Origin of the sequence: Bradyrhizobium sp. CCBAU 45394, from assembly GCF_028128655.1 — a bacterium.
GTDB lineage: Bacteria > Pseudomonadota > Alphaproteobacteria > Rhizobiales > Xanthobacteraceae > Bradyrhizobium > Bradyrhizobium diazoefficiens.
The window spans coordinates 1-113,266 of sequence record NZ_LBIX01000170.1 but is presented as its reverse complement, the minus strand read 5'-3'; the positions used below and the strand labels follow the sequence as shown (position 1 = coordinate 113,266).

Sequence of the window (113,266 nt, the reverse complement as noted above, 5' to 3'; positions counted from 1 at the left end):
CAGCCGCCGGCAAGCCGTGCGCCGTACATGATCACGATGCCGCCGAGGAACGCGCCGACAAAGCGCTTGGCGATCGATGGTCCGAACCGCTCCTTCCAGACTTCCGGCACGAGCTCGAGCCGCCACGTGCCCGACATCACTGCGGAGAGGAATGCGCCGAGCGGGATGCCGACGAGGAACCAGACGCCGTAGTCCCACTTCAGCGGCGTGCTCTTCCAGTAGGAATTCTGCGCCACAGCCTCCGGCCCGATCACCGGGACGGCGAACAGCGAGGCGACGCGCGAATAGGCGGTGGTGACGCCGAGCGGATCGCCGAACACTGCGAAGGCGATCCAGCTCAACAGCCCGATCCCGGCGCCGACGAGATAGGGCGACCAGTCGATGCGCGCAGTGCGCGGCGCTTCGCGAACGTAGCTTTCCGTGATGGTGGTCATGTGCGTTTCCCCGAGGGCGGCGCGCCCGCATTGTTGCGGCGCAATCGGCCCGCATTTGCGAAAATCATATTCAAAAAATGTAATTTAGCAAACCGTAAAATATCTGATCACGCGCCCGCTGCGGGCGAGCCAGCGGCCTGCTGCGGTTGTGGCGTACCGGCACGGTCGACGAAGAGGTCGGTGAGCCCAGCCCCGAGCCACATGCCGCCGAGCACGAGCCAGGCGGTGAGCGCGAATATCGAGGCGCCGGTCACGCCCGCGCCGACCGCGCAGCCGCCGGCGAGCATCGCGCCGAAACCCATCAGCACCGCGCCGAGCAGATAGCGCCGCATGCCGAGCCCGTCGAAAAACCCCTCGAGCTTCAGCTCATGCGCGCTTGCCGCAGCGACGAACGAGCCGAGAAACACGCCGGGAATGATGCCGAGGTCGAAGCCGAGCCGGATCTGCGAGCTGTTCAAGACCAGCATCAGCAATTCGGCCGACGGTCCGCTGAAGGTGAGGCTTTTCAGCGTCACCGGTGCGAAGGAGGCCTGCGACAGCTGGTAGGTGAAGAGCCAGCCGGCGACGACGGCTACGCCCGTCGCCAGCGCGGCGAAGATCAGCCGGCGCGGCAAATGGCTGCGAAAGGCGAAGGTGAGCCCCGCGATCAGCCATAGTCCACCGAAAGCGAGCTTCTCGGGCGTACCGCCGCCGAACGCCGCCATGATGTCGCGCGACGGCCCGCCGTCGACAAGCCACAGATTGGTCACCCACTCGCGCGCAGGCGACAGCAGGCCGCGATAAGAAGCCTGCGCCGTCACCGCAAACACCAGGCCCGACAGCAGCGCCCTGAGATTGCCATTGGCCGAGAGCACGAGCAGCCGGCTGGCACAGCCGCGGGCCAGGATCATGCCGCAGCCGAACATCATGCCGCCCACGAGCGCACCGGAGATGCTGCCCTGCTGCGCGAGCTGGCGCGCCTCGGAGACGTCGAGCAGACCGAGCGCGACAAAGGCCTGCGTGCCCACCAGCGCCGCGGCAAAGGTCAGGAGCCAGACCGCAAGGCGCGGGCCGCCCTCGCCGCGGGAGAACTCGACGGCGGCGGCGCGCAGGCAGAAGCGGCTGCGCTGGGCGAAGAATCCAAAGACGCCGCCGACCAGAAGGCCGCCGAGCCATGACAGGCGGTCTTCCCCCAGGAGATCGATGAGTGTCGTCAGCACGGCCGCCTCAGTGTTCCTTTGAGGTCTGCCAAGTCTATCGCTCGCTGCGGTCGCGCCGTATGAGCCAAATCAAGGCCCGGCCGCATCGGCGCCACGCCTGCTCAGGGCCGCAGATAGGCATATCCCTGCTGTTGCAGCTCGGCGAGCCGCACCACGCCGCCCTTCTCGGCTACCACGAAGCCGGGCGTGAGGTCGTCGAGCTTGACCCCCTGCGCCTTCATGGTGTTGGCGCAGGCATCAAATCCGACGCCAGCGTCGGCGAGCTTCTTCATCATCGCAACGGTGTGATCTTCGGCGGCGAGCGCGTGGAAGGCGCGAAGCGCGGGCCCTCCTTACGGTCGGACAATCGTCCAGTTCTTTTCCGCAAGATTCATCAGTGCGGCAACACCAACCCGGGTGACGCTGATGCCCTCGATCAGCGGCGGTCGCCTGCCTTCCTTCACCGCAAGCGTCTCCAGGGTATTGCCGCAGGCGATGAAGCTCACATTGGGCATCGATTTCAGGAAATTCAACAGGCGCTCCTTCACCGGCGAGCGGTCGTCGAGCAGCATGTCGAGGCCGCCATTGAAGGCAACCACCACGATCTCGACGTCGTCGCCCTGCCCGGAATAATGCCGCGAGACGTTCGCCGCAACATCGAGGACGGCGCGCATCTTGGCCGGGTCGTCGTCGCTGATCTGCAGCGCGAGCCGGTGCGGTTCGGTCGCCCGGGACGGAGCGGCCGGACTTGTCATGATGAAGGCGGCAGCGAACAAACTGCGAAGCAACCCACGGCGGCTCGCCCGGCCGCGGATCATTCCACGCCCCGCGACTTTCCGTCCTTGGTATCCTCAGGGGTCACGTCGATGACGGCAGCGCGCGCGGTGATCTTCACCGGCTCGATGCAATCCCTCATGCAGGGGTCCATCTGCCAGAACGATTTCTCGCTCGTCGCCCGATCGTCCATCACAAAGCCCTGCTCGTTCGGCATCTTGATCGTGGCAAGGTTCTTGTTGGTCAGCTCGAAATTCTGGTCGGTGACAACGTCGTTCAGGTACAGGACGTAGGCGACCAGCGCATAATACTCGTTGACCGAGAGCGACTCCGCATTGCCGTAAGGCATGGCGTGACGGACGTAGTCGAACACGGTCGAAGCGTAGGGCCAGTACGAGCCCACCGTCTTGACCGGATTGTCTGATGTCAGCGAACCCTTGCCGCCCGCCAGCACTGGCCAGCGGCCGTTACCCTCGCCGAACTCGCCGTGGCAGGTCGAGCAGTTGTCCATGAAGAGCTTCTCGCCCTGGGCGACCGTGCCCTTGCCCTCCGGCAGGCCCTGACCATCGGGCCGCACGTCGATATCCCAGCCGCGGATTTCCGCCGCGGTCGGCGCGCGGCCGATGTGATAGCGCGGACCGGCTTTGGCATCGGTCTTCTGCTGCGCGAGCGCGGGCGCGCACATTGCGCAAATGAGCAGTGCCGCGGCAGCAAACTTAAGCGACTTCGACATTCTCGACCTCACCATTGGCCTGCACATGCCAGGTCTGGATGCCATTGTTGTGATAGATGGAGTTGACGCCACGGATCTTGCGCAACTCGGCCTTGCTCGGTTGCACGTAGCCGGTCTCGTCCTGCACGCGCGATTGCAGCAGCAGCGGCTCACCGTTCCAGTCGAACTCGTAGTAGAAGCGCGCCAGTGCCTTGTCGAGCACGGGGCCGTCGAGCCGTGCCGGCCACCAGTTGCGGCCGCCATCGAGCGACACGTCGACGCGCCTGACCTTGCCGTTTCCGCTCCAGGCCAGCCCGGAGACGATGGTGAAGCCCTTGCCGTGCCTGATCGGCGCCTGCGGACTAGGGCTCGTGATCACCGACTTGGCGTCCATCGACCAGGTGAACCGACGTGCCTTTCCGTTGGGCATCAAGTCGGTATATTTCGACGTCTCCTCGCGGGTGTGCCAGGGCTGATCGCCGACCTTGATGCGGCGCAGCCACTTGACCCAGAGATTGCCCTGCCAGCCCGGTACCACGAGCCGCATCGGATAGCCCTGCTCGGGATAGAGCGCCTCGCCGTTCATCTTGTATGCGATGATGCAGTCGTCGAGCGCCTTCTCGATCGGCAGGCTGCGATCCATCGCGGCCGCATCGGCGCCCTCGACCAGCAGCCACTTGCCGTTGGTCTTGACCCCTGCTTCTTCGAGCAGCGTACGCAGCGACACGCCGGTGTACTGCACGCAATGGATCATGCCGTGGGTGAACTGACAGCCATTGAGCTGCGCGCCGCGCCACTCCATGCCGGAATTTGCTGCGCATTCCATGAAGTGAATGCGGTTGACGCGCGGATAGCGCTTCAACTCCTCAAGCGTGAGGATCAGCGGACGCTCGACGAGCCCATGGATCATCAGGCGATGATCGGCCGGATCAATCTCGGCGATGCCGCCATGATGCCGCTCGAAGCAGAGGCCGTTCGGCGTGATGATGCCTTCGAGCTCGTGCAGCGGGGTGAAGCTCACCGAGGACTCGCGCGAGGCGGTCAGCCATTCGACGTCGCGCCGGATGACATCCTTCTCGAACTTCGAAGGCCTGCCGTAGGGGCGCACGGCGACGCCCTCGCCGAGCGACTTGGTCCATTCCGGGACGTTGGGAGGCTGGTTCGCCGGATTGCCGCCGCCGGCCAAGGCGGGCTTCGCGAGCACCGACGCCGCAACGCCGGCGCCAGCGGCCAGGAAACTGCGTCGGGATTGCTGGGGACTGTCCATCTTCGACATCGCTTCTCACGCTCCCGTCACTTTGACAGCTCTGTTGGGTTCGAGGCGAACCGTCTTCTGTCGGGTCAGATAATTGGCCACGACCTCCCAGATCGGCGGCCCTTCGGTCCCTTCGTTGACGCTGGCCCAACCTGCGACCTGATATTCCCTCGCGGGATCGATCGGCGCACCGGTCTTGAGCAGCTGCATATCCGAGATGCGGCTGCCTTGCGGCTTCGCGATATCGATCGCATAGGACAGACCGCCGATGCGCACCATGTCGCCACCCTGCTGATAGTAGGGATCGACGTTGAAGAGATTGTCGGCGACGTCCTCGATGATCTCCTTCAACCGCGAACCCGTCATGCCCATGCGATAGACCGCCGGATAGGTGATCGCGGTCGCGTTGGTGACGTCCTCGAAGGTGATGTCCTGTCCCGGCAGCACGCTTGTGCCCCAGCGGAAGCCCGGCGAGAGCGCGATCTCGGCGTCGCGCTCCTGCAACAGGGCCTGGCAGATCAGGTCGTCGAAGGTGCCGTTGAAATTGCCTCGCCTGTAAAGCAGCGAATCCGTCTTGCCGAGCACCTTCGATAGCTCGGGCGCGAAGGGCTTGCGTACCTCGGCGATCTTCGCGGCCATCTCGGCATCCGCCGCGATCACATCGGAGAACAGCGGAATGAGCTTGAAGCTGTAGGCCTTGACCTCGCCGTCGCGGACGTCGAGGTCGAGCCGCGACACGAACTTGCCGGACGAGCCCGACGCGATCAGCAGGGTCTTGCCGACCTTGACCGCTTCGGGCAGCGCGTCATGGGTGTGGCCGGTCAGGATGACGTCGATGCCCTTGACGCGGGGGGCCAGCTTGCGGTCGACGTCGAAGCCGTTGTGCGAGAGCAGCACGACGAGCTGCGCCCCGTCCTTGCGCGCTTTGTCGACCTGGGCCTGCACGTCCTCCTCGCGGACTCCGAACGACCAGTTCGGGATCATCCAGCGCGGATTGGCGACCGGGGTGTAAGGGAACGCCTGGCCCAGCACCGCGATCTTGACGCCACCGCGCTCGATCATAGTCGAAGGCTCGAACGCCGCCTCGTTCCACTCGGTATCGCGGATGTTGAGGCCGAGGAAGGGGAAGCCGAGCCCCTCGATCGCCTGCTTGACCCGCTCGGTGCCGTAGGTGAATTCCCAATGTCCGGTCATGGCGTCGGGCTTGAGCAGGGCCATGCAGTCGATCATGTCCTGGCCCCGCGTCTTCAGCGAAGACCACGAGCCCTGCCAGGTATCGCCGCCGTCGAGCAGCGCGACCTTGTCGCCGCGCTCGGCGCGGATCGCCTTGATCACGGTGGCGGCCCGATCGAGCCCGCCGATCTTGCCGTAGGTCTTGGCCAGCGCCTCGAAATCCTCCGACGTCAGTGCGTACGCGGCCGAAGAACCGGGTGCGATGCCGAAGCGGGCGAGAAACTCCTTGGCCGTCACGTGCGGCGGCAGCCCCTTCGCCTCGCCGACGCCGAGATTGGTCGAAGGCTCGCGGAAGTAAAGCGGCATGAGCTGGCCGTGGATGTCGGTCACATGCACCAGCGTGACGTTACCGAGCGGCTCGAAGGCCAGCAATTCCTTCTGGGTCAGGCGCTGCTGGGCGAACGCCCGGGTCAGGCTCGAACCGGTACTGGTCGCCAGTGTCGCCGTTGCTGCAGCAACCTGGATGAACTCGCGACGAGAGATCATGCGCAATGCTCCTGCAGGCTCATCGTTTCAATTGCGCACCGAGGGCGTCTCGACCGGCAGCCCGATGCCGCGCCAGGCGACATAGAGCTCAAGCGCGAGAAACTCGTCGGAGAGCGGCTTGAACGGCTCGGCGCGTACATCGAACATGCAGCCTTCGAAGCGCTCATGCAGCGGCACCAGGCGCTGGTCGCGCAACCGATAGGTCGGAAAGCCGTTGGTCTGGCCCTGGCTGAGAAAATCGGCGCGCATGAATTTTCCGTTGTTGCGCTCGTGGCACGACTCGCAGGCCAAATCGAGCTGGCCGTAGCGCGTGTAATAGATCTGCTTGCCGCGCTCGAACCAGGGCGACATCGGACCGTCGGTCTTCACCGCCACCGGCATACCGTGCGATTGGTATCGCACGAAGGTGGTCATGTCGGTCAGTTCCTGGGACTTGAATTTCCAGGGCTCCGCCTTCATGTGCTCGGTGCGGCAGATGTTGATGCGCTGCTCGAGATTGACCGGCCTCTTCCGCTTGTCGTCCCATTTCGGTATGGCGGCTCCGACGCCCTTCATGCTCGTTTCGGCCTCGCCGTGACAGCTCATGCATGACTTCCCTTCGCTGCCCTCCGCCCTCTTCCAGACGTCGGCGGCACGCTCCACCGCCAGAAAGCCGGGGTTCTCCAGGTCGTCGTCCTGCAGCGCCCGCGTTTCCTTGCTGCGGAACTGGTAGCCGGAGACAATCGTCTTGAAGACGTGTCCAGGCGGCGCGGAGATGCCTTTGCGTTCGGTCTCCTGCGCGAAAGCACGCGTCGCAAGCGATGCGACCGCGACGATCGCAACGGCGAGTCCAACGTATCGCGAAAGCATCCGCTGTCTCCCTCGAAGCTCTCCGGCATTACGCCTTGAGCGCGATCTTCTCTTCGGCCGTGATCACCGAGCCGTCGTCATCGGTCCAGGAGAACTTGAAGGTCCCGGCTTCCTCCACCTTCGCATCGAACTGGATGTAGGGGTTGGCCGAGATCGCTGGCTCGAGCGCGCAGGCGAAGACCGGCTTGCCGTTGAATTCGCAAGCAAACCTGTTGATGATCCTGCGCGGGATGGGCTTGCCTTGCGCGTCCTTGCGCTGGCCCGATTCCATGACGTGCGAGACCAGGGTCTTGATCTGGATGACCTCGCCCTTGGCCGCCTCCTTGGGAAGCTTGATGCGTGGTTTGTCTGCCATTGCTCTCTCCTTGCGCCCTAGCCGCCGCAGCCGCCGATCGTTACCTTCACGGTCTTCTGCTCCGTGAACAGCGCGCCGTCGCTCATCTTCGCGATCGCAACCACGTTCTGCGTGGCCGCGAGCCGGATCCGGATCGAGGCCTCCGCCTTGCCCGAGACCGGTGTGAACATCAGCGTCGCGACGCCGGCGTTCGGATTGCCGTCGGCGAGAATCATGACTTCCTTGACGTATGATTCCGTGGTCATCGGGCTCTCGACCGTGAGCGACAGCGGCACGGTATTGCCATTCTCCGCGATCTCCGGCAGGTCGAGCGCGATCTTGCCCTTGACCGGCTGCTTGCCGCCGGTGAACTTCTCGATCCACTTCGCGGCGTCATTGCTCACTTCGGCATCGGCCGTCATCGGCATCAGGGTCAGCATGACGAAGCCACCCCCGAGCGCGAATGCCTGCCGTCGATTGATGGCTTTCATTCCAGATCCTCCTCGCCGTCAGTTGAGCGTTTTGAGATAAGCGACCACGTCCTCGACCTGCGCGGCCGACAGAATCGACTTGCCGACGAACTCCGGGCGCACACGGCTCAAGCCGTCGCTTTTGAAGAACGCCGGCATGACCGTGTCGGTGAAGATGCGCTTGGGATCGGCGACGATGAGGCGCAACTGTGCCTCGCTGTAGCGGCCGGCGACGCCGTCGAGCGACGGGCCGAACTCGCCGTGGAATTCCTCGGATTTCAGGCTGGTGACCTGGTGGCAGGCGAGGCAATTGCCCAGCGTGCGCGTCAGGAACACCTTCTTGCCGGCATCGGGATTGCCGGGTGCGCCGGTCAGCGATTTGGGCAGAGCGTCATTGACGACGTCGAGCTTGATCGGCTCCTGCGCGCAGGCGCTTCCGGCCGAAAGACATAGCGCAAACGCAGCCGCGAGCGAGCGCCGCATGTTCCCTACCCTTGATGGCGAGGTGACGCCCGCCTCGTTTGCGATGGACTCACAATCCATCAAATTCAGTTATTATGATATGTTCATATAAGAAGCTGCGTCAAGACAAATTCGCAGGGCCGGTGTCAACTAGCCGTTTGTGGTAAGAAAATCCCGGAACGAGCCGCGCTCGTAAGCCCGCTCCCGCACGAAGCGAAACATCGCCAGGAAATGCTGCGGCTTGAGATAGCCGGGTGCCCGCGCCACCTCCCGCGCCATCGGCTCCTTTGCCTCAATGCCGTTGGACGATGGAGGAAAGAACTGGAATGTCGGGGTGAACCTGATCCCGTATTTCTGGGCCAGATCCTTCTCGGACAATTCCTGGCGATCGAAATCCGTAACCTTGCGGGAGCCGATCAGATTGAGTTGCAACACCTCGAAATTGTCGCGAATGTAGGTCGTGATCGCCGCATCGGCAAAGTTTACCAGATGCGTCTCACGGCAATAGGGGCAGCCGCGCAGCTCCCACATGATCGCAAGGCGCTTGCCGCCGGCGGCAGCGCCTTCGAGGTCCTCGCGCAGATCGAGGAAGCTCTGCAGAAACCAGGGCTCGTGATAGAGCCCATCTTCTCCAAGCGCCGGCTCAGCGGCCGCCTCGCCGCGGCGGGCGACAAGAGCCGCGCCCGATGCTAATGCGAGAAAGCCGCGTCGCGTCAGCCAGCCGGGCGACGTCAGGGATTTGTGCTTTGGAAGGATCTTGCGCATCGGTCACTTTCATTATGATATTCATATCTACGAATGTGACAAGGATTTCCGATCTTGCGCTGCATCATCGCCCGGTTGGCATGGCTGACGTCGAGCGCGCTCATTCTCGGCGCGGAGGCCGGCAAACCCACGGATTTCGTATCGGTGGTGGGGCCGATCATGGATAATCTGCGCAGCGCGGCGAGCTATGCGCGCACCGGAAGCATCGCGCTGGCACAGATGGAGACCGACGCGGCGGCGGCCACGTGGAAACGGCTTGAGCCAAACGCGTCCGGTCCCCTGCCCGCTTATGCTCCGGCCGCACTGGCGGAATTTCTTGGTGACGGCGGTGAACGGCTCGCGGCCGCAACGCGCGCGCTGGACGGCGGCGACAATGTCGCCGCCGGTCGCGAACTGCTTGCGCTGCGCAGGTCCTTTCATGAACTCAGGCGTCGTTCGGGCCTCTACGATCTCGGCGACTGCGTATTCGAGATCGCGCCGGCCATGGAAAAGCTACGGGTGGCGGCCACGCGGTATGGCCAGCAGCCGGCGCAGGCATACGCCGAGGAAACCGTTGCCGCCGCAAGCGCATTCCGCGATCGTCTGCAGCGCTGCAACGAATGGGCAAGCACCGAGATCGCCGGACAAGGCGAGTTCCGCCGCCTCATAGACGGCGCGATCGCGAGCAGTGGAGAGATCGCCCATGCAGCGATGGCCGGCGAAGGGCCGCTCGTGCATCGTTACCTGATCGAACTGCAGTCCTATGCCCAACTGCTCGATTTCCGCTACGGCTAGCTCAGCCGATGGTGGTCAGCCCCGGAAAACGCTCCAGCAGCCACTCTGAAACCGCCGGCATTAGACCGGTCAAGAACATCAGGCCGGTCGCGACTAGAAAGACGCCCATCGTCTTCTCGACCAGGCCAAGATGCCGGCGCGCGCGGCCAAGCGCGACAATGAACCTACCGGTGAACGCGGCCGCGATCAGGAACGGAATGCCGGTCCCGATTGAATAGGCGAAAAGCAGCAGGGCTCCTCGTCCAGTCGTGTCCTCCGAGCCTGCCATCAGCAGGACAGCGGCGAGAATGGGGCCTGCGCAGGGCGTCCAGCCGAACGCGAACGCCAGGCCCATGACGAAGGCCCCCGCCACCCCGGCCGGCCGGTTGTCGACCTGCACCGTCGCACTGCGATAGAGCAGCGGAATCCTCAGCACACCTAGAAAATGCAGGCCCATGACGATGATCAGGCCGCCGGCGACGATGCCGAGCGTTGAGAGATGCGCGGAGATGAGGCGTCCCGCGAGCGAGGCGGTCGAGCCGAGCGCGACGAAAACCAGCGAGAAGCCCGCCACGAAAGCGAGTGCGGAGACCAGGATGCGCGGCCGCAGGTCGGGCTTGCCACCGGAGAGATCGTTGACCGAGACGCCGGCCATGTAGCAGAGAAAGGGCGGGACCAGGGGCAGGATACAGGGCGACAGAAACGACAACAGCCCCGCGACGAAGGCCGCCCCCAGCGTGACGTCCAAGGTCATTGCGTCTCATCCCTAGAACATATGCGAATTTAATGATATAAAGCGCCAAGGAAGTCCAGAGGTCCGTTACGCAGGATGAACAGAATCATCGCCTGGCTCGCAGTCATTGTCGCGCTCGCGCTGTCCGCAACGGGATCGCGCGCGGCCGAGCTCGTCATGTTCGAACGGGCCGGCTGCGTATGGTGCGCACGCTTCAATGCCGAGATCGCGCCGATCTATGGCAAGACCGAGGAAAGCCAGACCGCGCCGCTGCGCCGGGTCGACCTGAATAGGCCCCTGCCCGCCGACCTCGCCGGAATCGATCCCGGCGCCTTCACGCCGACCTTCGTCGTGGTAAAAGAGGGCCGTGAGATCGGGCGCATTCGCGGTTATCCGGGGGATGCCTTCTTCTTCGGCCTCTTGGACCGGATCCTGTCCAGCACAGGATCCGAACCGGGCAGGTCGTGACCGCTCTCAAGGATTTTACTCAGGGGAATTTGAGACGATGCCGCTGCCAAAGCTGAAGGAGATCGAGGGCTCCGCCGAGCTCGAGCAGATGATGGAGAAGGCACGCGAGGCGAGCGACATGCTCAAGGCGCTATCGCACGAGTCCCGCTTGCTGCTGCTCTGCATCCTCGCCGAGGGCGAGAAATCGGTGACCGAGCTCGAGCAGTTCCTCGGCGAACGGCAGTCAACCGTCTCCCAGCAGCTCGCGCGGCTCAGACTCGATCGGCTGGTCACCACCCGCCGCGACGGCAAGGCGATCTACTACAGCCTCGCCAACGAGGACGTCCGCAAGATTCTCACCGCCGTCTACGACGTGTTCTGCGAGCCGGTGCGGCGGCGCCGCCGGTAATTTTCCGTTCTGGATTTTCGCGCCTTCCCGGCGCAGACTGTCTAACAAGCAGAACGAACATCTCCGGGAGGAATGCTGGGCCCTTCGACCATAGCGTTTGCATGCGGGCTTGCCGCCGGTGCCGTGCTCGGCGTTTCCGGCCGTGCGGGCCGCTTCTGCACGCTCGCAATGCTCGAGGATGCGTTCTTCGGATCGGATTTTCGCCGGCTCAGATCCTTTGCTCTGGCCGCGGCGGTCGCCCTGCTTACGACCCAAGCGCTGGCCGAGTTCGGCATCGTAGACCTGTCGCGATCGATCTATCTCACAGCATCGATCGGCCTGGGCGGCGCGATCATCGGCGGGTTGATGTTCGGCGTCGGCATGGCGCTGGTCGGCACCTGCGGTTTCGGCACGTTGGTGCGCATCGGCGGTGGCGATCTGCGTGCCATCGTGGTCTTTCTCGTGCTCGGCCTGTCCGCGCTCGCGACTATGCGCGGCATCACCGGCATGCTCCGCGTGAAGCTGATCGAGCCATTGTCGGTGCGCCTCGCCGAAGGCAACAACCAGACTCTGACTTCACTGCTCGGGGCCGGCAGCACGACGCATGCAATCCTCGTCGTGTCGATTGCCGCCGCGCTCGCTTTCTGGGCACTCGCGGATGGCCGGCTGATCCGGTCGCCGCGACTATTGGTTTCCGGTCTTGCCGTCGGCGCCGCGATTGCGTTCGGATGGTTCGCGACGGGGTGGCTCGCGGATGACGAATTCGATCCCGCGCGCGTCTCCTCGCTCACCTTCGTTGCCCCGCTTGGCGACACTATCCTTTACATTGCCACCTTTTCCGGCGCGCGGTTGAACTTTGGCATCGGCTCGGTCGCCGGCGTCGTCGCCGGCTCGTTTGCGGCCGCCATGCTCGGGCGCGGCTTTCGCTGGGAGGCTTGCGACGACGCCCGTGAATTGAAGCGTCACATGAGCGGCGCGCTTCTGATGGGGATAGGCGGGATCATGTCAATGGGATGCACCATTGGCCAGGGATTGACCGCATTCTCAACACTCGCTCTCTCGGCGCCGATCACAATGCTGGCGATTGCCGTCGGAGCGCGGCTCGGGCTTGAGTTCACGATGACGGGCGAGTGGCTGCCAGCAGTGCGCAAGCTGTTCGGCGTCTCGACGTAGTGGAAAACCACCGCTTCTGCACGGAAACATTTTCCGCCCTACTCAACTCTCGCGAACGTCCGCGGCGAGATGAAAAGCGGCAGACGCGTACGCATTCACCCCGAATAAAAACCGTCGCCGTCAACGGGAGCCGTGTCGATCAAGCTCATCGATGGGAGCCGGAAACAATTCCCGGATTGATGCCGACGACGTTCAACCCGCACTGACTTCCCAAACGACCGACACGCTCCCACTGATTGGTACTGCGTCCAGAGTACATTGACCAGGCCGACATGCTGGCTTGTCCGACGTTCATGGCGATCGGCGTCATCATGTGGAGACGAAATTCGGCTTCGTAGCGAGGGGCCGTCGCCGCGGCAGATCGGCAGCGCGCCAGCTTCTCTCTCGGATATCACTCCTTGGTGGCGCCAGCAGCGTGCGTCGGGCCGCGCTCTACCCCACGATTACCAGCGCGAGCAGGCCGGAGCCGAGCAAAGCGACGCCCGCGAGCGTAACCGCCAAGAAAGCAAGAGATGTGAATTCCTCACGCATGGATGTGTGGCCAAGGATTCACCATGCTCCGACCATCACAAGAGTGGCGATGCTCAAAGCCGAGCAGCACAGAATGATGACTGGCGCGACTAAATCTTGGTGAGATCGCATTGCTGGCTCTCCCAGTTAGAAGGCTTGGAGATAGTAGCTCGGCAATGTGTTTCCCTGACTTCGAGGTTGCTGGAAAGTGGTTTCAATCCGATGTCATTTGTTTCGTCTTCGCGCGGGCGAATGAAGTCTCCTCACGGGTTCGCGAACGCGAAACGGAACCAGAGACCGATTCTCCCAATCTCGGATCAAACCTCAGGATGACGCCTCGTCCGGGTTGATTTTTGACAGACACAGTTGTTCCGAGGCCTCGATCTGGCGTACGCATCTTTAGGGTGAACCGTCGTGCGCGGCCCCGCGCCCAGGGCTGGCGCGACTGAGACCATCTGCGGATGTCCCGGTTCGATGCTGCTGCCCTTTTCCTCAATTGACACAGGGCTCGCTTATCGGCACGGTTTACGTCCATATCCATGCTGGAATGATTTGCAGATCCGGCGGCGTCGGCCCGCAAACGCGCAGCGTGCAACACGACCGCCTCATTTGATGCTCCGGGCGGAACAACCGCTGAAGTTGGTAGATGGCTCCATCGAGAACGGATACGGGCCGGCTTAATCACCAGATGGAGGATGATCCGTCCCGCCCTCATCCGCACGCCACCGCTTATCCCCCGGCTGACGATCACGTCGCCGAGGACCGAGGGCCGCAGCCACGCACCGATCACGGCAACAGTGCGCCCATAATTCACCCGTCTCACGAGGCCACCGCCTTGTCGTCCGCGCACTTCGGTTCCGGGCAGGAGGAGTCCGGACGTGTGACAGCGATCGCGAATTGGATGCAGCGAGGACGCCGCATCTGGCGCGGGCACCTTCAACGCGATCAACTTCCCGAGGCGACCGGAGGCTCGATGGGAAACATCGAGCGCTGGTTGCTCGCGTTGCTGAGCGTTCTCGTCATCGTGAGTTGCGTCTGCGCGACCATTGTCTTGATGCAGGCCACGGCGCTCAAAGCGGAGATCGCCACGCTGCAACGCGAAATCATCGCGCTCAAGCTACGCGTAGCCAGGCTCGATCAGATCGCAAGCGCCAATGAGGCCCGCGACAAGCCAAGCACCGAAGCACCCAAGCCGCCGGCCGAGAATCGCCCCGACCAGACTGCTCTCGTCCTGTCGCGCGAAGAGATTCAGCTGATCCGCGACTACATCAAGCCCGCCCCGGTTGCGGGCTCCGCGACCGAACAGATCAAAGTCGGCGATCCCGTCACGGGAGAAACAATCCCGTTCCCCTCTCCGATCACGGAGAAGGTCCGCAAACTACTCGGCGCGAGATTTACCATCCGCAACGGCGTGATCGTCATCACCCGAATCGGCAGCCGTCACGCTGATGTTGTGATCGGGCCCAATTGATGAGAGGCCGCTCACGCCACGTGCAGCCTCCCAAAGCACGTTAGCGTGCATATCCGACCAGCATCCGCCCTTTGCTGGTAGTTATTCCACCTATGGCTGATTATTCGGCGGCCTTTCAATGAACCGACGGCTACCATTGAGAAGCTCAAGGTTATTGGCGATAACCGGGTTACCCGGATCTAGCGAATAGGCCTTTTCAAACTTCCGTCGCGCCGCACTCAGATTGCCGCGCAGCATGTACGAATAACCCTGATCATTCAGGATCTGAACGGTCTCGCCCCCGAGCCGAATCGCCTGGGCATAGGCCTGATCAGCCAGGTCAAAACGACGCAGGCGGTCATAGCTTGCCGCGAGCCCAACCCAGGCCGTCACGTCCTTCGGCGATTTCTCGACGGCGTCCTTGAAATAGCGCTGGGAGATCCCGTAACTGCCGCGGTTGAAATGCTCCAGCCCCAGCCGCACGGGCTCGTCCGAAGGATAATATTTGACGTCGGTCGGCTCCTGCACGGGGTCTCCGCCCGGCGGCTCCACGGGAGCGACGATCGCCGCGTCTCTCAGCGTGGTCTCACACCCCGCAAGGCCGGTCGCCAACCAGCAACAGGTCAGCATAAAGATGATGCGCCGCATAAATCTTGTCCCCGCCCGGCCCATCGGAATCACTGAAATATCATCGTTGAATTACCCAAAGCTCAGGCCCCTTGGCCCCTTTACCTGCTCGGTGCGCCGCCGACCGGCACTGATACGCCGGCAGACGATCCAGCCCCCAATCCTTCTATATTGATGTTCTGCGTCGGCGTCGTCCGCACGCCCATTTGCCTCGTCGCATCGCTGATGTCGGGAAGCTGATCCACCGGCTGCTGTGTCTTGCCATAGCGTGTGACGGCGGCACCGACGCGCCGAGCGTCATACGCGATCCTGCGGTCACCGACGTATCGCGGCCACGGATGGATCGTGTGCGTGACGGCGTTGACCTGCTTGGCATCGCCGGCGGTCATCGTGATGGTATCGGAACGCTGGAAGTAGCGGTCCATCTCGTCATGACCGGCGAGGCCGTAACATCCCCCGAGCAGCAAGGGCGCGAACAGAACCAGATACCTTATGGTCATCTCTCGCTCCTAGTTGAGGGTCTTTACGACCGGCTGGTCGACAACGGCGGCCGGGGGTGGAACGGGCGTCCGGAGCTCAGGAGCGATGATGTGGCCGTACGGGCCCTTCACGTCGCCGCCGGAATTGACGTAATCGTTGTAGCGCTTGCGGACTTCCATCTGGCCATTGAGGAAGAAGTCGACGTCATTGGCCGGAAGACGGGAGTCGAGCGGAGATGCCAGTTGCTGACCGGGCGCCGCCGGCGCAACCAGGCGCGGCGTGACGATGATGACGAGATCCGTTTCCTCCTGCTGGTACGATTTGCTGCCGAACAAGCTTCCAATCACGGGCACCGACCCGATCCAAGGCAATTGCGAAACGTCCTGGCGATTGCGGGTCTGCAGCAGGCCGGCGATGGCGAAACTCTGGCCGTCGCGCAATTCGACCGTCGTCCGCGCATCGCGGCGAGTCAAAGCAGGAACTGTCGTCCCCTGAATGGTCACCGCATTGGAAAAATCAAGCTCGCTGACCGACGGCTCCACCCGAAGGTTGATCACGCCGCGCGAAAGAACGGTGGGCACGAAGGCCAGTTCAACGCCGAACTTCTTGTAGTCGATGGTGACAGTGGGAAAACCGGTCGTCGTCGTGTTCGGAATCGGCACTGGAAATTCACCGCCAGCCAGGAAGCGGGCGGCATCCCCGGAAAGCGTGGTCAAATTCGGCTCCGCGAGCCGGCGAACCAATCCTTTCGTTTCCAATGCGGAGATCAGCAAGTCCACCGAGCCGCCGCCAGAGGTTCGAACGATGCTGGTCAACAAACTTCCAAACGGGACAGGAGCTATACCGCCCGCGGTACCCAAGAGCGTTCCCGCCGTTCCGAGTATCGGAAGACTGCCGGTAGGAGAAGCACCAACAGGCGTACCGCCAGTATTACTAAGGGGGTTTTGGACCGTATTAATACCACCGATCGGCTGCCGGCCCGTCGCGCTAGTTGCACCACCAAGCCCCGTATTCCCGACATTGGTCCCGTTGGCATTCGCCGCATAAAGGTTCACGCCCAGGTTACGACCGGCCTGCCGGTTGACCTCGAGAAAGCGCACCTCCAGCATCACCTGCTGCGGCGCCGCGACGCTCATCGCGTTGACGACGACGCCCCCTTTCGCAACGGTGCTGGTGGCGATCGCCATGGCCCGCTCAGCCGCAACCGCGTCGGTGGCGGTGCCGCTGAGCACCACCTGGCCCTCGGAGGCCGAGACGCGAACGCCCTGCATGCCGGTGCTGGACCGGATGTTCTGCTGCAGATTCCCGGTATCGATCACGACCTCGACGTCGAGGATCCCGATCTGTTTCATCGACGAGTCGAACAGGATGACGTTGGTAGTGCCGGTCTGCTTGCCCTGGACGTAGATCAGGTGATCGCTCAGCGACTTCACGTCGACGATGTCAGGCGAGCCCGCGACAATCGTTGCAAAAGGCGAGTCGACCCTGAAGGTGCGTGACTTGTTGACGACCACCTTGACCCGCTGGACGTCGTTCATTTCGCTGACGAAGACGCCGCCGCCGGAGGAGCCCCGCCGATCCGCAGCCGCGGCGCTGTCAACGGAATTGAACAGGGCAAGCGTGGCGCCAAGAGCCATCACGCCCAAGGCGGGAAGCCCCCCTACAGTCTTACCTGAAACGCGACCGCCACCCATTCGAGTCCCCCCACCGCGATCCGCGGCAATCCCCCGCAAATCTACGTGCTCGACGCCCCTAACAGCTCCCCTCCGCGCACCACGTCGCAGAGTTTACATTCCATCCGATTACAAATCGTTATTTCGTATTTCCAAGATCACATCCCTCATTCGGCCTCCTTGCAAGAAGAGAGGCTTACCGCACTGCGGCAACAGCTGAGAAAACTCCCCGATGTTGCCAGCCTGCACCACTTTTTCCCGTTTGCTTGGAACCCTCCTGCTGCACAAGCGCGCAGGCGTCCCGCCGGCGCCCCGCTTTGGCGAGTTCCTTGGCAATTTTCGGAAGATCCGTTCGGACAACCGCGACTCACGACTTCCTCTTGCCGAAATCCAGACGCGTTCTGGAATGGTTGCCTGGTTCCACTAAAAGGGAATTGTGGTGGACGCGCTCGGCGCGTTCAACGCCGTGCCCCAGATCGGCATCAGCATGTTGAAACTCGGCTGCGATGCCGTAACCGTCAGTGCGGAGGCTCCGGTCGTCGTGTTCAGCGTCGGCGCGAGACCGCCGCGATACAGGAACGGCGCCGCGTTCTGCTTGCCGGTTGGGGACAGGGGATCGCCGGTGCAGGACGGCGACTGAGGCGGGCTTTGAAGCAAGGCAGGCGTGTAGCAGTTGATCATGACCGCCCGGGCGCCGGCGCTCGCGAGCGTCCGCAAAGACTGCATCGTGATTGCATAGCGTCCAAGATCGAAGATGGCGAAGATCAATGTGAAGAACGACACGAAGACGAGGATAAATTCGAAGGCCGCGAAGCCGCGATTGTCGAGCTTCCTCATCATTGCACCAACGCGACAACTTGAGTGTGAACGATGGTGGCCGGATCACACCCCTGCGTGCTCAGGTAGCCGCCACCGCTCATGTCGAGCGTTTTCGCGATCACTTGTGAACAAGTCGTATTGGTACTGGCAGTCGTTCCGGCCCAGCTAACGTCGACGTGGGGGAAGTACACGGTCCCGCCCAGGCTAACCAGACCATTACCGTTTATGGTGACCTTATTGCTGGTCTTGTCCGGAGCCTGATCATCAATCAGGACGCCATTCAGATCCGACGAGAAACTGTTGGTCGCAGGTGCGGAGAGGTCAACTGTGCCCCCGGTGATGGAAAGCTTCGTGTCTCCGAGCAGTACGAGGGTTACGCCTGTCCCTTTCAGTTGTCCGCCGGTCATCTTTATAGTTGCGTTGTAGAAGAAATATGTTCCCGGGTCCAAAACGTACTTATCCCCGTTCGACACCGTGAAGTTACCGTAAGCTCCACTCCCCGCGCTATTCGGCGCGCAATGCTTCCACCCATCCGCCTGAACAGGACATACCGGGTTTGTATTGCCAGTCCTGCTGTTGAACGATTTGGTGTCCAGTTTGCTGAGCGGATTGTTTGCGTACGGCATGAAATAATTGTGCGGCACGCTGACATTGCTACAGGAGCCTGAGGGGGTGCAGCCACTTGCACCATAAACGGCCCATCCCGAACCGGTGAAGGACGGAGTGCTGGCAAGTTGAACACTGGTGTCCGACATTATCGCGCAGCCAGTTCCGTTGTTGCTGAGGTTACCAGCAAGCTTGAGCGCGCCTGAGTCAGGTCCAAGCGCCAAGGCGCACACCTTGGTCGGCTGCTGGACCAGCGCAATGGCTTGGGAGGGGATGTTGACGGTCGTCAAACCCAGCACTGCCGCCAGGTAGGCGGGCTGTTGCTGGCTGACCCTGGCGCGAACGGCGTTGCCGACGCCCGCGGCCGGCGTTGTGAACGTACCGGCATTGTAATCGCCGATATCGATCTGCACTGCCCGCGAGATTCTGCTCGGAAGGCTCGTCGCACAATTGGTGCCCGGATAGGCGGTGTCGCCAGCGTTGCAGAACGCGTTCTGTGCCGCGAATTGCTTGCCGCGATAATCCACTGATTGTGCATCGCAGGCCGCATTGGCAATATTGCATGAAAGCCGCAAGGCGCCCGAGTAGGCGGCCGCGTCGGCGGCGTTCTGCGTGTGCTGCTTGGTGACGTACCACGATCCCGCCTCGGCCCCGAGTGCGACCACGCCGATGAGCGGCACAAGGGCGATGACTGTTACGAATGCGACCGAGCCTCGTCTGGAACGGAGCAGATTACGCATGGAAGCACCTACTGGAAGCGTTCAGAGGAAGGCAACGTGTACGTACAACTGTTCGGGCACAGCACCGATCTCAAGACAATCGGCGCCAAAGTGACCGTCGTCGAAAATGTAATGTACTTGGGAGACGCAATATTGCCTGGCGAGCAGGTCGCGCCTGCGTCACCGCATTTGACCTGGATGTTGCCGATCGTATAACCGGCGACTGTCGTCTGTAGCCCCGGCCTCCAGGTCACCGTGCCGTCGGGGCCGAGCGGATTGTAGTACTGGACATATTGCCCGAAGCTGCGCAACGCCGACCAGGCAGAGATAAACCGGAAGCTGGCAGCGGCCACGTCGGCGAGCGGCATGAGCAGGAACGACACCAAGAAAATGTAGACGATGATTGTCTCGAACGCGACGGCGCCGCGTTGATCCGTGATAAAAGGCTTTTTACGACACGCGCGCCTGCCTCGATCGTTACTCGCCACTTCCGATCGCCGAGTCCGGGCAGCGATTTGGACGATCTCCATGACAATTCGGCCACGCATAGCCACTCACCAAATATAAGGGACCACTCGCCAACGCGACGCTTCGTAGCTGGAATACTCCGGGCAAGTGCGGCGAAGCAGGTCCTCCTCGTAAAGAATTCGGCATACCTGGATGCTGATATGCAGGACCAGCACGATCACCGTGACCGGTGTCAGGTATTGCAGCACGACGCCCAGCACCACGATTTCTTCTGCGGCATAGAGCGGGTGCTTGATCCATCGATACGGACCGGTCTGCACCACCGAACGCGCCTGTGGCACCAGACTGAACGATCGACCTAGATGCCGGATAGTGACAAGCATCATGATCGTGCCGACCAGCACGCAGGCTGTCGATGCCAGGTTTGGCAGCGTTTCCTCGGTCTTGCCCAGGAAGCTGATGGTCCATGGCAAATAGCTGCCGACGAACGCCGCTATTCTTGGAAGCAGGCCATCTGCGTGCGCCTTTGCCGGCGAGCGGGTCATGATCAACAGCGCCAGGAGCACGTAGAAAATGCCGAGGCAAAAGCCCGACAGAAGCGATGGCCATGGATCGGCAAGCGACGACCCAACCTTGATGGCGACGCAAAGTGCCAGCAGCATGAACCACAGGCTGCCGAACAGTTGCATGATCCGATCGTAAGAACAGTTCTTCGACAGGGCGACTGTGCTCATGGCTACTTCCCGAAGCTGGCGAACGAACGCACGAGGTGCAGAATGGGACTTCCTCCCATGATGACGAACATGGCCGGAAGCAGGAACAGCACCATCGGGATGGTCAGCTTGGCGCCCAACTTGTGCGCCCTTTCTTCGAGCTTGGTCATACGTTCCCGCCGCAGGTCGACGGCGATACTGCGTAGCGCCTGGCTCAACGGCGTTCCGTATTGCAGGCTTTGGCTGATCATTGTGCCGAACCGGCGAAGCCCCTCTGAGGTAGCTGCCAAATTATCGAATGCGTCGATGCGATTCGGCAGCATCCGCAGATCCTCAAGGAGACGGTGCAACACCCAGGCCATGGCGGGATTGGACGGTTTCATCTCTTCCGCGACACGTCCCAGCCCGCCCTCCATGCCCATTCCCGCTTCGCTGCATACAACCAGCAAATCAATCATGTCCGGCGTGCCTTGCCGAATGGCAGCATCAAAACGCCGTTTCATCACCGACAGAATCAAGCGCGGCCCCATAATTCCGACCACCACGCCCATGAGCGTGAAGATCACCACATCGGCAAGTGCCCTTCCCGAAAGCTTCGCAAGAAGCAACGCAATCACCGGGAACAGGAACATGCTGACGACCTTGACGCCGATCCAGGTCGGCAAGGTTCGATGATGATTGAAACCGGATGAGTGAAGGATCGTTCGCAGCTGATCCAGATTCTCCTCGGCGTAGAAGCGCCGATACCGCATGCCGAGCCATGAAAACCAACCGGTCACGTCCTGGAAGGGTGCTGACCGGTAAGGCATGCCCAGCACGGCGTTTGACACCCGTGTATCCAATGCACGGACGTGCATCTCGCGGATGATCAACACACAGGTCGCCGTCCCAGCTGCCAACGCGAGAGCCACCAAACTGAGACTAAAGGTCATAGTTCTGTTTCCCGTCTGACCATCCAACTTATCACCAGGTGCCCGACAAGCACTGAGGCCGCTGCGTAAGCAAGGAGCTTGTTTCCAGTCGGATCAGAGAACAATAGATCGACATTCTGCGGATTGGCCGTGTAGAGCACCCCACCCGCAATCACGGGCGAGATTGCGAGTGCTCGTGAGGAAAAGATCACCTCTCCTGCCAGTGCCTTGGCGCGAGCCGCCAGCGCAACACGCTGACTCACGGTGTCTCCCAGCGTCTGCAAGGTTTCGGCCAAGCTGCCGCCTGACTTCAACTGGACTGCGAGTGTCACCGCAAACATCGCATACTCCGCCACTTGCGATCGCTGATAGACTGCTTCGACGGCCTCCTCCGGAGCTCTCCCCAGATTCATTTCGCTGCATACGATGGCAAACTGCCCAGCCGTTGGTTGCGGCATCTCGCGCGCGATGGTGCGAAATGCTTCATGCACAGGCAGACCCGATCGAACCGTACCTGTCACCAGCTGGATCGCGTCAGGCAGCTGTCGAAAAAGTTGAACGGCGAAGCGACGTTGCTGCCATCCGAACAGACCTCGCACGACCACCAAGGCAGCAATTGCAGCTACGACAGACGCGTAGAGAATGGAGAATCCCAGCTGGCCGTTAGCATAAAAGATTGCGGCTACCGTGATGGCGGCGGCAACTAGCACATACGCCGGATGCCAGGCGTGAACCATCTCGGGCCTGTAATTGGCTAGGCGGCGGAGAAACAGAGGCCCGGCTCCGGTCTCCGACCGGCGAATGGATGGCAGGTTGGCCGGATGGGAGGGCGGTAGAGCTATCGCCAGTTGGCGCTGCATGCGTCGTTCTCGACCATCGAGCCACAACGAACTGACTGCCGCGCACATCGCGAGTGCCAGAACAGCGAAGATCACCGACTCCGATATCATATTTCCCTCACGGCCTCGGCCCAAGCGCGATCAAGCCCGAAATAGACAAGACGGCTTTTGAATTTCGGGACTGCCAGGGTGGACCTGTAGGTGCCCGATATCCGCCCGTGCTCATCCTCTTCGTGGTACTCGAAGGCTGCGATGTCATTGGTGGTGATCACGTCCCCTTCCAGGCCTATCACCTCGCTGATCTGAATAATGCGACGCTGTCCATCGCGCATGCGTTCGACTTGCACGATGATATCCAGCGCAGCGACGATCTGGGTTCGGATGGCCCGCGACGGCAGATTGACCTGTCCCATCTGCACCATGTTCTCGATGCGGGTCAGGGCATCGCGGGCGCTGTTGGCATGGACCGTGGAGATCGAACCATCATGGCCGGTGTTCATTGCTTGCAGCATGTCAAACGCTTCAGCACCGCGGACCTCACCCACGACGATCCGGTCAGGACGCATGCGCAGGGCATTCCACAAGAGATCGCGTTGTGTCACCAGCCCCGTGCCTTCGAGGCTGGGAGGCCGGGTCTCGAGGCTGATCACGTGCGGCTGCTGAAGCTGCAACTCGGCCGCATCCTCGATGGTGACGACGCGTTCGCTGTGATCGATGAACTGGCTCATGGCGTTGAGCAGCGTCGTTTTGCCGGACCCGGTGCCGCCCGAGACCAGAACATTGAGCCGAGATCGGGCGGCAATCTCCAGCAATTGTGCGACGGCCGCGGTCATTGAGCCGTTTTCGACCATCCCGGCGAGGTCCAGACGGCGGCTTGGAAATTTTCGGATCGAAATGCAGGGGCTATGGATCGCCAGCGGCGGAAAGATGATGTTCACCCGGCTGCCGTCCGGCAAGCGGCAATCCACCATCGGACTGGATTCATCGATGCGCCGACCAACTTGCGCGGCGATTTTCTGCGCCACCGATGCAATGTGATCATTGTCGCGGAATCGCACCGCGACCCGCTCCAGCTTGCCGGCTCGTTCGACATAAACGTTGCTCGGTCCGTTGATCATGATGTCGTTGATCGATTGATCGAGCAGAAGCGGACGCAGCGGCCCGTAGCCGGTCATGTCGTCCGCAATCTCATCCGCCAGTTGAAGCTGTTCACGACCCGAAAGCTCGAGCCGTTCTTCGTTGGCGATTCCATGGATGATTTCCTCGATCTGCCGCCGAAGGACATCGCGCGAAACAGTCGCGGCCACCGCTGGCTCAATCTGCTCGATGACCCGCTCGCGGAGCGACGCCGACATCAGGGGCTGCGGAAGCGAAGGTTCGTGCCTGGGCCCGGATGCAGGCAAGCTCGGCATCGACGCAGGCAACGGCGTCAATGCGGGCAAACGAGCTGGCGTATCGTCGTCGCGCCTACCAAAGATCTTCATAGTCCGAGCAGCCTCCTCAGCCGTCCCTTTCGCTCGACGCCGAGCCCCGTGATCTCCCGTACGATCGGGGCGAGGTGACGTCGCAGTCCTGATACGTGCTTCAGCGCTGGAATTCCGAGATTGACCGCCTGGGTCATTCCCTTTCCGAGATCGGGAACCACCATGTCCGGCTCTGCGCCCAGAGCCTTGACAATCGTAGCCCTGGGAAGGCCCCCGGGCCGACCGGCGCGGTTGAGCAAGGTGAAGACCCGATCCTTCCCGGCGATGTTGGTGACGGCGGCGCGCAGTGCATGGGCATTGCGAAGTCCGGTTACCTCGGCTTCCAGCAGCACCAGCACGTGACGAGAAAGAGTGATCACCGGATGGATGGACGGCGGAAACGGGACCGGTACATCGACAACGATGTAATTGAACCGCTGGCGGAGCAGGCCCAACACGTGCCTCACGCCCGCTTCAGTGATGTCGAGCTGCGCATCCAACTCCTCATCGGCGGAAATCAGGCAAACCCGCTCGTTGACCTCGATTGCGGCGCGCTCGAGGAACAACGTGTCCGCCCGCATCGGGTTCTCCAATGCGATGCGCAGCCCTGGTCCGGGCTGAACACCCAACATCACCGCCGTTTCGCCGCCTTGCAGATGAAGGTCGAGCAGCGCGACCTTGGCCTTGGTAGTCTCGGCAAGCTGCAGCGCGAGATTGATGGCGATACTCGTTGCGCCGGCACCACCCTGCGCACCACAGATCGAGATCACATGTCCGCCACGATCGACCGAACCGTGCGTCGCGTCGCCAAGCAGCTTCGGGCGGAGCTGGTCCAGCACCATGTCCCGCGTGAGCGGCCTCGGCAGGTACTCGGTCAAGCCGAGCTCCATAAGCTCGCGGTAGAAGGTGATCTCCCTGCTCTCACCGATCAGAGCCACCCGGACATCGGGTGGGCAGACGCTGGCCAGCTTTGCCAGTTCGGCAAATGGATCATCGATTCCACTGATGTCCGCCACCAACGCGAATAACTCGGTGTCGGTTTCGAGCATCCGTATCGCATTGCGGATCGTGCCACGCCTGATCGATATGTTGCTGCCTTCGAGGCCCTTGCGCAGAGCCGCAGCACTAAGCTCGTCGTTTACAAAACAGACGATCCGGTTGCGTGCGACTACAGATGTAGCTTCTTCAGGCGAACTGACGACTGCAATGTTAACGCTCATCAACGTTTCTCCAGCAACTTGCCTGCCTGAACCACCATCGTCGCACCCCGGCGGGAAACTTCCGACCCATCGCAGTTGACGATGGTGGCGCTGTCGCCCGTGTCCTGTTTCCTGACTGAGTATTGCTTTGTCTGTCCGCCGGAATGAACGACTATCGCTGCAGTCCGGCCGGCAATTGCATTCTGGCGGGCGATTTCCGGCGACACATCGCAGCTGGACATGGCGCCAGTGTCCACCGTATCCCACTGCTCGACGGCTGCCCGTACAGCCAGGGAGAGCGTTCCGATCTGCTTTGCGACCGTGACCTTCTTGACCTGGTCTGGCGCAAGCTCCAACGACACAGTTTGCGCTTGCTTGCCGGCCACCGAGGTTATGGTTCGCCCGCCCTGCACAATCTCCTGATCAATCGCAATGACCCGAACATTTGCCAGAACAGTCTCGCTCATGGCCCGACGCGCGGGATCTGCCTTCTCGAACACCTGGGTCAACAAGACATCGACATAATCGCCCGGCCTGATCAGCCCCGAGACGCCGGACTCCTCGTCCACTTTGATGCTGATTGCACGGCTATCCGGTGCCAGGACGCTGGCCAGGAAACCCCGATCTCGCGGTCGCAATACGTCCTGCAAGGTGATCGGACTGCCAACGTCGACGAACTTGCGAACCAGAGAGCCGGGAAGTCCGGCCTTCGAGTCGGGCGTTTCCAGAATCGCCCCTGCCGGAAGACGTTCAGGCGGCACCGAGCGTACGACGAAGTCTTCTTCGCGGGCCAATGTGCCTTTCGACAGCGGACGTGCCGCAACAAAATACCCGACAGTCGAAGGAGGCGCCGGCGCCGGCCCCTGCTCGGTGACCGCTACCGGAACCTGCTTCGGCAGGTTCATGTTGTAGGCAATCAGCCCGAACGCAGTGGTTGCGAGCAACAGCACCAGGATGATCGAGAGGCGCAACGCGGATGACATGTCAAAATCCTTTGCTCAAGATGGTCCAGATGCCACCGCACGCTATGGCTACGCCGTAAGGCAGGGGAGCGTGTCGCACGTGGCGCCACCGCTCGATCGCATAGACGCGGCGTGCGAACGACGATCCGACCGGCGCCAGCTTCGGATGTGGCAGGACGCGCATCATCAGATGCACGAGGGCAAGAACGCCGCCGGCCAACGTGGTTGTCGTCAACAACTGCATCACGCCTGTCGGCGGCAGACCAATCGACAAAGCAGCCAGCAATTTGACGTCGCCGCCGCCAATCCATCCGCGCTGGTAAATCGTGAACAGCAGCAAGAACAGGATCGTCGTGGCAACCAGGGATTCGACGAGCTGCATCGGGCCGGCAAGTTGACCGGCGATCCCAAGGAGCGCCAGGACCAAGCAGATGTCATTGCGGATCAAGCGGGTCGCGACATCGAGCGTTGCGACATACAGCAACAACAGGATTTCCAGTATCGAGGCTATGTAAGAAATCCAGCTCATGAAAATGCATGCCGGAAAGAGGAGGAAGGCACGGCAAAAATACGGAGCGCATTCAAGAGGGGGACACGTTCCGATGCCCCCCTCTGGCGTCAGATGGCCGTATCAAACAGCCGCAGCGAAGGCGTCGGTGATGGCGGTGATCCCGGTCGTCAGTGCCGCGCCGATCTTGCCAGTAGCTCCACCACCGAACACAGCCGAGACTGCGCCGATGATGCAAACTGCGACGATAATGTACTCGAACGACACCACGCCGTCCTGGTCCGTGCGCAGACGCTTCAACGCTTCTCTCGTCTCAATATAGTACGTCAACATAGGAGGATCCCTTCCTTGGAGATGACAGACATCGGAATGATCGTTGGCGAAAAACCCCTGCGCCAACTGGATTCTTTTATAATGTTCGCTCGGAGGGTTTCGCGTGCTCCATAGAGGGGTGATGCGGAGCATAAGGGGTACTCCTCGCTCGATTAACCATTTCGCCGAGTGGCCGGCGTTCGGTCGACGCGCGACAACGCGCTGGCGCTTGCCGATCGCTCAGCCGTCGTGGGCCTGACGATGCACGGCGTTGTCGATCGCAGAGAGAGCGTTGAGGAGTTGAACGCAATCGCGGACTGAGGGCGCTATTCAGCCGCCAATGTCGGTGCGCTCTATTTTATCGGCCGAATCCAGCCATTCCCGACCTTGGATAGCGGACAGCACCGAGATGACCAATCGCCGGCACTTCACACGAAGCACGGACAGCAGCTAGCGTACGCATTGGCGGACGTAATAGCCGTTGACCCGTATCCACTGGCAGGGGCTTGGCCGAGGCTCCTTGATGATGGTGTAGCCGTGGTAGTCGATGTTGGTTGGTGCGGTCAGGCCACGCCAGAACACTGCATTCGCGCTGGACGAGCTCAGGGTCACCGCTGCCCAGAGACAGGCCAGGGCGACACAGGATGGAAAGAGTGTTCGCATCAGCGTCTTCCGGTTTGGAATTGTTACCGTAGCTCGCTTATCCTGACTGGCCCCAAAGACGCTCGCAAGTCCGATCGCGACATGACGCATGATGCGATCCGGTCTTGCGCAAGACCGGCGACAGTACCATTTCAAAACCGCCTCATCTCATCGTAATCGTGATTGCGCTGAGATTGGCGGCGAATTCCATGCCCGCCTTGGGACCTTGCAGCACGATCGTGACGCCCTTTTCGTTGCGCAGGTGAGCGCCGTTGATGCCGCCGACGAGGGCGGCTCCGCCGCCGACGGAGGTGTAGGTGCCGGCGAAATCGCGCACCTCTCTGATGCCTGACGCCCGCCCCGCTAGTCGCCCGACGGTTGCGCCGGCGGTGATGCCGAAGCTCAGGCCCGACACCCTGAAGGGATAGACGCGCCCTCGATAGGTCAGTACCCCGCTGCCGGCGCCACCGCCGATCAGCAATCCCGCCTTCACGATTTTTACCTCGACGTGACCAGTGGCTTGCGCATGTGACGGCGTGGCGGGAATGATGAACGCGAGCAACGCGATTGCTGCCAGGTGCCGGGCAATCCAACGCAGCCACGCTCGCCTGCTGCTCTCAGGGTTTTGCGGCATCGACCTTCTTCCAGGTCTGGTCCGGATCGAACAGCGTCGTGCGCTGGGCGATAGATTCGGTGCGCTCTCCCAAATCCTTCTGGTAGACGGTACCAGCGTGATTGACCAGGAAGGTCATGACGCCGGAATTGCCGTATTCGGCTGGCCAGGCGATCAGGGCGAAGCCACCGATCATCTTGCCCTTGACGACGTAGTTGAGAGCACCGCCGGGCGCATCCGCCCCTTGCCCCTTCAAGATACGGAAATAGTATCCATGATATGGGCTCGGCTCTACACTTCCGGCCTTATAGCCTTCGGCCGAGGCTTCCGCCGCCAGTGCACCGAGTGGGCTCGGGTCGCTATCGTCGCGCCAGAACAGGCCGTCCTTCTTGCCCGGGCTGCTGACGATGCGTTGCGCGTAGACGCCCACGCCCTCGCCGCGATCCTTGTCGGCATATTCATTCTGGGCATCGACATAGGCGAGCGCAGTCTGGATCGCGTCGAGCTCGTTGCGGCCGATGCGACGATAGAGAACCTCGATCCGTCCCTCGGCCGTGTCGAATTCCCAGCCGCTCTTTGCATTGACGAGTGGAATTGGGAACGGGAAGTCGTCCGGCCCCAGCATCAGCGTGGCCTTCTTGTTGCCTTCCGCCTTGATCGAATGCTTGGCATCATACATCGACGTGAAGCGCTGGCGTATGTCTGCATCGGCAACCTCGTCGCCGGACGAAACGATGTCGTCGGCTGCCCGGCCGAGCACCTTGAGAATATCGCCCGGACCTTTCTTGACTGCAGCGGCAAGAGCTGCCGCTGCATCCTCGGGCGTGGGAAAGGATTGCTGCGCGGGCGCCGTCGAACTCAGCAGTACCAGCGCCATGATGCCCGGCAACGCCGCGCGATGAAGTGACTTCAGAACATTCATGGCGCGACCTCCGCAGGGATCCTCGCGCCGCGGGCGAGCCAATCGCTGTAGGTACGGAATTTCAATCCGAGCTTCTCGTAGTGGACAAGCAGATAACCGTCGTTGCCGCGGGTGACTGCAAACGGGTTCACGCGTTCAACCTCCTGCGCCATGACACCGACATAGGCCTTGTGGCTGCCGAGATAGCTGAAGCGGTAATAGCCGAGGCCGTTGGCGAGATAGCCGAGCAAGACGACGTCGTGCTTCAGCGCAATGTCGGAGCGCCGGCCGCCGCCGCCTCCCCGTCCACCGCCGCCGCCTCCTCGGAAGCCGCCTCCGGCGGACATGCCGCCACCGCCACGCCCGGCGAAGCTCGCACCACCGCCGCCGCGGGGCATGCTCGCCATGCTCGACCGCCCGCGGGCGGAGGCCGCTGCAGCCGCCCGGCCGGAGGAAACGTTCATGGCACCGCCGCGGCTGCCTCCACCACCGCGTTTGGCAGACGCTGCGCGGTTGCCGGCACCAGCGCCGCCGCGGTTGGCGGCCTTGGCGCGGTCACCACCACCCTTGGCTCGATCGCCTCCGCCCTTCGCACTCCCCTTGGCGCGGTCCGCAGCGCCGGCGCGATCGCCGCCACCGGGCCGGTCCCGCGTACCCGCGCGGTCGCCGGTGCGGTCACCCGCTCGATCTCCTGCACGATCAGCGGCACCGGCGCCCGGACGATCCTTGAGTACCTGCTGGCCGTCGCGGCCGCGAAAATCCATCCGGTCCGCGGCGCCTGCCTTCAGATTGTTGTTGCCAAAACGCTGCTGAACATTGGTGTTGTTGTAACGCACGCCCTGGCGGTGCGCCGGATTGTGCTGCCAGCCATTTCCGATGTTGGTGGTCCGGTGATTGACATAGACGTTGCGATTGCCCCAGTTGCAGCCGCCGCCCCAGTAATTGCCCCAGCGTCCGATCGCCCAGGCGGTCCCAAAAGCGAGCCCCCCCGCGATCACGCCTGCGCCGATATAGGACGGATACCCGAAGTAATAAGGTGGGTAGTCCGCGTAGGGCCAGGCCCCGTAAACGGTGGCCGGCTCGTAGTACGGCACGTACATCGTTCCCGGCTCGGCCGGCTCGATGACGACCACCTGCTTGTTTTCCTGCGTCTGAACACTGACCTTCTGCTGTTTGGTCGTAACGAGCTTCTTGTTGTCATAGGCCTTGGTGCGCAATCGCTGGATCGCATCCATCACGTCCGGCTGCTGCGCGAGCACGGCATCACCCAGGCTCTTGGTCCAATCGAGCTTGTCACTCATCATCGTCAGAACGTCCGCCGTGCTGGCGAGCGCCTTGACGCTGTCGTCCCAGGCCTGCTTCTCGACCTCGGTCTTGAGCGCATCGCCCTTCAGCGACTTGTGTTCTTTGAGCCAGCGATCGGCCTGCACCACTTCCAGCGGATAGGTCGACGCGGCCAGCACATTGGCCAGCAGCTCGTCAGGATAGAGCGCGATCGGCGCCACCAGTGCTTCGAGCTGCTCGGGCTTCAGGAGCTCGGCGCTTGGCGGAGCCTGGCTTGCCGCTTGCGGCTGAGCGGTTGGAGCAGCAGGTTTGTCGGCCGTCTGCGCCGAGGCGACGGACGGGATGGCCATCAACAGCGCAAGCGCGATCACGGTCCTGGCACAGCGAAGCATCACATCCTCCATCGGAGTCACAATTTGGAGGATCGGTCCGCGGCCCGACCGTTCTTTGACAAAGATCAAGGGAAATGGCTGCGTCCCGGCTGCGCTAATCGTGCTGCTGCAACGCGAAAGCCTGGCGCGCGATCGGGAGCTTGATCTTGAACAGCGTCCCGCCGGAGGGCGCGTTCGCGGCGGAAATCGTGCCGTGGTGCGCCTCGACGATGGTGCGGGCTATGGCCAGGCCCATGCCCATGCCCTGCGGCTTGGTGGTGAAAAATGGATTGAAAATGCTCTTGAGATCATCCGTCGCAATGCCGGCGCCGGTGTCGCCAACCCGGATCTCCGCCCAAGCACCGGAAACGTTCGTCGTTACGTTGATTTCGCGTTTGCCTGTCTGAATTTCGGACATCGCGTCCAAGGCGTTGACAACGAGATTGAGAACAACCTGTTGCAGGTGAATCGGATCGCCCCGGACACGAAGTTCGGCCGTCGCCGGAAGGTAGTTCAACACGACGCCGCGTCCCTTGGCCACATCTGCGACGAACCCGATGACATCCCGCACGGTATTGTTTAGTTCAATGTCTCGAATTTCAAAGGGCGTTTTTTTCAGCATGCTGCGCAGCCGTCGAATCACTTCGCTTGCCCGCTGATCGTCGCGCCTGATGTCGGCCAGGATGGCTCTGAGTTCATCGAGGTTCGGCGAAGCGCTCTTCAGCATGAGCTCCGCCGTCTCGGCGTTGGTCAGGATCGAGCCGAGCGGCTGGTTCAGCTCGTGCGCGATGGAGGTCGTCATCTCCCCGGCGGCCGCATAGCGGCTGAGATGCGCGAGCTCCGCCAGGCGCTGCCGCGACTCGACGTCCGCCAGACGGCGCCGGCGACGTTCGTGGAGTAGCCCGCTGATCAGCCCGGCCTGGACTAGGAACGCTGCTGCGATCATTGCCATTTGCCAACGATATCTTTCCCAGAGCCCCCGCTCGCGAAATAGAACCTCGCTTCCCGTCGGCAAATCGCTCTCGCTGATGCCCCAACGCTCCATCTCGCGCCAGTCGTATCTCGGCGCGGCAAATCCGATCGGTTCGATCTTGATGTCGCCCGGCTTTTCGCCCGCGAAGATGCGAAGCGCCGCGCTGACAGTCGCCTTGCTGGACTCGGATATCGAGTGCATCGGGCCGCCGACGGTCTCGCGGCCAAAAAATGCCTCCTGATATGAGAAGATCGGCGCGTTGGCGACCGCGTGCAGCCGGCGCAATGCTAGATCACCTTCGTGGGCGACGCCGACACCATCGACCGACATCAGTTGCCAGAACAGCACCGTATGTGGAGGCAGCGTGGAGGCTCGCTTCAATATCTCCTCAAACGACAGGTCTGCGTACCAGATTAATTCGAACCGGTCCTCGAAGGGCTTAGCCTCCCGTTTGACTTCGTCGAGCCAGAACTTCTCCAGCGGCGAGGCGCCAATGACGACGGCAACGGTCCGGGTTTCCGGCAACACCTGAAGAATGCTGCCGAAGAATGCTGTGAAGTCGTTGCGAACCGGAATGACGACATCGTTTTGGGTCAGTGCCCCCCGGTTCACCAGCCGCTGCTCGACCGCCGTCATCACCAGCGGTGTATCCGGGAAGAGCTGCTCGCGATATTTCTGAACGAACCGCGCCGCCGGCGCTCCGAGGCTCATCACGAGGTCGGGCGGACTGGCCCGGTAAAGCGAACGCAGATAATCGACGAACGGCGCCTCCGGTCCGGGACTGTTGAACCGCGCTGAGAGAAGCGTGTGCTCTTGGATGTCCAGCGCAAACGAGGATTGCTGTTCGAACTCGGCCTTGATGCTCCGGGCATATTCGCTCCAAGGACGAAAATCCCGGCCGAAGGAATGGAGCAGCAGGAGCCGTTTTGGCTCGTTGCGATCGGCGGCAAGGGCCGCCGGCACCATTGCGCCCCAGACCAGCAAACACAGACTGAACCGTGCAACGATGATCGGCCAGCTTGACTTGATCGGGGCCATGGCGATGCGCCCGCTCATGCTTTCTCCACGAGAGTAACCGCCTCCCGGCCACACTCTAGCGCAAATCGTGCAGGCGCCAATCTTCCTCGCGCCATCGCATCAGCAGCGCGTTGTGACCCGGGCGTAGGCGTCCACGACCTGCACGCAGGACGAGCCATAATAGGCTCCCGCCGCACCCGCCGCTGCGCCAACAGCCACCGCCAGTCGGGTCGTTCGACGGGCCACTCCGGCATAGCTCATGGGGGTCAGCGGCCGCCCTACTCTTGCCTGCGCCTCTGAGAAGAGGGCGCCGTCAGCGAGACGGTTTGTCCCATTCATGGACAATCCCGCGGCAAGGGCGAGTGCCGCGGACGCGCAAACGATGAATTTGCGCGACTGGGTCATTTCTTCGCTCCTGACGGTGTGCCCAGTGTAATTTCGTCGAAATCGGCCATGGCAGCGGAGTCAAGGTCGACCTTGCTGGCGCCCGCGGGGGGCTCGCCGCATCAATGTCCGCTCAGAACGAGCGTCTTGATCGGCAGCAGCAGCGCCTGGATACGTAGCAGCAGCGCGTGCACAAGGCCGACGCCATCGACCACATGCAGCGCGATCTTGCGGAAGGTGCCTGTGTCCTTTGCGCTGATCTCCTCGTGATTGCTGGTATAGGCGTTGACAATGCAGCTGCTGCCCGCCGTCACGCCGTCAAGGCCGCCGTTGTAGAGCGGCTCGAGATAAACCAGGATGGTGCCGGGCCGCGCGATGTTCTGCGGATCGATCAACTGTTCGCCGGAGCGGAACTGTCCGGCCGCGATGTAGTCCTGCACCGTCGTCACAACCATCGGGATGATCACCCAGGGCTTCGAAATGCAGGTGGCTTCGGCGAGCATGCCTTCCTTCATCACCTGCGCCTCGATCTGGCCGAAGCCCGCCTGTAGGGCCCCGCGGCCGGCGCCTTCCGGGATCAGCACGCCGGCCGGCCGCATCAACTGGTTGACGACGTCGCCGGTGCGGACCAGGAACTGCTCGACACGGCCGTCTACGCCGGCGCGAACGACGGTTTTGTCGAGATCGACCTGGGCCTGAGCCAACGCCGCTTCGGCGCTCGCCTTCTGCGCCGGAATGAGCGTCGAGACCTGCAAGGCCGCCGATTGCTTTACGGCTGTCGCCGCGTCAACGCCGGCCTGGCGCTGATCGACCAGCACCTGAAGCTTCTCGATGTCGCGCTGCGGCACGATGCCGGGATTGCGGCGCTGAAGGTCGGACTTGGTGTCGAGCTCATCCCTGGCTTGCTGATAATTGGCTTTGGCCTCCTGGATCTGAGCTTCGGCCCTGACCACGTCGGATTGCGCCGCCAACATGGACGCGTCGACCTCGGCGACCTTGCGCGCGGCGGTCTCGAACGCGGCCCGCTGCCTGGAGCTGTCGAGCGTAAACAGCACGTCACCCTGCTTCACCGGTTCGCTGAAACCAACCTTGACCTCGGCCACCCGCCCCGCCCCTTCGGGCAGGATCGGCACGGTGCGGAAATAGAGCGCGGCCGACGTAGTGGAAGGATGGAAGTAGAAGATCATGGTGATGAGCGACACCGTCAGCATCAGGCAGCCCGTGATGCCCCATCTCAGCTCGTACCAGATTGAGAAGAAGGTGATCTCCTTGCCGAAGCGCTTGCCCTGGGCATAGCGGCGGTAGAGATAGTCGGGCAGGATCGTGAGGAGAGAGCAGAACATGAGCTCAAACATGGCTGTGCTCCTTCTCCTTCGCGGGACCGGATTTCCCCGTCGGCGGTATACCGGCCCCGGCGTCCGATCGGGACTCGGCCACCACGTCGCCTGCTTCGCCCGGCGTTGCGTCAGCAATCCTCTCAACGGAGCCGGCAATGCTGCGCAGCGGCGTGCCGAAATCGGGGAGATCAATCAGCGCAAGCAACAGGCCCGCCACCCAGAAGATATGCATATGGGTAAAGAGCGAGATCAGGCCGAGCACGGCTACGAATTCGAATTGCAGCTTCTGTGACTTGTGTGCCATCCGCTCGGGCAGGCTGTGCAGTTTCCAATAAAGCGTGCCAACCCAGAGCACGGTACCGATCAGGAAGATGCCCATCACGACCATCAGCGTGTCCACCCCGCTTCCCGGCGCGAGATAGAACGGCAGATGATGCGGGGCCATCGGATGAAGCTGCTCGCTCAACGGTCTCTCCCTTTCGGCCCGCGTGTTCACGTCAATGCGGCGAATGCAGTGTCGGTACCGGGTCTCGCAATTGCTTGATCTGAATCAACGGACCTGGAGCGGCCCTACCTAGCCTCGCCTGAAAGCCGACGCGCAACAGCCCAACAGGAGCCGCCCGCCATGCCCGGCATCGATGACCTCATCCCCAGTGCCACGCAGATCCGCAAGGAAGCAGCCGTCAAGGAGGCCGAGAAGGCGGACGAATATGCGCGGCTTGCCGCCGCCGCCGAAGCCGAGAAGCGGGCCCTGATTGAACGCCTCAGCAAGCCTTCTGGCAAGACCGAAGAGGAGAAGGTCAAGCTCGCCTCGACCATCATCCAGCGTGCGGTGCGAAATGGCTTGACCGAGGTTCAGGTCTATCGCTTCCCCAACACGCTATGCACCGACAAGGGCCGCGCCATCAATCAGATGGAGAAGGGCTGGGAAAGCACGTTGACCGGCATCCCGAAGGAAATCTTCCAACTCTGGACCGACCATCTGAAGCCACGCGGCTATCGCATCGCCTACCAGATCATCGATTTTCCCGGCGGCGTGCCGGGGGACATCGGCATCACGATTTCCTGGGGTGATTGAGCGCGGGGCCGCCAGCCGAGACCTGACGGCGAAAGGGCGAGCATGGCCAAGGACAAGCCTGCCGAGCGGATGAAGCGCAAGGACTACGAGAAGGAATTGGAGAAGCTCCAGGTCGAGCTGTGTCATCTCCAGGACTATGTCCGAGCGAACAAGCTACGGGTCATCATCCTGTTCGAAGGCCGCGACGCCGCCGGCAAGGGCGGTACGATCAAGGCCATCACCGAAAAAGTCAGCCCGCGCGTGTTCCGCGTGGTTGCATTGCCGGCGCCATCCGACCGAGAGAAGACGCAGCTCTTCTTCCAGCGCTACATGCAGCAGTTTCCCGCCGGCGGCGAGATCGTGATCTTCGACCGGAGCTGGTACAACCGCGCCGGCGTCGAGTATGTGATGGGGTTCTGTACGCCCGCCGAGCACGAGCGCTTTCTCTCGCTCTGTCCGCAGATGGAGAAATACGTCATCGACGGCGGCATCATCCTGATCAAGATCTGGCTGGAAGTGGGGATGGACGAGCAGGAGCGCCGTTTCAGGGCCCGCATCGACGATCCGGTGCGGCAATGGAAGTTGAGCCCGATGGATCTGGAATCCTATCGGCGCTGGTACGACTATTCGCGGGCCCGCGACCTGATGCTCAGGAAGACGAGCACCAAGCACGCGCCATGGTACATCATCCGCTCCGACGACAAACGCCGCGCAAGGCTGAATTGTATCGCACATGTGCTGAAGTCAATTCCCTGCAAGCGCATCAAGAAGGACAAGGTCAAATTGCCGAGGCGCTCGGACAAGGGCCGCTACAATGACCAGGCAAGCTTGCGCGGGATGAATTTCGTCGCTGAACGATATTGACGAGGATCGGGCCGCGCGATGATGCGGCCCGATCGCTCGACGCCGGAACCCTCACCGCTGACGGACCACCGTCCCGACCGTCAGCAGCGCGTTCTCAGTATCGATACTGGTTAGGATACTGCGGACAGACCCAATTGCCGTAGGTGTCCTGATAACAGCCATTGTTGTAGTTGTTGTTGTAGTATCCATAGGCTCCGATTGCGGCGGCCCCGGCGGCGGCACCGTAGGCTGCGCCGCGGTAGCCGTACCGGGGATAACCGGCGACCGGGCGGCCTGGCCGACCGGCAACGGGGTAACCTGGACGGCCCGGACGACCGGCGATCGGATGGCTCGGTCGCGGGCCTCCGACGCGATAGCCGCGCCCGCCACCGCCGTGGATCCGTCCGGCGTGAACCGCGCCGCCACGATAGCCGCCACCGTGAAAGCCCCCGGCCCGCATGCCTCCTCCACCGCCGCGATAACCGCCACCACCGCCACCACGACGGGCGTAGGCATCATCGGGGATGAGAGTAGCGGTGAGAAGAACGAACGCCGCAACAGCTGCGAGAAGATAACGAAGCATGGCTAGTCCTCCCTCGATATTAGGGTGCCGTGATCCGCCCTTCGACGATGCCTCGCGAAATCGCGGACGGCACCCAATGGCAATATGTCCGGCGACTCCCTGGCTCGACCTCGATCAGGAGGGACGCCGCCCCTCGACCGCGCGCATCGCGCCGCGCTGAGGCGGCCCGATCGCTCCGCGTCTATTTCAAACGTATGGTCACACCACCCACGGCAGCTGACACTTCGGCGCCGACCTTCGGACCGCTGAGCTGCAGGATCACGCCGTTGGCATTCTGCAGTTGAACGGCTCCCGCACCCGCCGCAATGGCGCCGCCTGCTCCGCCCACCGCGTAGGAGCCCTCGATGGATGCCGGTCCCCTCAAATTGAGGGCGCGGCCAACCAGCTTGGTGGTCGAGGCGCCGATCGTGAAGCCGACGCTCATGCCGGATACGGTAAAGGGATATTTCTTACCCCGAAGGAGCAGAACACCTTCGCCACCGCCGACGCCGACGATGAAGCCACCCTTGGTGAAGACGACTGCCACCTGCCCGGTCTCGGCATGCGTCGGCGTGCTGGAACCGAGGGCTCCGGAAAGGAGAGTGGCGAGCGCGGCGCAAGCGGCAAGTCTTTTCATGTCTGTTGTCCCTTGAATGAAGATGCCGCGCTATTGCGCCAGGATCATCGCGAAGTAACCGAATACCGTGAGCAGGATGCCCGAGACGGCGTAACCGACCGGGAAGCCAATCCAGGGCACTGAGCTCTGGATCTCGACCGCAGCCTCGCGACACGGCCCCGAATGCGAACGAGCACCGGCGACGCCGCCCATCAGCACGGCCGGGTTGATCTTGAAAACGTGGAAGCCGATCGCCCAGACGATGAAAGGCGGGATCGTACAGGCGATAAATCCGACGATGAAGATCTTCAGCGCCACCGCGCCCGTAAGCTGGGCCAGCAAGCCCGCGCCTGCATTAACGCCGACAATGGCGACGAAGACGACGAGGCCGAGGTCCTCGAGCACATTCCGCGCCGCATTCGGCGTGTTGCCAAAGAAGCGCAACCGGGAGACCAAGGAGGAGACGATCACGCCTGACAGCAGGAGGCCGCCGGCATTGCCGAGGCCGATCTTGGCGCCGAAGGCCGGAAACTCGATCATGCCGATCAAGAAGCCGATGATCATGCCGACGGCGAGCGTCAGGAGGTCGGTCGAGGTGTTGGTCCGCGCAATGCGCCCCCACATCTCGCCGAGCTCGTTGACGGCGGACTTCAGGCCGACCACCGAGACGATATCCATCCGCTGGAGCTCGGTCTTCAGACCGGCCGGGATTGCAACGCCACCACGCTCGACCTTGGTGACCTGCAACTGCCCAGCGATCGCCGTCTCGCGGAAGGATTCGAAGGTCCGTCCGACCATGTTCTTGTTGGTGATGAGAATGTCCGCCTGATCCATGGGAATGCCCAGCACCTTGGCATCCGCAACCTCCGGCCCGATCAAGCCCATCTTGTCGGTCAGATGCTCGGTCGAGCCGCCGAGCGCGACGACGTCGCCCTTCTGCAGCACGAGGTCGGGATCGGCTCCCAACAATTCGCCGCCACGCGCCACGTTGACGATGCGGTACTCGGGATTGACCTTGCGGAATTTGGCGATGCTCGTGCCGAATTGCGCCGAGTTTTCGAGCCGGTAGGCGCGCAGTCCGAACTGCCGATAGCCAGTGAGGCCTCCGCCCTCGAGATCCTTGACGCCAAAATCCTGCTCGTACTTCTTGGCTGCGGCCTTGGCGTCGACACCCCACCAGCGCGGCAGATACTTGCAGATCAGGATGATTCCGACGGTGCCCCAGATGTAGGTGATGCCATAGGACAGCGCGATCATGCCGGACGCCTCTTCGGGCTTCATGCCCTCAGGCAGCTTGACCACACCGGAGGTGATCGCCTGTTCGGCCGAACCGATCGCGGCCGACATGGTCTGAGAACCCGCCAGCATGCCGCCGGCCGCTCCGGTCGGCAATGCGAACAATTTCGCTCCCAGCACGACAAGCGTCAGTCCGATCACGCTCGACACCACCGCCAGAATGCAGAATTTGAGCCCGTCACCCTTCAGACTGTTGATGAAGGACGGTCCCACCCGCAGGCCGACTCCATACATGAAGAGATAGTAGAAAAGGCTCTTGGCGAAATTGTTCAACTCGAGCTTGACGCCGTAAGTCGAGGCCCATACCGACAGTCCCGCGCCGACCACGATGGCGCCGGCGACCATGCCGAGGCCGTAACCCTTGATGCTCGCCCGCCCGATGTAGACTGCGACGCCGACGACGAAGAACAGCAGCAGATACGGATTCTGCTGCAGGAAGGTAAAAAAGCCCTGCATGTTCGTCCCCTGTTTATGAGGCGGCCTTCAACTTCGGCTGCGCGCCGGGCTTGGGCCTGCCGATCTTCGCCAAGGCTTCGGTCCGCACGAGCTTCAGGCCTTCCTTGGCGTCATAGCCATGGATTTCCTTCACATCGAGCTTGCGCATGAAGTCGATGGTTTCCTGGGTGATGACCTGACCCGGCACCATGATCGGGAAGCCCGGAGGATAAGGAATCACGAAACTAGCGGAGACCAGGTCGGGACCGGCCTTCAGGCGCCGGTCGATCTCGGGATCGGCGAGCCGGATGTACTCGCATCCTGCCGCGTCATAGGCCGCGTAGAAGCCACTGCGGATATCACCTTCGTTGGTTTTGGCGCCGGCATCGCCGCGGAAACTCTGGTGGAAATGCGAGAAGTTCGGCAAGTCGGGCACGTCGGTCATCAGGCTCTTCACCCGCGCCTCGAAGGTCTTCTTCGCATTGGCTCCGCCTTGGGTCAGGCCACGGTCGACCTCACCGGCGATCTCCGCCAGCACCCTGACAAGATGTGCCACGTCGCTGCGCGTGTTGTTGATGTTGGACTGGAGCAGCACCGAGTTGCGCGAGGTCTTGTTGACCTGGATGTTGTGGTCGTTCGCGAGGATGCCCTTGAACTGCGTGCCGTCGAAGCCGGCCGTGCCGCACACCAGCGTCATGCGGGTTGGATCGAGGCAAAACTCGTCATCGTCCAGGCTCTTCAGGGCACTCGCCCAGTTCGTTCCGGCCGCCAAATAGTCGGTAAACCCGCTTTGCCGGTATTGTGCCGGCACCATGGCGTCGGCACCGAGGATACGGAAATATCTCGAGATGAGCGGATTGGTGTTGACTGCCTGTCGGATGGCGAGCGCGATCTCGATCGCATTGGCCACGAGACCGTAACCCTCGAGCTCCATCTGGCGCCGCGAGACGTCCAGGCTCGCGATCAGCTGCTGGTTCGGACTGGTGGAGGCGTGCGTGAACACGGCTTCCTTGAACTGCTGCTCCACCGTGTGGAATTCGACGTCCTTGACCGCCAGCATCGAGCCCTGCCGGATCGCCGACATCGACTTGTGGGTCGAATTGGTCTGGTACACGCGAAGACGAATCTGGCGCGGATCGGGGATCAGCCGGGTCTTGAGCAGCACCTGGTCCGACGGATTCTTGCCGAGCTCGGCCTGCTGCGCCTCGTAGGCCGTAACCGATTTCGGGTCGTGCATCCAGGCTTCGATCTCGCTAGCGGCGCCCATCGCGGTGCGCCGTCGCAGGAACGGCGAGAAGCGCGCGAAGCCGAACCAGGCCTCGTCCCACAGGAAAATCAGGTCGGGCTTGATGGCGAGGCACTCCTCCATCACCCGGCGGGTATTGTAGATATGACCGTCGAAGGTGCAGTTGGTCAGATCCAGCAGCTTGACGCGGTCGAGCCGGCCGTCGGCCTTGGCGCTCAACAAAGCCTGCTTGATGGTCTTCAGCGGCACGGCGCCGTACATCGAATATTCCGTCATCGGGAAGGCTTCGACATAGAGTGGCTGCGCGCCGGCCAGCACCATCCCGTAGTGATGCGATTTGTGGCAATTGCGATCGACGATGGCGATGTCGCCCGGTCCGATCAGCGCCTGCACCGCCATCTTGTTCGACGTCGAGGTGCCGTTGGTCACGAAGAACACGCGATCGGCGCCAAGTGCGCGTGCGGCCTTGTCCTGCGCCTTCTTGATGTTGCCGGTCGGCTCCAACAGGCTGTCCAGGCCGCCGGTGGTCGCGCTGCTTTCGGCCAGGAACAGGTTCAGGCCGTAGAACTCGCCCATGTCTCGGATCCAGTCCGACTTGAAGACCGATTTGCCGCGCGCGATCGGCAGCGCATGGAACGTTCCGATCGGACGCTGTGCATATTTCTTGAGATTGTCGAAGAACGGCGTGTCATAGCGATCCTGCACCCCTTCAAGGATCGAGAGATGCAGTTCGAGCAGCTCCTCGACCGAATAGAAGATCCGGCGGACGACGTCGGCCTCGGGATTTCCGGCCATCTCCTCGACATTGCGATTGGACATCAGGTAGAGGTCGAGCTCGGGGCGGACCCGCTTGATGATATGGGCGAGCCGCAGCGCCGAGGCATCGGACTCGTCTTTCAATCCGGCCGACGCGGTCATCGCGCGGAGTACGGGCGCGTCATGGCGCGAGCGCAGTGCAAAGCCTTCGTTGATGACGACGGCTGCAAGATTGGGGTTCAGCATAGCGGCGCAAAAAGCGTCTTCGAGGCTGCCGACGATAACCGGTTCATAGGCAAACTGATCAACCGGACGCCGAAGCTTGCGCCATTCGTTGGCGAGCGCGGGCCAACTTCCGGACGTGAGGCCGGTGACGATCAACGTCTCGAAATAGGGACGGCGCGCCGCGTGCGGACCGAACATCTGCGGCACCAGATCGGGCGTCTCGCCGTTGCCTTCGTCATTCGTATTCCAGTCGCCCGCATGCTGACGGAACGATCTCGTCGTCAGAGCCTGCGCCAACCGTGTTGCGAGCGCCAGCGAAGTCGCCGCATCACCAGTCGTGGCTGCCTCCCGCAAGGCTGCCATGAGCTGCAAGCCAGGATAGCCGTGAAATTCCTCCGTCACGGAGAGATCGGCCAGCGCAGCGTCATACTTCGCACGGTCTCCGCCACGGGACCATGCTTTGGCCGCGTCGACCAGATCGCGCCAATTGTCCGCCCGTCCGCCGGGCCCGGAGAAGAACTGATCGATGCGCTGCTGCGCAGGCTTGGCGTCCTTGGGCATGTCTCTCCCCATCCTTGGCTCTTGAGGCGAAGGTGATGGCGGATCGTGGGTATCGCGCGGGAGAGCTCCATTGATCCAAGTCAACGGTCGCGCATGAAATCAGTCGGCCTGCGAGCAGCGTGCACGCTTCGCGATGCAACACGGACGCGCGACTGAACGAAAGTCGCGCCGGAGATCGGCAAATGTCCCGGGCGCTATCTGGCCTGGTTGTCGCCGAGCACGTTGTCGAGCGAGCGCAACCATTGCCCGCTGTCGGTCCTCTCGGCGAGCCCCTCGGCGCGCAGCAAATCGCGCAATTGCGCATGCGCGCCGGCGATGCAGAACGCGACATGGCGTGACGCAAGTTCGTCGTGGAGATTCCGGAGCATATGCGCGCCGGCCAGATCGATGTAGGGCGACGCCGAGAGGTCGCAGGCAACGAGCCTGACATCCGACGACCTCTGGAGCGCATTCAGAACGACGTCCAGGATCATCTCGGCATTAATATAGAGCAGCGAGGCTTCGGGGCGGAACGCGATGATTCCAACCAGCGGCTCCACGTCCTCGTGCCTGGCGCTGTCGGAATACCGGCCGCTGCCCGGGAGCCTGCCGAGAAATGCCACATTCGGCTGTGACGCGCGCGCCAGCAGCAGGAAGATGGAGGCGATCGACGCCAGCAGGACACCTTGCAGGATGCCGAGCAGCAGGACGGATACCAATGCGATCACCGCCGCGTAGAAATCGATGCGGCTGACGCGCCACATCCGCGCCAACGTACGGATGTCGACGAGCCGGTACACGGCGGCAAAGACGATGGCGGCCAGCACCGCCTTGGGCAGATTGGTCAGTAGCCCTGTGAAGAACAAGAGACACAGCGCCAGCGTCCCAGAGCAAATGACCAGCGCCAACGGTGTGCGGGCACCCGCGCTGTCATTGACGGCGGATTGCGACAACCCGCCAGCCACAGGATAGCCATGACCTAAGGCCGTAGCGAGATTGGCCGCACCGAGGCCCAAGAACTCCTGCCTGACGTCAAGGCTGTCACCATGCTTGGCGGCGAAGCTCCGAGCCGCCGAAACACCCTCTATGTAGGCGAGCAGCACACATCCGGCGGCAAGCGGAAAGAGATCGTCGAACTCCAGCAGGCCGAACGTGGGCAAGCCAGGCACCGGCAGGCCCTGGGGGATTCTTCCCGTCACGGGCACGCCGAGAGCCGGCAGACCGAGCGCGGTTGCCACCGCGATCGCCAGCGCCACAACCGCGATCCCGACCGGCCTACCGGGGAGCAGCCGCTCGCCGGTCAGCAGAAGCAGGAATGCCACCAGACCGACGGCGAGCACCAGCGGATTCACGTCACCGAGCTGCCCGGCGAGCTCAATGCCGCGTTCGAAGAAGTCATGGCCGCCACCGGCAACACCGAACAGGCTCGGCAGCTGGCTCATGATGATGGTGAGCCCGGCGCCAGCCTTGAAGCCGACGAGAATGCTGTCGCTGACCAGACGGACGAGGACGCTGAGCTTGCACAGCCAGGCGATGAGGCACAACACCGCGACCGCGAAGGCAGCAAGACTTGCAATTTGCCCATAACGCACCGGATCGCCCGCGGCGAGCGGCCCTACCGTGCCCACGATCATCAGCGAGATTGCCGAAGTCGGGCCGACCGCAAGCTGGCGCGACGAGCCCAACAAGGCGTAACCGAAGCCGCCGAGCATGTAGCCGTAGATCCCGACCTGCGGCGGCAGCCCGGCCAGCGCGGCGTAGGCCAGCGATACCGGAATTGCGTAAGCGGCAAGCGTGACGCCGGCGACAGCATCCGATGGCAACCACGACCTGCGATAGGTCGCAAGCCAGCTCGACGGCGGAAAGTACCGCAACCAGCTCCCCTGCAGCCCAGACGGGGCGCTCATGCGCGGGCCTCGCTGCGATCCACCTCGCAGCGCAGCAACACGATCAGCAAGGCGATCACGGGCATGCCGAGCGCCAGGTTCGGAAAGGACTTTGTCGCGAAGGCCCCGACCGCCGCTCCCACGCCGAACATGACGCACAGCGCTGCAAACATGCCCGAGCGGCGAAGCGGTGCCGGCGGACCTCCGCCGACGACCGCCGCAAACGCACCCTCGATCGCCTGACGCATGTTGCCGGTGATCATCACCGAACTGTAGACCACGCCTTCGACCTTGGTGAAAATTGCGGTCTGCATCGCCGCGACGAAGGAAATGCCCAGCGTGCCGGCAAGATCGGGCAGCCGGTTGTGCAGGATTCCGATTGCGATCAGAAGCACGATCTCGATCAGCGTGCTGATGACGCTGGCCCGATCTCCCGTCGCGTTGCGCAGCCATACCGCAACCATGACACCGATCGCAAATGACAGGATCGGCGGCACGAAATGAAGCGCGGCGGCCCAATTACCCACCGAACCATAGACCCAGAGCAGGACCAGATTGGCGGTCTGGGCATTCGCCATGACGCCGTGGATCATCCAGGTGTAGGCGTCGAGATAGCCGCCGGCGAAGGCGAGCAGCAGCGCGACCTCAAGCGTCTCATCGCGCCGCAACGATCCGCTCGCAGCTAGATCCACAGTGCTCATGGTGCGGATTTCGGATGTCGCAGATCCTGCATCCGCCAAAAGACGCCGCAGCAATGACGGCTTGGGCTTGATCTAAATCAAGCAGTCGCCTGGTTCCCGGGAGCGAATTCTACGGCAATCATTGCGCCTGGGAATTTGCCATCATGGACACTGTCAGGTGGATCATTTCCACCGCTCCGGAGATCTTCCTGCTGCTTGCGGTTGCCATCGGCACCATGCTTGGACGCGTCAAGATCCACGGCTTCGCGATCGGCACCACGGCCTGCATCCTGATCGTGTCCGTCCTGATCGGACAACTCGGCACCTTTACGTTCCCCGCGCTGCTGAGGATCGTGCTGTTCAGTCTCTTCGTATTCACGATCGGTTACAAATCCGGACCGGAGTTTTTCGCCTCGTTGAGTGTCCGCACCCTGGCCCAGGTTGCCATGGCGCTCGTGCTCGGCGGGACTGGTCTCGTGATCGTGCTGGCCTTTGCGTTCGCCTTCAAGCTCGATCCCGGCACGGCATCCGGGCTTGCGGCTGGCGCGCTGACGCAGTCTTCCGTGATCGGCACGGCCTCGGGCGCGCTGGCGCAGCTCGGATTGCCGAAGACCGTGCTGGAGCAACAGGAAGCGAATATCGCAGCGGGATATGCCGTCACCTATGTGCTCGGCTACATTCTGACACTGCTCTACGTCCCCTTCGCGGCGCCGAAACTGATGGGGGTCAATCTCAAGGACGAGGCGAAAAAGCTGGAGGTCGAGCTTTCAGGTGGCGCGCCGCCGAAGACCGAGAACCTATCCTATCGCAAGTTCCAGGCTCGCGCCTATCGCGTCACGGCTGCGGCCGGCCGAACCGTCAAGGCGATCGAGGAGGACATCGGCAGCCGCACGGTGATCGAACGGATCGTGCGCCAGGGCGCCGATATCGAACCGCGTCTGGACACCGTGCTCGAGGCTGGCGACGACATCGTCATCGCCGGTCGAACTGCCGCCATTGTCGCCGCCAAGCCGATCATCGGCACCGAGATCGATGCCGACGAGATCCTGAAGGCGATCCCCGGCAATGTGCTTGACGTGCTGGTGGACAACCGCAACCTCCACGGCCGATCCATCCGGGATGTGGCCGATCGCATCGGCGGCGATGCACGCGGTGTGTTTTTGCGCGCCCTGACGCGGCATGGGCGCGAAGCCCCGCTGAGCGCGGACACGCGTGTCTATGTCGGTGACGTCATGACGCTGGTCGGCAGCACCCGCAACATCGAGCGCGCGGCGAAGCAGGTCGGGCAGATCGTGCGCTCCGGCGACCGTACTGACATTGCCTTCCTTGCGGCGGGTATTGCCGCCGGGCTGCTGGCCGGGCTCGTCAGCTTCAAGGTCGGCGGCATCGCGCTGACGCTCGGCGGCGGTGGCGGCGCACTGATCGCGGGTCTCCTCTGTGGCTGGCTGCGCTCGCGCCGGCCGACGATGGGCGCAATGCCGCCGGCCGCGCAGCAGACGCTGAGCGATCTCGGCCTCGGTGGATTCATCGCGGCGATCGGCCTGGCCAACGGTCACGCCGCCTGGGTCGCGATCCAGGCGCACGGCCTGTTGCTGGTCGGCATGGGCCTCGTGGTCACACTGGTGCCGCTGGTCGTCGCGACGCTGTTTGCCTATCACGTCCTGCGCATGAACCCGGTCATCACCTGTGGAGCCCTCGCCGGCGCCATGACGGTCGATGCAGCCGTGACCGGGGCTTGCGAGATCGCCGAGAGCCAGACGCCGGTGCTCGGCGTTGCCGTGCCTTACGCCGTCGGCAATGTGGTTCTGACCGTGCTCGGGCCGATTATCGTAGCCTGCACCTTTGTTGGCTGAGGGAGGACGAAATGCAGCCACGGGCATGGATCCCGCCGCTACTGGTGGTCGTGCAGCTGCTTGCGTCCTCCTTGATTGCACCCTCATGGGCCGACAATGAGGCCGCGTCGCGCCGCATCCAGGAGGAAGTGTGGGCATTGCCGTTACCGTTGCCGATGTTCGCCTATGTCGTTCGACCCGTCGGCGATGGCCCGTTCCCGCTCGCAATCATGAACCACGGCGTATCGCTCGACCCTAAACAGCGCAGCTTTTTTCCACTCGTCGAGTTCCGCGACGCGGCGAAATGGTTCGCAAGGCGCGGCTACTTCGTGGTCGCTCCCGTCGGCACGGGTTACGGCGCCTCAGCCATCGATATTCCCGAACGCGGACTCTATGGACCGTTCTTTTCCAAGGTCGGCAAGTGCTCCAATCCCAATTTCCATGACGCCGGCCTCGCGGTGGCACAGGTCGACCTCTGGATCATCGATTTCCTGGCTGCCGAAAAACGCATCACACCGAAGGATGTCGTCGTTGTCGGTCAGTCTGCGGGCGGCTGGGCATCCATCGCGCTTTCCAGCATGAACCCGCCGCAGATCGGAGCGATCATCACCTTTGCCGCTGGCCGCGGTGGGCGTGTCGGCGGCAAGCCGAACAATAATTGCGCCCCGGATAAACTGGTCGAGGCGACGATGGATTTCGGTCGCACCTCCCGGGTGCCGATGCTGTGGATCTATATCGAAAATGACACGTTCTTCGGCCCCGCGTTGTCGAAGCGGATGCATGAGGCCTTCACCTCGGCCGGGGGCAAGGCGCAATACCATCTGGTTCCGCCGTTCGGCGATGAGGGGCATTTCTTCGTCGGCTCGCCGGATGCCATTCCGATCTGGTCGCCACTCGTGAGCAGATTTCTCGACGAAATCAAATAGACGACGCGCTCGATTTCCGGAGGCGACACAATGGCACGCTCACATCGTCAATCCATCCGGATGACACGCAATCACGCGACCGCGCAGTTCGCGCTTCTGCTGCTCGTCGCCACCACCACCATGCCGGCCTCCGCCGAGATTTCACCGCGGGGGCAGCGCATGGCGAATGATATCAAATACGGCGACTGGCGAAAACTATGCTTCAAGCCGGGCGGCGCCAAGACCGTGTGCCGGACCTCGATCACCGGCACGTTCGACACGGGGCAGACGGCGGTTCGGTTGGACTTGATCGAACGTGAGGGCGACCGCACGGCACGGCTCCAGATGTTCGTGCCGGTCGGCATGTTTGTCCAGGTGCCCGTCAAGCTCACGGTCGACAAAGGCAACACCTATGCCGTACCGTACACATGGTGCCTGAACAACGCCTGCATAGCCGCCGATGTGGCAAAACCCGGCCTGATAAGGGAGATGGAAACGGGCAAGACGCTCGCGCTGGAGGTTGTCGACCCCAACATGCTGTCGGTTACCGCCTCCCTGCCACTTGCTCAGTTCGCATCTGCTCACAAGGGGCCGCCGGCCCAAACGTTCGACCAGCAGATCGACGAATAGCGCGCAGCTGACTTGTCCAGCCTAGCTGCCCCAGGCTCTCTCCACACTCTCGATGAGCGAGGCCGCGGCAAAGGGCTTGGTCAAATAGGCGATGCATCCCGATGCAATTGCCGCCGCGCGGCTTTCGTGAGTGTCGTTGCCGGTGACAAAGACAATCGGAACCTGGACCTGCTGTTCCGCAAGCCAGCGTCGCAAATCAATTCCAGATTCTCCATCCAGATTGATATCCAGAATGATACAGAATGCCTGCTGAAAGTTGTCATGATTTACCAGCGCCTCGGCGGATTCGAACAGCTTTGCCTCGAAGCCGTGCTCCTGCAGCAGCCGCTTCATGCTCCTGCGCATGGAAGGGTCATCATCGACAACGAAAATGGACTTGCGGCGCTGCAAGTGGCTCAACTCCATACACGGAAAGCTTGGCAGAACACGATGGACTTGCGTGAACGCGTCAAGCGCCTCGCGGTTCTTCGTCTCCCGGGGAGCCAACACGTCGGCTTGTTGAAATACCCCTCTCAGGGAGATTTCCATTGACCTTTGGTGCAAGTCACAGGGGGAACCTGCGAATTAGTTATCGCCTAGCCGTGTGAGCCGCTCTCGGGATCCAGCATACCAAGCAGCTGCGCCGTTGAAACCAGTTCCGCGAGCGAGCTCACCTGCATCTTCTCCATCACCTGGTGTCGATGTGCTTTGACCGTGCGTTCGGTCGTTCCCAATTCATACGCGATCTGCTTGTTGATCTTCCCACGCACAATGAGGTCAAACACCTGCCGCTCGCGTGGCGTCAGCGACGCGACATGAGCGCGACGCGAATCGAGCCGGCTGCGCAGCCCGCGCGCGGTCTCCTGTTGTGACAAGGCCCGCTCGATCGCTTCAATCAGTTGCCCCGACGATACCGGCTTGGTCAAGAAATCCTCGGCGCCGGCCTTGATCGCCCGCACAGTCGTCGCGGTATCGGCGTGTCCGGTGAGAAACACGATCGGGACGGTCGATCCAAGCTCACTAAGACGTTTCTGTAGATCCGGTCCGCTCAGGCCCGGCATCTGCACATCGAGGAGGATGCAGCTCGGCAGCTCATCGCGGGGCAGATGATCGAGCAGGTCCTGCGAGGATGCATAGGTCGCGACGTCGTAGCCCGCAAGTTTAAGCCGACGCTCGATCGCTGTTCGAAACGAGGCATCGTCGTCGACCACGTGAACAAGGCCGGGCAATGGACCCTCTCTGCTTCCTGCAATCTGCTTTAACCGCTTACCTAACACCTGGATGGGCTTGAGCTCTAGCCATCCCGTTAATGCCGAAGGTTTCGCAGGCCGGAGTTTGTGGCGCGAAGCTTGATCCGACGCAGGAGCCCGCTCTTCTCATTCCGCGCATCCATCCCACCGACCTGTCCCTTGGTACAATGAACCATGAGACAATGGTGAAGAATACGGCGTTAGTCGTAAACCGACCCGAGCCGGAGTGCGACATCGGCGGCACCTCTCCTGGCGAAATATCAGCCTGGCAGACCAATTCAGCGATCAGTTGAGGAGTTGGGCCTATGTTTGTTCGCATCACGACAGACGCGTCTCCCCGCCCCAATTCGCTCAAAGACCTCGGCATGACGAGCGATTCAAATCCAATCGTCAGTTTAAACGAATTTACATATAAAAAGGGCACTGAGATCTACGGCGAGAAGGAACCTGCAGATTACGTCTACCAGGTCAAGTCTGGTGCAGTGCGAAGCTATAAACTCCTGTCGGACGGTCGCCGGCAGATCGGCGCCTTCCACCTCGCCGGAGACATTTTCGGACTTGAGAACGGCAGCGAGCATCGGTTCACCGCCGAGGCGATCGTGGATACCACCGTCCGGCTGATCAAGCGGCAAAGCCTGGAGCTGGTGGCGGAGAGCGACGCGATGGTCGCGCGCAACTTGCTCAACATGACGACCAGCAACCTGCAACACGCAGAGGACCACATGCTCCTGCTCGGCCGGAAGACGTCCTTGGAGCGCGTCGCCGCTTTCCTGCTCGAAATGGACAAGCGGCTCTCCGGGGTCAATGTCATGGCACTTCCGATGTCCCGGCGCGATATTGCCGATTACCTCGGCTTGACGCTGGAGACCGTCTCGCGGGCGATATCGCACCTTCATGATCTCGGCGTCCTCGGCTTCATCGGCAATACCCAGCGCCAGATCGTGCTGCTCAACCGGCAGCAGCTCGCCAGTCTCGACCTGCAACACTGAGCGCCTGAGAGCGGGCACTTACCTGCGTCTTGGCTGCCACAGAGTGGCCTTGTCGGCAAGCGGTAAAAGCTGCACACCACACTGGCTAGCGCCAATGTTGCAGTCGATCCATGGAACTGCCATTCGTCAGCATCAGATCACCTGCCGTCCGGCAGCCTCGTCACTCCGAGATCGTCGAGCGTCTTGCGCAAGACCTCGAACAGGACTGCGGTCGACCAGCCGAACATCAAGATGCCGTTCATCGCGGTCATCGGACCCGTCAGCCGCCACGCCTGTATGGGCGTGATGTCGCCGTAGCCCAGCGTGGTGTAGTTGACGAAGGCGAAATAGATCAGGTCGCTGCCGGCAGGCGCGGCACCGACCAAGGCATAGGCCAGCGCCCAGACCAGAACCTCCATCGTATGCGCCACCATCAGCGCCGACGCTGTTGCGACCATGACGGCCATCAGATGCAGCCGGGGCCACGCATCATGCCGCAGCCCGGCTGTGCGGGCGATGCCGATGGCTCCCACCGTCACCAGGGCGTGGATCATGATGTTGATGACGCTGACGATCGCGCCGACGATGAATTGAAGCGCCATTGTGCTCGCATGGGCAAGGCGGACGGCTGTTCATCGCCTCACGCCTGGGCTCAGTCCATTCAGTTTTTGGGCGTGAACGCGCCCGTCGCCGCCTTCATGGCCGACTCGCCCATGCTCCTGGCCTGATCGGTCAAGGCCTGCATCTGCCCCTGAAAGAATTCGGACTGGAGCTTGAGCGCGTCCTGAACGTCCTTGGCTTGAACGAGCTTGTCGCCAAAGTCGAACGTCGCGCTGGCGTTGCGCTGCATGAAACTGCAAAACTGCTTGGCCTGGTCCGCGATCGGTAGCGGCGAGGAACTGAGCCCCCGCTCCAGCAGCTCAAAATACTCCGCATTGGCCTTTCGCAACCGCACAAGCGCTTCGGTGAGCATCCCGCGGATGTTCTCGGCGGATGGATTGATCTCTGCCATGACGTTACTCCCTCTGATTATGCCGCGAGCCCCCCGAACCAGGCGCCGAAATAGCCGGCGTAGAGGGCCGGCACTTCCAGGTTCATCGAATGTCCGATGTTTGGGACGACCACGAGCCGGCAATCCGGCATCGCCTCGGCCATGGCGCGCAGGTCGGCGGGCGGGATCCAACCGTCCCTTTCCCCCCACAGCACCAGATGCGGATGCCGGATCTCCGACATACGGCGCTCCAATTCCCTGCTCTCCCGCTCCCGGGTGAGATTGACCGGCGTTCCGATCCAGATGCCTTCGGAGACGCCAAAGGTCTGCTCGATGACCCGGTCGAACAGCGCCTCGATTTCGCCGAGCCCTTCACGGAAGCGCGGGATCGCGTTCGGGGCCATGCTATCCGGCACGAACAGCGAGGACGCGGCTGTCGCCATCACGGTCCGCGTCAGCTCCTTGCTTGCCATCATCGCCCGGAAGAGGCCGATCTGGTCGTCATTGAAGGACATGCCAAGCGGCGTCACTGGATCGAGCGCAAACACCCGCCCGAACCGTTGCGGCTGCATCAACAGCATACGGGCGGCGATGATGCCACCGGTGGAGTGGGTTGCCAGATGGCAAAATCCGATGTCCAGCGCATCGAGTGCCGTCAAGATGTCGTGCGCGTGCTGCTGCATCGAATAGTTGGAATAGTCGGCAGCGGGCTTTGGCCGATCGCTTTCGCCGCAGCCGCGCCAGTCGATCCCGATCACCCGCAGCCCGCTCGGAAACATTGGTGCGGCGAGTTCGATCCAGTCCTTGCTGGCAAGATTGCCGTGGACGAAGACGACGGTGACGTCGCCTCGTCCCCACTCCCGCCAGCCCAGCTCGACGTCGCCCGCGCGCACCCTCGGCATGAACCGACCCTACTTGTTGAGACCGGCCGTCGGCGCCGCACCCGGCGGCGTCGGGGCGACCGGGATGGCCGATGCCACGGCACCCTTGATCATGCGATCGGTGCCGAGCGGCGATGAGGTGTCGACCGTTCCCTTGGTGACGAAGTCCACGACGTCAGCGGAGTATTCCACCGGATTGTCCGTATGGATGAAGTGTCCGGTCTCCGGATAGATCTTGAGCATGGGCCGGTTGCCGGCGTTGGTCATACGCGTCATGAACGGCGTGATGACGTCGCGTCCGAGATCCGTCAGCCCGTTGAATGCGGGCGTCGGGATAAACGGCTCCTTATCGCCGAACGCCAGGAAGATCGGCGCCTTGATCTGAGTGACGCGCTCGTACAGGTTCTTCGGGTCATTCTGCTGCAGTTCCGCCCCGATCGTGTAGATGTCGAAGATGAAGATGTTGCACCACTGATCGAGCTCCTTCGGATTGCCCTTGGTGAGCCCGACGCGCTGCTCGGTGTGTAAGCGGGCGTATTCACTGTCGCTGAAGAAATAGCCGCTCTTGGCCGCCGACACCGCGCCGGTGTCAGCGTCACGCTTCTTGAAGTAGAAGAAGTCGCGGATGTTCTGCTCGCTGCGGGCCTTCTCCGCGGCCAGGATACCGGTCTGGTCCCAGACCTCCTTCCACTTGTCGAAGTCGCGGCCGAGGCCCTGCTCGAACAGCGGCGCCTTCTTGTCCTTGGCGATGGTGATCTCGCGCGGATATTCCTCGAGGCCTGACGGCGCCTCGAGCGCGAGGCCTTGCACCGCGTCGGGCCAGGTCAGGGCATAACCCACCACGAACTGACCGCCGAGTGAGTGGCCGTGATAATAGGCCTTCTTGACGCCAAGCTGATTGACCACGAGGTCATAGATCACCTCGCGCATATCCTGCATGGTGCGTGCCGGACTTTTGTCGAGATTGCCGGGACCGGACATGCCGTAGTGCGGCAGGTCAGGCACGATCACGCGCAGGCCGCTGCGCAGGGCATACTGCATAACGTTGCCGTAGTGCCCACCGAACGCACCCTTGCCGTGGATGATGACGAGCACCTTCGGATCCCTGTCGGTGCCGGCATACTCATCCATGTAGCCGATCTGCCAGGTGGTGCCGCGCGCGTCCTTGGCATTGGCGTATTTGACCGGGTAGGGATAGGTCACAAAATCCTTCCAGAAGGATTTGTTCGGATCGATTTTCTCTGCAACGCCGGGTACGCGATAGTTCTTGTCAACGAATTTTTGCGCGCGATCGAGCGCCGCGACGTCGTCCATGAAGGCGACGAACTTCGGATCGTTCTTGCGCTGGTTGATGATCGGGAACACCCCGTAGTGTGCGACCGGACTCTCCTGGGCGATCAGGTCCGCGCCGGGCACGCGATCGACGGCCTTCTGCGCCAGCTTGAAGTTCAGCCAGAGATCGTTGGTGATGTGCATCACCAGCGTGCGCGCCTGGATGCGGCCGAGATAGGGATTGATGTTGTGGGTCTCGCCGACCCGGTTGCGCCAGACGAGGTCGACGGCGTCATAGAGCTTGGCGCGATTGACGACGTTCAAACCGGCTTTCTCGTTCGGGGAATCCCAGTAGAAGATCTCAGGCTGCACTGCGGCCCAGTTCTGGGTCGTGCGATAGGAAAAGTCGTAGCCCGTCATGCCCAGAATCGACCAGCCGAAGGCAACGCCCGGCACCGGATGCTTCTCCTTGGGCTGCTTGTAGTAGTCGCCCTTGGTCGCCTGCCAGACGGGATCGGACTCGATCGCAGCCGTCATCATCTGGAACGTCCAGTTGCCGACGGGGTCATCGCCGTCCGACTGCGTGGTGCCGCCGATCGGCATCAAGGCGCTCACATATTCCGGATGCATCACGCCCCAGACATAGGTCTGCGTGCCGCCCATCGAGACGCCGGCGACAAGTGCCACACGCGCAACCTTCAGCCCGTCGCGCAGCAGGCGGTAGTTGGCCTGGACCATGTCGTAGTAGCTGTACTGAGGAAACTTGATGCCGAGGCCGTCCGACGGCTTGCTGGCACCCCAGGTGCCCAGCGGATCGACCATGATGACGTAGTACTTGTCGGTATCGATTGGCCGGCTCGGACCGATGATCGGCACGCTGCCGGACAGCGGAGCACCGACGACCCACTGCTCGTACATGTCGGTGGAATCACCAGAATAGTAGGAATTGATCACGACCGCGTTGGTGATCTCGCCGGCGGCGTTGCGCCGCGCATTGCCGATCGCGATATAGGCGGTACGCAGCTTGCCGGCACCGAGTGATTCCAGGGTGACGCCGCCCTCCCCGCCATTCTCCCATTTGGAGGGATTGTTGAGGTCATACTTGCCGCCAAGACGGAAGTTGGCGATCTCGTACGTCTTTTTCAACTCGTCATGCTTCACTTGCGAGGAGCGGCGAGTGAAGGGTTGTGCAACCGCGAGCGAGGTGCCGATCAGCAGCAAGAGCAGGCTGATGACGTATCGCCGAATGGCGTATCGGCCGATCATGGCGCGTTCCTCCGGTGATTTTGATCGAACGCTAGGAGCAGGGGCGACGCATCCATTGATATAACTCAACGGAATTCCGAAACTCCGGCGGAGGATATCTGCGCACCGAATTACCAGCCGGCTCGCGCAAATGCCCTTCCTCACCCACGGTCCGTACCGGATCCGCTACGAGCTCGACGGACCCGCTGGCGCGCCGGTCTATGTGCTGGTCAACGGGCTCACGCAATATGCCGAGCTTTGGAATGCCTATCGTGAGGCCTTGGTGGCGCGCCGCTTCCGCGTCGCGACTTTCGATCTGCTCGGCCAGGGCGCCTCCGACAAGCCGGCCCTTTTCATCAGCCAGGACGACCAGGTAACCGCGCTCCACCTGTTGATCGGCGAGCTCGGCGACAGCCCCATTTTCCTCAGCGGCATCAGCTTCGGCGGGCTGATTGCGCTGCGCTACGCCATCGAGCACGGCGAACGTCTCTCCGGCCTTGCGCCGATGAGCTGCTTTGCGGAGCTGTCGCCGCAGCTCCTTCTGCTCGGCAATGCGCTGCGAACCGGGCTGATCCTCGGCGGCACCGGCTATCTCCAGGATCTCCTGCTGCCGATGAACCTGTCCGATCACTGGCTGAAGCCGCTGCTCGACAAGCTCGACAGCGTCAAGCGGCAGGGCTGGATGGTCAACGACCTGTACGCGCTTCAGAACCTGATGGAATCGTTCCTCGATTTCCAGCCATTGACGCCGCGCCTGTCCTCGATCGCCGTGCCGACAATGATCCTGAACGGCGAGTTCGACTTCCTGACGCCGCGGGCCTTGCACGAGACTCTGCGCGCCGAAATCCCGGATAGTTCGCTCGTGATCATTCCCAAGGCCTATCATGCCTTCACGCTCGAGAAGGGCGCGCTCACCGCCGACCTGCTCGCGCGCTTTGCGGACGACGTGCTGGCCGGACGCTGGCAGGGCAACAAGGCCGTCTGGATTGCGCCGGAGGAAGCCGGCGGCGAGCTCACGCCATTTCCCGCCGGCTATGATCATTTGCGGGCCATCCCGGTTCGGGCAGCGCCGCCATGAGCAGATTTCTCGGACCGCTCGATTCCGAAGGCCGCGTACCGTCACACCAGCAGACGCGCGTAGCCGCGTTCCTGATCTCGGCGCACGGCGCCTTGGCGCGGCAGTTCGCATTGGCCTTGCCCATGCGCATCGAGGCTGCCTGGCAGACCGAGTTGAACGCGCAATTCTATCGGGAGTCCGAGATAGTCTCGCTCCTGCAGCGCACGGCCTCCTGGGTGCCCGACATGGCCTTGGGCTACATGGCGGCCTCCTGGGAAACGGCCTGGTTTCCCAAGCCGATCGAGGGGATAACTAATCTACCTTTGGCCCTACCGATCGATCTTGCGACGCTGGCCCACGCCGTTCACGCAGGAATCCGCCCGGCGGCCCTGCTTCCGCTAGGCGCCAATGCCGACGATCCCTTCGTGTCGGCATTGCGCCGCATCGAATTCGAGAGCGGCCGGCTGTTGCAGGCGCAAATTCTCTTCCTGAAAGGCGAGAGCCTCGTGCCGTTTCGAGACGCCGTCAACACGGCGCTTGAGCGGCGCCACGCGGAAGTCCGAAGACTATGGGCAGAAGTCCTTGAGAGCATCGGCATCACCACCTGACGTGGGGACGATGAGAAGCCTTGACGCAGATCAAAGGAGCGCGCCGACCGCGCGCCAACATCGTCTCACCGTCGCCTTCGCTTGATCGCCTTTGCTGACTGGAGTTCCCATCATGAGGGCCGTTTCCGTCGAAGAAGCCGTTGCGATGATCCCGTCCGGTGCGAGCATCATGGTCGGCGGCTTCATGGGCGTCGGAACGCCGGAGCGCCTGCTCGACGAGGTTGTGCGACAACACAAGACCGGTCTCTCGGTCATCAGCAACGACGCGGCGACGCCCGGAAAAGGTGTCGGCAAGCTGTTCGACGCGGCTCTCGTCTCGCGCCTCATTGCGACCCATATTGGCCTCAATCCGAAGGCGCAGCAGCAAATGCTGGCCAATCAGATCGCCGTCGATCTCATCCCGCAAGGCACCTTCGCCGAGCGCATTCGCGCAGGCGGGTGCGGCCTCGGCGGCGTGCTCACACCGACAGGTGTGGGCACCCTGGTCGCCGAAGGCAAGCGCCAGATCGAGATCGACGGCAGGCCGTTCCTGCTCGAGACCGCACTGCGGGCGCAGTTCGCTCTGGTCCACGCTTTCCTCGCCGACTATCTCGGCAACCTCTCCTACGCGCTCACGGCACGCAACTTCAATCCGGTCATGGCGATGGCGGCCGACACCGTGATCGTGACAGCGGAGCACATCGTGCCCGTCGGCGTCATCGCACCCGACCACGTGCTGACACCGGCGCCGCTCGTCGACTACCTCATTACGAACCCGAACGGGTGAAACATGGACGCACAGGAGATCATCGCCCGGCGCGTCGCGCAGGAGCTTCATTCCGGCGACCTCGTGAATCTGGGGATCGGCATCCCAACGCTGGTCGCCAACTACGTTTCGCCTGATCTCAAGGTGTTCTTTCAGTCGGAAAACGGTTTGATCGGCACCGGACCAATCCCCGAGCAGGGGTTGAGCCATCCCCTGCTGACGGACGCGGGCGGGCGCCCGATCAGTGCGCTGCCAGGTGCCAGCACGTTCGACAGCGCGATGTCGTTCGGGTTGATCCGCGGCGGCCATGTCGACGTCACCGTCCTTGGCGGCCTGCAAGTCGATGCGCAGGGCCATCTCGCCAACTGGATGATCCCCGGCAAGATGGTGCCGGGCATGGGCGGGGCCATGGATCTCGTCAGCGGCGCCAGGCGGGTCATCGTCGCCATGCAGCACGCGGCAAAGGGCAAGTCCAAGATCGTCGCCAAATGCTCTCTGCCCCTGACATCGGCGCGACCGGTGCACCTGGTCGTGACCGACATGGCGGTGATCGCGTTCCCCGACGGCAGGGCCACCCTGCTGGAGACCGCGCCCGGCATCAGTGTCGGCGAGGTCATGGCGGTGACGGACGCCGAACTTGTCGTACACGACAAGATCCCGGAAATGAAGATCTGAGCAGGTGACCGACATGCGGATATTCACCGACTTCAGCGAAATCAAATCTGCCGTCGGCACCGAGATCGGCGTCAGCGACTGGGTCGAGGTGACGCAGGATCGCATCAACCAGTTTGCCGAGGCGACCTGCGACCAGCAGTGGATCCATGTCGATCAGGAGCGCGCCAGGAAGGAATCGCCCGGCGGCACCACCATCGCCCACGGCCTGTTGTCGCTTGCACTTGCACCGCTCTTCATTCGATCGGTGATGGGCCTCAAGGGCCTACGCAACACCCTGAATTATGGCGCAGACCGGATAAGATATCTGGCACCGGTGCCAGCGGGCTCGAAGCTGCGCGGTCGTGTCACCGTCGCCGAGGCCGAGGACGTTCCACCCGACGGCCTGCGCGTGAACTACCATCTCGTGATCGAGATCGAAGGCGGCAAGAAGCCGGCCTGCGTCGCCGAGCTGATCGCACTGCACTATCGCTGAGCGGCGCACGAGGCACCCGTCGTTTTCGTTCAGTCAATGATGTGATATCCACCGTCGATATAGAGCACGCCACCGGTGATCAGCTTGGCGCCGTCGAGTGCCAGAAACGCCGTGGCATTGCCGACATCGTCGATGCTGACGAGGCTGCGCGCCGGCGCCTTCGATTGAGCCTTGTCCATCAGCTCGTCGAACTCCGGGATGCCCGACGCCGCGCGGGTGGCGAGCGGTCCCGGCGAGATCGCGTGCACGCGGATGCCCTTCGGCCCCAATTCGGCGGCGGCATAGCGAACGGCTGCTTCAAGCGCCGCCTTGGCCACGCCCATGATGTTGTAGTTCTCCACGACCATCTGGCTGCCATAGTACGTCATGGTGAACATCGTGCCGCCGTTCTTCATCAGCGGCTCGGCGAGATGCGCCATGCGCAGGAACGACCAGCAGGAGACGTCCATCGTCTTCAGGAATCCGTCGCGGCCGACATCCACCACGCGGCCGTGCAGCGCCTCCTTCGGCGAGAAAGCGATCGAGTGCAGCAGGAAATCGAGCTGGCCCCATTCCTTCCCGATCCGCTCGAACACGGCCTCGGTCTGCCCCTCCACCATGACGTCGAGCGGCATGAAGATCGGTGCCTCCAGCGCCTGCGCGAGCGGTTCGACGTGCTTTTTGGCGCGGTCGTTCAGATAGGTGACGGCGAGTTCAGCCCCGAGCCCACGAAACGCCCTGGCGCATCCCCAGGCGATGGACTGGTCGTTGGCGACACCGACGATGAGGCCTTTTTTCCCCTTCAGGGCAACCTTGGTATCCGGGAACACGGGAATCATGACACCCTCTCTTGTCTGGGGTTGGTCGATGGCGTGTTGACCAGCAGCGCCAGCGTGTGCTGTGCGATCATCAGTTCCTCGTCGGTCGGCACGACATAGACGGGAATGAGACTGTCGGGACGCGATATCAGCCGCGCGTTGCGGGAATTCTCGGTCGGATCCAGCTTGACACCGAACCAACCGAGCTGCTCGCCCACTCGGGCGCGTATGCTCGCGGAATTCTCGCCGATGCCGGCGGTGAAGACGAAGGCATCCAGGCCCTGCAACGCAGCCGCAAGCATGCCGGCGTTGAGGCCGATCCGATATACGAAATAGTCGATCGCCAGTTTCGCCTTGGCATCCTGGCTGGCCTCGAGCTCCCGCATATCGTTGCTGACGCCGGACAGTCCCTTCAGTCCACAGTCGCGATAGAGGAAGTTCTGCACGTTCGATGCCGACATTCCCCTTTCCGAGATCAGATAGAGCACGACCCCGGGATCGATCTGGCCGGGGCGCGTTCCCATCGGAAGCCCGTCCAGCGCCGTGAAGCCCATGGTACTTTCGACGCTCTGTCCTCCCTTCAGCGCGCACATCGAGGCGCCGCTACCGAGATGGGCGACGATCACCCTGCCCTTCGCAACGCCGGGCGCGGTCTGCGGCAGGGTCTTCGCGATGTATTCGTAGGACAGCCCGTGAAAACCGTAGCGCCGCACGCCCTCGGCGTGAAGCTGATGCGGGATCGCATAGTGATCTGCAACTGCACTATGCGTGCGGTGAAAGGCGGTGTCGAAGCAGGCGACCTGCGGCAAGGTCGGGAAGCCCGCGAGGATCGAGCGGATCGGCGACAGGTTGTGCGGTTGATGCAGCGGTGCGAGGCTGACGAACCGTTCCAGGCGGGCGACGACGCCGTGGTCGATCAGCACCGGCCGGTCATACTCGGGACCGCCATGCACGACACGATGTCCGACGGCGATGGGGTGAATACGAAGCTCGTCCCGCAACCATTCCCCGGCGACGCCCATCGCGGCCGGAACATCGGGGACCGTCTCGATCGGGTAGGCGCGGTCGGCGAGCGGATCGCCATTCGCGCCGCTCGCCCTCAACCGTGGGCGGCTGCCGATGCCGTCCATCTGGCCCTTGAGCTGCCGCCGCAGCCTGCCCTCTCCCTCGACCGAAAAGACCTGGAACTTGACGCTCGAGGAGCCCGCGTTGACGACGAGGATCGTATCCATGATGGTCACGCAGCAACTGTCGGGGCGTGTTGACGCCGGGCATTGGCATAGAGCGACGCCACCGCGCAGGATGCCATGCGCGCCCGCGGCGAGTCCGCCCGTGACGTCAGCACGACGGGCACCCGGGCGCCGAGCACGATGCCGGCGCCGTCGGCCTTGGCAAAGTAGGCCAGATTTTTCGCCAGCATATTGCCCGATTCGAGGTCGGGAACGACGAGGATCTGAGCCCGGCCGGCGACCTCGGACTTGATGCCCTTGATGCGCGCGGCTTCGGGATCAATGGCATTGTCGAACGCGAGCGGGCCGTCGAGCACGCCGCCGGTGATCTGCCCGCGATCAGCCATCTTGCAGAGCGCGGCCGCCTCGATCGTCGAGGGAATCTTGGACGTCACGGTCTCCACCGCCGAAAGGATTGCCACCCGCGGCGTCTTGCCGAATCCGGCCTCGTTGTAGAGATCGATGGCGTTCTGGATGATGTCGCGCTTGGCGTCGAGATCGGGAAAGATGTTGATCGCGGCATCCGTCACAAGCAGGGTTTCGGCATAGGCGGGCACGTCCATCACGAACACATGGCTGATACGGCGTTCGGTGCGCAGGCCGCCGACTTTTGCGGTCACCGCGCGCATCAACTCGTCGGTGTGAAGACTGCCCTTCATGAGCATTTCGCCCTTGGCTGCGTGGATCAGCTCGACACCTTTGGCGGCTGCCTCTTCGCTATGTGCGGCGTTGACGATCTCGAAGCCGGAGATGTCGAGGCCACACCTGCGCGCGAGATCGCCGATCTTGCTCGCGGGCCCGACCAGAATCGGCCGGATGATGCCGGCCTCAGCACTCTCAACGGCGCCGCGCAGCGAGGTTTCATCGCAAGGATGCACCACGACAGTCGGAACCGGCGGCACCGCCTTTGCTGCCGCAATCAACCGGTCATACTTGCTGGGAGACTGCGTTTGCCTTCCTTCGGTTGACATGATGTCGCTCCCAATCCCTCCAGACAGACCTACGATGCCTTCGCCTTTGGATCGAAAGGGGCGACGTTCGATTCCCCTTCACCTGTATCGACGCCGAACAACGTGGCGACGCGCCGCAGGCGACTTGCGCGTTCCCCCGCGATCTCGCCGCTTGCGGAGAGCACCTCGCGTACCGCCGCGAAGGCCGCACGCCGCTGGTTGACATCCTCGGGCAACAGCTTCTGAATGGCTGCCAAGGCACCTTCCCGATCGATCAGCAGCATGAAGAACTGCTCGCGGACCAGCATCTTGAACTCCGGAAGCGTCATTCGCTGTCCACTGTAGTCGCGACGGATCCGGCGCAGCGCCTCAATGCTACGCTCGTCGACCATTCCCCGCGCCGACCCGATGTAGAGCAGACTGCGAATGGCCGCCTCGCGCAGGCCGCCCTCGCCGATCCCGGATTTCAGCTGCGCGACCCGCTTCTCCAGCATGGCGCGATGCTCGGCTGACATTTCGCGCCGGCGCGACGGCTCGGACTTCGGATCGATCCCGAGCGCAGTCTGCACCGCCGGCGAGCCATAGAGGTTGAGAAAGATCGCTTCGCTCAATGCCTCCTGTGCGTCACGCCAGCTGTCGAGTGCGTGAACGATCTGCTTGGACATCTGCTCCTGAAACGCAAGGAACGGATTGTCTTGGGCGACCGGCTTGCGATTGTCCTCGATGTCCTCCGCGGCCGACTTCACCGCCGTCATCCACGGATTTTGGCTGCTGAGCGCCTCGTACTGCAGCCGCAGGGGATGCAGGTTGCGCATCGTCTCTGCCATCTGCGGCGTGACCAGCGTCTTGATCCAGGGCTGCACGAACTTCTGGTAGGCGGCAAGGTTAAGCTCCGAGACGCGTTTGGCGGCAGCGAAGCGCCGTTCGTCCTCGGGCGAATTGCCACCCATGGCGCGGATGTCGTCGAGCGTCCGCGCCTCGCAGCGCATCACCCACTGGCCGACCACGAGATCGGAACTCGTTGTCTCCTCGCCCTTGGCCTCGAATGTCGCCTCATAGAGCCCCGGCGGCAGCACGTCGATCAGGTCGATGTTACTCGAGAACTCAGCGTGCTCTTTCTTGGCGACGCCGCCGGATACGAAGATACCGAGATGCCCAATGCTCTTGTGGACGGTATAGACGATCGTCTGCCCATAGGCCCTGATCTCATCGACGTCCGCATAGCAATCCAGAATCCAGTCCAGCGCCTGTTGCGGCGGCGTGACGTTGTCGCCCTCCGAGCAGAACACCACGATCGGCGACTGAATATTGCGCAAATCCACCCTGCGGCCGTCGGACATCTCGATCTTGCCGGCGGCGAGATTATTGCCGATGAAGAGCTCGTCGACGATGAACTGGATTTCCTCGGCATTCAGGTTGACATGCCCGCCCCACCATCGCTCGAACTCGAGATAGCGGTTCGCCTCGGTATCGACCTTGGAATAGACGTTGTACTGCTTGGTCCACAGGGTGTTCGATGGATTCTGGTTCTCGAAGTTCTGCACCAGCCAGGCACCGTCGAACTTCCCGGCGCCGAGATCGCTGGTCAGCGCGGTGAGCCAGCTTCCACCCAAAAGGCCGCCGGAATAACGCATCGGATACTTGCCGTGCACGCCCGCCCAATAGGCAAGCGGCGCCCCCGCGACGATCAGCGGCCCGAACAGTTCCGGCCGCAGTGACGCCAGGATCATGACGGCCCAGCCGGCCTGACAATTGCCGATCACGCAAGGCTTTCCGTCCGCGTCCGGATGACGGCTGATGACCTTTTCGATGAAAATGGCTTCGGCGCGCGCGATGCGTTCGATGGTCTGACCGGGCATCGGCTCCGGCAGGAAGCCGATGAAGTAACAGGGATGCCCGGCCTTCATCGCGACGCCGATCTCGCTATCGGCCTTGAAGCCACCGATGCCCGGGCCATGGCCCGCGCGCGGATCGATCACGACAAACGGCCGTCGCTTGAGATCAATCTCCACGTCCTTGGGCGGGATGATACGGACCAGCGCGTAGTTGACCGGCTCGTCCAGCTTGCGGCCGTCCATAATCAGTTCCGCAGCGTATTGCAGGACATGCGGCGCCGTCTGTGCAACGTGCTCCCGGTATTGATCGCCGCGCTGGCGCATGATGTCCAGGAACAGCACACTCCGCTGGCTCGCGTCGACCATATATTCCACGGCCGAAGCGACAAGTCCGGACAAGGGGCCGCCCGGCAGGTTGGGATTTTCCATTGACATGTTCCGACCTCGTCGTCGCGCGACGCCATCCAAGGCGCTCCGAGGCGTCCGACATTGATTTAGGTCAACGGTCGATGGTCGCCTGCGACGCCGCGCTGGCGCGATCGGTCCTGATCCAGGCCACGGTGAGCTCCCAAGCCACCGACAGGACAATAGGTCCGATGAAAAGGCCGACTATTCCGTGGCCCAGCGTTCCGCCGATCACGCCGATCAGGATGACGAGCGCCGGCGTCGTCAGGCCGCGTCCCATCACCAACGGTTTCAGTATGTTGTCGAGAATGCTGACGATTCCGAGGAACAATGTCAGCAGCACTGCGACAGTGACATCCTTGTCGGTCCAGATCCAGATCATCACGGGGAGCATGATGATGGCTCCGCCGATCTGCACGATGGAGAGCAACAGCACCAGGAGCGCAAGCAAGCCGGCGATCGGAATGCCCGCCAACTTGAAGCCGATACCGGCTAGCAGCGCCTGAACGACGGCGATGCCGATCACACCTTGGGCTACCGCACGGATGGTCGCGCCCGCGAGATCCAGGAAGTGCTCGCTCTGCTCGGGCACGATCCGCGACAGGAAGCTCCTGCCCGCCGCCACGAGCTGCGGTCCATAGGGAAACAGGCAGCCGGCGACGACGACCGACAGCAGGAACTTGATGGTGCCCACACCGGCATCGCCCGCGATGCCAAGGAGCGTACCCGCGAACGGCTTCAGATACGGCGCAATCCGTTGCACGACCGAACGGAGATTGGTCGAGGCTTGATCCCAGAACTCGTAGAGCGGCGTTCCGATCAGCGGCCAGGTCTTGATCGCTGCGGGCGGTGAAGGGATGACCAGATCGCCCGCGGCCAGCTCACCGGCGAAGTCCCTGATCCCGTCCACCGCACCGAGACCTAGCCAAGCCGCCGGCCCGATGACAATGGCGAGATTAATCGCGGTGAGAAGCCCCGCCGCGAGTTTCGCCCTGCCTCCCAGGATTTTGGCGAGCACGAGGAAGATCGGATTGAACGCAACTGCGAGCACGAGGGCCCAGACCAGAATCGTAACGAACGGGCGGATCAGATACAAAGTCCAGAAGATCAACAGAGCGAGCAATCCGAGCCTGATCACGAGCTGGATCACGTCCTCTCCGGTGAGAAGCTGGCGAAGTGTCTTCAAGGCCGTGTCCAGATCTAGTCCAAAGGCAGCGTAGTCGGCGCTTTAGCGTTGCGATCTTGATCTGGATCAAGTACCCGAGCGGATACGGCGATCTGATCGGCTGACGTCGGGCATGATCAGGGCGAACCTGCCTGCATGGGAATCGCGGTGTATCAATCCTGGAGCGCTTCCTCTCGCCGCGCCCGGATCGTCGGCAACATGATCAGGAGGATCGCGATGGCGGCCGCGGCCAGCAGGCTCGCCGAGAGCGGCGAAGTCAGCAGCACGGTGGCGTCGCCGCGCGAGAGCACCATGGCGCGGCGGAAATTCTCCTCGATGGCCGGACCCAGAACCAGGCCCAACAGCAGCGGCGCCGCCGGAAGTTGCAGCTTGATCAGAACGTAGCCGAACACACAGAACACGGCCGCCTCGTAGACCTCGAACGTTAAGCTGTTGATGGAATAGACGCCGATCGAGCAGAACACCATGATCGCGGGAAACAGATAGCGGTAGGGAATGGTGAGCAGCTTCACCCACAGCCCGACGAGCGGAAGATTGAGGATCAGCAGCATCAGATTGCCGACCCACATCGAGACGATCAGGCCCCAGAACAGGGTCGGATTCTTCGTCATCACCTCCGGACCCGGGTGGATGTTGTGAATGTTCATGGCGCCCACCATCAGGGCCATCACGACATTGGAGGGAACCCCGAGCGTCAGCAGCGGAATGAACGAGGTCTGGGCGCCGGCGTTGTTCGCGGACTCCGGGCCTGCAACGCCCTCGATGGCGCCCTTGCCGAACTGCTCGGGATGTCGCGACAGCTTCTTCTCCAGCGTATAGGACGCGAAGGACGAGAGCACGGCGCCGCCGCCGGGCAGGACTCCCAGCAGCGTCCCCAGCGCCGTGCCGCGCAGCATCGCCGGCACCATCCGACGGAAGTCGTCGCGCGTCGGAAACAGATTGGTGATCTTCTGGGTGACCAGCGACAGCTTGTCGTCCTGCTCGAGATTCTTGACGATCTCGGCGAAGCCGAAGATGCCCATCGCCAGCGGCACGAAATCGAGACCGTCGAAGAGCTGGGGAACGCCGAAGGCAAAACGCTGGCTGCCGCTGTTCAGGTCGGTGCCGACGAGGCTCAGGAGCATGCCGAGCACGACCATGCCGATGCCCTCGATGAACGGCCCGCTCGACAGCACCGAGGCGAGGATCAGCCCCAGGATCATGAGCGCGAAGAATTCCTTCGGGCCGAACAGCAAGGCGGTCGCGGTCAGCGGGCCCGCAAGGGCCGCCAAGGCGAGCGTTGCCACGCATCCGGCGAAGAACGAGCCGATGGCAGCGGTCGCGAGCGCCACGCCGGCGCGCCCCTGCTTCGCCATCTGGTAGCCGTCAATCGTGGTCACGACCGACGAAGACTCCCCAGGCAGATTGACCACGATCGCCGTGGTCGAGCCGCCATACTGCGCGCCGTAATAGATCCCGGCGAGCATGATCAGCGCGGCGTCCGGTTGCAGCGCATAGGTGATCGGCAGCAGCATAGCGATGGTCGCGAGCGGGCCGAGGCCGGGAAGCACGCCGATCAAGGTGCCGAGCAGGCAGCCGAGGAAGGCATAGAGCAGGTTGGCGGGCTGGGCTGCCGTCGCAAAGCCAATCGCCAGATTGTGGAAGAGATCCATCGATCGGCTCGTTCAGTTGAGGAGAGACGGCCAGACGGGCAGTTGCAGCCCGAGACCGTAGACGAATACGGCCAGACACAGCGCGATGAGCACCGCAGCGTTCGTCAGCGCGCCCATCCAGGTGAACTCAGGGCTGGCCCGGCTCGACACCATGATCAGGACGAACAGGGCGCCGACCAGACCGAGCGGAAACAGCAAGGCGCCGAACAGGATCACGGATCCGGTGATCCAGGCGAGCCCCTTGATATCCCAGTTGCGCAGCGCCTGCCCGTCCGCGGTCGGCTTCATTGCACTGAGGATCACGACCAGACCGATGGCCGCGAGCACGATTGCGAGCAGGCGCGGGAAATAGCCCGGCCCCATTCGCGCGGCTGTCCCCGCGGGATAGTTCAGCGCCGCCACGAAGAAGAGGACTGCAAATGCGAGGAACAGAGCGCCGGACGCGAACGCCCTGTGATTGCGGATCGCCAATCCCTTCACTTCCGTCCTCCTCCCTCACCCGGTCCCTTGCTCTCCTCGCCGGCACCGGCCTTCGAGGAACGCTCGTCGAGGGCTTCCATCAGAACCGGTACGCCGATCGCGCAGGCATGGACGCCAAGATGTGCAGTCATCTGGAGAACCTGAAGGATCTCCCGCTGGCCGATGCCGAGCCGCAAAGCCCGCCTGATCTGCACCCGCAGTCCATGCGGATTGAGTGCCGTGAAGCATGCGTTCAATGCGAGCGAGATCAGACATTGCGAGCGCTGGTCGAGACCATCCCCGGCCTGCCCGCCCGCGAGGAGATCCAGCAAGACGGCGAAATAGCCGGGATCGCCCCGCAGCCATTGCTCGCAGAAATCGGGCCAATCCCCGAATTGCGCCACATAGGCATCCCGCAGCGCCGTCTGCTCATGCGTCAGTTCGGGATAACCGACCTGAAGCCCCGCGCTCGCCAATTCCTCGGCTAGGATGCCGATGCCGAGATTGCAGCCATCGAGCCCCTGAACCGTCGCGAGGCGAAACACGTCGATGATCTCCCGCGCCGACGCCCCCTCCTGAAGTGCAAGGCGAAGATGCAGCGCGAGGCCGGATCGGAACAGGTGCGTCGCCGATCCGTCGAGCGCGACGTAGATCAGCTCGCGCATCTTGGGCGACAGCGGTCCCTTCTCTGCGGCATAACCCGCATATTTTCCGTATGCGTCAAGAAACGCCGGATCGAGCCGCAGCAGCCCCTCCGTCCAGGGCCGCCAATAGCCCCGCGCCTTGACGTAGGCATCTTTCAGAACCTGCTGTTCCGGCGTCAGATCGGACATCGTAATGGTCCCGTCAGGCAATGTTCGTCAGGGTGATGCCGCCGTCGACGGTGAGCACCTGCGCCGAGATGAAGCCGCTCTCGTCACCGGCGAGGAAGCAGATGGCCTTGGCGATATCGTCGACCGTGCCGAGCCGCCCCAGCGGCGTTCTCGCGACGCGGCGTGCATCGAGTTCGGCGTTACGATTGCGCATCGTTCCTTCGGTCGGAATCGCCGAGGGCGCCACGGCGTTGACGCGGATGTTGCGCGCACCGAGCTCGGCTGCGGCAGCGCGCGTGATGCCCATGACGCCCGCCTTGATGCCGCTGTAGACGATGCTGTTCTTCGCCGAGATCAGGCCGGCCACCGAAGCGACGTTGACGATCGCGCCGCCGCGTTCCGCATCCATGACCTCGGCGGCGGCCTGGATACCCCACATCACCGCCTTGAAACCGATGTTGAGCATGCGTTCGACAGTCTCCGGCGCGATGTCCGCGACCGACTGATAGCGGACCCAGGCCGCGTTGTTGACGAGGATGTCGAAACGCCCCTGCTGCTCCGCCAATCCAAGCGCCGCCTGCCGCATGCCGTCGCGGCTCGACACGTCCTGCGTGACGGCTACGGCCTTGCCGCCGGCCGCCTTGATCGCGTCCACCGTGCCATCGACGAATTCCGGCTTCAGGTCGTTGACACCGACGATCGCACCGCGTCCGGCGAGCCGAAGCGCAGTCGCACGGCCGATGCCGTTTCCGGCGCCGGTGACAAGTGCGACGCGCCCCGCGAGCGTCTGATCCCTGGTCTCGGTCATGGTCGTCTCCTTCATGCTTCCGCCTCGGCGAACGGTGCAATTTCCGATACGTAACGGCGGCCGAACGTGCTGATCAGACCGCTGGCATCGCCCTGGGCCTGAAGCGTACGGATGCGGCGCAGATGGCGATGCACCGGCACATCCCATGTGAAGCCCATGCCGCCGTGAATCTGTAGCGCGCCCTCGCTGATCGAGCTGCCATAGGTCGCTGCAGCCAGGAACGCCGCATCGCGCTGGACCGGACCGCCGCCCTCGGACAGGCTGCGCGTGATCGCATGACGGATGCTTTCGAGCCCGAGCTTCTGGCGCGCCAAGGCATGGCGGATGGCCTGATTGTAGGACAGGGCGTGGCCGAACTGGCGGCGCGTCGACGCATGTTCCTGCGCGAGCGCCAGGCATGCTTCGGCCGATCCCAGGATAGCGGCGGCGCGGAGCACGTTGGCGTCCGAGTTGAGCAAATCCCATGTGCCAGCTGGCAGGACGGAGCCGATCGGGACTTCAACTTTCTGGAGCCGCACCACATGCTCCGGCACGGTCAGATCGAGGCCGGCCGCTTCCTCCACCAGAACGCCTTCGGCATCAGTCGGGATCAATGCAGCGGTGCCCGCGTTCATCCGTACCAGGATGTAGTCGACCTTCGCCGCGCAGGCCGCGCGCGCGACCATGCCGCTCAGCACCTGCAACCCGCCTTCCCGTTCGGCGAAGGCCTCACCCTGCCAGGCGACCGTCGCCAATGTCTCGCCGGAAACGATCGCGGCGGCAAGACGCGTCAGCGACGACTGCAGCAGGCGACCGACGAGGATGGTCTCCAGGAGCGGAAATCCGAGCAATCCCGCATGAGCGGCCGCGATCACCGGCACCGCAAAGCCGAGCGGCAGGGCCAGCCCCCCGACCTCCTCATCCGCGATGACGCCGAGCAGACCGTCACCGGCGAGATTTTGCGCCTGTTCGCGAACAGCCAGGCCTGCACATGCGGTCACGGCGCGTGCCGCGGTTGCGGCGAACTCGTCGGGCTGAAGTCCTTCGGCCATGATCATCACTGTCCTCTTCGAAAACTGCGCGACTACAATTGCTCACTAGGCGAGATACCCGCCGTCGACGGGCAGGATGACGCCGTTGACATAGGACGCCATCGCCGAGGCGAGAAAGATCACCGGCGCTGCGATCTCTTCGGGCTGTCCCACGCGCTTCAACGGCGTGCGCGCCATCAGGCCGGACAGCCGCGCCGGATTCCCACGGGTGCTCTCGCTCATTTCGGTCGCGATGATGCCGGGCGCGACGGCGTTGACCCGGATGCCATCGGGCGCGAGATCGCGGGCAAGCGCCTGCGTGAACAGCCTCACCGCCCCCTTGGACGATGAATAGCCAACCGTACCACCCATGCTACCGAAGGCCGCGACCGAGGCAACGTTGATGATGGTTCCCCGCGATTTGCGTAGCGCGGGAATGAACGCATGAACCACGTTGAAGGTGCCGTTGACGTTGACATCGAACACCTGCCGCCAATTCTCGTGAGCGCGCGGGCTGTCGATCGGCTCGCGGATGATGATCCCGGCGTTGTTGACGACGACGTCGGCGAGGCCAAGCTCCTCATCGACCCGCCTGGCCACCTCGCCGCAGGCCAAAGCATCAGTCACGTCGAGCGAACAGCCGATTGCCTCCTTGCCTCCGTCCCGGATCTCGCGTGCAACGGAGTCTGCCCGGTCCTGCCCCAGATCGGTCACGACGACCCTTGCCCCGGCAGCGGCCGCGCCCAACGCGATGGCGCGCCCGATCCCTTGGCCCGCTCCCGTCACCACGACGAGACGATCCTTCAACAAGCCCGCCTGCCCCCGTCCGTCGGACATCACCGGCTCCCTGTTGTTCGTGACGAGGCAATGCGCGGGAAGACCATCACTTGCCTCGCGACAGCTGGAGGATGCGATCGGCGATGATGCCGAGCTGGATCTCGGTCGTGCCGGCATAAATCGTCTCGGCGCGCGCCTGAAGGTAGATGGCTTCGAACCGGCGCCGCGCCACCGTGATCGCCGGGTTCTGCGGCAGCGATGCCTGCGAGAGCAGTTCAATCGCAAGCGCCGCAAAGCGCTGATGCGATTCGCTCCAATAGAGCTTCGCAAGGCTGCCGCGCGCTCCGATCTTGTCGCCGTTGACGAGCGCCTCGACGGCCGTCTCGACATGCGCCTTCAGCACCTCGATCTCGACGGCGACCTCGCCGAGCCTGACGGCGTAATGCCGGTCCGCGACCATTGCCGACAGCGCCGGGTCCGTCTTGCAAGCCGAAATCAGGTGGCGCAGTTCGTTCTCGAAGCGCCAGGCGCGGTACATGCGGTTGGTCGCCCGCTCGATCTCCAGCACGCGGATGGCTGCGGCCCAGCCCTCGTCCGGCGCGCCGATCGCATCGGCCTGGGCCACTTCGACGTCGTCGAAGAAGACCTCGCAGAAGCTCTCGCGTCCGTCGATCGATTTGATGGTGCGCACGCGCACGCCGTCGGCATCGAGCGGCACCGCGAACATGGCAAGGCCGCGATGACGATCCTCCAGCGGACCGGTGCGGGCGAGCACGAGACAGCGTTGCGCCCGGTACGCGCCGCTGGTCCAGATCTTCTGGCCGGTGATCTGCCAGTCGTTGCCATTTCGCGTGGCGCGAGTGCGAAGCCCGGCAAGGTCGGACCCCGCTTCGGGCTCGGAAAATCCCTGACACCAGATGTTGCGCATCTCGAGGATGGCGGGCAGGAACCGCCGTTTCTGCTCCTCGCTGCCGACGGCCAGGATGATCGGACCGGCGAGTTCCTTGCCGATCGAGTTGACGCTCTCCGGCATCGCCAGCGCGCCGATCTCCTGATTGGCGATCAAATGCTCGCGCAAGGAGCGGCCGTGCCCGCCATAGGCCTGGGGCCACGTAATGCCGGTCAGGCCGGCGCGGTACATCGCCGCCTCCCACGTCACGGACTGCTGGAGCGTGGGCGGCGCGAATGCGGCACTGTCGCCGCGGAAGCTGGCGGGCAGATTGGCATGCAGCCAGCGATGCACCGCATCGCGATAGGCCGCGCCCGCCAGGCTCTCGCTCGCGACCGGATACGTCGACACCGCTTCAACTACACTCATCGCCTGCTTCCCGCCTTCGCCATACGTGCCGTCATGTCTGGGCCGCCTGTCCGTTCTTCACTGCGACTTGAGCAGATCGCAGGCGCTCTCCGAGGCCGGCCGCCACGCATCCTCCGGCGCGATCGTGCCGGTGATCTCGTAATAATCGTAGGTGTATTTGGACTCCGACGGAGCCTTGATCCGCGCGACATAGAGCGGACGCATCACCTGGCCGTCAGCCCTGATGCTGACGTTGTTCATCTCGAAATCGTTGATCGGCGTGTTCTTCATCTGCCGCATCACGGCATCGCCGTCGTCGGAGCCGGCGGCGGCCACCGCCTTCAGATAATGCGTGATGGCGCTGTAGGTGGCCGCCTTGCCCTCGTTGAGAAGCTGACCGTTCGTCGCCTCGGCATAACGTTTGGCAAACGCTCGGCTCTCCGGCGTCATGTCCCAGTAGAACGGCGTCGTCAGCCGCACGTTCTGGAGGTCCTTGAGGCCGATGCCATGCGTCTGGCTGATCATGAGGCCGAGGGGAACGAGGAGTTGCGTCCTGGTCAGCCCGAACTCCTGGGCCTGCTTGATCGCATTGGCGAAATCCGCGCCCGAATTGGCGAGCGCAATTGCCTTGGCGGCGCTGGCCTGTGCCGTCAGCAGAAATGAGGAGAGATCCGACGAGTTGAGCGGATGCAGCACCGAGCCCACCACCTTGCCGCCACCCGCTTGGATGAACTTCGTCGCGTCCGCCTGCCAGGCCTTGCCGAAGGCATAATCGACCGTCAGGAAGAACCAGGAGTCGATGCCCTGCGCGAGCAGGGCCTTCACCGTGGCCTTCGGCTGGGCATAGGTATCGACCACCCACTGCGTGGTCATGGGCGAGCATTTGTCGTTGGTGAAGAACGATCCCGCCGTGCCGGCCAGCATGTACGGCTTCTTGCGGTTCTTCATGATGTCTTGCACCGCCAGCGCGATCGACGACGCCGAGCAGCCGACGATGGCATCGACACCTTCATTGTCGACCCACCGCAGCGCAATGGCGACGCCGACATCTGGCTTGTTCTGGTCGTCGGCGATCACGAGCTCGATCTTCTTGCCGTTGACCGCTCCACCGAAATCGCCGACCGCGAGTTTGGCGGCCGCGACCGAACCGAGGCCGCAATTGTCGGCATAGGGACCGTTCTGGTCATTCATGATACCAATCTTGACCACATCGCCCGATATGCCCTGTGCGGACACGGGCGCATGGGTCAGCAGCAAGGCAATCATGCCGAGCGCCGTGATTGTCGATCTCTTCACCGTTTCCTCCTGCTTTTACGCGTTTCCTCTGGGCCGGCTTCTGCCGGCTCTATTTGTTGGGATTCAGTGGGTTGGCGGCGCACCGCGCGGGATCAGCAACGCATCGAGGGCCACGGCTCCCTCGCCTTTGGCGCGTAAGAGCAACGGGTTGACGTCGATCTCCGCGATCGTGTCGGTATGCGCGGCGGCAAAGCGCGACAACGCGGCAACGGCCCGAGCCGCGGCGTCGAGGTCGGCGCGCGGCCGCCCACGCGCGCCGTCGAGCACCGCGAACGCCCTGAGAGATTTCAGCATCGCCATGGCCTGCGTCTCGCTGACCGGCGCCATCTGCACGGCAGAATCCTGGAGGATCTCCGCGAAGATGCCGCCGAGGCCGACCATCACCACCGGCCCGAACACCGGATCGATGTGGCTGCCCAGGATCAGCTCGGCGACGCCCTTGGCCATCGGCGCCACGATCACGCCGTCGATTGTCGCGTTGGGCGCCTTGGTGGCGACGCGGTCGAGCATCTGGGCATAGGCGCGCCGGACTTCGGCTTCCGAGCCAACGCCGACGACCACGCCGCCGACCTCCGTCTTGTGCGGCAGGTCGGGCGAGGCGATCTTTAGCACCACGGGATAACCGATCTCGGTGGCAGCGCGCGCCGCTGCATCCGCATCCTGTACCAGACGCTCGGCCAGCACCGGCACACCGGCCTCGGCAAGTGCGCGCTTGGCGCCGAGCTCGTGGCGGAATGCATCGGCTGCCAGCGGCCCCGCCTGCTCGATCGCAGCTGGCACGTCCTGCGGCCGTTTCGACACCCCCTGCAGCCGCACCAAGGCAGCGATAGTTGCGCAGCAGCCATCGAAGCTTTCCACCGTCGGAAAGCCCAGCGCGTGCAGCTCGGTCAGCGCGTCCTCCGGGCCGTCGACGCAAAGGACGATCGGACGCTGGGGGAACTGCGCGCGGATGTTGCGCAGCGTGTCCATGTAGATGGAGCGCAAGCGCGGCAGATGCAGCGAGAACGGCAGCGGCAGGATCACCGTATCGGCCCGATCGTCCGCCACGACGGCGGTCATGATCTTCTCCAGAAGATCTGGGCGGCTCGACATCTGCGCCGTGGCGTCGACCGGGTTGCGGGCCGATGCAAAGGGCACCAGCTCAAGAATCTGGCGCTGCGTCTCCTGGCCGAGTTCCGGCAGCGTCAACCCGACCGACTGCGCGGCATCCGCGAGCAACACGCCGAAGCCGCCCGACGCCGTGAGGATCGCGATGCCTGGGCCCTTCGGCAGCCGGTCCGGCAGCAGGATCGATGCCGCATGACCGAGATCGATGAGTTCGTCGATGCTGCGGACGCGCACCGCACCGCAACGGGCAAACAACGCGTCGAACACCGCGTCCGATCCTGCCATCGCCCCGGTGTGCGAGGCCGCGGCGGCCTGGCCTGCCGCGGACGTGCCGATCTTCATGGCGATGACGGGCTTGCCGGCATCGCGCGCCTCTTCAAGTGCGGAGATCAGGCGGCCGGCATCGCGGCACGCCTCGAGGCAGCACAGGATCACCTTGGTGGCGGGATCGCGCGCCATCCAGGCGATACCGTCGGCGATATCGACGTCGCACTCGTTACCTGTGGTGATGAAGCGGCTGACGCCGACGCCGCGCTCGCTGGCGAGCCGCATGGTGTAGCTGCCGAGATTGCCGCTCTGCGACACGATGCCGAGCGAGCCGGCCGCCGGCATGCTGTGCTCGAGCACGATCGAGAACGTCGCGATGCTCTTCTCGGCGACGCTGACCGCGCCAAGACAGTTCGGCCCCAGCAAGCGCATGCCGCTGTTGCGCGCGGCCAGGCGCAGCCGGTCCTGCATCGCGCGGCCCTGCTCGCCGAGCTCGGCAAAGCCCGACGAGAACACGACGACACTGCGGACGCCGCGGGCCGCGCATTGTTCCACGGCCTCGCCGGCGCGCTCCGCATCGACCGCGATGATGGCGAGATCCGGCGCCTCCGGCACTTCGGCGACGGAAGCATAGGCCTTCAGTCCCTGCACCGTCACAGCCTTCGGGTTGACCGGATAGATGCGGCCTGCATAGCCGTGGCGGCGCAACAGGTCGACCGGCCGACCGCCGATCTTGGTCGCCTCCTGCGAGGCGCCGATGATCGCGATCGAGCGCGGCGACATCAGCGCGTCGAGACCTTCTCCCGGCCGCATCTCAGCGCCCCTTGAACACCGGCGTGCGCTTCTCCAGGAACGCCATCCGCGCTTCCTTGGCGTCCTCGGTCTTGGAGAGAGCCATCGTGATGTTCTGCTCGAAGCGGTAGGCATCGCGCGGCGGCATGAGCTCGACCATGTTCGCCGCATTCTTGGCATATTCCATCGCGATCGGGCTCTTCGAGGCGATCTCGCGGGCGAGCTTCATCACCTCGGGGATCAGGTTCTCCTTGGTCGTGCAAGCCTCGATGATGCCGAGGCGATAGAGCTCGGTGGCCGGCACGCGATAGCCGGTGAAGAACATGCGGCGCATCAGGGAGCGGCCGAACAACGTGTTCAGCATGGCGGCACCGCCGGCGAGCCCGACGTTGATCTCGGGCATGCCGAAGACGGCCTCTTCGCAGGCGTAGAAGATGTCGCAGGAGGCCATCAGGCCGACACCGGCGCCGAGCGCAACGCCGTTGATCGCCGCGATGACCGGCTTGGAGCATTCGCGAATGCAATTGCCGGTCTCGCGTGTGATCCGGTTGTGGCTGTGAAACGCGCCGATCTTGGTCGGGTCCGGACGGTCCTTCAGATCCGCGCCGCTGCAGAACACCTTTCCGGCTCCGGTCAGGATCGCGACCCTGACATCGCTACGCTCGGAAATCTCGTCGAACACGCTCACGATGCGATCGCGCATGGCACGATCGAGCGCGTTCACGGGAGGACGGTTCAGCGTCACCAGCGCGATGTGATCGGACACTTCGAGGGTGACGATATCTCCTGACATGGCTTCCTCCTGGGCTTCTGCTTGTCTTGTGTTTGTCTTGCTTGCTATTCCTGACCGATCGGTCAGCGTTTTGCGCTGATAACATCAAGCGCGGCGACTTGCAATATCCTATCGATGTCCTATTGACCGACCGATCGGTCAGTTATTAGATTTCGCGACAAGCAAGAACGACCGTGAGGAGGACTCCCATGCCCAGGATCAGCCGACGCCAGGCGACAACTCTCATCGCCGGCGCCCTCGTCGCCCCGCTTGGCGCGCCTGCAATCGTGAGGGCCCGCGCGTCGCAGATCTTCATCATCGTGCCCTATGCGCCCGGCGGCTCCATCGACAGCCTGATGCGCTCGATCGCGAAGGCCATGGCGGAAACCTTGGACCAGCCCGTTCTCGTCGACAACAAGCCGGGCGCCAACGGTATCGTCGGATCGCAATATGTCGCGCGCGCGCCGAAGGACGGATCGGTCCTGCTGGCCGGCGGCACCGGGCCGATTTCGCTGAACGTGCTGCTCCGCAAGAACTTGCCCTACAAGCTCGAGGACTTCGCCTCGGTCGCCATGCTCTGCAACGGGCCGCTGTCGCTGACCGTGAACGCACGGACGCCGGCCGCCGACGTGAAGAGCTTCGTCACCTACGCCAAGGGGCGCGACAAGCCGCTGTTCTACGCCACGCTCGGTCCGGGCAGCGTCACGCATTTGTTCGGGATCATGATGGGCAAGTCGATGGGATTTGCCGTCACCGAGGTTGCCTATCGCAACAATCCGGCCTCCATCATGGAGACACTGTCAGGAGAATGCGATCTCAACTTCGCAACGCCCGCCGCCGTGATCGAGCATGCGCGCGGCGGCCAGCTTCGCATCCTCGCGGTCTCCTCGGACAAGCGCATGACGAGCTTGCCCGAGATACCGACGCTCGCCGAATCCGGCTATCCCGACCTCACCGCATCGTTCTGGACCGCGCTCCACGCCCCGGCGGGCACGCCGCGCGATGTCATCGCGCGGCTGAACGCGGCAGCCAACGCCGCGATGCAGAAGCCCGAGATCGCAAAGCAGCTCGAAACCGATGGCCTGATGGTCGATACCGGCGCACCGGAGCGGCTCGACGCCCAATTGACCAAGGACGCCGCGCTCTGGGGACCGGTGATCAAGGCGCAGAACATCGCCCTGGAATGAGGCGTTGCACGCGGTGCCACCGGTCAGCGTGATTTTCGCCGGCCGGCGCGAGGCGGCTCGGCGCCGGGAAGTTCGATCAACTCCCCGCTCCGCAGCCCGTTGAACAGCATGTCGAAGAATATCTCCGCGATCTGTTCCGGGGTTGCGGATTTGTTGGGATTGTACCAGCGATGCATCCAATTGAGCGAAGAGAGGATCAGCCGGCCGGTCATGGGAACGTCGACCTTGCGGATTTCGCCGGCGTCGATGGCTTCCTGGATCAGGCCGCGCAGAAAGTTCTCGAAACGGTCGCGGCGCGTCAGCCTCTCCTTGTGCCGCCGTCGGTCGGGATCGTTCCAGAAGGCGGTCGTGGAGGCGATCCAGGCCCAGCGATAGCGCCGGAAGTATTCCGCCGTGGCGACCATGAAAGCACGAATCTTCTGCGACGGCGGCCCGTCGGGAATGCGGTCGCGCACGAAAAGGTAGAGTTCGAGCGTCGAGCCGACCGCCACCCGCGCGTAGATCTCGTCCTTGTTGGAGAAATGATGGTACAGGAGCGACTTGGAGATGCCGCAGGCGAGCGCGATGTCGCGCATCGAAGTCCCCTCAAATCCCTTGCTGGCGAACAGCCGCCCGGCCTCGGCGAGGATCTGAAGCACGCGGTCCGAGGCCTCGGCCTGGTTCGCAACGCCATCCTTCATCGTTGACAGTTCGGTCATGAACTCCGCAATCCGTTCGTCAGCCTGGCGCCAACATGAGGGTCTTTAGAATGAAACTAGGTTTTCACGGACCGATCGGTCAAGCCCGGCGATCCCTGCGCGAGGAACCATGAGCGCGGTCCGGATCACGCGAATCGGCACGACGAAGGACCAGCTCGGCGAAAGCCCGGTCTGGGATGAGCGCCGACAGCGCCTCTTCTGGATCGACGCGCTGGCCGGATTGATCCACGCCCTCGACCCCGTCACCGGCGCGACCGAGCAATTCGGCGCGCCCGCGCCGATCGGGTCGCTGGCGTTGCGGCGTGACGGCGGCGCTGTCCTCGCACTACGCCACGGATTTGCGCGCTACGACTTCGACATGCGCGTGCTGACCGAAGGTCCGTCGATCGGGCTCGACCACCCGAAGGTGCGGCTGAACGACGGAAAGGCCGATCCCCATGGACGGTTCGTGGCAGGCACGATGCACGGCGACCGCCCCCCGGATGAGGCGCCGCTCGGCGGCCTCTACCGCCTGGACGCATCGGGAGCGCTGGAACTTCTGGAGACGGACCTCGCCGTGAGCAACGGACCGTGCTTCAGCCCCGACGGACGGACGTTCTATCTCGCCGACAGCGCAAGACGGATCATCTGGGCCTATGACTACAGCCAGGATGGCCCCCTCACGAACAAACGCGTCTTCGTCAACACGGAGGCGCAAGACTCCGGTTGCGATGGCGCGACGATCGATGCGGAGGGGTATATCTGGTCGGTCCTCGTGCGCATCGGCAAGATCGCGCGGTTTTCGCCTGACGGGACGACCGTGCGGACGATCGACATGCCGATCCGCCATCCGACCAGCGTGACGTTCGGGGGAACCGATCTCGATATTCTGTACGTGACATCGATCTCGCGCAGCCATGCTCTCGGCGATGACCGCCCGGATGCCGGCGGCTTGTTCGCCGTCGAAGGCCTTGGCGTTCGCGGACTGCCGGCGCACCGGTTTGGCCCGGCCTGAGCGGCCCCTCCGCTACTGCGCCGATCTCTTGACCTGCCTTGGCACGTTCTCGGCCATGTAGTCCACGAAGACCCTGATCTTCTCCGGCAGATAGCTGCTCTGGAGGAAGGTGGCGTAGATTCCTTCGTCGAAGGTGGAGTTCGTCACCCGGAAGCCCGGCAACAGGCGGACCAGGCGCCCGCTCTTCAGCTGTTCCGCCACGGTATAGTCGTCCAACAGGGCGATGCCGTGGCCGGCAACGGCGAGATCGCACAGCACCACACCATTGTTGCTGCCGAAGGACGACGGCACGACAATCTCGCGCAGCCTGTTCCTGCGCATGAACTTCCAGACGACGTCGTCAGGGCCCATCCAGTAGGTCAGGCAATTGTGGCGGGTGATGTCCTCCGGCTCGCGCAATTTCGGCATCCGGCCGACGTAGTCCGGCGAGGCCACGAGAATCCGCTCGCTCCGCAGCAGCCTTCGCTGCATGAGGCCTGGGTCTTTCGCCGCCTGGATCTGGAAATCGACGTCGAATTCATCTTCGCGAAGCTGGGGACGGCGCTCCGACAGGCGCAGCTCCACCTTCAGTTCCGGATAGAGCTTCTGAAAGCCCGGGATCAGCGGCGAGAGCACCCTGATGCCGAACAGCGTCCGCGAGTGCACCCGTAGCGTTCCGCGCGGCGCGGTCTGCAACGAAAGCGCTGCGGCTTCGGCATCCTCGATACCGTGCAGGACCTGCTCGGTCCGCTGGAAGAAGATCTTGCCGGCGTCGGTCAATCCGAGATGGCGCGTGCTGCGGTTCAGGAGCTGCACGCCGAGCTGCGCCTCGAGCTCGCCGATGTAGCGCGACACGGACGCCGGGGAGAGCCCGACACGGCGCCCGGCCGCGGAAAAGCTGCCCTCACGGACGGCACTGACGAACAATTCCATGGCCTGGAGGCGATTCATCGATCTTTTCAGATTCTGCAAAGGACATGCTCAGAATACGTCAATTGTTCGAAAACGCTCAAGCCCATAGCTTGCTGAGAACGGATCGCAAGAGCGACCACGATCAGGTGGAGGAAGCAACTGATGGAATTCGGCGTATTCATTCTGGCGCAGCAGCGCGGCTATCATCAGAGCTCGCAGCAGGTCATCAACAACGCCGTCGAGCAGACCGTAGCCGCCGAGCAGGCCGGCTTCGATACGGCCTGGTATGCCGAGCACCATTTCAACAATTACAGCCTCTGCCCTTCGCCGCTGATGATGGTCGCGCACTGCGCCGGCCTGACCAAGCGCATCCGGCTCGGCACCGCCGTCTGCGTGTTGCCGCTGTATCACCCGGCGCGGCTGCTCGGCGAAATCGGCTTTGCCGACACGGTCTCGAACGGGCGTCTCGATCTCGGCATCGGCTCGGGCTACCAGAAGTTCGAGTTCGACCGCTTTGGCGTGGACCTCGAACATTCGCACGCGCTGTTCGCCGAATTCTACGACGTCCTTCAAGCGGGCATGCAGCAGCGCATCTTCTCCTATACCGGCGAGCACCTGAAGATGCCGCCGACCGCCATCGCGGTGCGCACGGTGCAGAAGCCGATGCCGCCGATCTGGGTCACGTCCGGCCACGGCGAGACGCTCGGCCGCGCCATTCGCGACAACCACAATCTGTTCGTCACTGCGCTGCTGAACGGCCTCGATGCCATCAAGGCCCTGCGCGAACGCCTCGAGGGGATCGCCGCCAACGAAGGCCGCTCCATCGACGACACGCGCTTCGGCTTCCTGCGCTGCGCCTATGCCAGCGACAATGACAGCGAGATCCAGTCGTACCTGCACAATGCGCGCTTCCAGCGCCGGCTCTCCGAAAGCTTGAAGTTCCGACGCGCCCAGAGCGACGACGGCTATCTGATCAAGGAAGAGGCCGGGCCGAACGACATGAGCCTGGAGACGATGCGGGACAACCTGCCCGTCGGCAGCGTCAACCAGGTGATCGACCGCATGCTGGAAGAGATCAGCATTCTCAGACCGACCCACATCGCGCTTCAGACCCAGCTCGGCGATTTCGACCAGCGCACGATGCTGCGCCAGATCGAGCTATGGGGCAGCAGGATCATTCCCGCGATCCGGAAAGAGCTGAAATCCGGCCGTGGCAAGGTCGCAGGCGAAGCCGTTTCGGCGTAACGCAACCGGCGAGAAGCGAGCCCGGAGGTACGTCATGGGATGTCAGATGTCTCAAATGACCGATTTCCGCTCAGTCGAAGCCGCGGAGTTTCGGCTGGCCATGCGTAACCTCGCGAGCGGCGTCGCAATCGTGGCGACGGGAACAGAGACGGCGCGGCGCGGGCTGACGGTCAGCTCCGTGACCTCGCTGTGCATGGACCCGCCCTGCCTGCTCGTCGGCGTCAATTCGAGCTCCGAAACCCACACCGCCATCCTCGCCAACGGCCGCTTCGGGATCAGTCTCCTCGGCAGCGGGCAGGAAGATCTGGCGCTGCGTTTCGCCGGTGGCGCCAAGGGCATCGACCGCTTCGCGACGGCGCCGTGGGAGCAAGGCGTCCTTGACGTGCCATTGCTCGAGCCGGCGATCGGCGCGCTGGAATGCGTGCTGCACCATCACCAAATGGTCGGCACGCACGGCCTGTTCATCGGCAGGATCGTCGCCACCCGCGGCGGCAACGGCGACCCCCTGGTCAATTTTCAGGGCGCGCTACGCGCGTTGCCACAGGGCTAAATGGACTTCAGGCCCGCCGAGGCCGGGATCATCTCGCGCCGGCAGGCCAGACTCAAAGGAGCGGCACCGTGATCATCGAATGCTTCGCCGGCGGCAGCGTCCGACTGGCCGAACCGCTCGACTTCCGCAAGTTCAAGCTGGTGCTGCACGCCGGCGCATCGCCGGAAGCGTTGGCCCGCACCGGGATCACGCTTCTTGATGATCGCGATGCGCTCGTCTCGATTAACCTGGTCCCCACCCTGGACGGCCGCCCCGATGATGCAAGCTGGGATCGGCAATATGCCGAGATGGTGGCCAAGGCCCGCGAGCATGGCTGGATCGATATCGTGCGAAATGCGATCCGGGCCCACGTCGAACCAGCCCTGTAGGCCGCAGTCCTTCAGCGCGGAACGACAGCCGTCGCTTCAATCTCGACGCGTGCTGCCGGCTCGACAAGGCGCACGACCTGAACGAGCGCCATGCTCGGATAGTGGGTGCCGATCACTTCGCGATAGGCTTTGCCGAGCGCCTTGAGATTGGAGACGTATTCGTCCATGTCCACGACATACCAGGTCAGACGAACCAGATGATCCGGCCTCGCGCCGCCTTCGGCCAGGATCGCGACGATGTTTTCGAGCGCCTGGCGGACCTGCGCAACAAATCCCTCGCCAAACCGGCCTGAAACGTCCCAGCCGACGACGCCGCCGGTCACGACGAAGCGCCCGTCGGCCATCATGCCGTTCGCATATCCCTTTGGCTGCGGCCAGCCACCTGGCTGGAGCACCTGCAAACCGTTCGCCATGTCGGGCGCCGCTGCGCCCGGCTGTCTCGTCACACTCATCGGCTTCTCTCTATCGTCTCAGCGCGATTTCAGTAAATCACGCGCCACAATCAGTTTCTGAACCTCGGTCGCGCCCTCGTAGATGCGCAACGCCCGGATTTCGCGGTAGAGGCTTTCGACCACCTCACCTTTGCGCACGCCGCGTCCGCCGAACATCTGAACCGCGCGGTCGATGACGCGCTGCGCGGTCTCGGTCGCCGTCAGCTTCGCCATGGCCGCTTCGCGCGTCGTCGGAAGCTTCTGGACATCGCGGCGCCAGGCTGCGCGATAGGTCAGGAGCGCGGCAGCGTCGGTGTCGGTTGCCATGTCGCCGAGCGCGGCCTGGGTCAATTGGAGATCTCCCAGCGTCGCGCCGAACATGCGTCGGCTGCGCGCGTGCGACAGCGCCTCGTCGAGCGCCCGCCGGGCGAAGCCGAGGGCAGCGGCCGCGACCGACGCGCGAAAAATATCCAGCGTCTGCATCGCCAGCTTGAACCCGCCGCCCGGCGCGCCGAGGCGACGGCTCGCCGGGATCCGGCAATTGGCAAAGCGCAACGTCGCCAGCGGATGCGGCGCGATGACGTCGATGCGGTCGGCGATACCGAAACCAGGATCATCGGGAAAGACGACGAAAGCCGAGATGCCGCGGGCGCCCGGCGCCTCGCCCGTTCGGGCGAACAGCGTGTAGACGTCGGCAATGCCGCCGTTGGAGATCCAGGTCTTCTCGCCGTCGATGACGTAGTCGTCGCCGTCGGCGCGCGCCGCGCAGGACATCGCCGCGACATCCGATCCCGCCTCCTTCTCGGACAGCGCGAAGGCCGCAAGCCATTCGCCGGAGCGAACCTTCGGCAGCACGGCCTTGCGCAGCTCGGCCGAACCGCCGAGCGCGATCGCACCGGAGCCGAGCCCCTGCATGGCGAAGGCGAAATCGGCGAGGCCGTCGGCATAGGCGAGCGACTCGCGCGACAGGCAGATCGAGCGGGAATCGATCGTTGTCGCATCGCCGTCGGGCGCCGCGACCGCGCAATCGAGCAGGCCCGCCTCGCCCATCGCGCGCACGAGCTTGCGGCAGGCGCCATCGACATCGCGATGATCGATTGTCTCGAGCGCCCCCGACTGCACGAAGCGGTCGAGCCGCTCGCCGATCGTGTGATGGCGCGGTTCGAAAAACGGCCAGTCCAGCCAGTCGCGCTTGATGACCTTTGCCACGGCGCTCATCTGATCCCTCCTCCGCTCACTGCGCGCTAGCTGCCGCGGCGCGCGCCAGATTGCTTTCGTATTGCCCCTTGGCGGACAGATACTGCTTCGGCCAATTGACCGACGTGATGCCGATGCGCGCGGCTTCGTGCAACGTCCAGGCCGGGTCGGCCAGATGCGGCCGCGCAATGGCGCAGAGGTCGGCGCGGCCGGCCGCGAGGATCGAGTTGGCGTGATCGGCCTCGGAGATCGCGCCGACTGCAATGGTCTCGATGCCGACTTCGTTGCGGATCAGGTCGGCGAACGGCGTCTGGAACAGGCGTCCATAGATCGGCCGCTCTTCCTTCCAGACCTGCCCCGACGAACAATCGATCACGTCCGCACCCGCCTCCTTGAACATCGCGGCGAAGATCGCCGCATCGGCCGGAGTGTTGCCGCCTTCGGTCCAGTCATGGCAGGACAGGCGCACCGACATCGGCCGATCGGACGGCCACGCCGCGCGCATCGCCTTGAACACCTCGAGCGGAAAGCGCGCACGGTTCTCGTGGCTGCCGCCGTATTCGTCCGTGCGCCGGTTGGTCAGCGGCGACAGGAAGCTCGACAGCAGATAGCCGTGGGCGCAATGGAGCTCGAGCCACTCGACGCCGGCCGACGCCGCACGATGTGTCGCCGCGACGAAATCGTCGCGCACGCGGTCCATGTCGCTGCGGTCCATAGCGCGCGGCAACTGGCTGTGGGGCAGATACGGCAACGCCGACGCGGAGATCAGAGGCCATTCACCGGATTCAAGGGGTTGATCGATCCCTTCCCATGGCACTCTGGTCGCGCCCTTGCGCCCGGCATGGCCGAGCTGGATTCCGACCTTGGCGTGTCCCAGGCTGTGGATCAGGCCAACCAGTCGGCGCCACTGCGCCTCTTGCGCATCGTTCCAGAGCCCGAGGCAACCCGGCGTGATCCGCGCATCCGGCGAAACGCAGGTCATCTCGGCAAAGATCAGCGCAGCGCCACCCATGGCGCGCGCGCCGAGATGGGCGATGTGGAAGTCGTTGATGAGCCCGTCCTCAGCCGAATACATCGCCATTGGCGACACCATGATGCGGTTCGCGAGCGAAAGGCCGCGCACGCGGTGCGGCGTCAGCATCGGCGGCAGCACCCGCTCGCCGTCCTTGACAGCGATGCCCGAGCGCGCGGCGAACCAGCGCTCAAAACCTTCCAGCCAGGTGCGGTCGCGCAAACGAAGGTTTTCGTGGCTGATGCGCTGGGAGCGCGTCAGCATCGAATAGAAGAATTGCGGCGGCTCGAGCGTATCGGCATAGCGCCGGCCGACCACCTCAAACCATTCCATGGCGTTGCGCGCCGCGTTCTGGATGCGCGCCACGTCGACGCGGCGCACCTCCTCATACGCTTCCAGCACGGTTTCGATGCCGGCGCGGCCGTGACCGTGGCGATCGAACTGATTGGCGAGCTCGATGGCGTCGTCGAGCGCGAGCTTGGTGCCCGACCCGATCGCGAAATGCGCGGTGTGCGCGGCGTCTCCCATCAGCACGACATGAGACTTGCCGTTGAACACGCTCCATTTGCCGCAGATCAGGCGGCTGAAATTGAGCCAGGCCGAGCCGCGCAGATGGCGGGCGTTGGTCAGGAGCTTCGCGCCATCGAGCGTCTCGGCGAAGATCTTTTCGCAGAAATCGATCGAGGCCTGCTGATCGAGCTCGCCAAGCCCGTGGGCATTGTAGGCTTCTTCCGTGGTCTCGACGATGAAGGTCGAGGTCTCCGCGTCAAACTTGTAGATGTGCGCCTGGAACCAGCCGTGCTCGGTCCTCTGAAAATCGAACGTGAAGGCGTCGAACGCCTTCTTGGTGCCGAGCCAGATGTAACGGTTCGGCCGGATCACCATGTCGGGCTGGAATTGCTCGGCATAGCGCGCGCGGATTCTGGAATTGACGCCGTCGCAGGCGACGATCAGGTCGGCGTCGGGAAATTCGAGATCGGACTCGACGTCGCGCTCGAAGACGAGCTCGACACCCAGCGCCTCGCAGCGCCTCTGAAGAATATTGAGCAGATGCTTGCGCCCGATACCGATGAAGCCATGGCCGGTCGTGCGCTGGCGCGTGCCCTTGAAGACGAGCTCGATATCGTCCCAGTGATTGAAGGCGTCCTCGATCTCGGTCGCGCTCTCGGGGTCGGCAAGGCGCATCGCGGTCATCATGGCATCGGAGAACACGACTCCCCAGCCGAACGTATCGTAGGGCTTGTTGCGCTCGACGACCGTGATGACGTGCTCCGGATGCCGGCGCTTCATCAGCAGGCCCAGATAGAGACCCGCCGGGCCGCCGCCAATACAGACTATGCGCATGATCCCTCGCTTTCGCGCGCCGCGCCGTGTGCCTGAGCTCTCGCTCGAATTATTTTAAGCATAAAGTATTTTGTCGGCACGGGCCTTGTCAAGGTGGGTTCTGCAAGGAGTCCGGGCGACGCGCCCGGCGCCACCGCGTCGATCTTGAGATACAATGCAAAGTGGACACGGCAGAGCCGAGTCCGAGGCACCCGGGCTCAGCCTTGAATTTACTTTTGGCACGAACTATCTTGCGGGCATCCACGAGAGCTGCACCAGCTTTCATCAGGCCACCAAGCCCGGGAGATTCGATTGGCGCTCGCGAAGGAGTCCACGCCTGTTTCAGCCAGGAATGGGGCGGATCAGGAGGCCGAGTACAGGGCTCAAACGCGAGTTTGGCTCCGGCTGCTCGCCTGCACGACCTTGATCGAGGGGGAGCTGCGGCGCCGGTTCCGTGAAGAGTTCGATTTTACCATGCCCCGCTTCGATGTTCTCGCCCAGCTCGACCGCGAGCCGAGCGGACTCGTGCTGGGAGAGCTGCCCAAGCGCCTGATGGTCTCGGCCGGGAACCTCACGCCGATCGTGGACCGCCTGGTCGCGGATGGATACATCACCCGCACAGCGTCGAACCTCGACCGCCGCGTGCAGATCGTCTGTATGACGGTCGAAGGCCGCAAGACCTTCAGGCGAATGGCCAAGAGCCACGGCGCATGGCTCGCCGAGCTGCTGGCGGATTTCCCGGCGGACCGGTTCGACGGATTGATCGGCGAGCTCGACGACCTCAAGGGCGCCGTCAGGGACGCGCTGCAAAAACCCTGAGCGGACGCGACGGTCAGCGTCGCAATCTTACTCCGGCCGCCTCGCGATCCCACGTATCCGCGGTGACGCCGGCGTCACGCAGCACGCCCTTCTTGATCTTGCCGTTCTCCGTCAGCGGCATCTGGCTCAGAATGCGCACATAGCGCGGGATGGCGAAATAGGCGATCTGCCCTTCGCAATGCCCGACGATGTCGACGGGCTCCAGCGATTGGCCCGGCTCCAGCAGGATCGCAGCCGCAACCTCGTCCTCTCCCAATTCCGACGGCAGCGGGTAGATCGCGCAAGCGGCGACCGCGGGATGGGACTGGATGGTCTGCTCGACCTCCCACGAAGATACGTTCTCGCCACGCCTGCGGATCGAATCCTTCATGCGGTCAATGAAGCGATAGTGTCCGTCAGCATCCCGGACGACCCGATCGCCCGAGTGAAACCACAGATTTCGCCACGCCTCGACCGTTTTCTCCGGCATGCCGAAATAGCCGGTGGCGAAAGCAAAGGGCTCTTTTGCGCGAAGCAGCAGCTCCCCGGCCTGTCCGTCAGCAAGCGCTGAATCATTTTCGTCGACGATCCGCGCCTCGATCCCGTTGGCGAGATAGCCCATCGTCCCTGGACGATCGGATGGGATCGTTCCTGCAAACACGAAATTGGTCTCGGTCGAGCCATAGCCGTCGACCAGCGGCACGCCAAATCGCTCGAGGAACGGCGCGTGGATTTGCGGCGGCACGCCGCCGCCAAGCGCAACGCGAAGACGATGCGCCGAATCGTTCGGATTCTTCGGCTGCGCCAGAAGCATCGACGCCATCGCACCGAGCAGATAGCCGACCGTCGCATTGTGCCGTTGCGCGGCGGCCCAGAAGCCGGAGGCGGAGAACTTCGGCTCCAGCACGTAGGTGCATCCGTTCAGGAGCGCCTGGTAGAACGCATTCAGCGCGTTGGTGTGAAACAAAGGCAGCGTCGTGAACAGCACATCGCCCTCGCGAACGCCAAGCGCCCGCGCCGAATAGATGCCCCACCAGAACAGTTGCGCCTGCGGGCAGCACACACCCTTTGCAGGCCCCGTCGTGCCAGGATCGCAACGGTGTCGCCGGGGCGCACGGCGCCCGCCGGGGCCGCGGCTCCGAGAGCCGGCAATGGCAACGCGGAAAGCCCGGCATCGACCGCCCCGCCGGCAGCTCCGACGATCCAGGTCCGAGGCGGCAGCTCGACACCTGCCTCGACACTCTCGATCGCGGCAACGAACTGAGCCTCGACGACAAGGAGCGCGGGACGCGAGTTGCGGAAGATGTGGGAGAGCTGGAAGCCGCGGAGCGCTGTATTGATCGGGACCGCGATGGCCCCGAGCCACGCACAGCCAAGGTAGACCTGTAAAAACTCCGGACGGTTCGAACACATCAGCGCGACCCGATCGCCCGGCTTGATCCCCGCATTGACGAGCGCCTGGGCCGCCGCGGCCGCGATCGCCGCGGTCTGCGCAAAGGTCCAGCGCGTCTCGCCCGCGACCAGCAGGACGCGATCGCCATAGCGTTCCGCCTGCCGCGTGAGGATGGTGGAAAGGATCCGCTCCGACGGTGGAAACGACGTCACCGCGCGCGCCCAGGCCGGCGTCGCGTTCTCCCGTCCGGCCGCTGCGCCGGCGTTCGCCGGCCCCTCGTTTTCCGCCACGATCATGCGTCCGCCTCAGGGCAACAGCTTGTATTTGCCGTCCTCGATCTGGACCAGGATGCGCGAGCGATCGTCGACGCCATGCCGATCAGCCGGCGTGTAGGTGTAGACGCCCTGCGTCCCCACGACCTCCTTGGTCGTGAACAGCGCCTGACGAAGCGCGGTCCGAAATTCCGGCGAGCCGGGCTTGGCGCCGGTTGCCATCGCACGCTTGGCGGCATCGGCGAACACCAGCCAGCCGTCGAAGGAATAGGACGAGAATGAATCCGTCGGCGCCTCGCCGTTGGCCTTCTCGAAGGCCGCACGGAAATCCAGCGCAACCTTCTGAATCGGATTGCTGGCGGGAAGCTGCTCCGCCGCGGTCACCGGTCCGGTCGGACAGATGATGCCGTTGGCGGCCTTGCCGGCAAGACGGAGGAAATCGGCACTGATCATGCCGTGATTGCCGTAGAGCGGCCCCTTGTAGCCGCGCTCGGACAGCGCGATGACCGGCAGCGCACCGGGCGTTCCCGTTCCACCCAGCATGATCGCATCGGGACGCGCGGCGATCGCGCGCAGCACCTGGGCCGTGACCGAAGAGTCCGAACGCGCGTAGCGCTCATTGGCGATCACCTTGATGTCCGCCGACTTGGCGGCCTGCACCAGGGAATCGTAGAAGAGGTCACCTAACGCGTCGGAGAAGCCGATGAAGGCGACGCTCTTCAATCCCTTCGCCTTCATGTTGTCGACGATGCCCTGCAACAGCAGCGGCGTCGGTTGCGGCGTCTGCACGACCCAGGGACCGCCCTCGCCCGGCGGCACCGGCGCGATCGGGGACACCGCGATCATCGGAATCTTCATCTCGATAGCCGCAGTCGCCATTGCGAGCGTCTGGGGCGCACCGGACGTGCCAATGAGGACATCGACTTTTTCCTGCTCGACGAGTTTGCGGGCATTGCGCGCCGACGACGTCGGATCGGAGCCGTCATCGAGCTGGATGACCCGCACCTTCTCGCCGCCGATCTCACCGACATAGGCCTGGCCCGCCGCGATCCCCTTCGCGTTCGGAATGCCGATCGAGGATACCGGTCCGCTGAGACCGGTGACGAAGCCGACGAGAATATCGGCTTGCGCAATGTGCGGGACGGCAAGAAGCAACGCAGTGGAGGCCAGCAGACTCTTGATCAAGTTCATGGCACCTGTCCTTCGTGAGAATGTCTTGTTCCGATTGGCAAGCGCCATGGATTCAGTTCAGGTTGACGAAACCAGCGCGATGACGCGAAGCGGACTGCCGGAGCCGTTCTGGATCTTCAGCGGCGAGGCGACGATGACAGCCCCGGTGGCCGGAAGCTGATCCAGGTTGCACAGGCATTGCAGGCCGTAGCGACCCGCGCCGTGCAGGAAGTGATGCGCCGGATAAGGCGGCTCGAAATGGCCGGCCTGCCCTGCATCCGTGCCGATGGTCTCGGTGCCAAATCCGATGACGCCGCGCTCCTCCACCAGCCACTTCATGACATCAGGGTTCGGGCCCGGCGTGTGCGCGCCGTCATCCCTGAGATTGGAATAGTCGCGCCAACCCTTCTTCGACCAGTCGGTCCGCAGCAGCGCCCAGTTCCGCTCGGGGATCCGGCCGTGCTTGGCTTCCCAGGCTTCCACGAGCGGGACGGTCAGCAGGAAATCGGGATCCTGCGCCGCCTGCGCGGAGCAGTCGATGACGCAGGCCGGCGCGATCATGTCCTTGGCCGGCATCGTGTCGACGGCATTGTTCGGCAGGCTCTTGCCGGTGAACCAGTGAATCGGCGCGTCGAAATGCGTGCCGGTGTGCTCGCCGAACGTGACATTGTTCCAATACCAGGCCGGGCCGCGACCGTCGTATCGCGAGATTTCCTGGATGCGGACCGGCGCCGCCTGGCCGAACTCCGGCGGCAGCACGATGACCGGAAAGTCCGGACTGAGCGTGAAAGTCAGATCGACGACGCGCACCGCGCCGGAAGAAATCGCACCCGCCAGCTCCAGGAGATTGTTGCTCTGCATCGTCACGTCCTCCGGCTTGGTTGAAATCTCGATGTCACCTGTCGAGCTCGCGCTCGAGCGCTTTCGGATTGGCCGCGAGACGTTGCCGTATCTCTTCGGCGACATCTCCGACATACATCTCCTCGAGCCCGCCTCTCAGCCCCGATACGATCGCCTGCGCGATGGCGCGCGGCGCGACCTTCGGCGGCGGCACGGTCTGGAACCATTCGGTGTCGACAGGCCCGGTGAACAGATTCATCACCTTGACGCCGCCGGGCCTGAGCTCGGCACGAAGGCAGTGCGAGAGCGACAGGCACGCCGCTTGCGAGGCCGAGTAGGCGCCAAAGGCAGGCCAGTTCGCCAGCGCATAGACCGAGAGAATGTTGACCCACGCGGCGCTGTTATTGATGCCATCGGCTCCCCGCATCCGCATGCCGGGGCCAAAGGCCTGCGCGAGGTTGATGAAGCCGAGATAGGCCTGGTCGATCTCGTCCCGTGCGATGCTCGTGCCCCTGCGGTCGAGCAGGCCGCCCGGCCGCACATATTCCGTCGTGTTGACGAGGATATCGACCTTGCCGCCGATGTCGGCGGCGAGATCAGCTGCGGATTTCTCGTCGGCCGCATCAAGGGTCACGATTTCGATCCCGTCCTGACCGCGCAGCAGATTCTCGCCGGCGAAAGGCCGCCATGGTTCGGCAACACCGACAAAGACCGTCTTGGCGCCTGCCGCCTTCAATGCGGCGACGGCTTCCTGGCCGATCACGCTGCGGCCGTTGGTCACGAGCACGCGCCGGAATTTCGGATCGGCCGTCATTTCCCGCCACTGCTTGTCGTCTGCCATGTTGGGAGTCTCCCCCTCGGGATGGGCAAAAGCCACCGCTTGGCCGCTCTTGTCGAGTTGAAACGACATGCGGACGGGCGCGCCCTCCGCGGCGTCGGCATGGAGATGTGCGACGATCGTCGGACCGCAGTCCATCTTGACGAGGCCGATGCGCCAGGGCGCCCGTTCACGGAAATAGACGTCGCTCGGCACGCGTGCCGTCGTTTCCGCGAGAAGGACGCCTCGTCGTGGCGCATCGGCGAACGCGAGGTTGGCCGACAGGCAAGACGGACAAGCCTCCCGCGCGGGATAGGCGAAGGCACCGCAGGCATCACACTGCTGCAGCATGAAGCGGCCTTCGGCGGCTGCCCGCGTGAACCCATGCGACGTCCTGCTGCGCGGTCGCGGTGGCGAAGCAGGCAGCCGCGTCCGCAGCAGCGGGTTCTTGCGCCGGGGCGGCTTGATCGGCTCTATCATCGCGACGGCCCTGCAAAGATCGCGGCGCCCGAGGCGAGACCGCGGTCGTAATTGATCATACCGAACCCCGAGGCCAAGGCGAGGTTCGCATTCCTGACCTGGGTGGAGCCTGCAGTCCCCAGAACCTGCCGCAGCCCTTCGACGAGGCCGAGATAGGCGCCGGCCGCGCCGGCCTGCCCGGCCGAGAGTTGTCCGCCCGAGGTGTTGTGCGGAAAGTCGCCATCGATGGTGAGATCGTGCTGGCGCACGAACTCGGCCCCCTCCCCCTTCTTGCAGAAGCCGAGATCCTCGAACTGCATCATCGTGATGACGGGATAGTCGTCATAGGTCTGCACGACAGCGAGATCATCAGGCTTCACGCCGGCCATCGCATAGAGTTCGCCGATGTCCATCGCCCAGCCGCCGCGCACCTGCATCGGATCGTCGGCGAAGGCATTGTGCCGCTCGATCGTCGACAGCAGTCGCGCCACAGGCAGCCCGAGCGACGCCGCGGTATCCTCGCGCATGACGAGGAACGCTTCCGCGCCGGCGCAGGGCATCACGCAGTCGAACAGATGGATGGGATCGGAGATCGGTCGGGCCGCGAGATACTGTTCGAGCGTCAACGGTGCCTTCATCAACGCGTGCGGGTTGCGCAGCGCATTGGCGCGCTGGGCGACCGCGATCCTGCCGACATCCTCCCGCGTGACGCCGAAGGTGCGCATATAGTTGCGCGCGATCAGCGCGAAGCTCGCATTGGCGCCGCCCGCGCCATAGGGATAGACGGCATCCTGGTTGAAGCGCGAGAAATTCTCGAGCGTCAGCCGGAAGGAATCGACGTGGTTGGTGTCACCCGCCACGCACGCCACGATGTCGGCGTCATGGGCCTGAACCGCGCGCGCCGCCTTTCGCAATCCCGCGACCGCGCTGGCGCCGCCGAGCGGGATCGTATCCAGCCATCGCACGCAGAGCCCGAAGTGCTGCGTCAATCCGATCCCGCTGTCAGTCCCCATGGTGAAGCTGGAGACGCACAGACCGTCGATGTCGGAGGCTTTGATGCCGGCCTGCGCGACGAGCGCGCTGAGCGCACGGCCGATCCACCACTGCGCGCTTTCGATGGAGTAGCGCACATAGGGAATCGTGACGGGAGCCGCAATCACGACGCCGTCGTACGGTGTGCGTAAGGAATTGGTCACCGAGCGCCCGCCTCGTTCATCCGCCTGAGACCACCGTCAGTTTCACGGCAATATTGCCGCGGGTTGCGTTCGAATAGGGGCAACGCTCGTGCGCGCCGGCGACGACCTCTTCGGCCACAGATTTCTCGACACCCGGCAGGTTGACTTTCAGTTCAACGGCGAGCGCATATCCGACGGGGACCGGCCCCATTGCAACCTTCGCGGTCACCGAGGGCTCGGCGGATGGCGCGACCTTGCGGGTGCGCGCGACCAGCTTGACCGCACCGAGAAAGCACGCGGCATAGCCGGCCGCAAAGAGCTGCTCGGGATTGGTGCCCTCGCCGCCGGGGCCGCCCAGCGATTTCGGCACGGACAGCAAGACCGACAGCCGATCGTCAGTGCTGGCGGCCTTGCCATCCCGACCTCCGGTCGCCGTCACCTCGGTCTCGTACAGGATCTTTTCGGGAGTCATCATGGCTGGTTCTCCAAGGCTGGTTCACCGGGACTGGCGGCTGTTGCGGGCGAGAAGTGCGCGAAAATCGTCGCGCGCCTGTGCGCTGGCCCGCTTGAAGCTCGGCCCGCGGCTGGGCTCGGTGCCATTGAGCTTCCGGAGCTGCACCCACATCTCCGCACTCTTCAGGGCCACGGCCGCGCAGTTGACCACGGGCGCGTGGCCGACCTTCAGGCCATGCTCCCTGCCGATCAGGAGGCCCGGCAGCACACCGGCGGGGATCACGACGTCGGCGCCGCGCTCGACCAGCGGACGTGCGCAGGCGACAAAATCCTCGATCATGCGGGCTTGCGCGGCCTGATCTCCGGCGAACGCATCGGCGAAATCCGCCGGCTTGCAGCCAAGGCCCGTCACGTGGACCACGCGATCGCCGAGGCCGTAGCGCTCGGCCTGCTCGTAATGCCAGACCTCGAAGACAGGATCGAGCGTCACAAGGCCTAATCGCCGGCCGAGCTGCGAGGCCGCCAGCAACGTCGCCTCGCCGGTCCCGATCACGGGAATGTCGAGCGTCGAGCGCAGCTCGTAGAGACCCGGATCCTGGAAGTGCCCCATGACGAAGGCGTCGAACCCGCCCTCCTCGGCCGCGATGCCGTTGTCGATCGCCTGGACGGCGCAGCGCAATTCCGCAAGCCGTCCGAACTCGCGGTCCGGCGGCGAAATGCCCTCGACATGAACCGTCGTGCCGGATGCGGCGATGTTGTTGAGGTACTCCGACAGCCGCGCCATGTAGGGCGCGTTCACGCTCGCATCAACGAAGCTCTGCCAGAAGATGCGCATCGTCCTTCTCCTCAAGCGGTGATCGGAGGATCGGTCGTCGGCTGCCGATGAATATATTTCAATCATAAACTAATTCACGCGTCAAATGCACGCCGCGGCGCTGGCGACGGCCACCGCCACGGCAAGGCAGGCACGGCCTTTTCGTCCAATCGAATGGCAAAGAAGCGCCGCGCTCTGGCGAAATTGTATGCAACGACATTTTTTTCTGACAGCACCGTGACACGTGTTGACGGCCCCACCGATAATACTTTAGGCTTTAAGTAATTCCTCGCCGGTCAGGGACCGGTGGCCATGACAATGATGTTGCAGGGCACCGATTTTGAGAGACTCGATCGTGTGGACAGTCGCCGTGCTCGAACAGCCGGCAGCAGCAGCACCGCCGGTCGCGCATCGCGGCAGGGCCAACGACCTTTCATTGCTTCAGAAAAGGCCCGCCCGCATTCGCCGATGGGCTCGTTGTTCGAACGGCAACCAGGGCCATGGCTGCTGACGCCCGCCCGAGCAAACTCTCTTCGGCCGCGCCCGGGATTTGGCGCTGCAGCAATGCTTTCAATCGGTTCGTTCGTCGTTCGGGCTCCCCGCGTGGCGGCATCAAGGCATTCCTATCCAGCATCAACGGAGGAGAACGCAAATGCGCAAGACTCTGAGCCTACTTGCACTTGTCGCCGGAATCTTCGCAGCCCCGGCTGCGCGGGCCGACATCACGATCGGCTTCGTCACCTCGCTCAGCGGCAACGGCTCGTCGATCGGAATCCCCTATGGGCGGGGCATCAACGCCGCCTATGAATACAAGAAGACCATCAACGGCGAGACCATTCGCCTGATCCAGCTCGACGACGGCTCCGACCCGTCGGCCGCGACCCGCAATGCGCGCAAGCTGGTGGAGGAAGAGAAAGTCGACCTCCTGATCGGCACCGCGACGGCCCCCTCGACCATCGCCATGGCGGCAGTGGCGAGCGAGCTGAAGGTGCCGATGATCGCGGTCTCGCCGATCGCCAAATTGCCTGATACGCCCGAGCAGTGGGTGGTGTCGGTGCCGCAGCCGGCTTCCCTCCTCGTCAAGATCGTCGCCGACCGCATGAAGCGCGACGGCATGAAGAACATCGGCTATATCGGCTTCTCCGACGCGTGGGGCGACCTCGTCTACAACGGCGCCAAGGCCGCCGAAGCCGCCGGCGACATCAAGGTCCAGACCAACGAGCGCTATGCCCGCACCGACACCTCGGTCACCGCGCAAACCCTGAAGGTGCTTGCGGCGCGGCCGGACGCCGTGCTGGACGGCGGCTCGGGCACCCAGGGCGCGCTGCCTCTGCTCAGCCTCGCCGAACGCGGCTTCAAGGGAAACACCTACGGTACCGTCGCGCTGGTCAATCCGGACTTCGTCAACGTCGGCGGCAAGGCGGCCGACGGCATTCAGGTCTCCGCGGGTCCCGTGATCGTCGCCGAGCAGCTTCCCGACGAGCACTTTGCCAAGAAGATCGCGCTGGATTTCCGCAGCGTCTACCAGAAGACCCATAACATCCCGACCACGGACGGCTTCTCCGCCTACTCCTTCGACGCCTGGCTGATCTTCGCCAACGCCGCCGAGCGCGCGCTCAAGACCGCCAAGCCCGGAACGGCGGAATTCCGCGCTGCGTTGCGGGACGCGATCCTCAGCACCAAGGAGCTGCCGGGCGTGCATGCCGTCTACAACTTCAAGCCCGGTGCGGTGACCGGCGTCGACGAACGCGCGCTCGTCGTGGTGCGGCTGACCGGCGGTGCCTGGAAGTACGCGCCGTAGTCGGAGGGCGGCAGACAGTCAGAACGGGGGAACGACGTCTCAATGACGAGTGACATCGCAGCCATTCTTGCGATCGACGGGATCGCCACCGGCGCAGTCTATGCGCTGGTGGCGATCGGGACCGTCCTCATCTTCACGGTGACCAGGGTCATCTTCATTCCCTTCGGCGACATCGCCGCGTTCACCGCGCTGACGCTGGCGGCCCTCGATGCGAAGCGCTTTCCGGGCACGGGGGCGCTGGTGGTCATCCTGGCCTGCCTTGCGACCCTGATCGAGATCATCTCGCTGGTACGCGCCGGCGAAACCCGGCTGCTGCCGCGCGCGCTCTTGTTCTACCTCGTGCTTCCGGTGGCCGTGGTTGGCCTCGCCTGGCTGACGATGCGCGCCGATCCTCCGCTCGCCGTCAGGCTCGTGCTTGCCTTGATGCTGATCACGCCGATCGCTCCGCTGCTGGATCGGATCGTCTTCCGCCCCATCGCGGACGGAACGGTGTTGTTGCTCCTGACGGTCTCGGTCGCGCTGCATTTCGCGCTGGTGGGCCTGGGGCTGCTGTTCTTCGGACCTGAAGGCGTCAGAACCGAACCGCTGACGTCGTTGTCGGCCGAGTTCGCCGGCGTGCTGGTCTCGGGCCAGACCATGCTGATCGTGATCGCAGCCCTCGTCTTCAGTGGCCTGCTCTTTCTCTTCTTCGACTTCACGCTGGTCGGAAAATCGCTGCGTGCCACCGCCGTGAACCGGACCGGCTCCCGCTTGATGGGAATACGGCCCGCCCGCGCCGGCACGATCGCCTATCTGCTGGGCTCGCTGATGGCCGGCGTATCGGGCATCCTGATCGCACCGGTCAACACCGTGTTCTACGATTCCGGCTTCCTGATCGGCCTCAAGGCCTTCGTCGGCGCCATCGTCGGCGGCATGACCAGCTATCCCGGCGCGGCGATCGGCGCCGTCGGCGTCGGTATTCTCGAAAGCTTCGCATCCTTCGAGAGCAGCGCGCTGAAGGACGTCATCGTGTTCTCGCTACTGATCCCGATCCTGATCTGGCGATCGCTCGCCTCGCTGCATTCCGAGGAGGAGATCGAGGAATGACGCGCTTCCAAATTCAGCTTGCGGCAATGGCGGCGCTGGCGTGTCTGGCGGTGGCCCCCTTCGTGCTCAGTCCGTTCAGCATCACGCTGATGAACTACATCGGCATCTATTCGCTGGTCGCCATTGGCCTTGCCCTGCTCACCGGTGTCGGCGGCATCGTGTCGTTCGGACAGGCCGCGTTCGTCGGCGTCGCGGCCTATGCAACGGCCTGGGTCTCCGCGCTGAACGGGTACTCCCCGTGGCTCGGCCTCCTGTTCGGCGTGGCGCTGACCTGCTCGGTGGCGTCCATCCTCGGCGTCGTCACCTTGCGGCTTCAGGGCCATTTCCTCTCGCTCTCGACCGTCGCATGGGGCCTCGCGATCGGCTTCCTGTTCGGCAATGTCGAGGGGCTCGGCCGCTTCAATGGCATCTCGTCGATCCCGCCGATCAGCATCGGATCGATCGCGCTGGTCTCGAGCGCGCAGATCTATTTCCTGATCTGGGGCGTCGTCGCCGCCGTCCTGCTGCTCGGATATAATTTGCTGGACTCCCGGCTCGGCCGCGCCATGCGCGCGCTCCGCGGCGGCAACACGCTGGTCGAGAGCCTCGGCATCAACGCCTTCCAGATCAAGCTCGTGACCTTCGTGATCGCGGCCTTCCTGGCCTCGCTCTCAGGGTGGCTCTACGCCCATATGAGCCGGTTCATCAGCCCCGGCCCGTTCGATGCCGGCATGGGCATCGAATATCTGATGATGTCGATGGTCGGCGGCGCCGGCAGCCTTCTCGGCGGCGTCGTCGGTGCCGCCGTCGTCACCCTGCTCAAGAACAGCGTGCAAGACTATCTGCCGCTGATCGCCAAGGGCGCTTCCGGTCAGCTCGAGATCGTCGCCTTCTCCGCATTGTTCATCCTGTTCCTGCAATGGGCGCGGCAGGGCATCGTGCCGTTCGTTGCGCGCTTTCTGCCGAAGGTCCGGCGCGATCGGCCGCTGCCGGCGCCGCCCCTGCCCCGCCGCGCGCAGCCGACCCCGGGCGAACTGCTTCTGAAGGTCGATGGTGCCGAGCGGCGGTTCGGCGGCCTCGTCGCCGTCAACAATGTCAGCTTCGAGGTGCGGTCCGGCGAGATCCTCGCCGTCATCGGCCCGAACGGCGCCGGCAAGAGCACGATGTTCAACTGCCTGACCGGCGCGCTGCGGGTCAACAAGGGCGAGATCGTCTTTGCGGGACGCCCCATCACGCGCGACGCGCAATCCCGCATCGCCAAGGCCGGGATCGCGCGGACCTTCCAGCATGTGAAGCTGCGGCCGCGCATGAGCCTGCTCGAAAACGTCATGCTCGGCACCTACGCCCGCACCAGCACCGGCCTGTTCGCCAGCGCCTTCCGCCTCAACCAGCGCGAGGAGGCCAGCGCGCGGCACGAGGCCCTGATGCAGCTCGAGCGCGTCGGGCTCGGCGAAAAACCGTTCGAGCTCGCGGGCAATCTGCCGCTCGGCAATCAGCGCATCCTGGAGATCGCCCGTGCGCTCGCCGCGGACCCGGCGCTGCTGGTGCTGGACGAGCCGGCGGCCGGCCTTCGCCGCCAGGAGAAGCTGCGGCTTGCGGAGCTGCTCAGGTCGCTGCGGTCGGACCACCTGACCATCCTGATCGTCGAACACGACATGGAGTTCGTGATGTCGCTGGTCGACCGCATCGTGGTGCTCGATTTCGGCTCAAAGCTCTGCGAAGGCGCTCCAGCGGCGATCCGCAGCGACGAGCGGGTTCAAGAGGCCTATCTTGGAGGCGTCGCGTGAGCGAGATGTTTTCGATGACCGACGTGACCGTCTGCTACGACAATGTCGAAGCGGTCCGCAACGTCTCGCTGTCGGTCGAGGAAGGGCAGATCGTCACCGTCATCGGCCCGAATGGCGCCGGCAAGACCACGCTGCTGATGGCCGCCATCGGGCTGCTCGCATCGCGCGGCCGCCTGGTGTTTCAGGGCAACGATATCGGGAGGATGTCCGTCGAGGACCGCGTCGAGCGCCGGCTGTGCCTCGTCCCGGAAAAGCGCGAGCTGTTCTCCGACATGTCGGTCGCCGACAATCTGCTGCTCGGCTCGTACAGCCTGCGCGACCGCTCGGGCGTCCAGAAGACACTGGACGAGGTCTATGATCGCTTCCCCCGGCTGAAGGAGCGGCAGCGCCAGGCCGCCGGCACACTCTCCGGCGGCGAGCGCCAGATGCTCGCGCTCGGCCGTGCACTGATGGCCAAGCCGAAGCTTCTCATGCTGGACGAGCCCAGCCTCGGCCTCGCGCCGCTGATCGTGCGCGAGATCTTTCGCACCATCGCCTCGCTACGCGATCTCGGCGTGTCGATCCTGCTGGTCGAGCAGAACGCCCGCGCCGCGCTCGAGACGGCCGACTACGGCTACGTGCTCGAGACCGGCGAGGTGGTGCAGTCAGGCCCCGCCAAGGACCTCATCCACGATCCCCGGCTGATCACGGCCTATCTCGGCGGGCACTAGGACCGGCCCCTGCAGGCCGCACAACAAAAAAGTCGAAAAACAACCCCATGCACAGTAGCCGGGGACAGCCATATCAATGGCTTGATGGCCCGGCGCAGTGACTACTGATTTTTCGAAATCGTTTGACCCGTCGGGCAAGACAGGGGCATGATGCCATCATCCCGGCGGTGGCGCGCGATGCGCCACATTGAATGATTTCACTTCCCACGTACTTGCGAGACGACGGCCCGCTTCGGGAGTAGCAAGCCGAGTTCGCGTGCCTTCTTTCTTACTGAAGTGACATGGCGATCAAGCTCCCGGGCGATGTCTCCGGCGCAGGTTTTCTGACGCGCAAGAGCCGTCAATCGCTGCGCGTCGTGCCTAGACCATTCGCGCGGTTTTGAAAACTTCACGGACCCTCATTCGTCTGAAGCGATGGAAGGTGCGGCGACCTCCCCATCCGAGATGGGCGATATGAAATCTCTGTGCAGGCAAGTTGGTCTTCGGGCGCCATCGAACAGCACGGTGAGGCCCGTGGTACGACGGCTCACGTCAATGACGATGCCGCTCCGGTCAGCAAGCTCCGGGCATCGAACGGAACCAAGCTTGCTCATCCTGAAACGCATACCGACAGCAATTCTGTCGACGTTCTGGTAAATCATTACCGATATCCGGTAAGTAAAAAGTCACAGGTAAAAAAGCAAAAGCTCGAATTAACACGAAACTATACCAGATCGACCATCCGTGCAACCGGCGGACGAAATTGACCGCGAACTCTCGCAAGCAGGCGCGACTTGGCGGCAACCCAAATCCCGAGCATCCGCTGTTGGACTCTTTCCGGAAGTGCCGCGATGTCGACGTGGGTCCGAAATGTGCGCCAGAACGGATGACCGCCTGTGCGCATCCCAACGTGCCGAGATGCGCCGGTCGGGCAGTCCCGACGCAATTCCGTGTAACAAGCTACGCCCGCCAAGGAACAAGTGCCTCCTGTAACAGTTGCCAGCGACGGAACCCGGAGTTGACCTTTGATTTAGACACCACCCGAAATTCGAGTGTCACAGCGGCGCATTTGAACCGATACAGGTGTTCAACGCGAAATCATTGCGAGACTCAAGATCAGCGAAGGATATGCCATTGCGCGTCTTCATCCTCGCGTTATCAGTCTTGGGAATTTTCTTGGGAATTCTCCTCGGTGCAAATGCTGCCGCAGCCGGTCCGAGCACGACCGACCGCGAACTGATCGCATCCATCGATCCGGCGATCGTTGCCGGTGAGGCAACTCAGGAAACCGAAGATCAGATCGGCCTCAACAAGGGAAAGCGTCGCGACGTGCAGCGCCGGCTGACCGGTCTCGGTTTCGACACCAAGGTCAACGGACGGTTCGACGTGTCGACCCGCGCCGTCATCACGCGCTGGCAGGCGGCACGCGGCTATCCCAGGACTGGCTTCCTGAACCCGCTGCAACATCAGGCGCTACTGACCGAGTCCGCCTCGGCGGCGCATGCCAGCTTCAGCGGCAGCGATAAATCCGATGACGACCGTTCGGCCCGCCGTCGCGCGGGTGCGCACCATCAGCACAGTGGGGGCGGTCCCGGTGGACTGATCGGCGGCGTGCTGGGAGGACTGTTCGGACGCAGGTGACGCCCTGCCCGCTTGACGTCCAGATCCCTGACCGATTCACAGGGAGAGGGCCTGTCACTCGTCACTCGTCCTTCGTCGCCTTGATCAAATTGTCGCGGAGCATGACGACGCTTTTCTGCAGCCGCGCGAAATCATCCTGCTTGAGCCTGCTCGACTTCACGAGATTCATGTGCATGCCTTTCTCGCGCAGGCGTCGGCCGGCGTCGGTGAGGCTGACGCGCACCTGCCGCTCGTCGGCGGGATCGCGCTGGCGGCGCAAATAGCCCATCCCCTCGAGTTTTTTTAGTATCGGCGTCAGGGTGTTGGATTCCAGGAACATCCTGTCGCCGAGTTCACTCACGATCTGGTCATCTTGCTCCCACAGCGCCACGATGGCGATCCATTGCGGGTAGGTCAGGCCGAGCTCCTCGAGGCCCTGCCGGTAGGCCCGCCCGTAGGCGAGGTTGGCCGAATAGATCGCGAAGCACAGGAAATCAGCGAGGCTCCGGTCGCCGGCGGCCGGTTCCTGGTTCTGATTGTCTATTGAATTATCTTTGGAATCGGCTCTGAGACCGTTCGTAAGGCTCATTGTGGACGCCCTTTCAGACACGGACATGTGAAGTCTCGCATGCATATATATCGCATCCGATTAAATCGAAAGGGTTGACATCAGAGCCTGGCGGCACTTTATGACTCGCACCCGATTATATCGTATACGGGCTAAATCAGGGGAGAACCATGCCAGTCACAAATGCAAACAAGACCACCAGAGCACCAACGATCGACATGAAGCTCGAAGTCGTCGTGATCCCCGTCTCCGACGTCGATCGTGCCAAGGAGTTCTATGCAAACCTCGGATGGAGGCTCGATGCCGATTTCGCGGGGCCTGATGATTACCGCGTGATCCAATTCACGCCGCCCGGCTCCCCCTCCTCGGTCATTTTCGGCAAGAACGTCACCGCGGCGGCACCCGGCTCCGCCCAGGGCCTGTACCTGGTCGTCTCCGACATCGAAGCTGCGCGAAACGATCTGCGCGATCGCGGCGTCGAGGTCAGCGGGGTCTTCCACGCCGGAGGCGACGTGCACACCGGCCCGGACGAGCCCTATCTGTTCGGGCGACGTCGGATTGGTGGTGCGGATCCCGCGCACCGCAGCTATCGTTCGTACGTTTCGTTCCACGATCCCGACGGCAACGGCTGGCTGTTCCAGGAGGTGACCACGCGATTGCCGGGACGCGTCGAGGCAGCAGACACGACATTCACCTCCTCGACCGAGCTTGCGAGCGCGCTCCGGCGTGCGTCCGCGGCACACGGCGAGCACGAGAAGCGGAACGGCGGTCAGTACGATGCGAACTGGCCGGACTGGTACGCCGACTACATCGCCCGTGAGCAGGCCGGCCAGCCGCTCCCGGTCTGAGCCGCGGCTGCGACGTCACCCAACCGAAAGAGTGAGGGAGAGTCCCAATGCGTGCGCAATCAGTTTCTGAAGTCATCAACCCGGACCGGCGCCAGCTCTTGCGTTCCGCCGCGGTGGGAATGGCCGCGGCGGCCGCCGCGAGCCTTTTCCCCGCGCACCCGGCGCCGGCGGCCACAGCTGACGAAATCCGCCCCTTCCGGATCGACGTTCCAGAAGAGGCGCTGATCGATCTGCGCAGACGCATCAACGCGACGAGGTGGCCGGAGCAGGAAACAGTCGCCGACGAATCGCAGGGCGTGCAGCTTGCGATCCTCCGGGACCTCGCGCGCTATTGGGCGACGGACTACGACTGGCGAAAGATCGAGGTAAAGCTGAACGCCCTGCCGCAGTTCATCACAGAGATCGACGGGCTGGACATTCATTTCATTCACGTTCGTTCGAAGCACGAAGATGCGCTGCCGCTCATCGTCACGCATGGATGGCCAGGCTCGATCATCGAGCAGCTGAAGATCATCGATCCCCTCACCAATCCCACGGCGTACGGCGCGAGCGCATCGGACGCCTTCCATGTCGTGATCCCGTCAGTTCCCGGCTACGGGTTTTCGGGCAAGCCAACCACCAGCGGCTGGGGCCCTGCCCGCGTCGCGCGCGCCTGGGTCGCGCTGATGAAGCGCCTTGGCTACGCACGCTTTGTCGCGCAGGGCGGCGACATCGGCGCCCTCATTTCCAATGCGATGGCTGAGCAGGCGCCGCCGGAACTGCTGGGCATCCACACCAACTTCCCCGGCACGATTCCGCCGGAGATCACCAAGGCGCTGCAGAGCGGTGAGGCACCCTCCGGTCTCTCGGCCGACGAGCAACACGCCTTCGACCAGGTGAAGGATTTCCGCGCCAAGCATTTTGCCTACGCAGCCATGATGGCGACCCGGCCGCAGACACTCTACGGATTGGCGGATTCGCCGGTCGGCCTGGCCGCGTGGATTCTCGATCACGGCGACGGTGACGCGCAGCCGGCGGCGGCGATCACTTCGGCCGTGCTCGGACGCACCGTCAACGGGCATCCAGCCGGCGCCGTGACCCGCGACGACGTCCTCGACGACATCACGCTCTACTGGCTGACGAACACCGCGATCTCGGCGGCCCGCTTCTACTGGGAAAACAAGGGAATGAGCGCGCTGAACGCGGTCAACATCTCGATTCCCACCGCCGTGAGCGTCTTTCCCGGCGAAATCTACCAGGCTCCGCGCAGTTGGACCGAGCGGGCCTACCACAAGCTCATCCACTACAACAAGGTCGACAAAGGCGGACACTTTGCGGCCTGGGAACAGCCGCAGCTTTTCACGCAAGAGGTTCGCGCAGGCTTCCGGCCGCTGCGCAAATAGATCTGAACATTCTGCCCAAACCAAGAGAGCACGAAATGATCTCCATCGAGCAGAATTCATCACCAAGGAACAAAACATGAGTCAGCGTCTCGACTACAATCAGATTGCACCGGCAGGCGTGAAAGCGCTGGGCGGTGTCCGTGGCTACGTCATGCAGAGCGGCCTTTCCCCTACGCTGGTCGAGCTGGTCTACCTGCGAATTTCCCAGATTAACAATTGCGCGTACTGCCTCGATACGCACACCCGTGACCTGCTCAAGAAGGGAGTGAAGATCGAAAAGATCGCGCTGGTGCAGGCGTGGAAGGAAGCCGGCGCCCTCTTCGACGAGCGTGAACGCGCCGCCCTTGCGTGGGCCGAAACGGTGACGCGCGTCGCGGATACCGGCGTGCCGGATGAAGCCTATCAGGACGCCCGCGCCGTGTTCGACGAGCGAGAACTCGTGGACCTCACGATCACGATTGGCCTGATGAACGCCTACAATCGCATGGCGATCAGCTTTCGGAACACGCCACAGGCAGCACTCGGGACGTAAGCCCCAGGAGGCGCCGGGAAGTTCTCTGCCGAGCTTCTTTCAGACTCCAGATCAACTTGGCCTGCACGCTGATCGGATAACGGGACGAAAGGACGCTGATCATGTCATACCGGATCAACAACACAACAATCGATTTCTTCGAGATCAACGAAGACATCACGCTCAGAAGAGTGGTTCTGCGTAACCCGAGACCGAAGGGGACCGTTCTCTTTCTGCACGGCTTTCCGGAGACCCTGTCCGCCTGGAAGGACATTGCCGAGGCCCTCGCCGACGACTACGAAGTCCACGCTTTCGATTGGCCGGGTTACGGTCTTTCATCGAGGCCAATGGTCGACAGGTTCTCCTATGCGCCGAAGGACTACGCGCATGTTCTGGATCAGTACATCGTGAAAGCAGGCATCGACACGTCGAGGCTCACGATTTACGCAACGGACATCGGGGCCCTACCGGCACTCCTGCTGGCGGTGGAAAAACCCGATATCGCAAGGACAATCATCGTTGGCGACTTCGCCCCGTTCAACAGGCCGCAGTTCATGTCCGAGAAGCTGCAAAATCTGAAGGCGGGGCCTGCCATGGAGCAGGTCCGCGCCAACATGAACAGCAACCGCGACGAGATCCTGGAAAACATCTTCACAAGAGGCTTGCCCAAGGAAGCGCAGTTCGAAGTTTCGCAGCAGTTTAGGGACGACATGTCCCGCGGATGGAGCCACGGCGCGATGACGACCGTAGACGCGTTCTCCCACTACTACTCGCACTTCACGCGAGACCAAGATCACTTCGAATCGCAACTAGCCCGGCTCAAAACCCCGGTGAAGGTGGTTTGGGGCGAGAAGGACCTCTACATCAAGAAGGAGATGGGAATAGAGCTCGCCGCAAGGATCGACGCCGAGTTGGCGCTTCTTCCCGGCATCGGGCACTACCCTCACCTCCAGGACCCGAAGCGCACCGTCGACGAGATTCGCGCCTCGCTACGCGGCACGTCAACTTGATCTCATCGTGCTCTCGGATCTCGCGGGGGCCGCACGGCCCGCGTCAGCATCGGAAAATGCTTGTTGCCGCCCGAGAAAGGCGGGAATTTCACGAAGTCCGCGCGCATGCGCTTGATCACGTCGGAGCCGAGCGCGTGCGCGAGGGCTTGCGGGCTGTCGAACACCAGCTTGTTGCGCTGCATGTGCTCGACCCGCTGCGACGGCAGCCGGTGGACCCAATCGATGCGGGTGTAGATCTCGATCTGGCGGACATCAGGGAAGGTCCGCATGATCGCCGGGTGGTGCAGGTTCCAGGCGTTCATGTCCTCGGCCGGGCCGGGATAGTGCACGAGGTAACTGCACGGAGTTGTCGTTCCTGCCGGATGTTCGGCGACATCGACGGGGAATGACCGCGTCACCATCACCTGATGCGTGACGTACAATCCGGCGAGGCCTGACAATCCGGCACCTGTCGCCAAGCTGGCCAAGACGCCGCCGCGATCCATCGCCGCTTCGCATATGAGCAGGTCGGGAAAGCGCAGTTGAAGCGCAAGCACAGGGCCCGAGCCATCGGCTTTGTAGGGATGATCGACCGACTGTTGCAGCGGCGTGAACAGCAGGCCCTCGGTCATCCCAGGGATCGATCCGACCAGCCCAGCGACGGCGACAACCTCGTCGGAACGAATCCACCGTTCACCAGAAGGATCGGAGAACGTCATGAAGAGCGAGATCATGCCGGCGTTGCCTCAGCGCCCTCGCCCTCGCTCACGTGCGCCATGAGCGCGGCGCGAATGTCATCGGGCCATGGGATCGCATGGTGATCCAGCAGCGAGGTCGCGGCAACGACCTGGCGGGCGCGCCAGCGCATGCCATTCGCGCCCGAGACGACATGTTCCAGATGGAGCGACGATCCGCCGACCCGGGCGATGCGCAATCCGAACGTCAGGCGATCGCCAAACATCGACGGCCGGGAAAAGTCGCAAGTCAGATGCACCGTGGGCGTCCCGATCTTCCGGACCGTGATCAATTCCGGCCAGGGAAAACCGATCTCCGCCCAAAACTCTTCGACGACTCCGTTGAGGATGTTCAGATAGGACGGAAAGTACGCGATGCCCGAGGGATCGCAATCGCCGAACCTCAGCTCGCGATCGAACGAAAACGTCGTCATCAGATCGCGACAACGGGGTGCCTGATGACACCGACGCCGTCGACCCCCGCTTCCACCACGTCGCCCGGCCACAGCCATTCCTGCGGGCTCATGCCGGCCCCGACGCCTTCGGGCGTTCCGGTCGCGATGATGTCGCCCGGCTCGAGCGTCATGCCCGACGAAATGTCCGATATCAGCACCGGGATGTCGAAGATCATGTATTTGGTGTTGGAGTCCTGCTTCATGACCCCGTTCTTGGTCAGCCAGAGCCGCAGGTCATGCGGATCGGGAATTTCGTCCGCGGTGACGATGCACGGGCCGAACGGTGCATAGGTGTCCATGCCCTTGGAAAAGATCCACTGGCCGGCGCGGCGATTGTCGCGCGCGGAGATGTCGATCATCACCGAATAGCCGAAGACGTGCTCCATCGCTTTCTCGGTCGCGATGCGCGTCGCGGTCTTGCCGATGATGACGGCGAGCTCGACCTCCCAGTCGAGCTGCTGCGTCATCTTCGCGTTGTGCTGGATCGCCGCGCCCGGGCCGATCACGGAAGTCGGCGGCTTGGAGAAGACGACCGGCTGCTTCGGCAGGTCCTTGTCGGTATCCAGGCTCTTGGCGGATTCCGCCACGTGCGCGCGATAGTTCAGCCCGATGCCGAAGATGTTCTTTCGCGGACGCGGGATCGGCGCCTGCAGCTTCACATCCTCGACCGGAACGGCGGAGCCGGCCGGCAGGCGTCCATTGGTATTGTCCATGCATTCCCTGAGCGCCGGCAGCAGTGTCACGCTGTTGTCGATGAGCGACAGCATGTCGCTCGGCCATGCAAAGCCTTGCGACGCACCGAGGTGCTCGACGTCCACGACCAATCCGTCAACGAGGACCCCGAGACGGGCACCGCTGGAGCCCAAAGTGTAGGTAACAAGGCGCATGAAGCTTTATCCGGCTCTTTCGGTTGAATTCTGCGAGGGTACGTCAGACAGCCACTGGCTGGTGGCCGGCATTGTCGCCATAGGCCTCTTCACGATAGAAGCCGAGACCTTCGATGACAGGCAGGTCGTTGAAGCAGAACAGGCAGGCGTCTTCGCTCTCCGACGCATTGCCGTGCTCGTGCCAGGCCCAGGAGGGAACGCAGAAGATGTCGCGCTCCTCCCACGCGAAACGCTTGCCGCCGATGATCGAATAGCCTCGGCCCTTGGCGACCTGGTAGATGAAGCTGCCGGTGTGCCGATGCGACTTCGTCTTCTCGCCCGGCCGGAGCAGTTGCATGCTCGCGCCGATCGTCTGCATCACGTGCCCGCCGGTGATCGGATTGACGTAGTTCATGAGAATGCCGTCATAGGGCGAGCCGTCGGTCGCGGCGGCGTATTTCCGCAAGGACTCGTAGGTCGGCTCCCATTCGTATTTGAACATGGGGGAATAGCCCTTCGACCATTTCGAATCCGCCGGCCGCAGCCCGGGATTGCCCCAGGTCTTGGTCATGTCGTCCACGGGATAGCCGGAGTCTTCCTGCTGCACCTTGGGATGGACCGCGAAAAAGTTCGCCTCCAGCGCATTGACGAGCGGGATGTCCAGGCCGTCCTGCCAGATGCAGACCGAGCCGTTGCCGTCGACCCCATGCTCGTGCCAGGTGCCATTCGGCGTCAGCACGAAATCCCGCGCCCCCAACGTCATCTTGTGGCCGTCGACGATGGTGTAGGCGCCCGCCCCTTCCATGATGAAGCGCAGGGCAGAGGCCGAGTGCGCGTGGGCCGATGCGACCTCGCCGGGGTGCATCACCTGCAATCCCGAATAGAGCCAGCCGACCGCGGCCGAGACGTCGCGGCGGCCGGGATTGTTGAGGTAGATCACCCGTCGTCCCGCCTTCTCCGGCGAGACCAGCTCGACCGAACGCAGCACGTGCTCGCGCAGATCGTTATAGCGCCAGAGCACGGGAACGGAGGCCGATTGCGGGGCCCATGGCTCGATCTTGTTGGCGACCGTCCAAAGCGCGCCGGCTTCGTACTTTTCGAGATCCTTGTAATAGGCCTTGAGCTCGGGGGTATCCTCGACATTGGCCCGGCCGATGGTGTTTTCGCGCATCCTATCCTCCAAGTCCTGTCTCGTAGCGTCGTCGGTGCGACGCGTCCCGAGCTTTCATTCCGGTTTGCGCGCGGGCCAAGCGGCGCCAGCGGACGCCGATTGACCCGCAGATCGACGATGTCGTGCATTCGCTGCGGCTTCACGGACCGGTGAAGCCGCCTCGTCCGCTGTCGCGCAGGCGTTGAGATAGACAAATGAAGCCTGGACGGCGGCAGCTCTAAAGCGAGGCAGCTTCAGCATCGGCCCTACCCTGTCGCTGGCTCATGACCGCCTTGCCGGAGAGAATATCCGCAAGCGTGATAGCATGGCGCGGCGTTGACTTACTTCACATGTAAACGTATGCTATCGCATATTTCTGGAGGGTGCAATGGCTGAACGGTCTTTTGCTCGCGAAGTCGAGGATCTCCGGCTCGGCGACGGCGATACGTTCCGCGGCGAAGGCATCCTCGCCATCACCAAGGCGCTGCTGCAATCCGGCGTCGCCTATGTCGGCGGCTACCAGGGCTCGCCGATCTCGCACCTGATGGACGTGCTCGCCGACGCCAAGGACGTGCTCGACGATCTCGGCGTCGTGTTCCAGAGCTCCGCCAACGAGGCGGCCGCGGCGGCGATGCTCTCGGCCTCGGTGATGTATCCCCTGCGCGGCGCGGTTGCATGGAAGTCGACCGTCGGCACCAACGTCGCCTCCGACGCGCTGGCCAATCTGGCCTCGGGCGGCGTCACCGGCGGCACCATGATCATCGTCGGCGAGGACTACGGCGAAGGCTCCTCCATCATGCAGGAGCGCACCCACGCCTTTGCGATGAAATCGCAGATGTGGCTGCTCGACCCTCGCCCCGACCATGAATGCATCGTCAATTTGATCGAGAAGGGTTTTGAGCTTTCCGAGGTCTCGAACACCCCCGTGATGCTCGAGGTTCGCGTCCGCGCCTGTCACATGCACGGCACCTTCGCCTGCAAGGACAACGTCAAGCCGGCGCATACCATCAAGGACGCGCTCAACAATCCCAAGCGGGACGTCAACCGCATCGTGCTGCCGCCGGCGGCCTATGAGCATGAGCAGGAGAAGATCAAGACGCGGATGCCCGCGGCTGTCGGATTCATCCGGGACAACAAGCTGAACGAGTGGATGGGACCGAAGCACGGCAAGGTCGGCATCATCATGCAGGGCGGCATGTACAACAACGTGATCCGCGCGCTGCAATATCTCGGGCTGTCGGATGCCTATGGCAGCACGCAAGTCCCGCTCTACGTCATGAACGTCACCTACCCCGTGATCGACACCGAGGTCGCGGAGTTCTGCGTCGACAAGGATGCCGTGCTCATCGTCGAAGAGGGCCAGCCGGAATATCTGGAGCAGGCGATCAACACGGTGCTGCGCCGCAGGGACATCCAGGCGCGCATCCATGGCAAGGACGTGCTGCCGATGGGCGGCGACTACACCGCGCAGGTCCTGCTCGGCGGCGTCAGGGAATTCCTGGAAAAGACCGAGCCGCGGCTGCTCGGCAACCGGCCGCCGGCGCCGGACGCCGCGCCCGTGCTCAATCACCCCGCAGTCGAGAAGCTCAAGCAGGTCGTGCCGGCGCGCCCGCCCGGGCTCTGCACCGGCTGCCCGGAGCGGCCGATCTTCGCCGCCATGAAGCTGGTCGAGGAAGAGCTCGGCCAGCACCACGTCTCCGCCGACATCGGTTGCCATTTGTTCTCGATCCTGCCGCCCTTCAATATCGGCGCGACCACCATGGGCTTCGGCCTCGGCCCGGCCTCGACCTCGGCCTTCAACGTCAAGGCCGACAAGCGCTCGATCGCGGTGATGGGCGACGGCGGCTTCTGGCACAACGGACTGACCAGCGGCATCGGCAATGCCGTGTTCAACAAGCATGACGGCGTGTTCGTCATCGTCGACAATTTCTACACCTCGGCGACCGGCGGTCAGGACATCCTGTCGTCGCGCGCGACCAACAAGCGGCGCAAGACCAACAATTCGATCGTGCAGGCCGTGAAGGGCATCGGCGGCCAATGGGTGCGTCAGATCGACCGCACCTATGACGTCGGCAAGATGCGCGACACGCTGAAGGAAGCGCTGACGACCAAGGACGAAGGTCCCAAGGTCATCGTCGCGTCCTCCGAATGCATGCTGAACAAGCAGCGCCGCGTGAAGCCGCTGATCAACAAGGCGATCAAGGACGGCGTCCGTACCGTCAAGGAGCGTTTCGGCGTCGACGAGGACGTGTGCACCGGCGACCACGCCTGCATCCGGCTCTCCGGCTGCCCATCGCTGTCGGTGAAGCAGCTCGACGATCCCTTGCGCGATGATCCGGTCGCGGCGATCGACAATTCCTGCGTCGGCTGCGGCAATTGCGGCGAGGTCTCCGAGGCCGCCGTGCTTTGCCCCTCGTTCTACCGCGCCGACGTCATCCATAATCCGACCCGCTGGGACATGTTCAAATCCAAAGTCGCGATGGCCGTGATCGGCTGGCTGCAACGGCGGCGCGATCGCCGGCGTCCGGCGCTCGAGGCACTGGCATGAGGGACGAGACGATCCGGCTGGCCCTCCCCGCCGCGGGCGAGGCAACTGAGCGGCCGATCTCGATCGCGATTGTCGCGATGGGCGGCCAGGGCGGCGGCGTCCTGACCGACTGGATCGTCCAGCTTGCCGAGAACCATGGCTGGGTCGCGCAATCGACCTCGGTGCCCGGCGTCGCGCAGCGCACCGGCGCCACGATCTACTATATCGAGACGATGCCGCCGCTCGACGGCCGCAAGCCGATCCTGTCGCTGATGCCGACGCCCGGCGACGTCGACGTGGTGATGGCGGCGGAGTTCATGGAGGCCGGCCGATCGATCCTGCGCGGCCTTGTGACGCCGGACCGCACCACGCTGATCGCATCCAACCACCGGTCCTTTGCGATCGGCGAGAAGATCGCGCCGGGCAACGGCATCGCCGACGGCGGCGCCGTCACCGGCGCCATCGGGATCGCCGCCAAGACGGAGATCATCTTCGACCTGAACGCGCTGGCGATCGCGCATGGCAGCGTCATCTCGGCCGCGATGTTCGGCGCGCTCGCAGCGGCCGGTGTGCTGCCCTTCAGCCGCGACAGCTATCTCGACGTCATCCGCGCAGGTGGGAAAGGCGCGAAGGCCAGCATCGGGACTTTCGAGGCCGCCTTCGACCGGGTCAAGACCGGCTCACCCGACGTTGTGGCGCCGCCGCAACCGAAACAGGCCGGCAATATCCCCTCTCCCGCAACGCCAGATCCGGATCTTGCCGGGCTTGTCGCAAGACTGACGCAGGAGCTGCCCGAGCCCGCGCTCACCATGGCCCGCGCCGGCCTGAAGAAGGTGGTCGACTTCCAGGACGTCGCCTATGGCACCGAGTATCTCGACATTCTCAGGACGCTGCACGCGGCCGACCGCAACGCCGGCGGTGCGGCCCGGACCTATGCCTTCACGGAAGCCGCGGCAAAGTATCTTGCCAACGCCATGACCTATGACGACGTCATCCGCGTCGCCGACCTCAAGACGCGCGCCGGTCGCCGGGCGCGCATCGAGAGCGAGCTCGAGATGTCGGAAGGACAGGTGCTCCAGACCACCGAGTTCATGCATCCCCGCATGGAGGAGGTCATGGGCGTGCTGCCCGCGGGCTTCGGTCGCTGGCTTGGCGCGCGGCCACGCCTGCTCGGCTGGCTCGATCGCCGCGTCAACCGGGGGCGCCGGGTGCGGACCTACTCGCTGCCCTGGTTCCTGGCGCTCTATGTCGTGGGCGGCCTACGCGGCCTGCGCCGCCGCTCGCTGCGGCACGCCATCGAGACGGCGCACCGGGACGGATGGCTCAAGGCCGCCACCGACGCAGTCGGCACCAACTACCAGCTCGGTGTCGAGATCCTGCAATGCCGCCGCCTCGTGAAAGGCTATTCCGATACTCACAGCCGGGGGCTGTCGAAATTCGACAAGACGCTGGCGGCGATCAAGCTGGTCGAGCGACGCGAGGATGCCGCCGACTGGGCGCGGCGCCTGCGCGAGGCTGCGCTGAAGGACAGCGCCGGCAAGGAGCTCGACGGCGTGATCCAGACCATCAAGACTTTTGCGTGATGCGGGTCGAGCCCAGCACAGGATTGGATTGCCGTTCGGACCGGAGAACGTCAGGATCAAACGGCTTGACTGCGATTCTTAGGTTGCTAATCGGAGCGAAAGACCCGCGATAATCCCTCCAATTGACGAGACACCTTGTCCTCGATGGTCATGCGATGCCGGCAGCACTCAAAGAGAACATAGTTCCCGTCCCCGGGCAGATTGAAACCCGGCTCTGGCTCCAATTGCTGTCGCTGCATGGCGAGCTGTTCGCCTCGCTGAATTCGATGCTGAACTCCGAGTTCGGCCTGTCGCTCGCAAAATTCGACGTGCTGGCCCAGCTCGATCGCTACCGGGATGGGCTTGCGCTCGGTCAGTTGTCGCAAAATCTGAAAGTGACCGGCGGCAATGTGTCGGGCCTCGTGCAACGTCTTCTCGCCGACGACCTCATCAGCAGGGAGATGTCGAGCGAGGACCGGCGGTCCTTCATCGTGCGCCTGACGCCGAAAGGCGAAGCGCTGTTCAGGAAGGCAGCCGAAATCCACAAGAAGCATCTCGGCAAACGGCTCGAGAACGTTTCGGCCCAGGAGCTGGACACCGCGTTGTCCGTGCTGAAATCCCTTTCTTCAAAACTTCACACCGACAGCAAGAAGCAAAGTCGCAAGAGATAATGGCCAGAGAATCCAAGAGCAGATGGAAGTCGGGTCCGCCGAGGACCAGGGACCAGCTGCAGACCTACATCCCGTATCTGTTCAACCGGCTCGCCAATCGCTGGAATCTCGACCAGAACCGCGACCTGAGCGAGCACGGCGTCAACAATGTCGTGTTCCGGACGCTGTCGGTGCTGTTCATCTACAAGACCCTCACCGTCAACGAGATCGCCGTTCTCGCTGTGACCGAGCAGTCGACGGCGAGCCGCATGGTCGAATCCATGGTGACGTCGGGCCTCGTCAAGCGCGAGATCGCGGAGGAGGACCAGCGCCGCCGCGTGGTGGGTCTGACGCCTGACGGCGAAGCGCTGCTGCGCAAGATCTGGCCGGTCATGGCGAACAACTACGACAAGCTGATCGAAGGCATCGCCCCTGACGACATCGAGGTCTGCGCGCGGGTGCTGGCCAAGATGGTCGAGAACATCCGCCAGAACCAGATCTGACGTTGTTGCTTGAGCATCTCCGCGCAATCGCGTTCCGCGTTTGTCGCGGGGAAAACCAGCGGTTGGGGACGCGGTTTCCCTGCTTACGATTACCCACATTTTTTGAGGTGCAGTGAGTCGAAAAACTTGAGTCGCCAGAATC

113 protein-coding genes and 1 pseudogene (1 of these 114 cut by a window edge) are annotated in these 113,266 nt (G+C 63.3%); 35 read left to right on the top strand and 79 right to left on the bottom strand.

What is annotated here, in order from left to right; all coding sequences use genetic code 11:
- From WN73_RS27495 to WN73_RS27440, 12 genes and pseudogenes are all read right to left on the bottom strand, one after another.
- A protein-coding gene (locus tag WN73_RS27495; protein ID WP_271555435.1) for a YeeE/YedE thiosulfate transporter family protein crosses the window boundary here: on the bottom strand, positions 1 to 434 show its 5' portion. It extends 118 nt beyond the left edge of the window; 434 of the gene's 552 nt are visible here — the first part of the coding sequence; its start codon is at positions 432 to 434; its stop codon lies off the left edge, out of view.
- A gap of 107 nt (positions 435 to 541) precedes the next feature.
- A complete protein-coding gene (locus WN73_RS27490; protein ID WP_011086305.1) occupies positions 542 to 1,633 on the bottom strand; it encodes a YeeE/YedE family protein in 1,092 nt (363 codons plus the stop codon).
- Between the two features lie 101 nt (positions 1,634 to 1,734).
- Positions 1,735 to 1,962, bottom strand: a pseudogene (locus WN73_RS27485) (DsrE family protein); the annotation flags it as partial.
- Between the two features lie 3 nt (positions 1,963 to 1,965).
- Complete coding sequence (locus WN73_RS27480; protein WP_271555575.1) at positions 1,966 to 2,367, bottom strand: DsrE family protein; 402 nt, start codon at positions 2,365 to 2,367, stop codon at positions 1,966 to 1,968.
- A 59-nt stretch (positions 2,368 to 2,426) separates the two neighbouring features.
- Entirely contained in the window at positions 2,427 to 3,119 is a 693-nt protein-coding gene (locus WN73_RS27475) for a c-type cytochrome (RefSeq protein WP_271555432.1), read from the bottom strand.
- Positions 3,103 to 4,374, bottom strand: a complete 1,272-nt coding sequence (gene soxC, locus WN73_RS27470; RefSeq protein ID WP_271555430.1) for a sulfite dehydrogenase — start codon at positions 4,372 to 4,374, stop codon at positions 3,103 to 3,105. The genes WN73_RS27475 and soxC overlap by 17 nt, the downstream gene beginning before the upstream one ends.
- Before the next feature lie 6 nt (positions 4,375 to 4,380).
- Complete coding sequence (soxB, locus tag WN73_RS27465; protein ID WP_271555427.1) at positions 4,381 to 6,072, bottom strand: thiosulfohydrolase SoxB; 1,692 nt, start codon at positions 6,070 to 6,072, stop codon at positions 4,381 to 4,383.
- Between the two features lie 27 nt (positions 6,073 to 6,099).
- A complete protein-coding gene (gene soxA / locus WN73_RS27460; protein WP_011086298.1) occupies positions 6,100 to 6,921 on the bottom strand; it encodes a sulfur oxidation c-type cytochrome SoxA in 822 nt (273 codons plus the stop codon).
- Between the two features lie 28 nt (positions 6,922 to 6,949).
- Positions 6,950 to 7,276 carry a thiosulfate oxidation carrier complex protein SoxZ gene (gene soxZ / locus WN73_RS27455; protein ID WP_011086297.1) on the bottom strand — a complete coding sequence of 109 codons (327 nt, stop codon included), beginning with the start codon at positions 7,274 to 7,276 and terminating at the stop codon, positions 6,950 to 6,952.
- A 17-nt stretch (positions 7,277 to 7,293) separates the two neighbouring features.
- Positions 7,294 to 7,746 carry a thiosulfate oxidation carrier protein SoxY gene (soxY, locus tag WN73_RS27450; protein WP_271555423.1) on the bottom strand — a complete coding sequence of 151 codons (453 nt, stop codon included), beginning with the start codon at positions 7,744 to 7,746 and terminating at the stop codon, positions 7,294 to 7,296.
- Between the two features lie 18 nt (positions 7,747 to 7,764).
- The gene (gene soxX / locus WN73_RS27445; RefSeq protein ID WP_028171929.1) at positions 7,765 to 8,208 is read right to left on the bottom strand and encodes a sulfur oxidation c-type cytochrome SoxX; all 444 of its coding nucleotides are present in this window, start codon (positions 8,206 to 8,208) and stop codon (positions 7,765 to 7,767) included.
- A gap of 129 nt (positions 8,209 to 8,337) precedes the next feature.
- The gene (locus WN73_RS27440) at positions 8,338 to 8,952 is read right to left on the bottom strand and encodes a SoxW family protein (RefSeq protein WP_011086294.1); all 615 of its coding nucleotides are present in this window, start codon (positions 8,950 to 8,952) and stop codon (positions 8,338 to 8,340) included.
- 54 nt (positions 8,953 to 9,006) lie between these two features.
- Here WN73_RS27440 and WN73_RS27435 point away from each other — a divergent pair, with 54 nt between their 5' ends.
- A complete protein-coding gene (locus tag WN73_RS27435) occupies positions 9,007 to 9,726 on the top strand; it encodes a hypothetical protein (protein ID WP_271555422.1) in 720 nt (239 codons plus the stop codon).
- Between the two features lies 1 nt (position 9,727).
- Here the strand turns inward: WN73_RS27435 and WN73_RS27430 are convergent, their stop codons facing one another.
- Complete coding sequence (locus WN73_RS27430; protein ID WP_011086292.1) at positions 9,728 to 10,459, bottom strand: cytochrome c biogenesis CcdA family protein; 732 nt, start codon at positions 10,457 to 10,459, stop codon at positions 9,728 to 9,730.
- A 75-nt stretch (positions 10,460 to 10,534) separates the two neighbouring features.
- Here WN73_RS27430 and WN73_RS27425 point away from each other — a divergent pair, with 75 nt between their 5' ends.
- The 4 genes from WN73_RS27425 (at position 10,535) to WN73_RS27410 (ending at position 14,427) form a co-directional block, all read left to right on the top strand.
- Complete coding sequence (locus WN73_RS27425; RefSeq protein WP_271555421.1) at positions 10,535 to 10,906, top strand: thioredoxin; 372 nt, start codon at positions 10,535 to 10,537, stop codon at positions 10,904 to 10,906.
- Between the two features lie 37 nt (positions 10,907 to 10,943).
- The gene (locus WN73_RS27420) at positions 10,944 to 11,294 is read left to right on the top strand and encodes an ArsR/SmtB family transcription factor (RefSeq protein WP_011086290.1); all 351 of its coding nucleotides are present in this window, start codon (positions 10,944 to 10,946) and stop codon (positions 11,292 to 11,294) included.
- 72 nt (positions 11,295 to 11,366) lie between these two features.
- Positions 11,367 to 12,446 carry a YeeE/YedE family protein gene (locus WN73_RS27415; protein WP_271555420.1) on the top strand — a complete coding sequence of 360 codons (1,080 nt, stop codon included), beginning with the start codon at positions 11,367 to 11,369 and terminating at the stop codon, positions 12,444 to 12,446.
- Positions 12,447 to 13,929: 1,483 nt separating this feature from the next.
- The gene (locus WN73_RS27410; RefSeq protein ID WP_231166682.1) at positions 13,930 to 14,427 is read left to right on the top strand and encodes a hypothetical protein; all 498 of its coding nucleotides are present in this window, start codon (positions 13,930 to 13,932) and stop codon (positions 14,425 to 14,427) included.
- Positions 14,428 to 14,517: 90 nt separating this feature from the next.
- On the opposite strand, the gene WN73_RS27405 is transcribed toward WN73_RS27410, so the two are convergent.
- From WN73_RS27405 to WN73_RS27305, 20 genes are all read right to left on the bottom strand, one after another.
- Positions 14,518 to 15,054: a tetratricopeptide repeat protein gene (locus WN73_RS27405; protein ID WP_028171935.1), complete on the bottom strand. Its 537-nt coding sequence runs from the start codon at positions 15,052 to 15,054 to the stop codon at positions 14,518 to 14,520.
- Between the two features lie 80 nt (positions 15,055 to 15,134).
- The gene (locus WN73_RS27400) at positions 15,135 to 15,533 is read right to left on the bottom strand and encodes a hypothetical protein (protein WP_271555419.1); all 399 of its coding nucleotides are present in this window, start codon (positions 15,531 to 15,533) and stop codon (positions 15,135 to 15,137) included.
- A 9-nt stretch (positions 15,534 to 15,542) separates the two neighbouring features.
- Entirely contained in the window at positions 15,543 to 17,207 is a 1,665-nt protein-coding gene (locus WN73_RS27395) for a type II and III secretion system protein family protein (RefSeq protein WP_271555418.1), read from the bottom strand.
- 402 nt (positions 17,208 to 17,609) lie between these two features.
- The gene (locus WN73_RS27390; RefSeq protein WP_271555417.1) at positions 17,610 to 18,026 is read right to left on the bottom strand and encodes a TadE family protein; all 417 of its coding nucleotides are present in this window, start codon (positions 18,024 to 18,026) and stop codon (positions 17,610 to 17,612) included.
- Complete coding sequence (locus WN73_RS27385; RefSeq protein WP_271555416.1) at positions 18,023 to 19,351, bottom strand: pilus assembly protein TadG-related protein; 1,329 nt, start codon at positions 19,349 to 19,351, stop codon at positions 18,023 to 18,025. The genes WN73_RS27390 and WN73_RS27385 overlap by 4 nt, the downstream gene beginning before the upstream one ends.
- An 8-nt stretch (positions 19,352 to 19,359) precedes the next feature.
- On the bottom strand, positions 19,360 to 19,860 hold the full coding sequence (locus WN73_RS27380; protein ID WP_271555415.1) for a hypothetical protein: 501 nt from the start codon (positions 19,858 to 19,860) through the stop codon (positions 19,360 to 19,362).
- A 24-nt stretch (positions 19,861 to 19,884) separates the two neighbouring features.
- A complete protein-coding gene (locus WN73_RS27375) occupies positions 19,885 to 20,532 on the bottom strand; it encodes a methyltransferase family protein (protein WP_271555414.1) in 648 nt (215 codons plus the stop codon).
- A 2-nt stretch (positions 20,533 to 20,534) separates the two neighbouring features.
- Positions 20,535 to 21,443 carry a type II secretion system F family protein gene (locus tag WN73_RS27370; RefSeq protein WP_271555413.1) on the bottom strand — a complete coding sequence of 303 codons (909 nt, stop codon included), beginning with the start codon at positions 21,441 to 21,443 and terminating at the stop codon, positions 20,535 to 20,537.
- The gene (locus tag WN73_RS27365; RefSeq protein ID WP_271555412.1) at positions 21,440 to 22,282 is read right to left on the bottom strand and encodes a type II secretion system F family protein; all 843 of its coding nucleotides are present in this window, start codon (positions 22,280 to 22,282) and stop codon (positions 21,440 to 21,442) included. Before WN73_RS27365 ends, WN73_RS27370 begins: the two co-directional genes overlap by 4 nt.
- Before the next feature lie 86 nt (positions 22,283 to 22,368).
- The gene (locus WN73_RS27360; protein WP_060911419.1) at positions 22,369 to 23,745 is read right to left on the bottom strand and encodes a CpaF family protein; all 1,377 of its coding nucleotides are present in this window, start codon (positions 23,743 to 23,745) and stop codon (positions 22,369 to 22,371) included.
- Positions 23,742 to 24,944, bottom strand: coding sequence for an AAA family ATPase (locus WN73_RS27355; protein ID WP_271555411.1), 1,203 nt, complete (start codon positions 24,942 to 24,944; stop codon positions 23,742 to 23,744). Before WN73_RS27355 ends, WN73_RS27360 begins: the two co-directional genes overlap by 4 nt.
- Positions 24,944 to 25,906, bottom strand: a complete 963-nt coding sequence (gene cpaB, locus WN73_RS27350) for a Flp pilus assembly protein CpaB (RefSeq protein WP_271555410.1) — start codon at positions 25,904 to 25,906, stop codon at positions 24,944 to 24,946. Before cpaB ends, WN73_RS27355 begins: the two co-directional genes overlap by 1 nt.
- Position 25,907: 1 nt before the next feature.
- Positions 25,908 to 26,414 carry an A24 family peptidase gene (locus WN73_RS27345; RefSeq protein WP_271555409.1) on the bottom strand — a complete coding sequence of 169 codons (507 nt, stop codon included), beginning with the start codon at positions 26,412 to 26,414 and terminating at the stop codon, positions 25,908 to 25,910.
- A gap of 102 nt (positions 26,415 to 26,516) precedes the next feature.
- Positions 26,517 to 26,858 carry a Flp family type IVb pilin gene (locus tag WN73_RS44435; protein ID WP_333937989.1) on the bottom strand — a complete coding sequence of 114 codons (342 nt, stop codon included), beginning with the start codon at positions 26,856 to 26,858 and terminating at the stop codon, positions 26,517 to 26,519.
- A 652-nt stretch (positions 26,859 to 27,510) separates the two neighbouring features.
- A complete protein-coding gene (locus WN73_RS27335; RefSeq protein ID WP_442870129.1) occupies positions 27,511 to 27,909 on the bottom strand; it encodes a hypothetical protein in 399 nt (132 codons plus the stop codon).
- A 55-nt stretch (positions 27,910 to 27,964) separates the two neighbouring features.
- Positions 27,965 to 28,882 (bottom strand): DUF2950 domain-containing protein, encoded by a 918-nt coding sequence (locus WN73_RS27330; RefSeq protein WP_271555407.1) that lies wholly within the window; start codon positions 28,880 to 28,882, stop codon positions 27,965 to 27,967.
- Complete coding sequence (locus WN73_RS27325; protein ID WP_271555406.1) at positions 28,879 to 30,537, bottom strand: DUF3300 domain-containing protein; 1,659 nt, start codon at positions 30,535 to 30,537, stop codon at positions 28,879 to 28,881. Before WN73_RS27325 ends, WN73_RS27330 begins: the two co-directional genes overlap by 4 nt.
- A 94-nt stretch (positions 30,538 to 30,631) precedes the next feature.
- A complete protein-coding gene (locus tag WN73_RS27320) occupies positions 30,632 to 32,545 on the bottom strand; it encodes a sensor histidine kinase (protein ID WP_271555405.1) in 1,914 nt (637 codons plus the stop codon).
- A 467-nt stretch (positions 32,546 to 33,012) separates the two neighbouring features.
- On the bottom strand, positions 33,013 to 34,245 hold the full coding sequence (locus WN73_RS27310; RefSeq protein ID WP_060911415.1) for an HlyD family secretion protein: 1,233 nt from the start codon (positions 34,243 to 34,245) through the stop codon (positions 33,013 to 33,015).
- Positions 34,238 to 34,672 (bottom strand): hypothetical protein, encoded by a 435-nt coding sequence (locus WN73_RS27305; RefSeq protein WP_060913025.1) that lies wholly within the window; start codon positions 34,670 to 34,672, stop codon positions 34,238 to 34,240. The genes WN73_RS27310 and WN73_RS27305 overlap by 8 nt, the downstream gene beginning before the upstream one ends.
- Positions 34,673 to 34,852: 180 nt before the next feature.
- Between WN73_RS27305 and WN73_RS27300 the strand changes: the two genes are divergently transcribed.
- Entirely contained in the window at positions 34,853 to 35,305 is a 453-nt protein-coding gene (locus WN73_RS27300; RefSeq protein WP_060911414.1) for a hypothetical protein, read from the top strand.
- A gap of 42 nt (positions 35,306 to 35,347) precedes the next feature.
- Entirely contained in the window at positions 35,348 to 36,148 is an 801-nt protein-coding gene (ppk2, locus tag WN73_RS27295) for a polyphosphate kinase 2 (protein WP_011086264.1), read from the top strand.
- 94 nt (positions 36,149 to 36,242) lie between these two features.
- Here ppk2 and WN73_RS27290 read toward each other — a convergent pair whose 3' ends face one another.
- The 6 genes from WN73_RS27290 to WN73_RS27265 form a co-directional block, all read right to left on the bottom strand.
- Positions 36,243 to 36,710, bottom strand: a complete 468-nt coding sequence (locus tag WN73_RS27290; protein ID WP_011086263.1) for a hypothetical protein — start codon at positions 36,708 to 36,710, stop codon at positions 36,243 to 36,245.
- A 181-nt stretch (positions 36,711 to 36,891) separates the two neighbouring features.
- Positions 36,892 to 37,326: a hypothetical protein gene (locus WN73_RS27285; protein WP_028171956.1), complete on the bottom strand. Its 435-nt coding sequence runs from the start codon at positions 37,324 to 37,326 to the stop codon at positions 36,892 to 36,894.
- 30 nt (positions 37,327 to 37,356) lie between these two features.
- Entirely contained in the window at positions 37,357 to 39,057 is a 1,701-nt protein-coding gene (locus tag WN73_RS27280) for an aspartate:alanine exchanger family transporter (protein ID WP_060911412.1), read from the bottom strand.
- A gap of 13 nt (positions 39,058 to 39,070) precedes the next feature.
- Positions 39,071 to 41,824: a decarboxylase gene (locus WN73_RS27275; protein WP_028171958.1), complete on the bottom strand. Its 2,754-nt coding sequence runs from the start codon at positions 41,822 to 41,824 to the stop codon at positions 39,071 to 39,073.
- Positions 41,825 to 42,018: 194 nt separating this feature from the next.
- Positions 42,019 to 43,710 carry a SulP family inorganic anion transporter gene (locus tag WN73_RS27270; RefSeq protein WP_161535523.1) on the bottom strand — a complete coding sequence of 564 codons (1,692 nt, stop codon included), beginning with the start codon at positions 43,708 to 43,710 and terminating at the stop codon, positions 42,019 to 42,021.
- Positions 43,707 to 44,390 (bottom strand): YoaK family protein, encoded by a 684-nt coding sequence (locus tag WN73_RS27265; protein WP_271555404.1) that lies wholly within the window; start codon positions 44,388 to 44,390, stop codon positions 43,707 to 43,709. The genes WN73_RS27270 and WN73_RS27265 overlap by 4 nt, the downstream gene beginning before the upstream one ends.
- A 143-nt stretch (positions 44,391 to 44,533) precedes the next feature.
- On the opposite strand from WN73_RS27265, the gene WN73_RS27260 reads away from it, so the two are divergent.
- From WN73_RS27260 to WN73_RS27250, 3 genes are read left to right on the top strand one after another with little or no spacing between them, the layout of a single operon-like run.
- A complete protein-coding gene (locus WN73_RS27260) occupies positions 44,534 to 46,222 on the top strand; it encodes an aspartate:alanine exchanger family transporter (protein WP_028171960.1) in 1,689 nt (562 codons plus the stop codon).
- Between the two features lie 11 nt (positions 46,223 to 46,233).
- Positions 46,234 to 47,127 carry an alpha/beta hydrolase family protein gene (locus WN73_RS27255; RefSeq protein WP_271555403.1) on the top strand — a complete coding sequence of 298 codons (894 nt, stop codon included), beginning with the start codon at positions 46,234 to 46,236 and terminating at the stop codon, positions 47,125 to 47,127.
- A gap of 30 nt (positions 47,128 to 47,157) precedes the next feature.
- Complete coding sequence (locus tag WN73_RS27250; protein WP_028171962.1) at positions 47,158 to 47,736, top strand: invasion associated locus B family protein; 579 nt, start codon at positions 47,158 to 47,160, stop codon at positions 47,734 to 47,736.
- Between the two features lie 21 nt (positions 47,737 to 47,757).
- Here the strand turns inward: WN73_RS27250 and WN73_RS27245 are convergent, their stop codons facing one another.
- Positions 47,758 to 48,264 (bottom strand): response regulator transcription factor, encoded by a 507-nt coding sequence (locus tag WN73_RS27245; RefSeq protein ID WP_011086252.1) that lies wholly within the window; start codon positions 48,262 to 48,264, stop codon positions 47,758 to 47,760.
- 47 nt (positions 48,265 to 48,311) lie between these two features.
- Positions 48,312 to 48,944, bottom strand: coding sequence for a response regulator transcription factor (locus WN73_RS27240; protein WP_162185827.1), 633 nt, complete (start codon positions 48,942 to 48,944; stop codon positions 48,312 to 48,314).
- Positions 48,945 to 49,270: 326 nt separating this feature from the next.
- Between WN73_RS27240 and WN73_RS27235 the strand changes: the two genes are divergently transcribed.
- On the top strand, positions 49,271 to 49,954 hold the full coding sequence (locus WN73_RS27235; protein WP_011086250.1) for a helix-turn-helix domain-containing protein: 684 nt from the start codon (positions 49,271 to 49,273) through the stop codon (positions 49,952 to 49,954).
- Between the two features lie 137 nt (positions 49,955 to 50,091).
- On the opposite strand, the gene WN73_RS27230 is transcribed toward WN73_RS27235, so the two are convergent.
- The 4 genes from WN73_RS27230 to WN73_RS27215 are packed head-to-tail and all read right to left on the bottom strand — an operon-like array spanning position 50,092 to position 54,343.
- On the bottom strand, positions 50,092 to 50,535 hold the full coding sequence (locus WN73_RS27230) for a potassium channel family protein (RefSeq protein WP_011086249.1): 444 nt from the start codon (positions 50,533 to 50,535) through the stop codon (positions 50,092 to 50,094).
- A 59-nt stretch (positions 50,536 to 50,594) separates the two neighbouring features.
- Positions 50,595 to 50,945, bottom strand: a complete 351-nt coding sequence (locus tag WN73_RS27225) for a phasin (protein WP_011086248.1) — start codon at positions 50,943 to 50,945, stop codon at positions 50,595 to 50,597.
- A gap of 17 nt (positions 50,946 to 50,962) precedes the next feature.
- Positions 50,963 to 51,826: an alpha/beta fold hydrolase gene (locus tag WN73_RS27220; protein WP_271555402.1), complete on the bottom strand. Its 864-nt coding sequence runs from the start codon at positions 51,824 to 51,826 to the stop codon at positions 50,963 to 50,965.
- Positions 51,827 to 51,835: 9 nt separating this feature from the next.
- Complete coding sequence (locus WN73_RS27215) at positions 51,836 to 54,343, bottom strand: alpha/beta hydrolase (protein ID WP_028171966.1); 2,508 nt, start codon at positions 54,341 to 54,343, stop codon at positions 51,836 to 51,838.
- Between the two features lie 130 nt (positions 54,344 to 54,473).
- On the opposite strand from WN73_RS27215, the gene WN73_RS27210 reads away from it, so the two are divergent.
- The 5 genes from WN73_RS27210 to WN73_RS27190 all read left to right on the top strand — a co-directional run bounded on the left by WN73_RS27210 (position 54,474) and on the right by WN73_RS27190 (position 57,879).
- Positions 54,474 to 55,400, top strand: coding sequence for an alpha/beta fold hydrolase (locus tag WN73_RS27210; RefSeq protein ID WP_271555401.1), 927 nt, complete (start codon positions 54,474 to 54,476; stop codon positions 55,398 to 55,400).
- Complete coding sequence (locus WN73_RS27205; protein ID WP_271555400.1) at positions 55,397 to 55,987, top strand: hypothetical protein; 591 nt, start codon at positions 55,397 to 55,399, stop codon at positions 55,985 to 55,987. The genes WN73_RS27210 and WN73_RS27205 overlap by 4 nt, the downstream gene beginning before the upstream one ends.
- A gap of 112 nt (positions 55,988 to 56,099) precedes the next feature.
- Entirely contained in the window at positions 56,100 to 56,753 is a 654-nt protein-coding gene (locus WN73_RS27200; protein WP_011086246.1) for a CoA transferase subunit A, read from the top strand.
- 3 nt (positions 56,754 to 56,756) lie between these two features.
- Positions 56,757 to 57,407: a 3-oxoacid CoA-transferase subunit B gene (locus WN73_RS27195; RefSeq protein ID WP_028171969.1), complete on the top strand. Its 651-nt coding sequence runs from the start codon at positions 56,757 to 56,759 to the stop codon at positions 57,405 to 57,407.
- A gap of 13 nt (positions 57,408 to 57,420) precedes the next feature.
- Positions 57,421 to 57,879 carry a MaoC family dehydratase gene (locus tag WN73_RS27190; protein WP_271555399.1) on the top strand — a complete coding sequence of 153 codons (459 nt, stop codon included), beginning with the start codon at positions 57,421 to 57,423 and terminating at the stop codon, positions 57,877 to 57,879.
- A gap of 29 nt (positions 57,880 to 57,908) precedes the next feature.
- On the opposite strand, the gene fabI is transcribed toward WN73_RS27190, so the two are convergent.
- The 15 genes from fabI to WN73_RS27115 all read right to left on the bottom strand — a co-directional run bounded on the left by fabI (position 57,909) and on the right by WN73_RS27115 (position 75,351).
- On the bottom strand, positions 57,909 to 58,697 hold the full coding sequence (fabI, locus tag WN73_RS27185) for an enoyl-ACP reductase FabI (protein ID WP_011086243.1): 789 nt from the start codon (positions 58,695 to 58,697) through the stop codon (positions 57,909 to 57,911).
- Entirely contained in the window at positions 58,694 to 59,908 is a 1,215-nt protein-coding gene (locus WN73_RS27180) for an acetate/propionate family kinase (RefSeq protein ID WP_011086242.1), read from the bottom strand. Before WN73_RS27180 ends, fabI begins: the two co-directional genes overlap by 4 nt.
- A gap of 5 nt (positions 59,909 to 59,913) precedes the next feature.
- Positions 59,914 to 60,876: a phosphate acetyltransferase gene (locus WN73_RS27175; RefSeq protein WP_011086241.1), complete on the bottom strand. Its 963-nt coding sequence runs from the start codon at positions 60,874 to 60,876 to the stop codon at positions 59,914 to 59,916.
- A gap of 29 nt (positions 60,877 to 60,905) precedes the next feature.
- Positions 60,906 to 63,125 carry a DUF3141 domain-containing protein gene (locus WN73_RS27170; protein WP_271555398.1) on the bottom strand — a complete coding sequence of 740 codons (2,220 nt, stop codon included), beginning with the start codon at positions 63,123 to 63,125 and terminating at the stop codon, positions 60,906 to 60,908.
- Between the two features lie 64 nt (positions 63,126 to 63,189).
- The gene (locus tag WN73_RS27165; protein ID WP_028171974.1) at positions 63,190 to 64,281 is read right to left on the bottom strand and encodes an AI-2E family transporter; all 1,092 of its coding nucleotides are present in this window, start codon (positions 64,279 to 64,281) and stop codon (positions 63,190 to 63,192) included.
- Between the two features lie 152 nt (positions 64,282 to 64,433).
- On the bottom strand, positions 64,434 to 65,933 hold the full coding sequence (locus tag WN73_RS27160) for a tripartite tricarboxylate transporter permease (protein WP_271555397.1): 1,500 nt from the start codon (positions 65,931 to 65,933) through the stop codon (positions 64,434 to 64,436).
- Positions 65,934 to 65,945: 12 nt separating this feature from the next.
- Entirely contained in the window at positions 65,946 to 66,413 is a 468-nt protein-coding gene (locus WN73_RS27155) for a tripartite tricarboxylate transporter TctB family protein (protein WP_271555396.1), read from the bottom strand.
- A complete protein-coding gene (locus tag WN73_RS27150; RefSeq protein ID WP_271555395.1) occupies positions 66,410 to 67,225 on the bottom strand; it encodes a carboxymuconolactone decarboxylase family protein in 816 nt (271 codons plus the stop codon). Before WN73_RS27150 ends, WN73_RS27155 begins: the two co-directional genes overlap by 4 nt.
- Before the next feature lie 13 nt (positions 67,226 to 67,238).
- Entirely contained in the window at positions 67,239 to 68,012 is a 774-nt protein-coding gene (locus WN73_RS27145) for an SDR family NAD(P)-dependent oxidoreductase (RefSeq protein WP_271555394.1), read from the bottom strand.
- Positions 68,013 to 68,023: 11 nt separating this feature from the next.
- On the bottom strand, positions 68,024 to 69,049 hold the full coding sequence (locus WN73_RS27140) for an acyl-CoA dehydrogenase family protein (protein ID WP_271555393.1): 1,026 nt from the start codon (positions 69,047 to 69,049) through the stop codon (positions 68,024 to 68,026).
- A 39-nt stretch (positions 69,050 to 69,088) separates the two neighbouring features.
- Entirely contained in the window at positions 69,089 to 69,859 is a 771-nt protein-coding gene (locus WN73_RS27135) for an SDR family NAD(P)-dependent oxidoreductase (protein ID WP_028171978.1), read from the bottom strand.
- A gap of 46 nt (positions 69,860 to 69,905) precedes the next feature.
- Positions 69,906 to 71,117 (bottom strand): acyl-CoA dehydrogenase, encoded by a 1,212-nt coding sequence (locus tag WN73_RS27130; RefSeq protein WP_011086232.1) that lies wholly within the window; start codon positions 71,115 to 71,117, stop codon positions 69,906 to 69,908.
- 57 nt (positions 71,118 to 71,174) lie between these two features.
- Entirely contained in the window at positions 71,175 to 72,392 is a 1,218-nt protein-coding gene (locus WN73_RS27125) for an ABC transporter substrate-binding protein (RefSeq protein ID WP_271555392.1), read from the bottom strand.
- Between the two features lie 63 nt (positions 72,393 to 72,455).
- Complete coding sequence (locus tag WN73_RS27120; RefSeq protein ID WP_271555391.1) at positions 72,456 to 74,579, bottom strand: acetate--CoA ligase family protein; 2,124 nt, start codon at positions 74,577 to 74,579, stop codon at positions 72,456 to 72,458.
- A gap of 1 nt (position 74,580) precedes the next feature.
- A complete protein-coding gene (locus WN73_RS27115; protein WP_110116041.1) occupies positions 74,581 to 75,351 on the bottom strand; it encodes an enoyl-CoA hydratase/isomerase family protein in 771 nt (256 codons plus the stop codon).
- A 188-nt stretch (positions 75,352 to 75,539) separates the two neighbouring features.
- On the opposite strand from WN73_RS27115, the gene WN73_RS27110 reads away from it, so the two are divergent.
- A complete protein-coding gene (locus tag WN73_RS27110; protein WP_038965963.1) occupies positions 75,540 to 76,517 on the top strand; it encodes a tripartite tricarboxylate transporter substrate binding protein in 978 nt (325 codons plus the stop codon).
- Between the two features lie 23 nt (positions 76,518 to 76,540).
- Here the strand turns inward: WN73_RS27110 and WN73_RS27105 are convergent, their stop codons facing one another.
- Positions 76,541 to 77,215, bottom strand: a complete 675-nt coding sequence (locus tag WN73_RS27105) for a TetR/AcrR family transcriptional regulator (protein WP_011086227.1) — start codon at positions 77,213 to 77,215, stop codon at positions 76,541 to 76,543.
- Positions 77,216 to 77,324: 109 nt separating this feature from the next.
- Here WN73_RS27105 and WN73_RS27100 point away from each other — a divergent pair, with 109 nt between their 5' ends.
- Entirely contained in the window at positions 77,325 to 78,209 is an 885-nt protein-coding gene (locus WN73_RS27100) for an SMP-30/gluconolactonase/LRE family protein (RefSeq protein WP_271555390.1), read from the top strand.
- Positions 78,210 to 78,221: 12 nt separating this feature from the next.
- Here the strand turns inward: WN73_RS27100 and WN73_RS27095 are convergent, their stop codons facing one another.
- Positions 78,222 to 79,139, bottom strand: a complete 918-nt coding sequence (locus WN73_RS27095; RefSeq protein ID WP_028171985.1) for a LysR family transcriptional regulator — start codon at positions 79,137 to 79,139, stop codon at positions 78,222 to 78,224.
- Between the two features lie 123 nt (positions 79,140 to 79,262).
- Between WN73_RS27095 and WN73_RS27090 the strand changes: the two genes are divergently transcribed.
- From WN73_RS27090 to WN73_RS27080, 3 genes are all read left to right on the top strand, one after another.
- Positions 79,263 to 80,345: an LLM class flavin-dependent oxidoreductase gene (locus WN73_RS27090; RefSeq protein WP_271555389.1), complete on the top strand. Its 1,083-nt coding sequence runs from the start codon at positions 79,263 to 79,265 to the stop codon at positions 80,343 to 80,345.
- Positions 80,346 to 80,400: 55 nt separating this feature from the next.
- Entirely contained in the window at positions 80,401 to 80,895 is a 495-nt protein-coding gene (locus WN73_RS27085; protein ID WP_271555388.1) for a flavin reductase family protein, read from the top strand.
- Positions 80,896 to 80,963: 68 nt separating this feature from the next.
- Positions 80,964 to 81,263 (top strand): hypothetical protein, encoded by a 300-nt coding sequence (locus WN73_RS27080; RefSeq protein WP_271555387.1) that lies wholly within the window; start codon positions 80,964 to 80,966, stop codon positions 81,261 to 81,263.
- Between the two features lie 11 nt (positions 81,264 to 81,274).
- Here WN73_RS27080 and WN73_RS27075 read toward each other — a convergent pair whose 3' ends face one another.
- From WN73_RS27075 to WN73_RS27065, 3 genes are read right to left on the bottom strand one after another with little or no spacing between them, the layout of a single operon-like run.
- The gene (locus WN73_RS27075; RefSeq protein ID WP_271555386.1) at positions 81,275 to 81,715 is read right to left on the bottom strand and encodes a RidA family protein; all 441 of its coding nucleotides are present in this window, start codon (positions 81,713 to 81,715) and stop codon (positions 81,275 to 81,277) included.
- A gap of 18 nt (positions 81,716 to 81,733) precedes the next feature.
- A complete protein-coding gene (locus WN73_RS27070; protein WP_271555385.1) occupies positions 81,734 to 82,912 on the bottom strand; it encodes an acyl-CoA dehydrogenase family protein in 1,179 nt (392 codons plus the stop codon).
- Positions 82,913 to 82,928: 16 nt separating this feature from the next.
- Positions 82,929 to 85,247, bottom strand: coding sequence for a bifunctional salicylyl-CoA 5-hydroxylase/oxidoreductase (locus WN73_RS27065; RefSeq protein ID WP_271555384.1), 2,319 nt, complete (start codon positions 85,245 to 85,247; stop codon positions 82,929 to 82,931).
- 291 nt (positions 85,248 to 85,538) lie between these two features.
- Here WN73_RS27065 and WN73_RS27060 point away from each other — a divergent pair, with 291 nt between their 5' ends.
- On the top strand, positions 85,539 to 86,045 hold the full coding sequence (locus WN73_RS27060; RefSeq protein WP_011086218.1) for a MarR family winged helix-turn-helix transcriptional regulator: 507 nt from the start codon (positions 85,539 to 85,541) through the stop codon (positions 86,043 to 86,045).
- Positions 86,046 to 86,058: 13 nt separating this feature from the next.
- Here WN73_RS27060 and WN73_RS27055 read toward each other — a convergent pair whose 3' ends face one another.
- From WN73_RS27055 to WN73_RS27020, 8 genes are read right to left on the bottom strand one after another with little or no spacing between them, the layout of a single operon-like run.
- The gene (locus tag WN73_RS27055) at positions 86,059 to 87,087 is read right to left on the bottom strand and encodes an AMP-binding protein (RefSeq protein ID WP_271555383.1); all 1,029 of its coding nucleotides are present in this window, start codon (positions 87,085 to 87,087) and stop codon (positions 86,059 to 86,061) included.
- Positions 86,970 to 87,707 (bottom strand): AMP-binding protein, encoded by a 738-nt coding sequence (locus WN73_RS27050; RefSeq protein ID WP_271555382.1) that lies wholly within the window; start codon positions 87,705 to 87,707, stop codon positions 86,970 to 86,972. Before WN73_RS27050 ends, WN73_RS27055 begins: the two co-directional genes overlap by 118 nt.
- Before the next feature lie 15 nt (positions 87,708 to 87,722).
- Positions 87,723 to 88,880 (bottom strand): ABC transporter substrate-binding protein, encoded by a 1,158-nt coding sequence (locus WN73_RS27045; protein WP_271555381.1) that lies wholly within the window; start codon positions 88,878 to 88,880, stop codon positions 87,723 to 87,725.
- Positions 88,881 to 88,937: 57 nt separating this feature from the next.
- Positions 88,938 to 89,720, bottom strand: coding sequence for a cyclase family protein (locus WN73_RS27040; protein WP_161535548.1), 783 nt, complete (start codon positions 89,718 to 89,720; stop codon positions 88,938 to 88,940).
- 34 nt (positions 89,721 to 89,754) lie between these two features.
- Positions 89,755 to 90,996 carry an SDR family NAD(P)-dependent oxidoreductase gene (locus tag WN73_RS27035; RefSeq protein WP_161535549.1) on the bottom strand — a complete coding sequence of 414 codons (1,242 nt, stop codon included), beginning with the start codon at positions 90,994 to 90,996 and terminating at the stop codon, positions 89,755 to 89,757.
- Positions 90,993 to 92,171: a thiolase family protein gene (locus WN73_RS27030; RefSeq protein ID WP_271555380.1), complete on the bottom strand. Its 1,179-nt coding sequence runs from the start codon at positions 92,169 to 92,171 to the stop codon at positions 90,993 to 90,995. Before WN73_RS27030 ends, WN73_RS27035 begins: the two co-directional genes overlap by 4 nt.
- 16 nt (positions 92,172 to 92,187) lie before the next feature.
- Positions 92,188 to 92,625 carry an organic hydroperoxide resistance protein gene (locus tag WN73_RS27025; protein ID WP_060911388.1) on the bottom strand — a complete coding sequence of 146 codons (438 nt, stop codon included), beginning with the start codon at positions 92,623 to 92,625 and terminating at the stop codon, positions 92,188 to 92,190.
- A 21-nt stretch (positions 92,626 to 92,646) separates the two neighbouring features.
- Positions 92,647 to 93,438, bottom strand: coding sequence for an aspartate/glutamate racemase family protein (locus WN73_RS27020; RefSeq protein WP_038965978.1), 792 nt, complete (start codon positions 93,436 to 93,438; stop codon positions 92,647 to 92,649).
- 631 nt (positions 93,439 to 94,069) lie between these two features.
- Between WN73_RS27020 and WN73_RS27015 the strand changes: the two genes are divergently transcribed.
- Genes WN73_RS27015 through WN73_RS27000 form a run of 4 tightly spaced genes read left to right on the top strand, consistent with a single transcriptional unit; the run spans position 94,070 to position 98,780 of the window.
- Positions 94,070 to 95,218: an ABC transporter substrate-binding protein gene (locus tag WN73_RS27015; protein WP_271555379.1), complete on the top strand. Its 1,149-nt coding sequence runs from the start codon at positions 94,070 to 94,072 to the stop codon at positions 95,216 to 95,218.
- A 42-nt stretch (positions 95,219 to 95,260) separates the two neighbouring features.
- Entirely contained in the window at positions 95,261 to 96,304 is a 1,044-nt protein-coding gene (locus tag WN73_RS27010) for a branched-chain amino acid ABC transporter permease (protein ID WP_011086209.1), read from the top strand.
- Positions 96,301 to 98,070 carry a branched-chain amino acid ABC transporter ATP-binding protein/permease gene (locus tag WN73_RS27005; protein WP_271555378.1) on the top strand — a complete coding sequence of 590 codons (1,770 nt, stop codon included), beginning with the start codon at positions 96,301 to 96,303 and terminating at the stop codon, positions 98,068 to 98,070. The genes WN73_RS27010 and WN73_RS27005 overlap by 4 nt, the downstream gene beginning before the upstream one ends.
- On the top strand, positions 98,067 to 98,780 hold the full coding sequence (locus tag WN73_RS27000) for an ABC transporter ATP-binding protein (RefSeq protein WP_011086207.1): 714 nt from the start codon (positions 98,067 to 98,069) through the stop codon (positions 98,778 to 98,780). The genes WN73_RS27005 and WN73_RS27000 overlap by 4 nt, the downstream gene beginning before the upstream one ends.
- Before the next feature lie 398 nt (positions 98,781 to 99,178).
- Here the strand turns inward: WN73_RS27000 and WN73_RS26995 are convergent, their stop codons facing one another.
- On the bottom strand, positions 99,179 to 99,421 hold the full coding sequence (locus WN73_RS26995; protein ID WP_271555377.1) for a hypothetical protein: 243 nt from the start codon (positions 99,419 to 99,421) through the stop codon (positions 99,179 to 99,181).
- A gap of 472 nt (positions 99,422 to 99,893) precedes the next feature.
- Between WN73_RS26995 and WN73_RS26990 the strand changes: the two genes are divergently transcribed.
- Entirely contained in the window at positions 99,894 to 100,400 is a 507-nt protein-coding gene (locus WN73_RS26990) for a peptidoglycan-binding domain-containing protein (RefSeq protein ID WP_060913021.1), read from the top strand.
- 61 nt (positions 100,401 to 100,461) lie between these two features.
- On the opposite strand, the gene WN73_RS26985 is transcribed toward WN73_RS26990, so the two are convergent.
- Positions 100,462 to 100,968: a MarR family winged helix-turn-helix transcriptional regulator gene (locus tag WN73_RS26985; protein WP_271555376.1), complete on the bottom strand. Its 507-nt coding sequence runs from the start codon at positions 100,966 to 100,968 to the stop codon at positions 100,462 to 100,464.
- A gap of 149 nt (positions 100,969 to 101,117) precedes the next feature.
- Here WN73_RS26985 and WN73_RS26980 point away from each other — a divergent pair, with 149 nt between their 5' ends.
- The 4 genes from WN73_RS26980 (at position 101,118) to WN73_RS26965 (ending at position 104,698) form a co-directional block, all read left to right on the top strand.
- Positions 101,118 to 101,795, top strand: coding sequence for a VOC family protein (locus WN73_RS26980; RefSeq protein WP_271555375.1), 678 nt, complete (start codon positions 101,118 to 101,120; stop codon positions 101,793 to 101,795).
- 47 nt (positions 101,796 to 101,842) lie between these two features.
- Positions 101,843 to 103,177: an epoxide hydrolase family protein gene (locus WN73_RS26975; protein ID WP_011086202.1), complete on the top strand. Its 1,335-nt coding sequence runs from the start codon at positions 101,843 to 101,845 to the stop codon at positions 103,175 to 103,177.
- A 76-nt stretch (positions 103,178 to 103,253) separates the two neighbouring features.
- Entirely contained in the window at positions 103,254 to 103,709 is a 456-nt protein-coding gene (locus tag WN73_RS26970) for a carboxymuconolactone decarboxylase family protein (RefSeq protein ID WP_271555374.1), read from the top strand.
- 101 nt (positions 103,710 to 103,810) lie between these two features.
- Entirely contained in the window at positions 103,811 to 104,698 is an 888-nt protein-coding gene (locus WN73_RS26965; protein ID WP_028172006.1) for an alpha/beta fold hydrolase, read from the top strand.
- Between the two features lie 2 nt (positions 104,699 to 104,700).
- Here WN73_RS26965 and WN73_RS26960 read toward each other — a convergent pair whose 3' ends face one another.
- The 4 genes from WN73_RS26960 to WN73_RS26945 are packed head-to-tail and all read right to left on the bottom strand — an operon-like array spanning position 104,701 to position 107,903.
- Entirely contained in the window at positions 104,701 to 105,411 is a 711-nt protein-coding gene (locus tag WN73_RS26960; RefSeq protein WP_271555373.1) for a hypothetical protein, read from the bottom strand.
- Positions 105,408 to 105,845 carry an acyl-CoA thioesterase gene (locus tag WN73_RS26955; protein ID WP_011086198.1) on the bottom strand — a complete coding sequence of 146 codons (438 nt, stop codon included), beginning with the start codon at positions 105,843 to 105,845 and terminating at the stop codon, positions 105,408 to 105,410. Before WN73_RS26955 ends, WN73_RS26960 begins: the two co-directional genes overlap by 4 nt.
- Complete coding sequence (locus tag WN73_RS26950; protein ID WP_028172008.1) at positions 105,845 to 106,753, bottom strand: fumarylacetoacetate hydrolase family protein; 909 nt, start codon at positions 106,751 to 106,753, stop codon at positions 105,845 to 105,847. Before WN73_RS26950 ends, WN73_RS26955 begins: the two co-directional genes overlap by 1 nt.
- Positions 106,754 to 106,796: 43 nt before the next feature.
- On the bottom strand, positions 106,797 to 107,903 hold the full coding sequence (locus WN73_RS26945) for a cupin domain-containing protein (RefSeq protein ID WP_271555372.1): 1,107 nt from the start codon (positions 107,901 to 107,903) through the stop codon (positions 106,797 to 106,799).
- A 367-nt stretch (positions 107,904 to 108,270) separates the two neighbouring features.
- Between WN73_RS26945 and WN73_RS26940 the strand changes: the two genes are divergently transcribed.
- The 4 genes from WN73_RS26940 (at position 108,271) to WN73_RS26925 (ending at position 113,124) form a co-directional block, all read left to right on the top strand.
- On the top strand, positions 108,271 to 110,430 hold the full coding sequence (locus tag WN73_RS26940; RefSeq protein ID WP_011086195.1) for a thiamine pyrophosphate-dependent enzyme: 2,160 nt from the start codon (positions 108,271 to 108,273) through the stop codon (positions 110,428 to 110,430).
- Positions 110,427 to 111,992, top strand: a complete 1,566-nt coding sequence (locus WN73_RS26935; RefSeq protein WP_271555371.1) for an indolepyruvate oxidoreductase subunit beta family protein — start codon at positions 110,427 to 110,429, stop codon at positions 111,990 to 111,992. Before WN73_RS26940 ends, WN73_RS26935 begins: the two co-directional genes overlap by 4 nt.
- Positions 111,993 to 112,147: 155 nt before the next feature.
- Positions 112,148 to 112,642: a MarR family winged helix-turn-helix transcriptional regulator gene (locus tag WN73_RS26930; protein WP_161535558.1), complete on the top strand. Its 495-nt coding sequence runs from the start codon at positions 112,148 to 112,150 to the stop codon at positions 112,640 to 112,642.
- Complete coding sequence (locus tag WN73_RS26925; RefSeq protein WP_011086192.1) at positions 112,642 to 113,124, top strand: MarR family winged helix-turn-helix transcriptional regulator; 483 nt, start codon at positions 112,642 to 112,644, stop codon at positions 113,122 to 113,124. Before WN73_RS26930 ends, WN73_RS26925 begins: the two co-directional genes overlap by 1 nt.
- Positions 113,125 to 113,266: the final 142 nt, after the last annotated feature.

Coding starts and splice junctions, on each gene's coding strand:
- WN73_RS27480 (WP_271555575.1), bottom strand. CDS start 2,367: ATGACAAGTCCGGCCGCTCCGTCCCGGGCGACCGAACCGCACCGGCTC.
- WN73_RS27475 (WP_271555432.1), bottom strand. CDS start 3,119: ATGTCGAAGTCGCTTAAGTTTGCTGCCGCGGCACTGCTCATTTGCGCA.
- soxC (WP_271555430.1), bottom strand. CDS start 4,374: ATGTCGAAGATGGACAGTCCCCAGCAATCCCGACGCAGTTTCCTGGCC.
- soxB (WP_271555427.1), bottom strand. CDS start 6,072: ATGATCTCTCGTCGCGAGTTCATCCAGGTTGCTGCAGCAACGGCGACA.
- soxA (WP_011086298.1), bottom strand. CDS start 6,921: ATGCTTTCGCGATACGTTGGACTCGCCGTTGCGATCGTCGCGGTCGCA.
- soxZ (WP_011086297.1), bottom strand. CDS start 7,276: ATGGCAGACAAACCACGCATCAAGCTTCCCAAGGAGGCGGCCAAGGGC.
- soxY (WP_271555423.1), bottom strand. CDS start 7,746: ATGAAAGCCATCAATCGACGGCAGGCATTCGCGCTCGGGGGTGGCTTC.
- soxX (WP_028171929.1), bottom strand. CDS start 8,208: ATGCGGCGCTCGCTCGCGGCTGCGTTTGCGCTATGTCTTTCGGCCGGA.
- WN73_RS27440 (WP_011086294.1), bottom strand. CDS start 8,952: ATGCGCAAGATCCTTCCAAAGCACAAATCCCTGACGTCGCCCGGCTGG.
- WN73_RS27430 (WP_011086292.1), bottom strand. CDS start 10,459: ATGACCTTGGACGTCACGCTGGGGGCGGCCTTCGTCGCGGGGCTGTTG.
- WN73_RS27425 (WP_271555421.1), top strand. CDS start 10,535: ATGAACAGAATCATCGCCTGGCTCGCAGTCATTGTCGCGCTCGCGCTG.
- WN73_RS27420 (WP_011086290.1), top strand. CDS start 10,944: ATGCCGCTGCCAAAGCTGAAGGAGATCGAGGGCTCCGCCGAGCTCGAG.
- WN73_RS27415 (WP_271555420.1), top strand. CDS start 11,367: ATGCTGGGCCCTTCGACCATAGCGTTTGCATGCGGGCTTGCCGCCGGT.
- WN73_RS27410 (WP_231166682.1), top strand. CDS start 13,930: ATGGGAAACATCGAGCGCTGGTTGCTCGCGTTGCTGAGCGTTCTCGTC.
- WN73_RS27405 (WP_028171935.1), bottom strand. CDS start 15,054: ATGCGGCGCATCATCTTTATGCTGACCTGTTGCTGGTTGGCGACCGGC.
- WN73_RS27400 (WP_271555419.1), bottom strand. CDS start 15,533: ATGACCATAAGGTATCTGGTTCTGTTCGCGCCCTTGCTGCTCGGGGGA.
- WN73_RS27395 (WP_271555418.1), bottom strand. CDS start 17,207: ATGGGTGGCGGTCGCGTTTCAGGTAAGACTGTAGGGGGGCTTCCCGCC.
- WN73_RS27390 (WP_271555417.1), bottom strand. CDS start 18,026: ATGATGAGGAAGCTCGACAATCGCGGCTTCGCGGCCTTCGAATTTATC.
- WN73_RS27385 (WP_271555416.1), bottom strand. CDS start 19,351: ATGCGTAATCTGCTCCGTTCCAGACGAGGCTCGGTCGCATTCGTAACA.
- WN73_RS27380 (WP_271555415.1), bottom strand. CDS start 19,860: ATGGAGATCGTCCAAATCGCTGCCCGGACTCGGCGATCGGAAGTGGCG.
- WN73_RS27375 (WP_271555414.1), bottom strand. CDS start 20,532: ATGAGCACAGTCGCCCTGTCGAAGAACTGTTCTTACGATCGGATCATG.
- WN73_RS27370 (WP_271555413.1), bottom strand. CDS start 21,443: ATGACCTTTAGTCTCAGTTTGGTGGCTCTCGCGTTGGCAGCTGGGACG.
- WN73_RS27365 (WP_271555412.1), bottom strand. CDS start 22,282: ATGCAGCGCCAACTGGCGATAGCTCTACCGCCCTCCCATCCGGCCAAC.
- WN73_RS27360 (WP_060911419.1), bottom strand. CDS start 23,745: ATGAAGATCTTTGGTAGGCGCGACGACGATACGCCAGCTCGTTTGCCC.
- WN73_RS27355 (WP_271555411.1), bottom strand. CDS start 24,944: ATGAGCGTTAACATTGCAGTCGTCAGTTCGCCTGAAGAAGCTACATCT.
- cpaB (WP_271555410.1), bottom strand. CDS start 25,906: ATGTCATCCGCGTTGCGCCTCTCGATCATCCTGGTGCTGTTGCTCGCA.
- WN73_RS27345 (WP_271555409.1), bottom strand. CDS start 26,414: ATGAGCTGGATTTCTTACATAGCCTCGATACTGGAAATCCTGTTGTTG.
- WN73_RS44435 (WP_333937989.1), bottom strand. CDS start 26,858: ATGCTCCGCATCACCCCTCTATGGAGCACGCGAAACCCTCCGAGCGAA.
- WN73_RS27330 (WP_271555407.1), bottom strand. CDS start 28,882: ATGAATGTTCTGAAGTCACTTCATCGCGCGGCGTTGCCGGGCATCATG.
- WN73_RS27325 (WP_271555406.1), bottom strand. CDS start 30,537: ATGCTTCGCTGTGCCAGGACCGTGATCGCGCTTGCGCTGTTGATGGCC.
- WN73_RS27320 (WP_271555405.1), bottom strand. CDS start 32,545: ATGAGCGGGCGCATCGCCATGGCCCCGATCAAGTCAAGCTGGCCGATC.
- WN73_RS27310 (WP_060911415.1), bottom strand. CDS start 34,245: ATGTTTGAGCTCATGTTCTGCTCTCTCCTCACGATCCTGCCCGACTAT.
- WN73_RS27305 (WP_060913025.1), bottom strand. CDS start 34,672: ATGGCCCCGCATCATCTGCCGTTCTATCTCGCGCCGGGAAGCGGGGTG.
- WN73_RS27300 (WP_060911414.1), top strand. CDS start 34,853: ATGCCCGGCATCGATGACCTCATCCCCAGTGCCACGCAGATCCGCAAG.
- ppk2 (WP_011086264.1), top strand. CDS start 35,348: ATGGCCAAGGACAAGCCTGCCGAGCGGATGAAGCGCAAGGACTACGAG.
- WN73_RS27290 (WP_011086263.1), bottom strand. CDS start 36,710: ATGCTTCGTTATCTTCTCGCAGCTGTTGCGGCGTTCGTTCTTCTCACC.
- WN73_RS27285 (WP_028171956.1), bottom strand. CDS start 37,326: ATGAAAAGACTTGCCGCTTGCGCCGCGCTCGCCACTCTCCTTTCCGGA.
- WN73_RS27280 (WP_060911412.1), bottom strand. CDS start 39,057: ATGCAGGGCTTTTTTACCTTCCTGCAGCAGAATCCGTATCTGCTGCTG.
- WN73_RS27275 (WP_028171958.1), bottom strand. CDS start 41,824: ATGCCCAAGGACGCCAAGCCTGCGCAGCAGCGCATCGATCAGTTCTTC.
- WN73_RS27270 (WP_161535523.1), bottom strand. CDS start 43,710: ATGAGCGCCCCGTCTGGGCTGCAGGGGAGCTGGTTGCGGTACTTTCCG.
- WN73_RS27265 (WP_271555404.1), bottom strand. CDS start 44,390: ATGAGCACTGTGGATCTAGCTGCGAGCGGATCGTTGCGGCGCGATGAG.
- WN73_RS27260 (WP_028171960.1), top strand. CDS start 44,534: ATGGACACTGTCAGGTGGATCATTTCCACCGCTCCGGAGATCTTCCTG.
- WN73_RS27255 (WP_271555403.1), top strand. CDS start 46,234: ATGCAGCCACGGGCATGGATCCCGCCGCTACTGGTGGTCGTGCAGCTG.
- WN73_RS27250 (WP_028171962.1), top strand. CDS start 47,158: ATGGCACGCTCACATCGTCAATCCATCCGGATGACACGCAATCACGCG.
- WN73_RS27245 (WP_011086252.1), bottom strand. CDS start 48,264: ATGGAAATCTCCCTGAGAGGGGTATTTCAACAAGCCGACGTGTTGGCT.
- WN73_RS27235 (WP_011086250.1), top strand. CDS start 49,271: ATGTTTGTTCGCATCACGACAGACGCGTCTCCCCGCCCCAATTCGCTC.
- WN73_RS27230 (WP_011086249.1), bottom strand. CDS start 50,535: ATGGCGCTTCAATTCATCGTCGGCGCGATCGTCAGCGTCATCAACATC.
- WN73_RS27225 (WP_011086248.1), bottom strand. CDS start 50,945: ATGGCAGAGATCAATCCATCCGCCGAGAACATCCGCGGGATGCTCACC.
- WN73_RS27220 (WP_271555402.1), bottom strand. CDS start 51,826: ATGCCGAGGGTGCGCGCGGGCGACGTCGAGCTGGGCTGGCGGGAGTGG.
- WN73_RS27215 (WP_028171966.1), bottom strand. CDS start 54,343: ATGATCGGCCGATACGCCATTCGGCGATACGTCATCAGCCTGCTCTTG.
- WN73_RS27210 (WP_271555401.1), top strand. CDS start 54,474: ATGCCCTTCCTCACCCACGGTCCGTACCGGATCCGCTACGAGCTCGAC.
- WN73_RS27205 (WP_271555400.1), top strand. CDS start 55,397: ATGAGCAGATTTCTCGGACCGCTCGATTCCGAAGGCCGCGTACCGTCA.
- WN73_RS27200 (WP_011086246.1), top strand. CDS start 56,100: ATGAGGGCCGTTTCCGTCGAAGAAGCCGTTGCGATGATCCCGTCCGGT.
- WN73_RS27195 (WP_028171969.1), top strand. CDS start 56,757: ATGGACGCACAGGAGATCATCGCCCGGCGCGTCGCGCAGGAGCTTCAT.
- WN73_RS27190 (WP_271555399.1), top strand. CDS start 57,421: ATGCGGATATTCACCGACTTCAGCGAAATCAAATCTGCCGTCGGCACC.
- fabI (WP_011086243.1), bottom strand. CDS start 58,697: ATGATTCCCGTGTTCCCGGATACCAAGGTTGCCCTGAAGGGGAAAAAA.
- WN73_RS27180 (WP_011086242.1), bottom strand. CDS start 59,908: ATGGATACGATCCTCGTCGTCAACGCGGGCTCCTCGAGCGTCAAGTTC.
- WN73_RS27175 (WP_011086241.1), bottom strand. CDS start 60,876: ATGTCAACCGAAGGAAGGCAAACGCAGTCTCCCAGCAAGTATGACCGG.
- WN73_RS27170 (WP_271555398.1), bottom strand. CDS start 63,125: ATGTCAATGGAAAATCCCAACCTGCCGGGCGGCCCCTTGTCCGGACTT.
- WN73_RS27160 (WP_271555397.1), bottom strand. CDS start 65,933: ATGGATCTCTTCCACAATCTGGCGATTGGCTTTGCGACGGCAGCCCAG.
- WN73_RS27150 (WP_271555395.1), bottom strand. CDS start 67,225: ATGTCCGATCTGACGCCGGAACAGCAGGTTCTGAAAGATGCCTACGTC.
- WN73_RS27145 (WP_271555394.1), bottom strand. CDS start 68,012: ATGACCGAGACCAGGGATCAGACGCTCGCGGGGCGCGTCGCACTTGTC.
- WN73_RS27140 (WP_271555393.1), bottom strand. CDS start 69,049: ATGATCATGGCCGAAGGACTTCAGCCCGACGAGTTCGCCGCAACCGCG.
- WN73_RS27135 (WP_028171978.1), bottom strand. CDS start 69,859: ATGTCCGACGGACGGGGGCAGGCGGGCTTGTTGAAGGATCGTCTCGTC.
- WN73_RS27130 (WP_011086232.1), bottom strand. CDS start 71,117: ATGAGTGTAGTTGAAGCGGTGTCGACGTATCCGGTCGCGAGCGAGAGC.
- WN73_RS27120 (WP_271555391.1), bottom strand. CDS start 74,579: ATGCGGCCGGGAGAAGGTCTCGACGCGCTGATGTCGCCGCGCTCGATC.
- WN73_RS27115 (WP_110116041.1), bottom strand. CDS start 75,351: ATGTCAGGAGATATCGTCACCCTCGAAGTGTCCGATCACATCGCGCTG.
- WN73_RS27110 (WP_038965963.1), top strand. CDS start 75,540: ATGCCCAGGATCAGCCGACGCCAGGCGACAACTCTCATCGCCGGCGCC.
- WN73_RS27105 (WP_011086227.1), bottom strand. CDS start 77,215: ATGACCGAACTGTCAACGATGAAGGATGGCGTTGCGAACCAGGCCGAG.
- WN73_RS27100 (WP_271555390.1), top strand. CDS start 77,325: ATGAGCGCGGTCCGGATCACGCGAATCGGCACGACGAAGGACCAGCTC.
- WN73_RS27095 (WP_028171985.1), bottom strand. CDS start 79,139: ATGAATCGCCTCCAGGCCATGGAATTGTTCGTCAGTGCCGTCCGTGAG.
- WN73_RS27090 (WP_271555389.1), top strand. CDS start 79,263: ATGGAATTCGGCGTATTCATTCTGGCGCAGCAGCGCGGCTATCATCAG.
- WN73_RS27085 (WP_271555388.1), top strand. CDS start 80,401: ATGACCGATTTCCGCTCAGTCGAAGCCGCGGAGTTTCGGCTGGCCATG.
- WN73_RS27075 (WP_271555386.1), bottom strand. CDS start 81,715: ATGAGTGTGACGAGACAGCCGGGCGCAGCGGCGCCCGACATGGCGAAC.
- WN73_RS27070 (WP_271555385.1), bottom strand. CDS start 82,912: ATGAGCGCCGTGGCAAAGGTCATCAAGCGCGACTGGCTGGACTGGCCG.
- WN73_RS27065 (WP_271555384.1), bottom strand. CDS start 85,247: ATGCGCATAGTCTGTATTGGCGGCGGCCCGGCGGGTCTCTATCTGGGC.
- WN73_RS27045 (WP_271555381.1), bottom strand. CDS start 88,880: ATGAACTTGATCAAGAGTCTGCTGGCCTCCACTGCGTTGCTTCTTGCC.
- WN73_RS27040 (WP_161535548.1), bottom strand. CDS start 89,720: ATGCAGAGCAACAATCTCCTGGAGCTGGCGGGTGCGATTTCTTCCGGC.
- WN73_RS27035 (WP_161535549.1), bottom strand. CDS start 90,996: ATGATAGAGCCGATCAAGCCGCCCCGGCGCAAGAACCCGCTGCTGCGG.
- WN73_RS27025 (WP_060911388.1), bottom strand. CDS start 92,625: ATGATGACTCCCGAAAAGATCCTGTACGAGACCGAGGTGACGGCGACC.
- WN73_RS27020 (WP_038965978.1), bottom strand. CDS start 93,438: ATGCGCATCTTCTGGCAGAGCTTCGTTGATGCGAGCGTGAACGCGCCC.
- WN73_RS27015 (WP_271555379.1), top strand. CDS start 94,070: ATGCGCAAGACTCTGAGCCTACTTGCACTTGTCGCCGGAATCTTCGCA.
- WN73_RS27010 (WP_011086209.1), top strand. CDS start 95,261: ATGACGAGTGACATCGCAGCCATTCTTGCGATCGACGGGATCGCCACC.
- WN73_RS27005 (WP_271555378.1), top strand. CDS start 96,301: ATGACGCGCTTCCAAATTCAGCTTGCGGCAATGGCGGCGCTGGCGTGT.
- WN73_RS26995 (WP_271555377.1), bottom strand. CDS start 99,421: ATGATTTACCAGAACGTCGACAGAATTGCTGTCGGTATGCGTTTCAGG.
- WN73_RS26985 (WP_271555376.1), bottom strand. CDS start 100,968: ATGAGCCTTACGAACGGTCTCAGAGCCGATTCCAAAGATAATTCAATA.
- WN73_RS26980 (WP_271555375.1), top strand. CDS start 101,118: ATGCCAGTCACAAATGCAAACAAGACCACCAGAGCACCAACGATCGAC.
- WN73_RS26975 (WP_011086202.1), top strand. CDS start 101,843: ATGCGTGCGCAATCAGTTTCTGAAGTCATCAACCCGGACCGGCGCCAG.
- WN73_RS26970 (WP_271555374.1), top strand. CDS start 103,254: ATGAGTCAGCGTCTCGACTACAATCAGATTGCACCGGCAGGCGTGAAA.
- WN73_RS26965 (WP_028172006.1), top strand. CDS start 103,811: ATGTCATACCGGATCAACAACACAACAATCGATTTCTTCGAGATCAAC.
- WN73_RS26960 (WP_271555373.1), bottom strand. CDS start 105,411: ATGATCTCGCTCTTCATGACGTTCTCCGATCCTTCTGGTGAACGGTGG.
- WN73_RS26955 (WP_011086198.1), bottom strand. CDS start 105,845: ATGACGACGTTTTCGTTCGATCGCGAGCTGAGGTTCGGCGATTGCGAT.
- WN73_RS26950 (WP_028172008.1), bottom strand. CDS start 106,753: ATGCGCCTTGTTACCTACACTTTGGGCTCCAGCGGTGCCCGTCTCGGG.
- WN73_RS26945 (WP_271555372.1), bottom strand. CDS start 107,903: ATGCGCGAAAACACCATCGGCCGGGCCAATGTCGAGGATACCCCCGAG.
- WN73_RS26940 (WP_011086195.1), top strand. CDS start 108,271: ATGGCTGAACGGTCTTTTGCTCGCGAAGTCGAGGATCTCCGGCTCGGC.
- WN73_RS26935 (WP_271555371.1), top strand. CDS start 110,427: ATGAGGGACGAGACGATCCGGCTGGCCCTCCCCGCCGCGGGCGAGGCA.
- WN73_RS26930 (WP_161535558.1), top strand. CDS start 112,148: ATGCCGGCAGCACTCAAAGAGAACATAGTTCCCGTCCCCGGGCAGATT.
- WN73_RS26925 (WP_011086192.1), top strand. CDS start 112,642: ATGGCCAGAGAATCCAAGAGCAGATGGAAGTCGGGTCCGCCGAGGACC.